The sequence below is a fragment of the Sneathiella sp. genome, from assembly GCF_047631475.1.
GTDB lineage: Bacteria > Pseudomonadota > Alphaproteobacteria > Sneathiellales > Sneathiellaceae > Sneathiella.
Genome location: NZ_JBLHZT010000003.1, coordinates 57,672 through 153,604 on the forward strand (window position 1 = coordinate 57,672; position 95,933 = coordinate 153,604).

Here is a 95,933-nt window from a genome sequence, read left to right on the forward strand (position 1 = left end):
AGTAAGAGCCGATTATGTATTGGCCTGCGACGGTAATAAATCGCCTGTGCGGACGATGCTGGGGCTGGATTTTCAAGGACGTGTCTTCGAAGACAATTTTCTGATTGCCGACGTGAAGTTCAAGGAAAAATGGCCAACGGAACGGTGGTTCCGTTTTGATCCACCCTATCCCGGCTGGTCAAGCTTGGTTCACAAACAGCCGGATGACGTTTGGCGGCTGGATTTTCAGTTGGGTTGGGACATCGATCGTCAGGAAGCCATAAAACCAGAAAATGTTGAGCCCTTTGTTTCGGGGTTGCTGGGGCCGGATGTCGATTATGATTTTGAATGGATATCTCTATATACCTTTCAATGCCGACGTATGGAGAAGTTCGTCCATGGACACGTGATTTTTGCAGGCGATTCTGCGCATGTGGTTTCGCCCTTTGGGGCGCGTGGTTGCAATGGCGGAATGCAGGATATTGATAATCTGGGCTGGAAACTGGATGCTGTGCTTGACGGTAAGGCACCAGAAGCATTGTTACAGAGCTATAATGACGAAGCAACGCATGTTGCGGACGTCAATATTCTGAACTCTACCCGTTCTACAGATTTTATTACGCCAAAATCCGAAATGGCGAGGGTGTTTCGGGATGCGGTACTAGATCTTGCCAGAGAACATTCCTTCATTCGCCCCTTTGTGAATTCTGGCCGGTTGTCTGTTGCGGTTCCTTATGCTGGCTCTTCATTAAATAGCGAGGGGAACGATGAAGAATTTCAAACGGGGCCAGAGCCTGGCGCTCCGTTGATTGATGCACCGGTAAACGGGAATAATTGGTTGCTTAATCAAACAACAGAGGCCTTTAACGTCCTCTATTTTGGATCGAAACAAGAGGTTAAATCTGAAATTGAAAACTGTCTGCAAGGACAGGGGGCCGTCATTCAAGTCACTAAGGGAGGCGAGGGGGCGCCGACGGGTCTAACGGATCATACTGGTTTGGCCTATGCTCGATACGGGGCCGATGAAGGTTGCGTATATCTTGTTCGACCGGATCAGCATGTGGCCGCCCGCTGGACGCAATTTGATCCCGGGGCGTTGACGCGGGCTTTGGCATGCGCAAGCGGGAGAAAGGCACAAACAGGATGAGTTTAATTAAAGAGATAAATACGGCCTCTCATGACCAAATTTATGAAACAATCCTAAAAATGCATGAAAACCTGAATGAGGAAGAGAGTGCGCTTGTGAACGCGAAACTGATCCTCATTCTGGCCAATCATATTGGGGACGCTGATGTTATTTCACAGGCCGCAGAGTTGGCGCGGGGCGATCATTAACAGGGACTCACCAGATCTATACTTCCACCTGATCTGCCTTCAGGGCTTGCATCAAGCCAATGATCTGCAGGATGGCAAAGATCAGCACGGACAAAGCGATCAATTCGATTAAAAGAACACCGATCACACTGAACCAGTGCGGCGCAAGAAGAGTTAACCCAAAACTGGCGGCAACCCACAGAAAATCAGCGCCAATTATAATTTTCACAAAGGACAGGTTCATGGCGTCGCGGGTCGCGGTATAGGCAACGTCGATGGCAAATACAATTAATCCAGCGCCAAGGATATATAGATAAAGGCTGTTATTGAGGCCTAACAGATCCGTAAAAAAATCGTTGAATATCAGGCATATCAGAGCGCTGACAAAAGAAAATGCTGCGTTTAACAGTAATGTGTTTTTTAAAATTGGGTTCACGGAATAGCTCATTTTTCTGTTCCACTTCAATTTGAATGTTGGTCTATCCTGCACGGGGGAGGTCATCGTCTCAATTACCTGTGAGGTAATATCTTTATGGGCGAGATGCCGATATGATTGTCTGCGGACCAGGACAGGGGATTGCTCATGCCAGATTTATTAGGCACACAAAATGTTTCCGAGTTCGGAATATTGTTGCGTCGTTGGCGACGGGTGCACGGATTAAGCCAGCTTGATCTGGCCCTTGCCGCAGAAAGTTCTGCCCGTCACATCAGTTTCATCGAGACGGGACGATCGAAACCCAGCCGGGAAATGGTTTTGCATCTATGTGATGTGATGGAGTTACCACTGCGGGAGCGAAATAGACTGTTGCATGCTGCGGGATTTAGCCCAGCCTTTAAAGAAAGTCCGCTGGATGATGAGGCTTTGGACCCGATCCGGACGGTTCTTATAAAAATGCTGGAAAATCATGAACCCTATCCAGCGACCGTTCTTAATCGTCGCTTTGATATTCTGATGGTCAATAAGGCCGCTCAAACAATCATGGGGGCGGTTGGCGTTCCCATGGATGCGCAGCAAGAGGTGCCGAACGCCTTAAGGCTCGCGTTACATCCCAACGGGTTGCGGCCTCTTATCAAAGATTGGAAGCGTGCAGCCGGGCATTTAATTCAACGGGCGCATCGCCAACTTCGAGGCCCTTCAGAGGATGACCCGCTCGCGCAATTGCTTGAAGAAGTACTTTCCTATCCTGATATTCCAACGGAATGGCGGTTGGATGACCCCATGCTCGATGCGCCGCCTGTATTACCGTTAGAGTTTGTACTGGGTGAGGTAACCCTGTCGTGGATTACCACGATCACAAGTTTCGGAACGCCTCAGGATGTTACGGCAGAAGAAATTATGATCGAAAGCATGTTTCCTGCCAATATTGAAACAGAACAGGCATTCAGGCAACTGACAGGGCTAAGCCCTTAACCTTCTTTCCCGTCGGCTCTGACTTTGGTGAGCACGGGTACATAATAAATGAGATAGAGTATCCAGGCACAAATCCAGGCTATTCCCGCAAAGGCAAGGCCAACGTCCTCAAAGTCAGGGAACGCAAGTGGCGGTAAGATACGCGCAATAAGACTTGCAATTAATAACCAGAAAGAAAGGGCGACGCCGGATGCAATCTTTAGGGGACGTCCAGTATGGCCAAGGGCAATTCGGGACATCATGCCCAGAACCATAGTACCTAACCCGCCTATGGTCAGGACATGATTGGCTAGAATTTCCGGAAAATCGATAAAGACATGGGTGGATGCCTCAGCCAGAAATCCAAGCCCCAGAAAGAGGTATCCAAGGTGGAGTATCCACATCAAAGGATCCGAGAGCGTCTGCCAGCCTTTCCATTGCAGGAGTCGGGCAATGATGAATATCGCTGCGAAGATGGACGCAAGGGCTTGGAAAAGTTGAGGGGCGTTCAATGGGCCAGAGAACACAGCAAGCAGGGTTGTGACGATTGTCAGGCGCTTGAGCCAGACTGAATTCGCCAGTTCGTTATTTTTGTTTGCACGCCGTAACCAGTTACTTGTGAAAACCGGAAGAACCCGGCCGCCAATCAGGACCGTCATTAAAACCAGAAATCCAATAGAAAGCTGAATGCCGGTATTGGCATAGAGATTGGAGATCGCCAACATTTCTCCCCAAATCAAGACGTTTCCAGACAGAATGAAAAACAGCATTGGAATAAAACCCAAATTACGCCAAAGCCGTTTCTGGATAATTTGCCTTCCGATGAGAAAGGCGAGATATGGGATAAAGCTTAAATCAATAAGAACAACAACAGGGAGCGGTAACAGTTCGGACATAAAGACAGCCAAACGGCCGAGTAACCAGAGACCAAACAGGATTTTTAGCTCGGTGCCTCGGATACGCTCACCGCCTGTCCAGACAGGGACCGCTGTTGTAAGAAAACCGGCAACAACCGCCATGATCACACCAAAGATTAACTCGTGAGCATGCCATAGCGAGCCGGGTAAAACTGAAAATAACCCTAAAATTTCTGAATAACCGGTTAAATCGCAAATCCATAGTATCATGCTCAGCGCAGCATAAAGTGCAGCAGATAAGAAAAATATACGGAAGCCTCCTTCAAAAAGAAGAGAAGAAGGATGTGAGCGTTCCTGAATAGTCATTGAAAGGCCTTTCACAATATTCCCTTATTTTGAAGGAATTGTGAGGCCTTTTAAATAAAAATACTGTGCCCGCGACAATGGGCCGCAAAGGAAGAGCGGTTTATTTATCTATTCCTTGATGGGCTTGCTCGCCCCAAAGTTCAGAGATGCGGTCATCCCGTCTACATCCCTGACGATAGAGAAAATAGCGAACAGGATTTTTCTTGTAGTAGTCTTGATGATAGTCTTCAGCGTCAGTCCAGTGGGCAGCATTTCGAACAGGGGTTACGATCGGCGCCTTTAATATACCTGACTGACTTAACGCGTCTTTTGACGCCTGCGCCAGTTTGCGCTGCTCTTCGGTGTTTGCGAAAATAGCTGTGGTGTAAGTATTTCCGCGATCACAGAACTGTCCGCCTTCATCCGTTGGATCGACCGACCGCCAAAAAGTTTCAAGAAGCTGGCTGTAGGTTACAATATTCGGATCAAACGTAATTCTTACGGCCTCAAGATGCTGGCCATGATCCCGGTAACTCGGGTTTTGCAGCATACCACCTGTATACCCGGAAACGGCTGATTTAACGCCCTTCACATGTTCGAAATCTTTTTCGACGCACCAGAAACATCCGCCGGCAAATGTTGCGACTTCCAGAGAGCTGGCATAGCTTGCGATTGGTGAGAAAATCAACCCAACCAGAATTATAGAAATTGAATAGAGGGACTTGACCATGGTTTTTGCGCTCCTTTTTTTAGATATTACCTCATCGGCGCTTTCGCGCAATTCAAGCCATGCTCACAGTTTCGTTAGAGGGCGATCAGGTTAGTTGCTCCGCGGCTTCGCGGATACTTTGAGAGAGAATTGCCAACGAGGCATTTTGTACGCTGTCAGCGCGTGTGGTCAGTCCGACAGCGCCCCGGGTTTCGCGGGTATCGATGGGTAGCACTGTCATTCGATTGTCTCTAAGATCATTGGAAACAACGCCCGTTGAAATGATCCATACGGCATCTGTCGAACGAACGAAAGCACGACCAAAGGAGTCGGAGACGGTTTCGATCTGAACCGGCAATTCAGGAATGCCATTGGCCAGCAGGAACCGGTCGACAAACGGCCTGATAACAGAAGCCTTGGTTGGCATCAGGATTGTAAAGTTTTTTAGGTCATCCAGCCTTAATTGAGTTGTCGACAACAATGGATGGTCGGCGCGCACAGCAAAAACGACTTGCTCACTATAAAGATGCTCAAAAGATAACCCGGACATTTTCTCAGGCGCAGCAAGCCTGCCAACAACCAGATCCAACTCAGATTTTCGGAGTTGTTCCAGTAAAACAGAATTTTCGCCTGTAACGATCTTGATATCCCCGGCGACCTTTTCCTTCAGAAATAATTGGATGGCATCGGGCATGATCCGGGCGGAAACGGTTGGCAGGGCCCCTATGCGAACGGGCGGAGAAGAACGGGTGACGGCTTGCTGGACCGACTCTACCCCCTCGAGGACCGAGGCGACACTGGCCCCGGCGTGACGCAAGAATACTTCTCCGATCCGGCCAAGCCGAATGCCACGGCCTTCTTTTTCAAACAACTTTACGCCCAAAATCTCTTCGAGTTCTCGGATGGTTTTGGTGACCGCCGGCTGACTGATATTCAGGATGATGGCCGCCTTACCAACGCTTTTCTGCCGGGCTACTTCAATGAAGGTTTGTAAGTGACGAAATTTAATACGATTTTCCATAAACATAACCATTTAGATATGTAATTAACCAAAAATATCATTTTACCGCACGAAATCAATCTGTTTTCATATGCCTAGCAGGAGGTGACAATGGACTTTATGGAAACCAGTAATGGGGCATTGCATTACGAATACTTGCCTTGTTCCAACGCGAAGGGGACCCTAGTATTTGTGAATTCGCTGGGCACAGACTATCGAATTTGGGATGCTCCAGTGGGGGCGCTTCAGTCTGAGTATTCTATTGTCCGATATGACAAGCGAATGCATGGCTTATCCTCTCATTGTCACAGACCCTATCCTATGGAAGAACATATAAAAGATCTGAAGGAATTGCTTCAGGCGCTTCAGATCGAAAAGGCCATTATCTGCGGTTTGTCCGTTGGCGGGATGATTGCTCAAGGACTGGCTTTTTCTGACCCTGAACAGGTGGGCGCGTTGATTTTGTGTGATACCGGGCATAAAATCGGAACAAGGGAGCTGTGGCAGGATCGTATTAAGCAGGTAGAGGCTGAAGGGCTTTCCAGCATGATGGATGCTGTGATGGAGCGTTGGTTTACCAAGGAATTTCGCAAAAGCTCAAACCCCCTTTATTCGGGGTGTCGGGCCATGTTTGAGCGGCAGGATCCGATGGGCTATAGCGCGACCTGCGCGGCGATAAGGGACGCTGATTATTCTGATGCGCGGGCTCTTATTAAGGTGCCGACACTCTGTGTTGTTGGGGATCACGATCTGGCGACACCAGAAAGTTTAGTCCGGGAACTTGCCGACGGTATCCCGAACAGTGAGTTCGCGCTTATCAAAAATGCGGGTCATATTCCATGTGTTGAAGCGCCAGAGATATTTACAGACATACTAACCGATTTCCTCAATAAAAGATTATCCTGAAAGAGAAATGATGGGATCTAAAAACAGCAGCTCACCCCGTTATGATCAGGGAAGAGACGTTCGAAAATCAGTGTTGGGGGACGCCCATGTTGCAAGGGCTGAGGCAAATACTGATCCATTTGATCAGCCGTTTCAGGAATTGATTACGGAAGGTGCATGGGGAACCGTGTGGGCCGGTGATCACTGGTCAAAGCGGGAACGATCAATGGTGACAATTGCGTTGTTGGCCGGCCTTGGACATTATGATGAATGCGCCATGCACGTGCGGGCGGCGAAAAACACAGGGGCCAGCCGCGAAGATATTAGAGAAGCAATGCTTCATGTTGCCATATATGCGGGCGTGCCAGCAGCAAATAGCGCCATAAAAGTGATAAAAGAGGTGTTTCGAGAAATGGACGCTGAAACACAGGCGGGGGGAAACTAGAATGACTAACAGAAAGCCGGAAACCGGTGCTTTTTTTCAACGGGATAGAGCGTGGCAACCGCCCGGCCTGACCCCTGCATACAAGACCAGCGTTTTAAGATCGCCGCAAAAAGCACTATTGTCGTTGGATGGAACCATCAGCGAAATAACGGGGCCGGTATTCGGGCATGATATTATTGGTGAGCTTGATAATGATCTTTTGCTTAATTATTCGCAAAATGGGGATCTACCTGTCGGCGAACGCATTATTGTCCATGGCCGTGTAATTGATGAGCGGGGTGTTCCGGTGGAAGGCGCCTTGCTTGAATTCTGGCAGGCAAATGCAGGCGGCCGTTACCGTCACAAAAAAGAAACCTATTTGGCCCCGCTGGATCCTAATTTTGGAGGGTGCGGCCGGACGATTACAGACGAGAACGGGTTTTATTCATTTCGGACGGTCAAACCGGGGCCCTATCCGTGGCCCAATGGGGTCAATGACTGGAGGCCTGCTCATATTCATTTTTCCGTTTTCGGTCATGGTTTTGCCCAGCGTTTGATTACGCAGATGTATTTTGAAGGGGATCCGTTAATTTGGAAATGCCCGATCGTTCAGGCAATCCCGGATGAAGACGCGGTGAAACAACTGATCGCGCCATTGGATTTGGCCAATACACTGCCTATGGATAGTCTGGCTTACAAGTTTGATATTGTTTTACGGGGTCGTCGTTCGACCTTGTTCGAAAACCGGAAAGAGGGCAATTAGATGACGCAGCCTTTGACTTATTTTAAAGAAAGCCCTTCTCAAACGGCCGGTCCCTATGTCCATATTGGATGTACGCCGAATTTCAGTGGTCTTTCTGGTGTTTTTCCAAAAGATCTTGGCTCTGAAATGGTAAGCAAGAGCACGGAAGGGCAAAGAATTATCATACGGGGATGTGTCTTTGACGGGACTGGCACTCCGATTAAAGACGCCTTGGTCGAAATCTGGCAGGCCGATGCAAAGGGATTGTATAATAGTCCCTCTGAGACAAGAGGCGCAGCGGATCCAAATTTTACGGGTTGGGGTCGCTGCCCGTCGGATATGGAAACCGGCGAGTTTGTTTTCAACACCATCAAACCTGGCAGTGTGCCTTTTAAGGATGGCCGACCAATGGCCCCACATGTCACCTTTTGGGTCGTCGCCCGGGGGATTAATCTGGGCCTGCATACAAGAATGTATTTCCCGGATGAGGAAACGGCAAATGCTGCTGATCCGATATTAACACGGATTGAGCATAAACATCGTGTACCGACCCTGATCGGAAAAAAGGTGGGCGATGAGTATCGGTTTGATATTCATTTGCAGGGTGACAATGAAACTGTGTTTTTTGATATCTGAAAGTTCTTAACCCGTGGCTATAATCCAATCCTTAAAAGACGCAGTAGCGGACAATCTGAATAATGGTGATGTGGTTGCCTTCGAGGGCTTTACACACCTTATCCCGCATGCTGCCGCCCATGAAGCAATCCGTCAAGGATATCGGGATCTGACGCTGGTACGGATGACCCCTGATATTGTTTATGATCAGATGATCGGTATGGGAATGGCAAAAAAGCTGATTTTCTCCTATGCGGGAAATCCGGGCGTTGGTCTTTTACGGCGCTTGAGAGATGCGGTCGAGAATAACTGGCCCAATCCTGTAGAGATTGAAGAACATTCCCATGCCGCCATGGCCAACGCTTATGAGGCAGGGGCCGCAGGCCTGCCTTGTGCGGTGTTTCGCGGATATAAGGGGGCGGGCTTGAAAGAGGTAAATAGCAACATTCGAAGCGTGGTTTGTCCCTTCACCGGCGAAGAACTCGCGGCTGTCCCTTCAGTTCGCCCGGATGTGACCTTCATTCATGCGCAAAAAGCAAATCGCAAAGGCGATGTCTTGATCGAAGGTATTGTGGGTATTCAAAAAGAAGCCGTGCTGGCGGCGAAAAAATCAGTGGTGACCGTTGAGGAAATTGTTGATGACTTTGATGATGTCCATGCAAATGCCTGCATCCTTCCGGGGTGGGCTGTTTCGGCTATCTGCGAAGTACCTGGAGGAGCCCATCCGTCCTATGCGCATGGATATTACATTCGTGATAATGGAGCCTATCTTGACTGGGATAAAATCGCCACCGATCGGGAAGGATTTAGAAACTGGATGGAACAACATGTTCTGAATCAAACGCCGGAGGTTTTTGCAAGCCGTGTCAGTTCCCTCTTGGAGGCTGGTAAATGACTGAAAAATTTACCTCAGATGAGATGATGACCATTGCAGCCTCTCGTGCGCTTGGGAATGATGATATTTGTTTTGTCGGAATTGGCGCACCATCAGCGGCCTGTAATGTTGCGCGTTTGACGCATGCGCCTGATATCACCCTTATTTATGAAAGCGGTACCATCGGGACTGCACCGGATGTCTTGCCGTTGTCCATCGGTGATGGTGAATTGTGTGAGACCGCGACGACAACCGTCTCCGTCCCAGAAATGTTTCGATACTGGCTACAGGGCGGTCGGATTACCATTGGTTTTCTCGGGGCTGCTCAATTGGACAAATTCGGGAATATCAACACCACCGTTATCGGCGATTACAATCATCCTAAAACCAGACTTCCAGGCGGCGGAGGGGCCCCGGAAATTGCCTCTTCCAGTGGTGAAATCTTCATCACGATGAAGCAATCGCTGCGCGGTATGGTCGATAAGGTTGATTTTTACACATCTTTTGGTCATGGCAATGGCGGCAATGATCGTCAAGAGCAGGGTATTACAACACGCGGTCCGACCTTGCTGGTTACGGATCTGGCGGTTTGGCGACCTGACCCAGAAACAAAAGAGTTTGTTGTGGTGTCCTTGCATCCCGGTGTTGAGAAAGAGCAGGTTCAGGCAACTTGTGGATGGCCCGTCCGCTTCTCTGAACAGTTGGAGCAAACACCGCCGCCAACGGCTCTTGAATTGCAAACCTTGCGAGATCTAAAGGCGCGGACAAAAGCCGCGCATGAAGGCACAGCAGAGTGATATGATGATTTCAATCTTTGAACATCCAGTCCTTGGCCGACTTTTGGGAAATTCAGAGATGGCACCTCTGTTTTCTGCGGAAGAAGATGTTGCCTGTATGTTGGCCTTTGAGAGGGCATTGGCCCGTGTTCAAGGACGCGCTGGGATTATCCCTGACAGCGCAGTTAGTTCGATTATAGAGGGCCTTTCCAGTTTTCAGCCAAATTGGAAGGACCTCGCCCAACAAACTGAAATCGATGGTGTTGTTGTCCCCGGTCTGATCCACCAAATTCGGCAAAATCTTGGCAAAGAGGTACAGGCGTATCTTCATTTCGGCGCAACCAGTCAAGATGTGATCGATACCAGTCTGGCGCTACGACTCAAACGCGCAACGGCCCTACTGCGGCTTCAAATGGATGAAGTGTTGGCAGAGCTTGAGCGGCTGAAAAATCGATTTGGTCAAAATGGGCTTATTGCGCGGACGCGGATGCAACAGGCAGTTCCCACCAATGCCGCGGAAAAAATTAATCGGTGGCAACGGCCGCTCACTAAATTGACACAAAATGCAGATGCCATGACAGAAGACGTGGCGGTACTGCAATTTGGTGGTGCTGTTGGTACATTGGATAAATTGGGCGATAAAGGCACGGCGATTGGACGTGCCCTTGCTGAGGAACTGGATCTCTCTTTTGAGGCGGCCTGCTGGCATACTGATCGGTCCTCTTTAATTTCCTATTCAAACTGGTTATCCCAGATTACAACGGCCGTTGGAAAGGTGGGGCAGGACATCGTTCTGATGAACCAGAATGAAGTGGATGAGATTCAGCTCAAAGGGGCCGGGGGCTCCTCAGCCATGCCGCACAAAAAGAATCCGGTATTGGCAGAAATCCTGATAACACTGGCCCGCTTTAATGCAACGCAAGTTGGCGGTATGCATGTCTCGGCAATCCACGAGAATGAGCGGTCGGGTGCATCATGGACCCTAGAGTGGCTTATCCTGCCACAAATGGTGATGGCAACTGCTGTTAGCCTGAAACAATCGATCAAGTTGCTTAAAAATGTAGATCATATGGGATCAAAAAATTAACGGGAGAGGAAACATGAAAATGAGAAAATCAATAGGCCTACTGGCCTTGAGTGCCGTCGCCGGCCTGATGCTGAGCGGCACCGCTTCGGCGGCAGAGATTACGTTAAAATTGCACCATTTCTTGGGCCCAAAAGCACCGGCCCATTCGAAAATGATTGTTCCTTGGGCGGAGCGTATTGAAAAGGCGACGAACGGTCGTGTTGAGATCAAGATCTATCCGTCCATGTCTCTTGGTGGAAAACCTCCGCAATTGCCACGTCAGGTGCGCGATGGGATTGTCGATATGGCCTGGTTTGTAAATGGCTATGCAGGTGGACTGTTCCCACGGACAGAAGTATTTGAACTGCCCGGCGTCCATCAGGGAAGTTCCGCGGCTACTAACCTGGCAATGGGCGAGATGTATGAAGAATTTCTTGCAGAAGAATATAAGGGTTTAAAACCAATTTGGCTGCATGTGCATGGTGGTAACGCAATGCATATGGTGGACAGTGAAATTCGCAAGCCAGAGGATCTGGCGGGCAAAAAAATCCGCATTCCGTCACGGACTGGCGCGTGGGTATTAGAAGCACTGGGTGCGAGCCCGATCAAAACATCGGTTCCGGAGCTTCCGCAAGCCTTGGCTAAAAAGGTGATCGACGGAGCCCTTATTCCTTTCGAGATTATTCCGCCGCTGAAAATTCAGGAGCAAACTCAGTATCAAATTGAAGGCCCGGGTGGTAAGCGGTTTGGAACAACAACATTCCAGGTCGCGATGAACCAAAAAGTTTGGGACAATCTGCCAGCGGATATTCAAAAAATCATTTTGGACAATTCTGGTCCGGAATGGCAAAAAGAAGTCGGCAATGTATGGGATGCGTCTGAAAAAGGTGGTCTCGGTGTTGCGACGAAATCGGGGAACACTCACGTTGTTCTGAGCGATGCCGAATGGACTGTTTTTGAAGGTAAAATGGCCCCCGTAGTTGATCGTTGGATTGAGGAAGTTTCTTCAAAAGGTATCGATGGCCGGAAACTTTATGACACGGCTGTTGCGACCGTTAAAAAGCATATGAAATAGACCATGTCTGGCTATTACAACTTTTGGACAAGGGCTCACGCCCTTGTTCATGGACTTTCTGAGCTGTGGGCATTGTTTGGCGGCCTTGTTCTTATGGCCGTCGTCATGGTCAATGCCTATTCCATTTCGGCTGACATGCTGTTTACAAAACCGTTCCCCGGTGATTTTGAATTGACCGAACTTGGTGTGGCAATAGCTGCGTTCTGCTTCCTGCCCTATTGCCAGATGACAGGGGCAAATGTTTCCGCAGACTTGTTTACGGCGACGGCGTCCAAATCGAAAATCATGTTGATGGGCGTATTTGCCAGTTTGGTCGCCTTTGGTTTTAGCCTGTTGTTGCTGTGGCGAATGTGGGAAGGCTTGCTGGGATATCGTGAATATGAGGAAATAACGGGTATCCTCAGTATCCCCATCTGGATAGCGTTTGTTCCCTGCCTTTTATCGTTGGTTTTACTTGTTGCAGCTGCGTTTGTCAGTCTGCTGGATATTTTCGGGTCCCGCAAACGGGCCTAGGAAGAGCATTCCGTTGGAAGAAAATCTTATTGTTGGCCTTGTTGGATTGGCCGCGCTGATTACCCTGATCGTTATTCGGTTACCAATCGCCTATTCGATGATCGTGGTGGGCGCTGTTGGTGTTGGGTTTTTGAATGGATTTGATATTTTGCTGGCGCAGTTGAAGGATCTGGCGTGGGCACAATTCTCCATCTACGATCTCTCGGTCGTACCGATGTTTGTCTTGATGGGAAATATCGCAACCCGCGTTGGTTTGTCGTCAGATTTATTTCGCGCCGCGAATGCCTGGTTAGGTCATCTGCGCGGAGGAGTTGCCATGGCGGCAATTGCAGCCTGCGCAGGATTTGGATCTGTGTGTGGCTCGTCGCTTGCAACGGCCTCAACCATGGGGCAGGTCGCTCTTCCGGAACTCAAGCGTTATAAATATGCGGGCTCACTGGCGACAGGAACACTGGCTGCTGGTGGTGTCTTGGGCATTCTTATTCCGCCGTCTATCGTGCTGGTCATCTATGCTGTGATTGTCGAGGCGAACATTGTGACGATGTTTATGGCCGCCTTTCTGCCCGGCATCCTCGCGGTTATTCTGTTTTTGCTGACAATCGCCCTTTATGTCAGGTTGCGGCCTGATGCTGGCCCAAGGGGAAGCGCCGTTAGCCGTGAAGAACTTTTATCGGCAACGATGGCTATGGTGCCTGTTCTCATTATATTTGGGCTGGTTATTGGCGGTATCTATTTTGGGTTTTTCAATCCAACACCGGCCGCGGCTGTTGGGGTGTTTCTTGTCGCGCTTTATGGCCTGTTGCGACGGAAATTATCCTTTGGCGGTTTTCGCTATGCTTTGTTAGAGACGGCCAAAACAACAGGCATGATTTATCTGATCCTTCTTGGTGCAGAATTACTCAAGATCTTTATGGCGCGTGGCGGTGTTCCGCAGGCGGCCGCTGAGTTGATGGCAAATTCCGGTTTGCCGCCTTATAGTATTCTGGTTCTGTTATTGATCGCTTTGATCATTTTAGGGTGTTTGATGGACAGCCTGAGTATGATCCTGCTGGCAATTCCCTTTTTCTGGCCCGTTATTTCAGAACTGGATTTCGGTCTCGGCCCCGAAGAATTAAAAATCTGGTTCGGCATTCTCGCGCTTATTGTTGTGGAGCTCGGCCTCATCACGCCGCCGGTGGGGATGAACGTGTTTATTATCTCCTCCATGGATAAGGAAACGCCGATGAAGGAAACCTTCAAAGGGGTGGCTCCGTTTTTCATGGCGGAAATTGTCCGCGTCTCTCTATTAGTTGCGTTCCCGGCTATTTCCCTATGGCTACCCAGATTTTTTGGTAATCTCTAGCGGCCGTTCTGCTCTGATTTTTTGCGAAACTTGCTGGGCGATAAGCCGGTATGCCGCTGAAAAAATTTTGTGAAATGGCCGGGGTCTTCGAACCCAAGCGTGTAGGCGAGTTCAGACACGGGAAGTTTCGTGTAAACAAGGGATCTTTTGGCCTCCAGCATAAGCCGGTCAGTGATCAAAGCTGATGCGGTTTTACCCGTGATGCTTTTACAGGATCTGGTTAGGTGTTGGGTCGTAAGAAAAAGAAGATCCGCGTAAGTTGCAACAGAGTGAATAGTGCGAAAATTTTGCTCAAGCTGGCGGAGGAATGACTGAACAATTTTCTGTTGTTTGGTTACTTTTTGCGGCGAGCTGATTTGCAGGGAGGCTTGAAGCCGGCCGGTTTCGATGCAAAGCAAACCGACGAGATTTGCCAGCCGCTGGCTCCGGCCAAGCAGGGTATCGCCATGTTCATCAGAAATATGTTCGAAATATACTTTTAGTCTTTTCGTTTCAGGAAGAGAAAGTGCTTCTGACAGGCCGGCCTGAATATCGGGGGAGCGGCGTAAGACTTCTGCCAGAACAACCGAAGGTACGGTGACAACATATCCCTCGGTATGTTTGATGAATTCAAAACCATGAACACTGAATGGGGGGACTGATAAAAAACTGTCCGAGTCAATTTTTCGCCTCTTTCCATCGATTAAGAACGTACCGCCGCCTTTGGATATGTAGAAAAACTGATGCAGTATATGATGCCTGTGCGGTGCAATTTTCCAATTATGGCGGCCGGAGCGGGCGGCAATCGACTCGCAATGAAGAATGTCAGGAAAGGTTACATTCTTTTCGTCACCATAGAGGGTGTAGTTCGGGATCATCGTTTTTCCTAAATGTTCGAATAATACAAATTATAAGCTGTTTTATCCATTCTGGAAACCGTTCTGTTTTGGCATATTGCGGGTAGTTATATTGGATGGATGGTTCTTATGAAAACACAGGTCGGGATAATTGGCGGGGGCCCTTCGGGTCTGCTGCTTTCCCAAATTCTGCATTTGAAGGGTATTCAGTCGGTGGTCCTGGAACAAAAGAGCAGGGACTATGTTCTGGGTCGAATTCGAGCGGGCGTACTGGAGCAGGGGCTTGCCGATATGCTGCGCTCTGCCGGCGTCGGCGATCGTATGGATCGGGAGGGTCATCTTCATGGTGGTTTTGATATAGCGCATGAAGGGCAGCGGATGCGGATCGACCTGTCCGGTCTGACGGGGGGCAAGTCCGTCATGGTGTATGGCCAAACAGAAGTGACTTTGGACTTATATAATGCCCGTGACGAAATGGGCGGCATCGTTGTGGACAACGCGCAGAATGTGATGCCTCATAACCTAAAGGCTGGAACGCCTTACGTCACCTATGAGAAAGAAGGTGTTTCCCATCGGCTGGAGTGTGATTTTATCGCTGGCTGTGACGGCTTTCATGGGGTCAGCCGTCAATCGATCCCTGAAACGGTTCGTCAGGAATATGAGAAGGTTTATCCTTTTGGCTGGCTTGGTGTGTTGTCTGAAACACCGCCTGTATCCGATGAGCTGATCTATAATCATAGTGACCGAGGCTTCGCGCTTTGTTCAATGAGAAATAAATCGCTGAGCCGTTATTATGTTCAGTGCGATATTGATGAAGATGTTGAAAACTGGTCAGATGACCGATTTTGGGAGGAGTTGAAATCCCGCCTCCCAACCGAGACGGCCGCGCAATTGATAACAGGTCCGTCTATTGAGAAAAGTATCGCGCCGCTGCGCTCCTTCGTATCCGAACCGCTTCGGTATGGGCGATTGTTTCTGGCCGGTGATGCCGGGCATATCGTGCCACCAACAGGGGCGAAAGGACTGAACCTGGCTGCTTCCGATATTTATTACCTTTCTGAGGCCTTTATTCAGTATTATACGGAGCAAAACGAAACCAGGCTTAACGAATATTCACAAACTGCGTTGAAGAGGATTTGGAAAGCAATGCGGTTCTCTTGGTGGATGACAACCTTGCTTCACCGGTTTCCAGAAAATTCTGATTTTGATGCACGCATTCAAAAGGCAGAGCTTGACTATTTGTTCAACTCGGAAGTTGCCCGCAAAGCGCTTGCAGAGAATTATGTGGGATTGCCGTATTAGCGTCTGTTTGGAACGGGAACTGTACCAACCAATATGCGGTTAATATGGCCTTCCATATTTTCCATTGGAAGAATAAGGCGGCACCAGCGAGACATTTGATTGCCTTCATGCGCCGCATTATGTTCGGAATATAATGGGCACCGCAAGCGGACGGCTTGAGGGTATTGTGCAAGCGATAGCTTACCCGGGTAATCGCCGAAATCCGAAAGCCATTTACCGGTCATTTCCTGACCAAATTGATCAACAACGGAAGAGCCATAAACTCTGTACCGGAAATCTGTGTTGGTTTCATTCGGCTCTAATAACAGGACATAGCCAATGGCCTTGTTAAAGTCTATTGGGTCAATATGTTTGTACCGGGCGATCTGGTGATCCCCTTTTTTCTCGAACCAGTAGTTCCACAGAATTTGATGTGGTTTCAGGAGAAAATCCGTGTCCTGCGTTTCGTCAGTTGGCAGAGCCCTATAGGTTAGGTTTTTGACAAAATATTGGGTTGGGTCCGGTAATGCCTCCCGCAGGGGGTCATTTGCCTGGACCTCGCCTGTATAGTGGGTAAACGGGCCAAATGAAGTCATGGTAATTAATACTATTTTTTATGGTTATTACGTAATCCTATTCTAAACAATTTTCTTAAACTGTAACCTCAAAAGTTTAGGATTTTATTATTTTTCTAAACTGTACCAAGTAAGGAAACTGTTTGGCGTGTTTTTTATTGGCTTATTGGCGCTGCATTCGGTAAACCCTAGGGTAACATCCCACGGGAGCTACGGAATTTGTCATGGCATCAGATCTTACTAAAAAAGCACTTGATTATCATCGGTATCCAAAAGCAGGGAAATTAAAAATTTCTCCAACAAAACCAATGGAAACCCAATCTGATTTGGCGCTGGCATATTCTCCCGGTGTTGCCCATCCCTGCAATGCGATCAAAGATGACCCCAATGAGGCCGCAAGCTTGACGGCGCGTGGAAATCTGGTTGGTGTGGTGACAAACGGAACCGCTGTTTTAGGTCTTGGCGCCATTGGCCCACTTGCGTCCAAGCCAGTGATGGAAGGGAAGGCCGTCTTATTCAAAAAATTTGCCGGCATTGATGTTTTCGATATTGAACTGGATGAAATGGATCCAGAGAAGCTGGTTGATATTATCGCTGCAATGGAGCCGACCTTTGGGGGCATTAATCTGGAAGATATCAAAGCGCCAGAATGCTTCATTGTTGAAAAACTGTGTAAAGAGCGAATGAATATCCCGGTTTTTCACGATGATCAGCACGGAACAGCCATCTGTGTTGCCGCGGCCGTGTATAACGCATTGCGGGTTGTTGGAAAAAATATCGAAGATGTAAAACTTGCGGCCTGCGGAGCGGGAGCTGCGGCACTGGCCTGCCTAAATCAGCTGGTCAGTTTAGGGCTGCCAAAAGAAAATATTATTGTCAGCGATATTCACGGTGTAGTTTATGAAGGCCGTGAAATCGAAATGGATCCTTATAAATCTGCGTTTGCCGTAAAAACCAATAAAAGAGTATTGGCAGAGGCTGTTGAAGGGGCGGATATCTTTTTAGGCTGTTCCGGACCCGGGGCACTGACAAAAGATATGGTTGCGACGATGGCGGAGCGGCCCATCATTATGGCGCTTGCGAACCCAACACCGGAAATCCTACCTGAGGAAGTCAGGGAAGTTCGCCCGGATGCGATTATCGCAACGGGGCGTTCTGATTATCCCAATCAAGTGAATAACGTTCTGTGTTTTCCGTATTTGTTCCGTGGTGCGCTGGATGTCGGTGCAACGGAAATTAATGAAGAAATGAAGGTCGCTGCTGTGAAAGCGATTGCTGATCTTGCAATGGCGGAGCAGTCTGACATTGTTGCAAAAGCTTACGGAGGCACTCAATTAAGTTTCGGTCCTGATTATCTTATTCCGACACCCTTCGATCCAAGACTTTATGTCGAAGTTGCGTTTGCCGTCGCGAAAGCGGCAATGGATAGCGGTGTGGCCAGCCGTCCTGAAGAAAATCTTGATCAATATCATGAGCGACTTTCGGATTTTGTCTATCGGACACGTTTCGTTATGAAACCGTTGTTTGATAAAGCACGAAAAGAACAGATGCGCGTTGCCTATGCGGAAGGCGAGGATGAACGTGTCCTATCTGCAGTGCAGACCGTTGTTGATGAGAAGATTGCGCTTCCGATCCTTGTGGGGCGCCGTAAGGTGATCGAGTATCGGATTGAAAAGCTTGGCTTGCGATTGAAGCTTGATCGGGATTTTCAATTGGTCGACCCTGAGGATGACCCAAGATACCGTGAATATTGGACGGGATATCACAGCCTGAGGGAGCGGGCGGGCGTTGACCCAGATACGGCGCGCGCGCATATCCGTACCAATACGACAATCATCGGTGCCATGATGGTGCATTTGGGACATGCCGATGCGTTGGTATGCGGTACTTACGGAAAATATTCAAAACATTTCAAACGGGTAAACGGAATCATCCCACTGCGGGATGGGGTGCGCCATGCGTCGGCGCTGCATCTGCTTATTACCGAAGGCCGCCCGTTATTTTTCTCGGATACCCAAGTGCGTGAACAGCATAATTCTGAAGAGCTTGCGGAAATGACGATCCTGGCAGCGGACGAAGTGCGCCGGTTTGGTATTGAGCCAAAAGCAGCATTGGTTTCTTATTCCAATTTTGGCTCGGCGGAAATGCCATCGGCAACCCGTGCCCAAGAAGCGATGAAATTGATCAAGCAAATTGACCCAGATCTGGAAATTGAAGGCGAAATGAAAGCGGATTCCGCTCTTGTACCAGAGATCCGCAAGGTGACATTTCCAAACTCCAAAATGGAGGGGCCCGCTAATCTATTGATTATGCCTGACCTTGATTCCGCAAACATAAGTTACAATATCGCTAAGAGCCTTGGAAATGGAATTGCTGTAGGCCCGATCCTGATCGGCATGTCAAAGTCAGTCCATATTACCGTGCCTTCTGTCACCGTGCGTGGCTTGGTCAATATCACCGCAATTGCGGCCGTCGATGCGCAGGATCATAAGTCCGGGCATATGATGAGGGGGCCGGTTGCGCGTAGAAAGAATTATGAGGGTGATTACTAATGAGCGAAGCTCCGCTCCACAGCCCAGAGGAAGAAATTTCCTCGGCTGAACGGGAAGGCGAGGACATCCAGTATGGCATGAGCGAAGAAAAAGTTCATGAGATACAGGAGTCTATTGAGCTGGGGCTCGTCGAACATGTTCGGCAAAATGTTGCTGAACTGCATTCCGCCGATATTGCTGACCTCATCGAACAGCTTAAGCCCAAGCACCGGGCGCTGCTGTTGGAATTTGCAGACGATCTTGTTGAAGCTGAAGTTTATTCGGACCTTGATGAGACCGTCCGTGATGAACTTGTGGACGACATGGAAGCGTCCGAGATCGCGGAACTGGTTACCGAGCTGGAGCTGGACGATGCGGTTCACGTTCTGGAAGATCTGGAAGCCAGCGATCAGCAGGATGTTCTGAATGAATTGCCGGCGGAAGACCGGATTATCATCGAGCAGGGCCTTTCTTATACGGAAGATACCGCTGGCCGATTGATGCAAAAAGACCTGATCGCCGTTCCAGAATACTGGAATATTGGTCAGACAATTGATTTTTTGCGGGACACGGAAGATCTTCCCAGCGAATTTTATGAAATTTTCGTGGTCGATCCGCGGCATCATCCGATTGGTACGGTGCCTCTTGATAAAGCCATGCGAAATCAACGATCGGTGCCCGTGAAGGACATTATGCACCGGGAGCAGAAACTGATCCCTGTTGATATGGATCAGGAAGAAGTCGCGTATCTTTTCCAGCAATATCGTTTGACGTCTGCGGCTGTTGTTAATGAAAACGGGGCCTTGATCGGTATGATTACGATTGATGACATCGTTGATGTTATCAATGAAGAAGCAGAAGAAGATATCCTGCGTCTGGGTGGTGTGGCAGAAGATAATCTGTTTGGCTCCATCTGGGGCACAACAAAAACCCGGTTCACATGGTTGCTGGTTAATCTGTTTACAGCCATTTTGGCGTCCATAGCGATCGGTATGTTTGATCAGGCCATGGAAAAAGTAATCGCCCTTGCTGTCCTTATGCCGATTGTTGCCAGTATGGGCGGGAATGCAGGAACACAAACGCTAACTGTTGCTGTGCGGGCGTTGGCCACGCGCGAACTTACCGCCAACAATATGTTCCGGATCATCGGTAAAGAGACATTTGTCGGCTTTCTGAATGGGAGTATTTTCGCCATTTTGATCGGTATTGTCGCCTGGCTTTGGTTCAACGATTTTTCCATTGGGTGGATAATTGGCCTGTCGATGGTTGTCAATATGCTGGTCGCCGGTGTGGCCGGAATGGTCGTGCCCATCACGTTAGAGCGTTACAATATTGACCCTGCCGTTGCATCGAGCGTTTTCGTAACGACAATTACGGACATTATCGGTTTTGTGTCTTTTCTGGGGATTGCATCGTTGGTCCTGCTTTAAAAAAGCTATCTGGCCCACTCTAAATTGTTGATCATTATACGTTGATCTTTCCAGTTGTGGCTGCTGGCGAATAGACGGAAGACTTCCATGATGTCATTTTTCTTGCCGTGTCGCCAGCTTAGCCCCAGAGTTTTCGCGATATTCAGTTGATCAATGGGGACCAGTTCAACTCCAGGGTAGCTAAGCATGTCAGGTATGACACATAATCCGACACCGGACTGCACCAATGACAAGGCTTTATCATCTTCATCAGTTCTAAAGATAATGTTGGGGTTGATATTCTCCCGGGCAAAGAAACGAGTGATTTCCACCTCTGATAAACAGTGACTGCGATGGATGAAGTCCAGACCGGTCAACTGGCGAAGCTGTACGGAAGAGCGAACCGTGAAGGGATGGTCCGCAGGAACAGCTAGAACACATTTTGTCGTAAAAAGCCGTTCAAACTGATGCTCAGAATTATGAGTTGGCGGTACATTGATTGCCATATCAATGCGCTCTTCGTTTAACCAGTTATCCAGTTGTTCTGGGGTTCCTTCTTTCAGCGCTATCTGCATTTCCGTATGGGTTTTTCCAAAATCGGCAAGCAGCATGGAAAGTTTGGCGATCGGAAAGGCTCGCGGGATGCCAATCTGTAGGCGTTGGGAGGGTTGTTTGCCCCGCGCCTCCTGTTTGGCTGTGTTGCATTCATAAATGATTGTTCGGGCGCGCGGCAAGAAACGAGAACCAGCTTCGGTAAGCGTAATGTTACGGGATGCGCGGTTGAGCAAGATAACGCCTAAATCCTGTTCCAGTTTTTTGATGCCGGATGACAGTGTTGGCTGGCTTACGAAAACACGCTCTGCCGCCCGGGAAAAATTCCGCGTTTCAACCACTGCCAAAAAATATCGCAACTGATAAATGTCCATCAATAGACATTATCAATAGCAATGATTGAAGTAAACGATTTTATCTATATTGATTAATTTGATATAGGTTCTGTCATGCAAAAGTTTACGCCTCAGAACCCTTCATACGAACAGGTTGTCCGCGATAGTTTTTCGCGCCAGCCTTTTATGGCGTTGATGGGCGCGCAGATGGGCCAGGTCGCGCCAGGGCGATGCGATATCTTGGTCGACTGGCGTCAAGATCTAACCCAACAGCATGGCTTTTTTCATGGTGGGATGGTTTCCTCTATCGCAGATTCAGCCGCTGGATATGCCGCGTATACCCTGTTCCCGAACGAGAGCACGGTCTTGACCGTAGACTTTAAAGTCAGTTTCCTGAACCCGTCCAAAGGGGACCATATTCAAGCATCAGCTGAGGTTATTCGAGCCGGTAAAAAAATTTATCATGTAAAGGCTGAAGTTTTTGCTTTTTCGGATGAGGTTAAAACCCATTGCCTGTCCGGTATTTTTACAATGATGTGTCTTCAGGGTAAATCAGATGCGGCCAATCTCGGTCGCAAAGATGAGGTTTCTTGATGACCGCCCTGGATCCAAGATTGCTGGCACGAATTTTACCAATATTTGAAAGCCAGAAACTTATGCACCATCTTGGTGTTGAGATTACAGCCCTGTCTGAGGGATATTGCGATTTAACCCTTGGCTACCATGAGCGCTGGTCGCAGCATGACGGTTATTTCCACGGGGGGATAATCGGCACGTTAGCGGACACGGCGGCTGGTGTCGCTGCCACAACACTTATGTCGGAAGACGAAAATTGCCTGACGGCGGAGTATAAACTAAATTTCCTTACCCCCGCTTCGGGTGAGGCAATTGTTGCAAAGAGTAAAATTATTAAATCTGGACGTAGCTTGAAAATAGCAGAATCCAACATCTATTCGATCGGTAACGGGGAGCAGAAACATTGTGCAACTGCCTTGGTTACTTTGATAGCAACCTAAGAATATTGATCAAGAAAAGGACGTCAAATGTCATCCATTGATTTTCCAACCCTGAATTTTGGCTTGGGCGAAACCGCCGATATGTTACGGGATACGGTTAGAAGCTTTGCAGATAACGAATTGGCGCCGCAGGCCGCAGAAATTGATGCAACAAATGAATTCCCCATGGATGCCTGGCGTAAGATGGGCGATCTTGGGTTGCTTGGACTTACTGTTGAAGAAGAATATGGTGGGTCGGGCCTCGGATATCTGGAGCATTGCATCGCCGTAGAGGAAATCAGCCGGGCATCTGCGTCTGTGGGTTTGTCTTACGGGGCGCATTCCAACCTTTGCGTTAATCAGATCCGGCGCAATGGCTCTGCTGAACAAAAGCAGAAATACCTTCCCAAGCTTGTTTCTGGTGAACATGTGGGCGCTTTGGCCATGAGTGAACCCGGCGCGGGATCAGATGTGGTTTCAATGCGACTGCGCGCTGAGAAAAAAGGGGACCGATATATCCTGAACGGGAACAAGTTCTGGATTACAAACGGCCCCGATGCGGATGTTCTGGTTGTCTACGCAAAGACCGATCCAGACGCAGGACCGCGCGGCATCACAGCGTTTATTATTGAAAAAGGGTTCAAGGGTTTTTCCACAGCGCAGAAACTCGACAAGCTCGGCATGCGCGGGTCAAATACCTGCGAACTGGTTTTTGAAGATTGCGAAGTACCGGAAGAAAATATCATGGGACCTCTTAATGAAGGGGTTCGGGTATTGATGAGTGGCCTTGATTATGAACGGGTTGTACTGTCCGGTGGCCCTTTGGGCATCATGGCGTCCTGCATGGATTCCGTAATTCCATACATTCATGATCGCAAACAGTTCGGCGAATCCATCGGTACATTCCAACTGATGCAGGGTAAAGTCGCTGATATGTATTCTACAATGAACGCCTGTAAGGCGTATGTTTATACAGTCGCGCAAGCGTGTGACCGGGGCGAGACGGCCCGAAAAGACGCCGCGGGTGTTATCCTTTACGCAGCAGAGAAAGCAACATGGATGGCCCTGGAAGCAATTCAGGCACTGGGCGGTAACGGTTATATTAATGAATATCCAACCGGACGCTTGCTGAGGGATGCTAAATTGTATGAAATTGGCGCGGGCACCAGCGAAATAAGAAGAATGTTAATTGGCCGTGAATTGTTTAACGAAACAGCGTAAAAAAGGCTGAAGAAGTCTTACCGGGTATAAAGAAAAAAGTTGGATTTCATGCCTGACTTCCGATCAGCGAAGATAGTGAAACAAATAATAAAGTAATGGAGAATAAAAAATGAGCGACGATCCTATTGTCATCGTTGGTATGGCCCGTACACCAATGGGCGGTTTTCAGGGCGACCTGAGTGAAGTAAAAGCTCCGACATTGGGTGCAATTGCTATTGAGGAAGCGATGAAACGCGCTGGCCTGAAGGGCGATGACATTGATGAAGTTGTTATGGGTTGTGTTTTGCCGGCTGGCTTGGGACAGGCGCCTGCGCGTCAGGCGTCGTTTGGTGCCGGTATTCCCGACAGCGTCGGCTGTACAACTGTAAACAAAATGTGTGGTTCTGGTATGCGGGCTGCAATGTATGCCCATGACGCCCTAATCGCAGGTTCTTCAAATGTTATGGTGGCCGGTGGCTTTGAAAGCATGACAAACGCACCTTACGTTTTGCCTAAAATGCGCGGTGGCGCTCGGTTAGGACATGCCGAAGTTAAAGATCATATGTTCCTTGATGGTCTGGAAGACGCCTACGAAGAAGGCCGGTTGATGGGTAGTTTTGCTGAAGAAACAGCAGGCTTATACCAGTTTACTCGGGAAGCTCAGGATGCTTATGCGATTGAATCGCTGGCACGCGCCAAAAAAGCAACCGAAGATGGTAGCTTTGACGATGAAATTGCACCTGTCACTGTGAAAACCCGTAAAGGGGATGTTGTTGTCGACAAGGATGAGCAGCCTTTGAAAGGGAACCCTGAAAAAATCCCGACATTGCGTCCTGCGTTCGCTAAAGATGGAACCGTGACAGCGGCAAATTCGTCGTCTATTTCGGATGGTGGTGCGGCCTTAGTGATGATGCGTCAGTCGGAAGCTGAAAAACGCGGTCTTAAGCCAATAGCCAAATTCCTTGCGCATTCAACGCATGCCCGTAAACCTTCTGAATTTACATTGGCGCCAATCGACGCCATTCGTAAGGTTCTGGACAAGGTCGAATGGACAAAAGACGATGTAGATCTTTTTGAAATCAACGAAGCCTTTGCTGTGGTTACCATGGCTGCCATGAAAGATCTGGGTTTGGATCATGACAAGGTAAACGTTCATGGCGGTGCATGTGCGCTGGGGCATCCTGTCGGTGCCTCTGGTGCGCGGATTGTCGTGACACTTTTATCTGCTTTGCAGAAATATGGCAAAAAACGCGGTGTTGCTGCGTTGTGCATCGGTGGCGGTGAAGCGACTGCTATGGCCCTAGAGCTGGTAGCCTAAGGTAAACGAGTTGGACGATAGGAAGTAAGAAAATGATCCTGAGCGAAGAACAAACAATGATCCGCGACATGGCGCGTGATTTTGCCGCCAATCGTCTGGCTCCCAATACAACCGTTTGGGAGCAGCAAGCCGCTGTTCCCAAAGAAGTTTTTGATGAAATGGGCGCGCTTGGCCTGATGGGAATGACAGTTCCGGAAAATTATGGCGGCGCAGAAACCGACTTTGTTTCCTATGCACTGGCATTAATGGAAATTGCAGGTGGTGACGGCGCTATTTCCACTGTCATGAGCGTCAATAATTCGCCTTGCTGTGCGGCTTTGTTAAAAGATGGTTCCGAGGCGCAGAAACAGAAATATTTAGTCCCGCTTGCAAAAGGGGAAATGATCGGTGCTTTTTGTCTGACTGAACCACAGGCTGGTTCTGATGCGTCCGCCCTGAAAACCCGGGCGGTAAAAGACGGTGATGATTACATCATTAACGGGACGAAGCAGTTCATCACGTCTGGAAAAATTGGCGGCGTTGCGTTGGTCTTTGCTGTTACGGATCCGGAGGCTGGAAAAAAAGGGATCAGTTGCTTTATCGTTCCGACGGATGCTGAAGGGTATCGTATTGCGTCCATAGAAAACAAGTTGGGCCAAAAAGCGTCCGATACTTGCCAGCTTGCTTTTGAGGATGTCCGGGTTCCTTCTGCGAATATGTTGGGATCTGAAGGGGCGGGATATAAAATCGCCCTTGCCAACTTGGAAACAGGACGTATCGGTATTGGTGCGCAAAGTGTCGGAATGGCGTCTGCTGCGTTGGCCCACGCCATCGACTATGCAAAGGAAAGAATTTCTTTTGACCAACCAATTATTCAACATCAGGCCGTAGGCTTTCGTCTTGCGGACATGGCAACCAAAGTTGAAGTTGCCCGTCAGATGGTGTTGCATGCGGCCACACTGAAAGACGCGGGGCAGCCTTGCCTGACAGAAGCGAGCATGGCTAAATTATTCGCTTCGGAAATGGCAGAAGAAGTATGTTCAGCGGCTATTCAGACGCTGGGCGGAAATGGTTTCGTAGCGGACTATCCGGTTGAAAAAATTTATCGTGATGTACGGGTATGCCAAATTTACGAAGGAACATCTGATATCCAGAAAATGGTGATTGCCAGAAATCTAGCGGCTTAAGGAATTGAACATGTTTGCACCAATTGACTTCTATTTCGATTTTTCCTCGCCTTATGCCTATCTGGGAAGCCATATGATTGAGGACGTTGCCGCCAAGCATGCGAGGACGGTGAACTGGCATGCTTTCATGTTGGGAATAGCCTTTAAGAACGAGAAGACGGCACCGCTGACATTTTATCCCCGAAAAGGGGAATATTCGCGAATGGATTTTGCAAGGACGGCGCGCAAATACAACATTCCTTTTTCCATGCCCAATGATTTTCCAAAAAACACAATTGCGGCCTCGCGAGCCTTTTTTTACTTGAACAAATTAGATCCACTCCTGGCTAAAACATTTGGGAAAGCGGTTTTTCAGGCGTATTTCGTTCAAGGTATGGATATTTCTGATACGGCCGTTGTTCTTGATCTCGCCCGTGAGTGCGGCATCGATGTAGAAGCGCTTGAATTGTCCATGCAGTCTGCCACACTGAAAGATGAATTTAAAATATCGGTGAACGAAATCATCGAAGAAAAAAAGGTTTTCGGGGCACCATTTTTCATAGTTGATGGGGAACCGTTCTGGGGCGCGGATCGTGTCGTTCAGGTTGATGAATGGCTTGAAACAGGCGGGTGGTAACAAATCCGCAGAAACATAGAGGGGAGAGAGCGACAATGAGTGACGTGATAGAATTTTTCTTTGAATATGTCTCACCATACGCGTATATCGCGGCGAAACAGATTGAAGAGGTCGGAAAGAAACACGGCAAGGAAGTCATTTGGCGGCCTGTATCACTTGGTCATGTTTGGAAATCTATTGGTGCGACAAATGTCGGTCCGGGGGCTGTTTCCCAAAAGGCTCAGTATCTGATGCAGGATTCCGCGCGGTTTGCGAAAATGGCAGGGCTGGAAATGTCAAAGCCTGCGGTTTTTCCGGTTGATGCGAAACTCGCTCGGTTAGCATTTTATCGGTTGTCGGCGCAGGACAAAGATTTGGGAAAAGCATTTGCCCAGGGCATCTTTGATAAATTCTGGGCCAAGAGTGAAGAAATCACGGAGCCTGAACATCTTGAAGATCTGGCAAAAGAGCTAAAGGTAGATCTTAGCGAAATTGCCGAAGCCTTGACAGATGCGGATGCTAAGGCGGCGATGATTGCCTCCACACAGGCCGCGATCGATTGTGGTGCTTTTGGTATGCCGTGGTTCAAATATGGCGAACAGGTTTTTTGGGGGGCTGACCGCATTCCACATATCGATCAGTATCTGGCGTTTAAAGCCGCTTGAGAGGAATAATCTCCGGCCCATTAAAGGGCCGGAAATCTGCGGTGTCTAGAATAAGAAATAGCCACCATCAATAAGGAAAGTATCACCTGTATGATAGGAACTCGCATCAGACATGATGTAAACAGCGATGCCACCAAAGTCTTCGGGGTTTCCCCAACGCTTTGCTGGAATACGCGGTTTGACGTTGTCCGAGAACTTGTTCCAGTTAAACGCAGGTTCCGTCATGGCCGTTTCAATCCAGCCAGGCAAAATGGCGTTGGCGGTAATACCTTTACCGGCAAATTCAACCGACATGGCACGAAGCATCGAAATCAAACCGCCTTTTGTCGCGGCATAGTGCTCGTTCCTGGCAGCACCGGAAATAGCCGCGAGGCTGGCGGTTCCAACCAGACGGCCGCCCGGATCTCCGTTTTCAGCGCGCTCGACCATATGTTTCGTCGCTTCTTGCAATGTGTAAAAAGCGCCGTCCAGATTGACACCGATCACCCGTTGCCAATCGGCGTCGTCGATTTCAAGAAACGACCGTTTGCCAGAAGTAACACCAGCATTGGCGAAACAACCATCAACGCGACCATATTGGGAAAGGGTTTCCGCAAAGCAATCCTGAACTTCTTTCTGGTCGGCAACATTGCAGGACAAAGAGCTGACGCGCGTCCCAAACGCTTTCAGTTCTTCGACGGCGGCAGCGTTTTTGGTTTCGTTTGTGCCCCAGATACAAACATCACCGCCGGCTTCGGCAATGGCTTTACCCATTCCCAAACCAATGCCGCCATTTCCGCCTGTGATAAGAGCGACCTTACCGGTAAGGTCAAATGCTTTAAAAGCCATTTTAGGCTCCTTTTTTCTTTTTATGTTAGGGGATTACGGGTAGCACATAGCCCGAATATCTCCAAGAAAATCATCGTCGCAGCGTCTCAGAAACCTGTGTTCAAATCCATTTTTGCAAAAGGGGATTTCGCGTAAATGCCTGTTTTAAAAAGTAATCTCAATACGAGAAGTGAAGAATTCAAAGAAAATGCCGAGCATATGCAAATGCTTGTCGATGATCTTCGCGAAAAAGTGGCAGCAGCCAAGCTTGGCGGCGGTGATCGTGCCCGCGACAAACATTTGTCCCGTGGCAAGCTTTTGCCTCGTGAACGGGTACGACAGCTTCTGGATCCGGGATCGCCCTTCCTTGAGTTCAGCCAGCTCGCCGCATACGACATGTATGGGGGCGATATTAATTCAGCTGGTTTGATTACAGGCATCGGTCGGATTTCAGGCAGAGAATGCGTTGTTGTCTGTAATGACGCGACGGTGAAAGGTGGAACCTACTATCCGATGACGGTGAAGAAGCATCTTCGCGCGCAGGAAGTGGCCCAGCAAAATAACCTGCCGTGCGTATATCTGGTCGATTCAGGAGGAGCAAACCTTCCGAACCAGCAGGATGTTTTTCCGGATAGAGAGCATTTCGGCCGTATTTTCTTCAATCAGGCAAACATGTCCGCTCAGGGCATTCCACAGGTGGCGGTGGTCATGGGTTCCTGTACCGCAGGCGGTGCCTACGTTCCGGCGATGTCTGATGAAAGTGTTATCGTTCGCAATCAGGGAACAATTTTTCTGGCGGGTCCGCCGCTGGTTAAGGCGGCAACGGGTGAAGTGGTCTCAGCAGAAGATCTGGGCGGCGCCGATGTTCATTCGCGGACATCGGGGGTAACGGATCACTATGCCGAAAATGATCAGCATGCCTTGCAGATTGCGCGAAATATTGTGGCGACATTTAACCGGCCTAAGCCAATGCCGCTGGATATTCGCAAGCCTACTGAGCCGCTTTACGATCCCAAAGAAATCTATGGTCTCATTCCAAAAGACACCCGGCAGCCCTTTGATGTGCGTGAGATCATCGCCCGTCTTGTTGACGGATCTGAATTTGATGAATTTAAAAAACTGTATGGTACCTCTTTGGTTACCGGCTTTGCCCATATTCATGGCTATCCCGTCGGGATCGTTGCAAATAACGGGATTTTGTTTTCTGAATCATCCGTGAAGGGCGCACACTTTATTGAACTGTGTTGCCAGCGCAATATTCCGTTGGTGTTTTTGCAGAACATTACCGGATTTATGGTTGGCCAGAAATATGAAAGCGGTGGCATCGCCAAGGATGGCGCCAAGTTGGTAACGGCCGTTGCAACGGCAAAGGTCCCAAAATTTACAATGATCTTCGGTGGCTCTTTCGGTGCCGGTAATTATGGTATGTGTGGTCGTGCCTATAGTCCGCGTATGCTTTGGATGTGGCCAAACTCCCGCATCTCTGTTATGGGCGGAGAACAGGCGGCCTCTGTGCTGGCAACAGTCAAGCGGGATGGTATGGAGGCGCGCGGTGAAAGCTGGAGCGCAGAAGACGAGGCTGCCTTCAAATCGCCTATTCAGGAACAGTATGATGTGGAAGGGCACCCGTATTTTTCCAGTGCCCGGCTCTGGGATGATGGCATCGTTGATCCGGCGGATAGTCGCCGCGTCCTCGGACTTGCCATTTCCGCCTCACTAAATGCCCCAATCGAGCCAACAAAATTTGGCCTCTTTAGAATGTAAGGAACGAAAAATGAGTGAAGAAACTGCAGTATTACATTTTTCTACAGACGGGATTGCTACTGTCACGCTGAACCGGCCTGAAGTTCACAATGCATTCGATGAAGAATTGATCGAACGGCTTGCTGACATGTTCGACGATCTGGGCAATCAGGAAGGGGTTCGCGCTGTCGTTGTGGCCGCCGCTGGTAAAAGTTATTGCGCTGGTGCTGACCTGAACTGGATGAAGCGGGCAGCCGGTTTTACGGAAGAAGACAATCGTGAAGATGCCCTGTCCCTGGGCCGTATGCTCAAAAATCTTCAGGATATTCCGAAACCAACGATTGCACTGGTACAGGGCGCCGCGTATGGGGGAGGCCTTGGGCTGGTGTCTGCTTGTGATATCGCGATCGGGGTCAAAACCGCCAAATTCTGTTTGTCTGAAGTGAAGCTGGGCCTGCTTCCGGCTGTGATCTCGCCATATGTAGTTGAGGCCATTGGTATTCGCGCAAGCCGCCGGTATTTTCAGACGGCTGAAGTCTTTGGCGCAGAAGAAGCGTATCGGCTTGGGCTTCTGCATGAGGTTGTTGATGATGTTCATCTTCTGGCGGAAGCCAGAGACCGCATTTTGGAAAAGGTGCGCGGGAATGCACCCGGTGCCATGGCAGACTCAAAGGATCTGATTTATACCGTTGCGGGACGTCCAATTGATCAGGATGTGATCAATGAAACTGCGGACCGGATTGCCTCAAGACGGACGACAGATGAAGCCAAAGAGGGGATCGGCGCGTTTCTGGAAAAACGCAAAGCGTCCTGGAATAATTCCTGATAAAGGTAGGTTTACCGGTGTTTCAAAAAATTCTTATTGCGAACCGCGGCGAAATTGCCTGCCGTGTTATTGATACAGCCCGCAAAATGGGTGTTCGGACGGTTGCTGTTTATTCAGAAGCTGACGCGAATGCGCGCCATGTTCAGATGGCAGATGAAGCTGTCCTTCTAGGTCCGGCGGAAGTGTCAGAAAGTTATCTGAAAGCGGATAAAATTTTGGAGATTGCCAAAAGAACGGGTGCTCAGGCAATCCATCCTGGCTATGGCTTTCTGTCTGAAAACGCTGACTTTGCGGAAAAATGTGCTGCAGAAAAAGTAGCGTTCATTGGCCCACCTGCGTCGGCTATTCGGGCGATGGGCTTAAAAGATGCGGCTAAGGCCATGATGGTGGAAGCCGGTGTACCAGTTGTCCCCGGATATCATGGTGAAGGGCAGGATCCAGAGATGCTGGCGAAAGAAGCCAGCGCTATCGGTTATCCCGTCCTGATCAAGGCGGTTGCAGGCGGCGGCGGAAAAGGAATGCGCCGGGTGGATAGTGCGGCCGAATTTCCTGAAGCGTTAGCGTCAGCAAAAAGGGAAGGGGCCAATGCATTCGGCGATGACCGGGTTCTGATCGAGAAGTTTCTCACCAAACCACGTCATATTGAAATACAGGTTTTTGCCGACCGACAGGGGAATGCAGTTCACTTGTTTGAGCGGGATTGTTCTTTGCAGCGCCGCCACCAAAAAGTAATTGAAGAAGCCCCGGCACCGGATATGCCTCAAAGCATGCGCGATGCAATGGGGGCTGCGGCCGTTGCTGCTGCCAAAGCGATCGGCTACGAAGGAGCTGGTACGGTCGAGTTTATTGCAGATGTATCCGATGGCCTGAAAGACGATGGTTTTTATTTCATGGAAATGAATACCCGACTGCAGGTTGAGCATCCGGTGACCGAGATGATCACGGGTCAGGATCTGGTGAGCTGGCAGTTACAAGTGGCGTTTGGAGAGGCCTTACCGTGTTCTCAGGACGCGTTATCCATTTCCGGCCATGCCTTTGAAGCCCGCCTGTATGCAGAAGATCCTGACAATGATTTTCTTCCGGCAACCGGGCCTTTGCTGCGCCTTCGTACTCCGGAATTGGACGATGGTGTGCGGGTCGATACGGGCGTTCGCGAAGGGGATGCGGTCACTCCTTTTTATGACCCGATGATTGCCAAGCTTATAGTTTGGGGAGAAAACAGAGCTGTCGCCCTGCGAAAATTACAGGCGGCGCTTTCAAATTACGAAGTGGCGGGCCTTGCGACCAATCTGGAATTTTTAAAAAACACGGCGTCGCACCCGGCATTTGCAGATGCAGATCTGGATACTGGCTTTATTGAACGGTTTCGCGATGACCTGGTTCCTAAAAGGACATCAGCCAGTTCCCGCCACATAGCGTTGGCGACCCTGCAACTGCTTCTGGACGCAAGACAGGCCAATCAATCAAAAAAATCACAGAGTACGGATCCTTATTCACCCTGGAATGATATCACGGCCTGGCGGATGAACGATGCAGCCCATGTGGATTACACTTTTGAGGGGGATGAGGGCGATATCCATGTGACCGTATTGGATGCCGGAAACGGCTTTCAGATGAAGGTTGCAGGCGAAGAATTCCACCTTTCGGGGACGATAGAAGAGGACGGAAGTCTGCGTGCCTCGATTGATGGGCATATCGTCAGCGCAACCGTTGTTGTTGACAATACTCGGATGATTGTCATCACCGATGGCAAACAGGTGGAAGTGAACCGAATTATCACAGATCATTCCGGAGATGGTGAAGAGGCTGGTGCTGGCGCAATCCTGTCCCCTATGCCAGGTAAAATTATTCAGGTCTCTGTTGCGGCTGGAGATACTGTATCAAAAGGTGACAGCTTGATTGTTATGGAAGCAATGAAGATGGAACATAGTCTGACAGCGGCCGTAGACGGTATCGTAAGTGACGTCTTTTTTGAAATAGGCGATCAGGTCGAAGAAGGGATTGTTCTGATCCGCCTTGAAAGTGAGGACGTCTAAGATGTCATATCCAGCTTCTGTCAGATTGTTTGAAGTCGGTGCGCGTGACGGCCTTCAAAATGAAAAAGAAGTCATTCCGACCGAAATTAAAATAGAGCTGATTGAACGCCTTGTTGATGCCGGGGTGAAGGCAATCGAAACGGGTAGTTTTGTATCGCCAAAATGGGTGCCGCAAATGGCCGATACAGCCGATGTCATGGCGAAGGTTACGCGATATGATGACGTCATCTTTTCGGTGCTGACGCCTAACATGAAAGGGTATGAAGGGGCTATTTCGTCGAAAGCGGATGAAATTGAAATCTTCAGTGGAGCTTCTGAAATCTTCAGTCAGAAGAATATCAATTGCTCGATTGATGAAAGCCTTGAACGGTTTAAGCCAGTTGTGGAGGCCGCCAAAAAAGACGGGTTACCTGTACGGGCAAGTGTCTCTTGTGCTTTTGGCAGTCCCTTTGGCGAGGAAATTACACCTGCAATGGTCGCTGACGTTTCCAAAAAGCTGTTTGATATGGGGGCCTATGAAGTGTCGATCGCCGATACCATTGGTGTTGGAACGCCTATTCGAACCAAACTCGTTCTGGACGCGGTCGCCAATGTCATTCCACTTGAAGTAATCGGCGTTCATTTCCATGATACTTATGGTCAGGCACTCGCCAACCTGCATGCCGCCCTTGAAGTGGGGATCACCCGGCTGGACAGTTCCGTCGCTGGTTTGGGTGGATGTCCTTATGCGCCCGGGGCAACAGGCAATGTAGCCACTGAAGACATTGTATATATGTTGGATGGTATGGGAATAGAGAGCGGGATTGATCTGAACAAGCTTGTAAAAACCGCCTGGTTTATTTCTGATTTCCTTGGTCGGCCTCCTGTTTCCAGGGTCGCAAAAGCGTTAAAAAACAAACTGGACTAGGCAGAACCGGCAATCCGCGTTATTTAATAAAGATGACTGTACATTTAATTAAAGTATGCGTTGGGGTTAGCTCGATTGATCAGCTGCGCTCCACTCAGGAAAGACGTTTGATTGCAGGGCCACTGTGTCATGCGACAAAGCAACGACCGCAGAGAGAGGCTGAACTTCTCGATGGGGGGTCTCTTTACTGGATCATAAAAGGCAATATTGCTGTTCGTCAGAAAATTACTGAATTACAGCGCCTGATTGACCACGAAGGGGAAAAATGCGGACTAATTCTGGACCCAGAACTTGTCGAGACAGAGTTGGTCAAGCGGGGCCCTCATCAGGGATGGCGTTATCTGGAAGATGAAGATGCCCCCAAAGATTTGCGAGATCTGGTTGAAGAAGCAAACGAAGATGAAGACAGTGAAGGGGAGTTATCCCCGGAAATGGCTGCCGAACTCAGAGAACTGGGGTTACTCTAACTCCGGTAGCCTATACCGACCGCGCGTCAGCTGAGGAGCAGACTGTCGTCAGATAATTCTTCACCGTGGGTTTTTTCAAACATTTTGATCAGATCCGTCACATCCAAACCATCGCGCTGAGTTCCAGAGACGTCCAGAACAACACGTCCCTTGTGAAGCATGACGGTTCTGTCACCATAATCCAGTGCCTGCCGCATGGAGTGGGTCACCATTATGGTTGTCAGGTTGTTTTCCCGCACGATGTCCCGGGTAAGATCCATTACAAATGCCGCTATGCGGGGATCGAGCGCCGCCGTATGCTCATCCAGCATCAGGACGCTGGAAGGTTGCAAAGACGCCATAAGCAGGCTAACTGCCTGTCTTTGGCCACCTGATAGTAAGCCAATCAAATCCCCCAAGCGGTTTTCAAGCCCCAGCCCCAGGCGCTCCAGCTTGGTTCTGAACTCGTCCCGCATGGCGCGTGACAATGCGCGTCCGATCCCTCGGCTTCGTCCTCTGGAATAGGCGAGGGACATATTTTCTTCGATAGTCAGGTTTTCGCAGGATCCCGCCAGTGGATCCTGAAAGACACGAGCAACCAGTCCTGTGCGTTTTGGGGCAGGCCAATTGGTAATATCCGTATCGTCCACGGTTATTTTGCCTGTATCCACGTTCAATTCACCAGCGATTGCATTTTGAAGCGTTGATTTTCCGGATCCGTTTGATCCAATAACACAAACAAACTGACCCCTTGGGACGGACAGATCCAGTCCAGACAGGGCACGTGTTTCCATCACAGTTCCTTTGTTGAACGTGATGTGAAGATTTTCACAGCGGATCATTTGGCCGCTCCTTTACGAAACAAGCGGCCAAAGCGGCTGCCTGGCAGGACAAGGGCACATGCCACTAGCAACGCCGTAACAAGTTTAAGGTCCTGAGCTTCCAGTCCAATGAAATCGGCGTTTAAAGCCAGACTGACGGCAAGCCAATAAGTGATTGACCCCAATATGCAGGCCAGAGTCGCGCGTGTAATTCCTTTGGGGGTAAGCAAAGCCTCCCCGCCAATGACGGACGCCAGACCAATGACAATCACACCTACACCCATTGTTACATCGGCGGAACCCTGACTTTGCGCAAAAACTGCCCCGGCAAAAGCAACGAGGCCGTTGGCCATAGCCATGCCAAGCAAGATCATTTTGCCGTCAAAAATACCGTTCGCACGGGCCATTTTTGCATTGGCGCCAGTGGCCCGCATGGCAAGACCAATTTCTGATCCCAAAAACCAATCAAGTGAAAACTTGATCAACGCTGCAATAACAAGAAAAACAATGGGCATGAGCATGTAACTGCTGATACCCAGCATATTTGCTAAGTCTGCAAAGGGGGTCAGAATTGTCTCTTCGGTGATAAGGGCAATGTTTGGCCGACCCATGATGCGCAGATTAATGGAATAAAGCGCGATCATTGTTAGGATACTGGCCAGCAAATGAAGAATTTTCAGTTTTACATTGAGCCACGCCGTGACAAAACCGGCCAGACAACCAGCGGCAATTGCAATCACGGTCGAAAGATAGGGATTGTATCCTGCCACAATCAATGCAGCCGAGACGGCGGCGCCCAATGGAAATGACCCATCGACTGTCAGATCCGGAAAATCGAGGATCCGAAAGGATATGAAAATACCGAGGGCGACCAAACCATAGATAAATCCAAGTTCAATCGCCCCGAGAAAAGCTATAAGGCTCAATTTATGACCCTAACGAGTAAATGTTACTTAACAACTTCTTTGGCTGACGCAACGATGTCTGCCGGTAGGGTTAGCCCCATTTTTTCTGCTGCCGTCGGATTGACAAACAGTTCCAGAATAGTGGGGAGTTCCACGGATAGATCCCCGGGATTAGCGCCTTCAAAAATCTTGGCGACAAGCTGTCCTGTTTGGCGGCCAACATCATAATAATTAAATCCAAGAGCAGCAACAGCGCCGCGCTTCACACTGGCAGTATCGCCGGCAAAGACAGGAATTTGTGCATCGATACCAACTTTAACAACCGCCTCAAAAGCGGACACGATTGTGTTGTCCGTAGGAACATAAATGGCATCGGCCTTGCCCACGAGGCTGCGCGCAGAAGAAAGAACAGCGCCACTGTTATTGGCACCGGCTTTTACAATTTTCAGGCCAAGCGCGGGGGCTTCTGCCTCCAATGCTTCAATCAATGTCAGCGAATTGGCCTCGCCTGGATTATGAAGCACGCCAACAGTTTTTGCGTTCGGCATGATCTGTTTAATCAGTTCCAGATGCTTCTTGATCGGTGACATGTCCGATGTCCCGGTGATGTTTCCTCCGGGTTTTTCAAGGTTACTTACCAATTTCGCGCCGACAGGATCAGTAACTGCGGTAAAGACAACAGCCTGACTTTTCGGTGCTTTGGCTGCAATAGCTTGGGCAGATGGCGTTGAAATCCCAACAATAACGTCTGGTTCTGCCCCGACAAATTTACTTGCAATCTGAACGGTGGTTGGAATATCCCCTTGTGCGGTTTGGTGTTGAACCGTCAGGTTTTTCCCTTTTTCGTATCCCAGCTTTGCCAATTCATCGACCAGCCCTTTGTGGACGGCGTCCAGAGCTGGGTGCTCAACAATCGCTGTAACGGCCAGCGTTTTATCTGCTGCGAATGCCGCAGTCATGCCCGTAAAGGACGTTGCAATCAGCGCACCTAGTGCAATTGATTTTAAAAACTTGCGTTTGTTATTCATCAGGTTTCCTCGAATTTTTTTATGGCCAATATTGTAGCGGATACTGCGCAAGAACAAAGGAGAATATGCAGAAGTTTTTGTCTTCTGTTCTGGTCTGTTAAGTAGCTATTTTACAAAGGCTAATTGGGTTTTATCCAAACGGCGGTATCGTGAAAGGCTGCCCCGCCGTTCGGTTTGGCGGCATCCGACCCGATTAATATATTAATTCCAACTTTTTCAATGAAGAATTTCCCAGGCCAAATTCCTTCAACAATTACCGTTCCAGGCTGCATGCCATCAAAAATTTCGGCGTGGATAAGCACTGAGCCACGCTTGTTTCCAATCCGCACGATATCCTCTTTTGACACCTTCAATCGAGCCGCATCCTTGGGATGGATCATTACGGTCGGCTTCTTCTCTTTCTTCAAGGAAGAGGGGGTTGCCGTAAAGGACGTATTGAGGAAATTACGAGAGGGCGCTGTGACAAGTCGGAACGGTGTCTCGTCCGTTGCTTTTTCAATAACGTCCCAGTGATCTGGAAAGGACGGCATTCCGGAAAAATCGGTTCCAATGCGTGACCAATCTGCGGCGAAATGAAATTTTTTGTCTTTGTGACCAAAGCCTTTCAGATAGTGAGACTGCTCAAATGAGGGCTGTGTGTTCTTCCATTTATCCTGACGGAGAGTTTCAACATCCGGCCATCCAGAGGTCTTGAGGGTTTCGTCGATAATTTCAAGAGGGGTCATTTCAAAGCCCCGGTGTTTTGCGCCCAGCCGTTCGGCAAGCGCGCAGATAACATCATGGTTGGAGCGGGCTTCGCCAAGAGGTTCGATGACTTTGGGGCCAAGCATAATATGGTTCTGGGCACCGCCTTGATAAATATCATCATGTTCAACGAAGGTTGTCGCAGGCAGGATAATATCCGCCATCTTGGCAGTTTCGGTCATGAATTGTTCATGAACGGCAACGAACAGGTCTTCGCGGGCGAAGCCTTTATGTACTTTCGCAAGATCGGGGGCAACATCCATTGGGTTAGTACTTTGGATCAGCAGGGCCGTCACAGGAGGGCCGTCTCCCAAATCCTGCTTATTGCCCGTTAGGACTTCCCCAATCCGGGACTGGTCGAGCATTCTGATTTTAGGATTTACGACATCCAATCCTTCGATCAGCTTTTTATTCCAGTGGTAGATAGCTGAATTGGTATGCAATGCACCGCCGCCTTCATATTGCCAGGCACCGGTAACCGCTGGGATACAGCTTGCCGCATGCATGTTCACTGCGCCATTTCGGCTGCGCGAAAAGCCATAGCCTAAACGGAAAAAGGATTTTGGTGTCGTGCCGACAAGACGGGCGAATTCCCGGATCTGGTCGGCTGGTACGCCTGAAATTTTCTCCGCCCATTCCGGCGTGCGTGTTTCCAAATGCGCTTCAAATTCAGCATGGTTGGCCGTGAATTTTTCCAGATAGGCGCGATCCGCCAGATTTTCCTTGAATAAAACATGCATAACCGCGCAGGCAAAAGCGCCGTCTGTTCCCGGTTTGACCATAACGTGCATGTCCGCAGATAGCGCAGTTGCGTTACGATACGGGTCAATGACGACGATCTTGGCGCCCCGTTCCTTCCGGGCGCGGGTTGCATGGGTCATGACATTGATCTGTGTATGCACCGCATTGGTGCCCCAGATGACGACGACGTCCGACTTAGCAATTTCGGTCGGATCGGCTCCCCGATAGGCGCCAGCGCCAGCCATCCAGCCAGCGAAGGCTAGGTTTACACAGATTGTTGAAAACTGGCCTGAGTAATTTTTTACATGCCGGAGGCGATTAATACCATCCCGCATGACCAGTCCCATCGTTCCTGCATAGTAGTAGGGCCATATGGTTTCTGAACCGAACGCCTCTTCGCGTTTGTTGAATTCCTGAACAATGGTGTCCAGGGCTTCGTCCCAGCTGATTTGCTCCCACTCTCCTGATCCTTTTGCTCCCTTTCGCTTCAAAGGGTGTAAAATGCGATCTGGGTGATGGGTTCGTTCTGCGTAACGTGCAACCTTCGCGCAAATGACCCCGGCGGTATAGCTGTTGTCAGAGGCGCCCCGGACGCGGCCGATTTCCTGCGGACCCAGCCGTTCGATTTCAAGGGCGCAGGTGGACGGGCAATCATGGGGACAGGCCGAGGCTCTGACTTCTATGGAATTTGCAGTTTTCATTGGGGTGCCATTACATTCTTGCAGAAAAATCGTTTGCGCCGCATCGTCATTTTAAAGTGCAGAGTAATGGCTTCGGCGTAGGGCTGCAATATCAGAATAAATTATCGAAGCTGTTTTGTTGCATTTTCGCGCAAAGAGTCTGGCGTTAGCGGCTACTAAAAGATATATGCTTGTTTGGATTCTGATTTCACGGGTGCACATCTCTCGATATGTTTAGGCGGTTCCTTAAAAGTGATGCGATTAAAGGCCTGGCAGGCTTACTTGCTGCGCTTTACATCTGGGTGGTTTATCGAACGAGCCGCTGGACCGTTATGAACGCAGCGCAAGCCCACCGATATTTGGCAAATGAAGACCCATTTATACTGGCCTTTTGGCATGGTCGACTTTTGATGATGCCGACCGTGGTTCTGAAAAAGTCCAAAGTTCATGTGCTGATTTCTCATCATGCGGACGGTGAAATTATTTCTCGGGCCATTGGGCATTGGGGGCAGAAAAGCATCCGTGGTTCAACTTCCAAGGGGGCGCTTCCTGCGATAAAGGATATGCTCCGCGTCCTGAAAGATCGTGAAATTGCGGTTATTACTCCTGATGGACCTCGTGGCCCTCGCATGCGGGTTCAGGACGGCGTTATCAGAATGGCGGCTATGTCCGGGGTGCCCGTAATACCGGTTTCTTTTTCGTCAACTCGCGGAAAATGCCTGTCGAGCTGGGACCGGTTTTTTGTTGCAAAGCCTTTTGGCAAAGGAGTTGTTTTGTGGGGAGATCCAATTCATGTGCCGCGCAAAAATGAAAATGGCGCTTATGACAAAGCTAAAAAAGAAATTGAAAATCAATTAACCGAATTAACACAACAAGCGGATACTCTGTGCGGACAGGTTCCGGTTGAACCAGAAGATTGCAGTCCTTCTCAAGAAAACAAGAATAAGGTAATGTAACCACAATGAATTTGTTTATGTATAATAGCTTGTTGTGGCTTACCTCCCCCTTTGTAAAGGCGCATCTCAAGAAACGAATGGCTGACGGTAAGGAAGATGCCAATCGTTTCTATGAACGTTTTGGGGAAGCCTCGCGTGTTCGTCCTGGTGGTCAGGTAGTCTGGATCCATGCTGCCTCAGTAGGTGAAGCGATGTCAGCGCTGCCTCTCATTCAGGCCTTGCTTCTTATGAAGTCAGATCGCGTGGTTCTTTTGACAACCGGCACGGTAACGTCAGCCCGGTTAATGGAAGATCGTCTGCCGACGGGGGCTTTTCACCAATATATTCCCATTGATACGAAGGAAGCGGTTTGTCGTTTTCTCGACTATTGGCAGCCTCAGATCGCGATCTGGATGGAATCCGAAATATGGCCCAATCTGATAAACCAGACTGCTGCGCGGCGGATCCCGATGTTGATGCTGAACGCGCGCATTACAACCTCTTCGTTTAATCTTTGGCGAAAAACGGGTGGACTGGCGAAGAAACTTATTAAAAAGTTCAAATACATTCATGCTCAGTCCGAAGTGGCAGGAGAGCGTTTGAAATATCTGGGCGCTGAAAAAGTTGAAGTTCTTGGGAACCTGAAATTCTGCTCACCTCCTTTACCATTTGTAAAAGAGCCATTTTCGATTTTAAGAGAGGCCCTTAATAACAGGAAAGTTTGGCTTGCTGCCAGTACCCACAAAGGCGAAGAAGCCATTGTCGCTGCGGCACATCTTGAATTGCGAAGCAAGCTCAATAGTTTGTTGACCATCATCGTGCCCCGTCATCCAGAGCGCGGTGATGAGATTATGGCAAAGTTGGAAGAGGCGGGATTTAATGTTGCCCGTCGTTCTTTGGGTCAGGGTGTTGCTGAAGATACAGAGATCTACCTTGCCGATACAATCGGTGAGTTGGGCCTGTTCTATCGTCTGTGTGACGTGGTCTTTATTGGTGGATCGCTTGTGCCGAAAGGCGGTCAAAATCTTTTGGAGGCAGCCCGCCTGCATTGCGCTATCATGCACGGTCCGGACATGAGCAATTTTGAAGAAATTGCAGAAGACATGAAAAACAGTAATGCTGTTGTGATGGTCAAGGATGGAAGTGATCTTATTCATGCAACACATAGATTATTGTCTGAAGCACGAATTCGCGGTGAGCTGGCGAGTAAAGCAAATCAAGTTGTAAAATCGGGCGAGTCTTTGTTAGCCCACCTAGTGTCGGTTATCGAACGGGAATTGGTAGAGGCAAATAAGTGAGAGCACCAGAATACTGGAAAAAAGGGTCGCAGTCGGTTTTACCAACGGTACTGACACCTTTCAGTATGCTTTACGCCCTGATCGATGGCATTAATCGAAAAATGACCAACACCCGATCTGTTGACGTCCCCGTTGTTTGTATTGGAAATATTGTCGCTGGTGGGGCCGGAAAAACACCGGTTGCGATCGAAATCGCACGCTTTCTAATCCATTCAGGTTGGTCTGTTCATTTTCTTTCTCGCGGATATGGCGGAAAGGAAAAAGGCCCTTTGCGCGTTTCGCTGGATGTGCATCGCGCAGAAGATGTTGGAGATGAGCCGCTCATTCTGGCATCTGTTGCACCAACATGGATAGCGTCCGATCGATATGCCGGGGCTACAAAAGCAGTTGAAGCCGGTGCTGATATTATTCTGATGGATGATGGCTTTCAAAATCGATCGCTGAAGAAGGATCTGTCACTTTTGGTTATTGATGCCGGATATGGGATCGGAAACGGTCGGTTGTTACCGGCGGGACCCTTGCGCGAAACGGTGGTCAGCGCCTTGCAGCGAACGGATGGTGTTATTGTGGTTGGCGAGAAGCCCGACTTTTCGTTTTTAGATGGAGTATCTGTGCCGGTCTTTTCCGCTCGTATCGTCCCACATGCTCTGCAAAAAGAACTGGTCGGTGAAAAGGTGGTGGCATTTGCTGGTATCGGTCGACCGCAAAAGTTTTTTGATAGTCTAATAGATGCTGGTGCTGAAGTGATTGAAGCACTCGAATTCCCGGATCACTACTCGTTCAAGCGTGACGACATTATGAAACTTGTAGAAAAAGCAGCGCTACACAATGCAGCTCTGGTGACAACACGGAAAGACTATGTTCGTTTGACCGATGAAGCCCGTATGATGACAACCGTATTTGATATTGATTTAATGTTTGAACAGCCAGACCGTTTACAGCAGCTTCTCAAAGGTATTATGGGGAGCCGAGAACATGCCTGAAAAAACAGGTTCACGGGTTTCGCTGCGTTATCGCATAGAGTGGTTGGCAGTCGTATTCTTTTTTTGGTTTTTCAAACTGCTTGGACAAAAACGCGCTTCTTCGTTTGGTGGCTGGATTGCCAGAAAAATCGGGCCGTATCTAAAAGCCGATAAAACGGCGCGCAAAAATTTGTCGAAAGCGTTTCCAGACTGGTCGCCGGAAAAGCGGGAAGAGGTTCTGGATAGGATGTGGAACAATCTGGGCCGCAACGCCGCAGAATTGCCGTTTATAAAGGATATGGATTTTCAGGATCCGGATGTTGAACTGGTTGGCGGAGATTACCTTGATGCGTATATAAAAACGCCGCAAGCCGCATTTTTTCTGACCGGGCATTATGGTCCTTGGGAATTGACGATTGCGGCAGGCAAATACTGCAAAGTTCCGTTGAGTATTATTTATCGGGCGGCCAACAATCCGTTGGTCGATGCGTATTTTCAGCAAGAACGGTTTAGCCGCGACTACAGCTTTATTCCAAAGGGAACGGCTGGCGCCCGTGGGATTTTAAAAGCAATTAAAAAAGGCGAAGCCATCGCACTGCTAAATGATCAAAAACAGAATACGGGGCTTCCTATTCCGTTCTTTGGTCGCGATGCCATGACAGCGCCGCCTATTGCTGAACTCGCCTGTAAATTTGACCTGCCGATTTATCCTATTCGGGCTGAACGCCTGGACGGCGGGAAAAAGAGGGTAACCGTGTCGGCACCTATTTTCCCACCATCGTCTGGAAATCGGGAGAAAGACGTGGTTGCATTGCTCACAACCATCAATGAATTATATGAGCAATGGATAACTGAAAAACCCGATCATTGGTTTTGGGTTCATAATCGTTGGCCAGAATAATGTATTTTAACCAGTTAATTTCATTTTAGAGGATTCAGCTTTTTTTGCTTTTACGGATGCGATGCGTTCCATGGCCAGCATATCAGCAACTTCTGCTGTTGGGCGATTATCTTGGTCCGCCCGTTCAAAAATTCTCAAGGCTGTATTATAAATTCCGGCGACTTGGTCCATCGCAGATTTACGGTCAAAAAGCGGCCCTTCGTGACTTATAATAATGATCCCGCCGGCATTGATCGCATAGTCGGGGGCATATAGAATATTTCTGTTTCTCAGCATTGCACCATGCTTGCTTTCGGCCAACTGGTTATTGGCAGCACCGGCAACAACTTTCGCCTTCAGTGTTGGAATAGTGTCGTCGTTAAGGATCGCGCCTAAAGCACAGGGTGCAAGGACGTCCACATCCTGAGACAGTATGTCTTTAACGCTGACGGCCTTCGCGCCAAGTTCCTGAACGGCCCTGTTCACGGATTGATCATAGATGTCTGCAACAACAAGCTGGGCACCTGCGTCTTTAAGGTGGCGGCATAAACCGTAACCCACTTGCCCCAAGCCTTGAACTGCAACCGTCACACCGGACAGATCTTCCCGTTTAAGCCGGTAATGAACTGCGGCTTTCAGGCCATTAAACACGCCCCAGGCCGTCGCTGGAGACGGGTTGCCCACATTCCCTTCCGAGATCCCGGAAATATGAGGTGTAACCTGTCGGGCGATTTCCAGGTCACTGACACCGATCCCCACATCCTCAGCAGCTATATACTGTCCGTTCAGACTATCAACTGCCTTACCAAATGCTTTGAACAGTGCCTCGGATTTATCTTTGTGCGAGTTTGCGATGATGACTGATTTACCGCCGCCAAGGTTAAGGCCAGCCAGTGCTGATTTAAACGTCATGCCGCGAGATAGCCGAAGGACATCTTCTAAGGCTTCATCATCGCTTGCATAAGGCCACATACGTGTCCCTCCTAGGGACGGGCCCAGCGTTGTGTCATGGACCGCAATAATAGCCTTCAGCCCCGACGTCGTGTCATTATAGAATAAAACGGCTTCGTGGTCATCGTAGCCTTTGGATGCAAATACAGACATAATTTTCCTCACCGCCAATAAAAACTGGTTCTCTCCCTAATAGAAATGGTTGGTCAGGGAGATTAAAAATCAACGATTTTTGAGGGATGTTTTGAAATTCGCAGGAAGATTACGTTTTCCATTCGAAAGACATAATATTAGTTGCGTAGAAGGGAACAGTTTGCGCAATTTTAATTTTGATGATTTTTAGGCTGCGAAGTGATTTTACGGGAAAAATTGTGATTCAAGACGAAAATACTGCCCTAAAGGCACTTTTTGACCGTTTCCGCGATGGCAAGGCTGGCCGTTAAACCCGGACTTTCCATCCCGAATAAACAGATTAAACCGGGTATTTGGTGATCTGCTTTGCTTAGAATTTGAAAATCCTGAGCGCTGCTTCCGGGGGATTGGAGTTTTGGCCGGATCCCTGTATAGCCGGGCTGTAAACTATCGTCTTTCAGGTCGGGGTAATATCGGCGTATAGCTTCATAAAAGCCGTGGGAGCGGCCTTCGTCCAGGGAGTAGTCAACAGTGTCCACCCATTCTTGATCTGGGCCAAACCGAATTTGCCCGGCCATATCCAACGTTACATGGATCCCCAGGCTTGCCGTGTTCGGGACCGGATAAATCAAATGTTTAAAGGGAGAGGGAAAAGACGCGGTAAAATAGGTTCCCTTTGCCAAATATCGGGTCGGTATGAATTCTGGAGATAATCCGGAAATTTCATGTGCAACCGATTGTGCGCCCAGGCCTGCCGAATTTATCAATCTTTTGCAGCGCAATTGATTATCGCCACTTGTCACCAGAAAACCCCCGCCGATGACTTCGGCCTTTGAAAAGGGGGCATGATAGGCAATCGCGCCCTTGTTAGCTTCAATCTCTCCGACAAGGGAGAGCATATATTGATGTGTATCGATAATACCGGTCGAAGGTGAGAGCAGCGCCTGTTCACAGCGTAGCTGCGGTTCCAGAAGCGAGACTTCCTTCTTGCTGATAAACTTTAAATCCTGAACGTTATTGTCTTGGGCTTTGTTCAAAATATTCTCAAGAACGTCACATTCTTCGGGCGTCGTTGCGACAATCAGCTTACCGGTTCGTTTGTGTGGAATATTGTGGTTTTCGCAATATTGATAGAGTCGGGATTTTCCCTCGACACATAGTTTGGCTTTTAAACTGTCTTTTGGATAGTAAATCCCTGCATGAATGACTTCGCTATTGCGGGACGAAGTTTCTTCGCCAAAGTGGCCATTTTTTTCAAGGACGAGGACATCCTGATTGCTCAGGGCGAGAGAGCGGGCGATGGCCAGCCCAATAACACCGGCACCAACAACAATTGTTTCAACATCATATTCCATAGGTTGGTGTTACCATCTATTCGCAAGGGGTCAAGTGAAGGTTTGTTCTATCTTCACAAAAGCTTTATATGCCCGGCATTTCAATGTTGAACACATTCTAATATACTGTTCGGTATGAATACTCTCTTTCGCCCCCTATTTATGGTATCGGTTTGCGCTGTTCTTTTTTGTGCGTTTGCTGTGAAGGCTGATCCTGGTTTCTGGAAGTACGAGTGGCCGAAAACAGATTTTTCGAAAACCAGTGTTGATTTTAAGGAAATATTCTCTGGTGGGCCACCAAAGGATGGCATTCCGGCAATTGATAATCCAATCTTCAAACCTATCGCTGAGATCAGCAATATCAAGCCTACTGAACCGGTCATTGGCGTTGTCGTGGAAAAGGCCGCTAAAGCCTATCCTCTTCGGGTCCTGATGTGGCACGAAATCGTGAATGATACGATCGCGGGCATTCCGATTTCAGTTACCTTTTGCCCGCTTTGTAATACATCCATTGTTTTCGACCGGCGGATTACCCACCCGGAAAAGGGTCCTCTCGTTCTGGATTTTGGGACAACCGGTAAGCTTCGTAATTCCGATCTTGTGATGTATGATCGGCAAACAGAAAGTTGGTGGCAGCAGTTTCTGGGCGAGGCAATTGTTGGAGATTTACTGGGACAAAGTCTGAAAATGCTCCCCGTCAGAATCGAATCTTTTCAAAAATTCAAAACCAGAAATCCGGATGGTCTGGTTTTGATCCCGAATAATATCAGTATGCGCCAATATGGTCGTAATCCTTATGAAAGGTATGACAGTTCCCCGACACCCTTTTTATACCGCGGGGCCATGCCGGATAGAGTTGCCCCTCTTTCCCGGGTTGTTGCCAGTGAGGGCCAGGCCTGGTCACTTGAATATTTGCAAAGGGTCAAGCGCGTAGAGACATCCTCGGGGCTGGTGATCATTTGGGAAAAAGGGCAGAATTCTGCGCTTGATGCAAGTGTAATCGGAGAGGGGGTTGATATCGGTAATATCACTGTACAGCGGCAGGACGGCGAGAAACTGGTTGATGTTCCCTACACCGTAGACTTTGCTTTTGCGCATCACGCATTTCGTCCGGAAATAGAAATCATAACCGACTGATTTCTATTTTTATTTTGTCTTAATTGTTCCTGAAAGTTTCGAAAATTATCTTGCTTGTCATGGCTTTGAGCTTGGTTTAAGTCTCTTAAATCAGCATGGGGAGTGCTGATTTAAGTGTCTGACAATTTCACGTGGAGTTCATGGTGTCCGTTACTGTTGAAGAGGCAAAGCCTGAAAACAACGCGCAGCCCACTCGGGCCCATATTATTGTTATTGGAAATGCCAAAGGGGGATCCGGCAAATCCACAACAGGTATGCATGTTATTGTTTCTTTGCTGACCCTGGGGTACCGGGTCGGCGCCATTGATCTGGACGGAAAACAGAAAACACTGGGCCGGTATATTGAAAACCGACAGGATTTTGTCTCGAAAAAGAATATTGACCTGCCGATGCCAGCCTTAAGAGTGATTGAACCCAGTGAAAAGAAAAACCTGGATGAAGCGCAAAGCGACGAAAGAACGCGTTTTGTGTCGGCGTTGCAGGAGTTGGTATATGCAAATGATTTTGTCGTTGTAGATTGTCCCGGTGCAGATAGTTTTATTTCGAAGTTGGGCCATTCTTTTGCCGACACACTTCTAACACCGATGAACGATAGTTTTATTGACCTTGATCTGTTGGCCAAGGTTGATGAAGCGACGTTTGAGGTAGAGCGGCCCAGTTGGTACTCTGAAATGGTATGGGAACAGCGTAAACGCCGCGCACTGATCGATAAACACCAGATCGATTGGGTGGTCATGCGGAACAGGTTGTCTCACACGGATGCGCACAACAAACGGCATATCGAAAAAATTCTGGAAAAACTGGCGGAACGTATTTCGTTTCGCTCTGCTCCCGGATTTGGTGAGCGGGTGATCTTCCGCGAACTGTTTCTGAAAGGATTGACAATGCTTGATCTGCAGAAAAAAGGCGTGGGTATAAAAATGTCCATGAGCCACGTCGCCGCCCGTCAGGAAGTGCGGCATTTGATAAAATCACTCAATCTTCCGGGGGTCAGCGATAAAGCCGAAGAGCTTTAGGGCGTTTTTTACGGTTAATGAATTGTAAAATTCGAGCAATATTTTATCAGGTTCGAGAGATAATCGTCTTAACTATTGCTTGAGACCGACAAAAAATCCAAATTTGTGATGAATGCACACTGACAATTTTTGTATTTTAAAACAGCCATTTAGGCCGATAATCAAGAAAATTTTACGCAAAATACCCGCCAAATTTAACCTGTATATCTAATATTAACGTTTAAACGATATACATAATAAGTATCAGCGATGCACGTAGCATCGGCAACATGTCCCGTTCCTTTTGTTGTATAGGTCCGGCTGAAACTTTAGTTAAAAGGAGGAGCGTATGTTTAGCTTTAACAACCCAATTAAACGTGATTTTCGCATGCGCTCTGTCATTTCTTTTGGACTTTCAGTGCTAGTACTTGCGGCGATGATGGTTTCATTTCAAGTGACAGACGCATCTGCCCAAAATGCCTGTTTTGAGCGGGGAGCATTGATAAAACACTTGGACGGAAAATTCAGTGAAGCTCCGGTCGCCGCTGGCCTTGCTGCAAACGGGAGTGTTCTGGAAGTCTTTACCAGCCCCGATGGCGTAACCTGGACGATCGTGCTTACGCAGCCAAACGGCGCGACATGTGTCATGGCGTCAGGCGAATCCTGGATGGGTATTCCAATGCCTAAAAAAGGTAAAGTCAGCTAAGTCCCAAATCGTAAGGCTTTAATAAATGATGGCAGGCGCCTTGTTTTTCAGGGCGCCTGCCTTCCTTTATTCGGGTATGAATTCAATACCGGCAGCCGCTAGGTTGGTTTTCATGTCCTGTTTGACTGCGTCAAGAGCTGCCAACGTGGCGGCCTCACATCTGGCAACGAGAACGGCCTGCGTATTAGACGCCCGTAAAAGCCACCATCCCCCTTGTGTAGAAACGCGGACCCCATCAATATCAGAGAAATCAGCCCCGGCCTTTTTAAGGATTGCCTGCAATCTCTCTACGGCCGCAAATTTTTCTTCATCAAGGCAGGGGAAGCGTATTTCCGGTGTATTGATCATTTTAGGGAGCGCATCAAACATTTCATCAAGCGTCTGATCCGTTTGTCCCAACAGGTTTAACAGGCGAAGCCCAACATAGATGGCGTCGTCAAACCCGTAAAAATGATCATTATAAAAGATATGACCGCTCATTTCGCCTGCGAGCGGGGCAGAAAGTTCGGCCATCTTGGTCTTAATAAGCGAATGACCCGTTTTCCACATCACGGGCTTTCCGCCCATACGGGAAATTTCGTCAAAAAGGCTTTTGCTTGCTTTGACATCGGCAATGAAGGAGGCGCCCGGCTGATTTTTAAGGATTTCCGTTGCCAAGATCGCCAACAACTGATCGCCCCACAGAATATTGCCGCGGCTGTCAACGACGCCAATACGGTCCCCATCCCCATCAAAGGCAATGCCCAAATCCGCGTTCATGCCTTTTACGGTTCTGATGAGGTCTTGAAGGTTCTTTTCAACCGTCGGGTCGGGGTGGTGGTTAGGAAATGTGCTGTCAATTTCTTCAAATAATAAAATATGCCGGCCACTTAGTTTGGATACGACCTTTTTAAGTGCCTCTCCCGTGACTCCATTCCCGCAATCCCAGACAACCGTGAGGTCACTTGGGAACCTGTAATCTTCAAGAAGCCTTGCTACATATTTTTCAAGCAGCGGGTTGTCACTTACCGTACCGTTTTTGCGGATCCAGTTTCCTTCAGCGGAACAGTGTCCTAGATCCTGAATGTCCTGTCCGAAAAACGGTTTGCCCTCCATAATCATTTTAAACCCATTATGATCTGGAGGATTGTGGGATCCGGTAATCATAATGCCGTTTTGAGTATTTAATTCATAGGTCGAATAATACAGCATTGGGGACGGGCCCATGCCAATACGAATAATGTCAACACCAGTAGACTGAAGGCCGCTTACCAAGGCCTTTTCCAGTTCGGGTGACGTGGCGCGCCCGTCATAGCCCACGGATACTACAGAACCACCTTTTTCCAGCATCATCGTACCGAAACTACGGCCAATGGCCTCCGCATCGTCTAAAGAGAGGGTTTGACCGACAATTCCGCGAATATCATATTCTCTAAGAATAGTGGGATGAAACGTATGGCGTTGCATGCTTTATCTTTCGTTTGTTTCAGGCCTTTTGGGCGGCATGGGGACGGCCGACACAACTATACTGAATGCCAAGTGAGGCCATTTCTTCGGGTTCGTAAATGTTTCTCAGATCAACAAGTATGGGCGACTTCATCAAGGACTTGATACGCGTGAAATCCAAGGCCCGGAATTCATTCCATTCGGTGATGATAACGACGGCATCTGCATTTTCCAGTGTGTCATAACTATTGTCATAAAATATCACATCGGAAAGGAGCTCTTCCGCTTCTTTCCGGCCTTCTGGATCATAGGCATGAATGTGTGCACCAGCCTTCGACAAAGCCGGTAAGATGTCGAGACTGGGACTTTCGCGCATATCATCTGTATTGGGTTTGAAAGTTAGCCCCAGAACAGCGATTTTTTTGCCATCCACCGAGCCACCGCAGGCAGAAATAACTTTTTCCGCCATTTGCAGTTTGCGTTTTTCGTTTATTTCAATCACGGATTTGACAATTTGCAAAGGAGCGTCATTTTCCAGTGAGGTCTGGTACAAGGCTCTGGTGTCTTTTGGAAAACAAGAACCTCCGAAACCTGGTCCTGCATGCAGGAATTTCCGACCAATACGGCCATCGAGACCAATGCCCTTAGCGACATCGTGAACATCTGCACCAACCTGTTCACAGAGGTCTGCCATTTCATTGATAAAGGTAATTTTAGCGGCAAGAAAGGCGTTGCCCGCATATTTCGTAAGCTCGGAACTTTCAAGAGATGTGAAGAGTAAGGGGGTTTGTATAAGCGACAACGGGCGATAGATCGCTTCCATTACTTTCTGCGCTTTTTCTGATGTTGTACCGACAACAACCCGGTCCGGGCGCATGAAATCTTCAATGGCGGCACCTTCTCTAAGGAACTCCGGGTTTGATACGACATCAAACATATCGGCGGCGCAATGCTCAGCAAGGATGGCGTGGACTTGTTTGCCGGTCCCTACAGGCACTGTCGATTTATTGACCACCACGGTGTATCCGTCAATGGCCTCTGCTATTTCTTTAGCGGCTTCAAAAACAAAGGTCAGATCAGCTTGGCCACCGCCTCTGCGGCTAGGGGTGCCCACACCGATAAAAACAGCCTCTGACTGTGAAACAGCATTTTTCAGGTCTGTACTAAAGGAGAGGCGGCCCGCTTTCACATTCTTTTCCACCAAGGCTTCAAGACCCGGCTCGAAGATCGGAATTTGGCCGTTGTGAAGGGCATCAATCTTGTCTGTATTTTTATCGACACAAATAACTTCGTGCCCAAACTCAGAGAAACAGGTTCCGGAAACCAACCCGACATAACCGGTTCCAATCATTGCAATACGCATCTCTTAAATCCTTTTGGAATAGGGCGACGGCGCGTTGCCTTATAAGTCAGCCGCCATTTTTCGAATAATATCTTCCATTTCGTGCGACAAATCACTTCGGTTCAATGCAAAAGCAAGATTTGCATGCAGGAAGCCGATTTTGTCGCCACAGTCAAAGCGGGTGCCGTCAAATCGTAATCCGTAAAAACTGGTCGATTTCAGCATATCTGACATGGCATCCGTTAATTGAATTTCATTACCTGCTCCGCGCGCCTGATTTTCCAGAATATTAAACACTGTGGGTTCCAGAATGTAGCGACCGATAACCGCTAAATTTGAAGGCGCTTTTGTCGGGTCCGGCTTTTCAACCAATGCTTTTACTTCTACTTTTTTGCCATCATCATATCCGGGGCTAATAATGCCATATCGTGATGTATGAGCATGGGGGACTTCCATCGCGGCTAGAATATTGCCGCCATCCATTTGTTCCCGGGTTTCCATCATTTGTGCGAGGCAGGGTTTTTCACTCAGGATCAGGTCGTCTGCCAGAATGACAGCGAACGGTTCATTGCCAATGTAGCGTTTTGCGCACCAGACAGCATGGCCAAGACCTTGTGGTTCCTGCTGGCGGATATAGGCCACTGATCCTGTTTTTGGCAGGCCGTTTTGCAATTCTTCCAAAACATCAGTTTTACCGCGTTCGTTTAAAACGCTTTCCAACTCGTAGGATCTGTCAAAATGATCCTCAATGATGACTTTCCCTCGACCGGTCACGAAAATAAATTCTTCAATGCCAGCTTCACGGGCTTCATCCACCGCATATTGGATCAATGGTCGATCTACGATAGGCAACATTTCTTTAGGCATGGCCTTCGTTGCAGGAAGGAAGCGTGTTCCCAATCCCCCTACCGGAAAAACTGCTTTACGTACTTTTTTGATCATGAAAACCCCTCTATCATGATGTGGTGCGTTTTATGGCATTCAAGCACTGGACATGCAAGAGCACATGTTATCCCTTTGTCAGGATATCTTTAGCCTGATTGATTTTAGCGGCCATATAGGAAGAACCATTATGGTCTGGATGAAATTTTTTCATCAAACGTTTATGAGCCGCCTTGATCTCCTCTTTGGTTGCCCCCTTGTCCAGTTCCAGTACCTCTAACGCTTCGGCTTTGCTCATATCTTGCGAATATGAACCTGTCGTTTCGTCAGAATTGGCATGATCTTGCCTAAAATTTGTTTCTTTTTCGTTATCAGAGAAGCGGCGGTCCATATAGGTTTCCAAAATTGACCGGCTTTGAGCATCATCACTTAACTCTTCGAGCAGGTTATTCAGCTCCCGTGCGTTCAGATCTGAGAGGTTTTTGTCTTTATAGGTCCCTTGAAGGACGAGACCATCCATATCCCCGCTATCATGATCAAGAACGGCATGTATCCAATTGGTCTTTACATCAGATTGATTGCCAGATGACGGTTTCCGGTTGCCTAAAAAGGACCTGTTGCTAAGCAAAAAGATGGCAGCAGCTGCAAGAGGAGGGGCATAGGCGAAACGGCCTGTGAAAACGAAAAAAGTTGCGACAACACCCAGAATAATTGCGGTAGCAATCCTGATTGCACGAATGATGGTTTTAGGATTCGCCTGCGCGACAGCATTTGCTCCTATTATCAGGCCAACAATCAGGGCGACACCAATTATAAAATATCCGAGCATGTTTTATTGTTACTTGATCTGGTTTGATAATAAAAGGATTTCTCCACCAGCATTTTTGCTGTAGTCACGAAGGGCTTTTTTCCCGCCAGCTGCGAAGATCGCTACAGCTTTAAGCAGTGATCTAAGATAGGCCGCACTTCCTGCATCGAACCGACAAAAAGCACCGTTTGTTAATCGGCAGATCTGTTTAAAGCAGGCTTCTGCAATCGGGTCATAACCTTCCTGAAAAATGAACACAGGGACCCCCTTCATACCAATTTGACCTGCCAGATGGCATAAATGGTCAACATCTTCTTCAATGCTATCCCCAACATAAACCAAGGCATTTACAGGTTTTTCGGTTGTTTGTTTCAAGGTGTGCTTCAGGACTTTTTCGAATTGGGTATGACCGCCAAGGCAACTGACTTTTGAAAGAGGCCGGGTCAACGAACGGCTATCCTGGGTCCAACGGGTTGCTTTGAACTCTCCAAAGCCACGAAAAAATGCGATTTGAAGTTCTAGTTTGCCAACCTCTGCTGCGGTGTTAAACATTTCTCGCTGCAGATGGCTCGCCTGATCCCAAGTGGGTTGCCGGCTGGCTGTGGCATCCAAAGCAAAAATTAACCGCCCGGCGCCACCTGATTTGGCGGGGGCAGGTGTGTTCGCAACTTTATCAAGAAAGGCTTTCACATTTTGCTCAGCCTCTTTATTGGCTTTATCCAGATTTTTCGCCATGACGTCCCAAGAATTATTTTTGGATATTCTTATCTATAGTTAGGCGTATAAGATAATAAATTCAAATCACTTAAGCCGTTTAGCATAACTCAGTGGAAAAAAATGCAAGAAAAACCGTTCTGGTGGGAGGCCGCCGCACCAATTGAAACTGACAATCAACTTCCAGACAGGTCGGTTGATGTTGCGATTGTCGGGGGTGGTTATACAGGTCTGAATGCTGCGCTGACCCTTTTGGGTGCCGGAAAATCAGTTGTTGTTTTGGAGGCCGAAAAGCCGGGTTTTGGGGCGAGCGGTCGAAACGGCGGGATGATCGGTTATATGCTGAAGCCGGGGCTGGTCGGATTGCAGTCTCAATATGGCGAGGAGAAGGGCTGCGCGATTGCTGCTGAAGCGGTTAAATCAATTGATCACGTCCAAGCCGTTATTGCACAAAATGATATTGATTGTGATCTGACAATGAACGGACGCCAATATCCAGCTGTACTGGAAAAGCATCTGAAATCAATGGCTAAAGAAGCCGAATTGCGGATGAAGTATCTGTCTGTTGACGAAAAAATTCTAATCGGCGACGGCTATAAAGAGGATGTCAGCACAGATTTGTATGTGGGCGGAATACAACAAGCCCAAACAGGTGGTTTGCATCCGGGGAAATATGTAAAAGGTCTGGCAAAGGCGGTTCTCGCAAAGGGGGGAATTATTGTCGGCGATTGTCCTGTTCGCGACCTTAAAAAAGAAAGCTCTGGTTTTTCCATTACAACACCATCAGGCCATTTGAAATGCAGTGAAGTTCTAATTGCAACGAACGGGTATGGCGGGAACCTCACACCTTTCTTGCAGAAAAGAATTATGCCAATCGGAAGCACGATGATTGCCACGGAAGAGCTGGATAAAGAGCTTGTAAAGTCCTTGTTCCCGACATCACGGATGATCACAGATAGCCGAAATATGTTGAGTTATTATCGTCCTTCGCCGGATGGCCAGCGGGTCCTTTTGGGCGGGCGGCCATCCATACTGCCGGCGAGCCCGGCGGTGCAGGCCCGTGCTTTAAAGAAAAGACTGGCTGAAATATTCCCACAGCTGGTGACAATTGATATTTCTCATGTCTGGTCTGGATATGTTGCCTACGGCTTTGACGCGTTGCCAGTAATCGGTAAACACGAGGGGCTGCATTTTGCAATGGGATATTGCGGGTCTGGAGTCGCCATGTCAGGGTATTTGGGACATAAAGTAGCCCTGAAGATCCTTGGCCAGTCAGAAGGGGATACAGCGTTTGACGATTTGCCGTTCCCTACACGGTTTTTTTATAATGGCAGGCCCTGGTTCGTTCCTGTTGCGATGGTTGGTTACAGTCTTCGGGATCGATTTGGATTTTAATAGGGATGAAAACAAAAACCGGATTAATTTCCTATAAAACCGTCTGGCATCTGGCCTGGCCGATCATTCTTTCAAACCTGTCTGTTCCTTTGTTGGGGGCTGTAGATACAGCAGTTATCGGCCACCTGCCGGACCCCGTTTATTTGGGTGCCGTTGGTATCGGGGCAATGATCTTCAGTTTCTTATATTGGGGGTTTGGCTTTTTAAAGATGGGGACAACAGGCTTTGTCTCGCAGGCAGCGGGGGCGCGCGATTTTGACCAAATCAAAACCATTTTGGCGCAAGCCCTGTTGTTGGGGGGCTTTATTGCGCTACTGATTTTGCTCCTTCAATGGCCTGTATTGACGCTAGCTCTGTCAATCATTGACCCGAGTGATGGTGTTGCAGAAGGAGCTAGCCAATATTTTTACTGGCGAATATGGGGTGCACCAGCCACGCTTGCCAACTATGCGCTTCTCGGGTTCTTCATTGGTCTGGGCCGAACAAAGACGGCGCTGGTTATTCAAGTTTTAATGAATTTCATAAACATCATTCTGGATTTGGTGTTTGTTGTCTATCTGGATATGAAAGTCCCCGGTGTGGCCTTTGCCACCGCTATTTCAGAATGGATTGGGATGCTGATTGGGGCGATTTATCTGTATCGGGAATTGACAGTGATCGGTGGGCGCTGGATTGCCAGTAGTATTTTTAATCTCCAACGCATCTATTCATTAATGGCCGTAAATACAGATATTTTCATTCGGACAATCATTCTGATTTTCAGCTTTTCTTACTTCACTGTCGCCGCGGCACAACTAGGCGACGAGACATTGGCAGCCGTGACTGTCGCGATGAACTTCGTCTATTTTCTGGCTTTTGGTCTTGATGGGTTTGCACATGCAGCCGGGATTTTGGTCGGTAAAGCCATCGGAGCAAAAGAGCCCGCTGACCTGACCAAGGCGGTTCGGGCAAGCAATGTAATGGCGGTGTCGGTGGCCATTGGATATGCGCTGTTTTATGGATTGTTCGGGGTGCCTCTTGTCAACCTACTGACAGATATCCCGTCGGTTCGGGAAACCGCATATTCCTATCTACCCTGGCTGGTCGCAACGCCCGTGATCGCGGTCTGGTCCTATCAGTTTGATGGCATATTTGTTGGCGCCATGAAATCTCGAGAGATGCGCAACGGGATGATCTTCTCGTTTGTCGCCTATTTTGTGGCCATTGAAATGTTGCAGGATTGGCTTCATACAGATGGTCTTTGGATAGCCCTTCTCATTTTCTTTGCTATGCGGGGCCTGACGCTGGCTCTTGTCTATCCCAGAGTCAAAAAGGCCGCTCAGTAGACGTCTAATCTCTGACGATTTTTTTAAAAAGAGGATACAGAACAGGGATAACCGCAATAATGACGGCGATCCGAATGACATGCATGATTGACACAAACGCGACATCAATCCCAAGGGCGAGGGCGACCAGTGACATTTCCGCGAGGCCGCCTGGCGACAAGGCGAGGACGAGACCGGCGACACTAATGCCGGTAAAAGATGTGGCAAGAAAAGCAAGGGTGGTTGCGATTATCATCATGATGCCAGTGGAGCCGATGCTGAGCAAAATTATGTTTCGTATCTGAGAAACGCTGGTGCCCAGAAACCTGAGCCCGATTGCTGATCCGATAACCAATTGTGCCAGATATACCAAAACCATTGGTGGTTTTGCCGTAATGAAGCCCGACATTTCAAAAAGTGCCGCCACAAGGAGCGGTCCCATCAAATGATAGGCCGGGAATTTGAGTTTTTTTCCTGCAACATATCCGACGATGGCAGCAACCAACAACCATCCATATCCGGGTAAGTCTTCAAGCGTGCCGAATAAAGGGAGCTCTGTTGTTTGTCCCTGTGTCTGAACGCCATACCTGAAAACCAGGGGAACGGTCATGACCAGTAGAAGAACACGTGTAGCATGGATCAAGGCGATCTTTCTGCCATCGCCGCCTTTCGCTTCGCCCACCTCATACATGACATTAAAACCACCCGGGGCGGATGAGAAATAGGCCGTTGTTCGGTCAAATCCTCCTACGGTCCTGAAATAGAAATACGCAGCCGTCATAGACAACACGACTGAGAGCATCAGGATCACAAGGCCATTTCCCCAGACCATTAAATTATTCAGGGTATCGGGAGAAAAACTGCTGCCCAGCATAACACCAAGCACTGAGGTCATGACTTGCCGTAAAGGCGGATAAACAGCAAGATCCATCCCTTTTACGGAAAGCACAGTTAGCAGGCACATGGATCCCATCATCCAAGCCAGTGGGAGATCAAAATAGAAAAAGATCCCCCCGCCGATTGCACCAAACGCCAGTGATTTTATTGTTTTCAGAAGTATTTTCTGCGTCATCAAAGATCAATACAGACGATCACTATAAGATTTTTCCAGTGACTCGTCTAATTCCTGACCATCCAGACCGGCGATCTGATCTGCAAGAATTTTACCGAGGGACGGGAAATCTTTTTGGCTAACCTTATGGGTATCCCCCCAAAGGTCAGACCGAATAATTGCTTTTCCGCAATGCATGTACGCTTCGCGCACAGTTACCTTCAGAACCGTTCTGGGGGCTTTTCCTTTTTCTTTAAACCTGTCCAAAAGATCGGCATCTGCCAAAATCTGGCAGGGGCCGTTGACGCGAAGTGTTTCACGAATGCCAGGGATAAAGAAAATCAAACCGACCTCGGGATTTTCAATAATATTACGGAGGCTGTCTGTAATGTTATTTCCAATGCGATCGGGGATCAAAATAGTCTGGTTGTCAGGCACATGCACAAAGCCGGGCATATCGCCTTTGGGGGACGCGTCCGCCTGTCCATTTTTGCCACTCGTTGACAGGACGAGAAAGGGAGACCGAGCAATAAAGTTTTTGCCATGATCTTCAAGTGAAGGCAGGATTTTTTTTAACACTGCTTCCTTGGGCTCTCCGTAAATTGCACGGAGTTCCTCAAGAGAGTTGATCGACATTTAGGCCTCCTGGGGCAGGATAATTTTTTCGTTCGGGCAGGAAAATATTTTTGCATATTGCCCGAATTTATGAACCCTGTCACGTCTGAGATCGGGGTCCGTTATATTTTCCACGATGAAATCTTCGACGGAGGAGGCAGGAGATACCAGACTGCACATCAACCTTTGAATATTTTGTTGGCTCATTTCTTGGAACGGTGCCTTCGCAGTATTCAGGTCTTTAATCAAAATAGGATTGTCATTTTGAGCCAGATATCCTCGAAGGCTGATATAGGCAAATGCTGTTGTTAAAAGACCATTTTGCGAGCATTGCAAAGAGAGGTTACTCAGCTCAGAAAAGCGATAATTTTTGCCAACGGCTTCAGTTTTATGCATGTGTCTCAGTTGGGCTTCTGTCAACCATGTGATGTGGCAGTCAGTTCCATGGCCTTTTGCCACTGCCAATGTTGCCGGAATGGCGCCATAACCGGCGATATGAGCCGAATAGCCGATTAAATAGTCTTTTAAATGAGCCTGCGTAACATGGATGGCGTCCGTTTCATGACTGCCAAACTTTCTGACAAGCTGTTCCGGTGCTGCGTTTGATCCACATGCCAAAACCGGGATGCGTCCCAAAGGCCAAAAATCGGGCGGCAGGTCATGAACCTGTTTGCCAGATATTGTGAAAGATCCCTTGGGCCTTGAATACGGATAATTGAGGGCACGGGTAATATCGTCAGCGTGTTCTTCGGCGGGTTTCATTCTGGCAACGAAAGGGCAGCTCGTAAATCCGCCAACCGAATTGGTTTGGTGAAACTTTTAATATCCCGCAACCCTTTAGCGCCGCCCAGGTCTTCTGCCAACTCTGCATATCTGGGATTGAAACCGGTCACAATTAAAATACGGGATTGACACTTCTGTTTGGCTAGCCAGCCGATTAATTCAACCCCATCCACGCCGGGCATTACCATGTCCAGGACAATGACAGCGGGCTCCTGCGCCTGATAGGATTTCATAAAGTCAGACGCATTGTCTGTTACCACGGCCTGAAATCCAAGTTCTTCGCCTACCTCACCGACATAGTCGCCGAAGTCACGTTCATCATCGATGATAAGCAGTTTTTTCGCTTCTGGAGCTGTCCCACTATTTGATGTCATGGGGGCATTCAATCATATAACTGGCGGTCCTTTTATTGTGTCACTCGAGTTTGATTAATAGTTATAAGGTGTTATAACCTTAAAGTGATCGAAAAATAAAAGCCAGCAAAAGGTAACAATTTTTTATTTACTGTAATTAATTTATTACTTTTTGGTGTATTACCGCCAGAGAAATGAATGTCAGTGATTGTTAGCTAACCAAATGCATGCCGCCATCAACGATAAGCAATTCACCGGTAACCAGATCACCTCCGGTAATGAACCATAAGACGGCATCAGCGATGTCTTCAGGCTGCGAAACCTTTGCCAAGGGGACGCGTTTGGTCATGGCTACTCTGTTCTTTTCATAGTTTTCATCCCCCCAACCTTCTCGAAGCCAGCGGGTTTCAATCATCCCGGGACAGATCGCGTTAACGGTGATTTCGGGGCCAAGGGTTCGGGCCAAGCCTTTTGTCATGGAATTCAAGCCGCCCTTGGACGCAACATAGGCAAGAGATGAGCCGTGCCCATGGGTACCGGCGACTGAAGAAATCATGACAATTCTTCCTTTGCCTGACTCTTTCAAATAAGGGGCGCAGGCGCGTGTCATTTGGAAGGGGCCGATTGTGTTTACGGCGTAAATATCGTGAAAATCCTGAGCATCCAGATCGTCCAGATTTTGATGGGGTACAAATTTTGTGCGTCCCGCATTGTTCACCAGAGCGTCAATCCGGCCCCATTTATCAACGGCGGCCTGAGCCATTGCGCGGCAGTCTTCGTCTTTTGAAACGTCCCCTTGAAAGAGAAGGGTGTCGACACCCAGGGCACTAACAGCTATGGCCGTTTCTTCGGCTTCGTTCTTACTTTTTGTATAGTTGATTAAGACGTTATATCCTTTTTTTCCAAGAGCCATGGCGATCGCGGCTCCCGTTCCCGTAGCAGATCCCGTGACAATGGCGACTTTATTAGTGGCGTTCATTTTCTTTCCTTTTTGTTTTACGCGTCGCCTACCCTACCGAACTTCCTCAGGCGGGCGCAACGGTTTAGAATTATTTTCTTGCGTGAAAAAGAAGGAAGGGGTAGGGGCATTGCTCATAATTTATCTGTTCATAGTCAGGCTGATCCAATGGAAATAGAATTCTCACCTCAGGTAGCAAAAGCCCTCGCAGACGGAAAACCAGTTGTGGCATTGGAATCGACCATTATCAGTCATGGTTTTCCCTTTCCAAAAAACATGGAACTGGCGGAACAAATGGAAACAGTGATCCGCGAGCAGGGGGCCGAGCCCGCGACGATTGCGCTGATTAATGGTGTGATAAAATGCGGTTTGTCTGTTGAGGAACTGAAGATCCTGGCGACTTCAGAAAATGTCGAGAAATGCTCGGTTCGTGATCTGCCTTCCGCGACGGCGCGCAAAATTACGGGTGCGACTACGGTTGCCTCTACCTCCTTCATTGCGGAACGCGCGGGTATAAAAGTCTTTGCAACGGGCGGTATTGGTGGTGTCCATCGCGGTGAAGAAGGCGGCAACGGTTTTGATATCTCTGCCGATCTTCTTGAGTTATCCCGCTCTCGGGTCGCGGTTGTTGCTGCGGGCGCCAAATCCATTCTGGATTTGCCGGCAACGCTGGAGGTGCTGGAAAGTTATAGTGTTCCTGTTGTTGGATATAAAACTGATACTTTCCCGGCTTTTCATAGTTTATCAAGCGGCTTGCCACTTCCAAGTTCGGCACCAGATATGGAGGCTCTTTGCAATATTGTGAACATGCATTTTCAAATGGGATTGCCGTCCGGTATTTTGATTTGTAATCCTGTGCCGCATGATTATGCGATGTCGAACGACGAAGTTGATGCTCTTGTGGATCAGGCACGGTTCGACGCCATCAAAGCAGGAGTTAAGGGCGCAAAGATAACGCCTTATATTTTGGGGGCCCTTAACCGTTTGTCCAATGGAAAGACCAGCGAAGTCAATCTTGCGCTGGCCTTGAATAATGCAAAAGTTGCTGCGGCGCTTGCAGCGCGTTTAGCGGTTTGAGAAAAACCTTTTGGCAATAATGATACCGGTCACCATCGAGACGACAAAAACGGCAATCTTAGGGTCAGCGTAAGCAAGAGAGCTGACAGCTGGTCCCGGGCATAAACCCCCTATTCCCCAGCCGGCGCCAAACAAACCCGCGCCGACAAGCAGGCGGGCATCGATATCCTTTTTGCTGGGAAGATGAAATTTATCACCGAAAAATGGAATGGGACGCTTCAGCAGAAGTTTAAAGCTAACGACAGTTACCAGCACTGCGCCGCCCATAACGAAGGCGAGGCTGGGATCCCAGTTGCCGGTAATGTCGAGAAAGCCGATGACTTTACCCGGGCTCAGCATTCCGGAGATGGCGAGGCCCATACCAAATAAAACGCCGGAAATTGTTGCGATTATGTTGAACATTTGATCAGCCTCCTACAACGGTGCGGATAATGAAGACGACGATACCTGCAACCGCCATGAAGGTCAGGGTCGCAGCGATTGAGCGCACGGAAAGTCTGCCGATACCACAGACCCCATGACCACTTGTGCATCCCCCTCCAACTTGTGTTCCAATACCGACAAGAAGTCCGCCAACAATTAACGCGGCGAAGTGCAGTTGGTCTGCAAATCCATACGGGTTCAGGGAAATATAAGAAATATCTCCTCCGATAATCGGGTACAATGCTGCGCCGCCGATTAATCCAAGCAGGAATAAAAGTCGCCATTTTTTTTCGGGGTCTGAAGGCGGTACAAGGCCACCAATGATACCGCTAATACCTGCAATGCGGCCGCCGGCAAAGAGTAAGGTTGCGGAGATGCCGAGAACCAGGCCTCCAGCGAGGGATAAGAAAGGTGTGAAATTTTCCACGATTAGATACTCCATTCTGGATTGTTCAAGAGCGGGTTTCCTTTTTCAGAAAGAAATTTGAAGGCGTCATAGGTACTTAAAAACACCTTGATATCCTGATTGTGATTAAAGAAATCGGTTTGTTGCAGGCGATCCATGACCGGCCCTTTGACTTCGGCAAAATGCAATGTCACGCCGCCGTCAGAGAGTTCTTTCTGCACCATCTCCAACGTGTGCAGGGCACTGCCGTCAATCGTATTAATCGCACTGCAAATCAAAAGTACATCGGTGATTTCCTTGTTTGCGGCAACCTCGGAAAGCAAGAAGGTTTCAAGATAGGTTGCGTTGGCAAAAAACAGGCTTTCATCAATCCTGACAGCCAGCAGATGGGGATAGGTTTTCACTTTGTGGCGCTTTATGTTTCTAAAATGCTCAGTGTTATCAACCTGACCAACCACGGCGATGTGAGGGCGGCTGCTTCTCCAGAAATGTAGAAGCAATGACATTCCAATTCCAATGGTCAGGCCCGTTTCAATCCCAAGCAGCAGTACAGAAACAAAGGTGACGCCTTCCGCAATCCCGTCGGCTTTATCATAGCGGAGATTTTTTAAGAAGCCTTTCACATCCACTAGATCGAGGATGGCAACCAGAATGATGGCGGCCAAGACTGTTTTGGGCACGAAGTAGAAGAGGGGCGTGAAAAAAGCGAGGGTCATTGCGATCAGGAGCGCGGTTATAATTGCGGCTCCCTGCGTGTTGGCACCAGCGGCAAAATTGACCACGGATCGGCTGAAGCCGCCACAAACGGGGCTGCCCCCGGTGAAGCCTGAGCCTAGATTGGCAAATCCAAGGCCCAACGCTTCCTGATTGACGTTCAGTTTTTGGCGGCGTCTAGCGGCCAGCACTTTGGCAATTGCCACACTCTCTACGTAACTGATCAAGGTTATCAGTAGGGCAGAGGGGAGGAGGTCCGAGATCAGACCAGCTGAAAAATCCGGGACCTGAAAGGTGGGAATACCTTCTGGGATTAAGCCAATGATGGGTACTGCCGCGGTTTCGCTAAGATCAAAGGTCATCACGGTGAAGGTGGTAAGGATCAAGACGATAAGCGGCCCGGTTTTGGATAAACCTTGTGCAAATGGATCCAGTGCTGGAATTTTGCGTAAAAGCGCTTCGAGATATTTGCGGAATATATACAGCAGAACCATACTGAATAACCCGATGGCAAGGGTTGTACCATTGATACCGTTTATTGTGTTTGATATGCCGTTTGGCGAGAATAAATCGAAAAAATGAAGCCGCTCGCTAAGCCCTGAAAAAGGGGTAAGCTGACTGAAGGCTATCATCAGGGCTGCGGCACTGGTAAAACCAGCCATTACTGGGTGGCTCAGAAATTCAGTCAGGAAACCCAACTTCAAGACGCCGATAATCAGAAAGCACAACGCAATCAAGACAGAAAGAACAAGGGCCGCGGAAAGATAGTCGCTGCTCCCTTGCTCCGCAATTGCCGATAAGGCATAGGCAACCATAAGGGACGCGACAGCCACCGGCCCAACGGCGAGTGTCCGGCTACTGCCAAAAAAGGCATACAGAATGGGCGGTGCAATACTGGCGTATAAGCCAACTTCGGGAGGGAGGCCAGCAAGAGCGGAATAGGCCATGGCTTGGGGGATCAGCAGAATTGCCGTAATAATACCAGCTGACAGATCACCGCTGAATGTGCTGACTGAATAGTTCCGGCCCCAATCCAGAATAGGCAAAAAGCGGGTTAATGAGACAGTCACTGGGAAGTATCCTCTGAACAATAAAGGTCATAAAGTGTAGTAATCACATTTTTTGCCTCATCCCCCTCTAGGGAATAGAAAATAGTCTGCCCCTCTCTTCTGGTTTTGACCAATCCATCCTTTCTAAGAAGAGACAGCTGCTGGGAAACAGAAGAGGGGCGCATTTGTAAAATACTTGCAAGATCATTGACCGAGCGCTCCGTATCAGCCATCTGACAAAGCAGCATCAGCCGGGTTTCACTCGACAGCGCTTTCATCAATGTGCTGGCACGCTGCGCGGCAAATTTCATATTTTCAATATTCATACTTGTTTATCTACATATATACAGATATATAGTCAATATGAAATTTTTTGGCGATCTGATCGCGGATTGTCAGGGACAACCCAGAATGAGGTGCAAAATGAAGCCGATCGTGACAGCTTTTTTCCATGAACCAACGTTTACGGTAACGTATGTGGTCACAGATGGCTCGACGGGCCGTTGTGCAATTATTGATAGTGTCTTGGATTATGATCCAAAATCCGGCCGTACGGATACGGAAACCGCTGATGCTGTCATCGATTTTATTCAAAAAGAAGGGATGACTGTCGATTGGATCCTTGAAACCCATGTCCATGCGGATCATTTGACCGCTGCGCCATATTTAAAGGAAAAACTGGGCGGGGCAATTGGTATCGGCGCGGCGGTAACGAAAGTGCAGGCAGTGTTTACCGGTGTGTTTAACGTGGCGAATGAGGTTCCGACGGACGGCTCGCAATTTGATCAACTGCTGGCGGATGGTGAAACGCTTTCCTGTGGGCAGATGACCATAAAAACAATTTCCGTTCCGGGACATACTCCGGCTTGTGTCGCCTACGAAATTGGAGATGCTGTTTTTGTCGGGGATACTTTGTTTATGCCAGACTTCGGAACGGCCCGATGTGATTTCCCAGGGGGCGATGCCAAGGCACTTTACAATTCAATCCGAAAAATCCTGTCTCTGCCCGGCGATACACGATTGTTTATGTGTCACGACTATGCACCCGGTGGGCGAGATTATATCTGGGAAACGACTGTCGCAGAGCAAAACGCAAAGAACATTCATATCAACGAAGGTGTCTCACAAGAGGAATTTGTCAAAATGCGGGAGGATAGAGATAAAGAACTAAGTATGCCCGTTCTAATCATACCGTCTGTACAGATAAATATTCGCGCGGGGCATATGCCGCTTCCTGAAGAAAATGGCACGCGCTACCTTAAAGTGCCGATCAATCAGCTTTAAGGAGCCTTGCCGTTAGCGTCACCAACCAGAATTTTGGCATTGGCTGGCATCATTGGTAATCTTCGGAGTGAGGTTGGGGCCTGCATGAATTGCCGGCTCCTTTTCTTTGGTGCGTATCGTTTAAGATCAACAGATAAGGGGCGGCTTTGTGGTCCGTCGGTTGCGGGTGGCAATCGATGCTCATAGGCTGTGCCTTGAAAGAAAGGCTGGTCCGCCTTGTATGGTTTGAATAATTAGGCGCGGTACGGTCTAGTTGCGGTCAGCCACACGAACAAGGTTGCCGGTGCCTGCTGAAACAACAAAGCATGTCATTGATTTACGCTCAAGTGCCTTGCATAGATTGCGGGCGCCCTGTTCGTTAAAGCCGACCATCTGGGCGCGGTAAATAGCGGTGCCATTTTGTGTTACGCGTTGGATGTTGAACTGACCGTTATCAAGCAAGCCATTGCTTAGCCTGTTTGCTTTGTTAAGCTGACTGCGGGCTTTGTCCGCGCGGGAAAATGCGCCGACCTGAATGCCCCAGCTTCCTTCGCCAATCGCTGTTTTCTTAATCGCGGCGACAGTGCCAGGTGTGTCAATATTGCTTCTGGCAATCTGAACTGCAGGTTTGCTTTGATGGGACGTTCCCAAGGCAATCCGCAGGGGTCTGGTTGTTGGCGTGGGAATGGTTGTTGGATATATGGTTTCGATCTTGGTGAAGCCTTTATCCAGTAGTTTTTTCATGTGGCGGTCGCGGCTCTTGGCGGAGCGCCCACCAAAAACGACACCGATCAATCGATTGCGTCCACGCTTTGCTGAGGCAACCAGATTAAAGCCAGAGGCCCGGATATACCCGGTTTTAATGCCATCGGCGCCTTTGTATTTTCCGAGCAGGTTGTTGTGATTTTTATAGGCCTTGCCTTTATAATCGAACTTCTGTAGCGACAGGTAATTGTAATAATGCGGAAAGTCGTGGATCATGGCAGCGCCAAGGATAGCCATATCCCGTGCAGTGCTTTTTTGACGACGATTGGGCAGGCCGCTTGCATTTCTAAAAGAGGTGCGCTGCATGCCAAGCTTCCGCGCTTTTTCCGTCATTTTACGAGCAAATGCAGCTTCTGTGGGCGCCATCGCCTCAGCAAGAACGGTCGCTGCGTCATTGGCTGATTTTGTGATAAGACCAAAAACGGCGTCCCGTACACTGATGCGGCCGCCTCTTTTCAGGCCTAGCTTTGTGGGCGCTTGCCCTTCAGCCCGCTTGGAGACGGATAACATCTGGTCAAAGCGCAGCTGTCCTCGATCCAAGGCTTCGAAAGTCATGTAGAGTGTCATGATTTTCGTCAGAGACGCAGGGTAGAGTTTCTTGTCCGCATTCCGAGAATAGATAACCTGGCCGGTGCGGCTGTCCATAACAACGGAGGCATAACGCGCGAGACTGTCGCCAGGGAACAATGTAGCCGCGAGCAGAATGAGTGCAAGGGTCGACAATAGTGCTTTGTTGATCATCTTGGATCCCCCGCCCTTTTTTTGACGTAATTCACTCATACGGTCGAAAATGCAACTCTGTGTGTACTGTTCACTCAAGGAAAACCTACTTTTCATTGCTTGACCGGCTAAAATCGAACTTTTTTGTCGTTATAACTCTAGAGTGTAAAAAAAGAAGCGAATCATGTCTACCAAAATCGGAAAAAACATTTAGATTCATGGTCAAACGCAAACTTTCTAAGAAACTATCTTATATCCAGTCGAATTGAATATTTGCTGAAGGGTCATACAATATCCGATCAAGGTTAATAAGTCGTAAGTGCACAGCGAGATCATTCCAGTCTATAAGAGGCGAAATTGACGCGAAAAATTCTAGGTATTTTAGGGGCAATGGTTCTGAGTGGATGTACAGCCAATGGCGGTACGGACAATCCGCTTGTCAGGCCATTCCAGTATTTCTCTTATCTAAATGGAGATGATATTCGAAATAGCTGCGCTGAGGGCAGCGACTCCCGTTATCGGCTCGTCTTTAACGGTTTATATGAACAGCAGGTTCGAACATATGATATCCGTCAGCCGGAAAACGCCAAAACGGGCGTTCAGACGACCCGCGTGTTTGCCCGTGGAATTGGCGCCAACTTTGCTATTGGCAGGGATGGGATCGACTTTCAGGGAACGTCGAACAGCACCGAGGTTCTAACCTATGATGACCTGTTGGCGATCGATAAGGCGTTAATTGAGGCGGGTTTTGAGCGCCCCAGTATGGATGGCCAGATATTGCACTCAGATGAATTTTATTGGATCGCCATGGTTTGCAGGTCCGGAGCGTTCAAGTATTTTGCCTGGACAAAGGATATGGTCGATATAGAAGGGCTCCCTCTTTTGGAAGCAGTTTCGCGGAAAGACCGAACTGATATTGAGCCGGTTCCAATTCGTGAGCCGATCATTCATGACAGGGGCGGGCGAAATCAGGTTGGATTGGAAGGCGGTAGTTATTTTTCACTAGAGGTGGGTGATAACGGTTTGAAGCTTTAGAAGGTGCGTTATTCATATCGCTTGTGCAAATTTTTTTCGATTTATTTTGACTGGTAATATAAAAAATACAGATAAAACAATAATTTAGTTATTATTGTGCGCTGCACAAAAAGTGTTGACAAAACAGGTTTATTGAATATATAAATAGCACATTGTTGCAGTGCAGCATGATTTGAGATGTAACCTGAAAGGTCAAACAAATGAGCAACACAACTACTAAAGCGAAAACAGCAACGACTGCTAAAAAAGAAGCTGCTGATATCACAAAAGATTTTGAAGTCCTGATGACTGCGAACCGCAAGACATTACAGGACGCCTTTAAGTCCGGTACAGACGCCGCAGAAAGCGCGTTTAAATCAGGTAGTGAAGCTTTCAAAGCAAACTACGAAAAAGCTGTAAAAGACGGCAAGGCAAACGTTGAAAAAGCCACTAAATCTCTAAGCGAAGTTCCTTTTTACGATGCTGAAGGGTCTGAATCCTTCATGAAAGTTGGAGCAACTGCTGTTGAGAAAGGCGAAAAAATTAGTGCAGAAATCGTAGAATTCAGCACTGAGCAAGTATCTGAGTATTTCTCTGTAACGCGTTCCTTGATTGAAGCTGAAGACGTTCAGAAAGCAATTGAATTGCAATCTGAGTACGCTCGCAGTTCAGTAGAAACCTATGTCAGTGAATTTGGCAAACTGAACTCAATGTTCGTTGATGCCGCTAAAACTGTTATGGAACCATTTGGCGCACAGTATGCAGCCAACATGGACAAGTTCCTGAACCGCGCATAAATCAGACTAGATCAGTTCTATCATCTCACAGAAAGGCCCGGCTTGTCCGGGCCTTTTTTGCTGTTTAAACGACATCAACAAAGAAAAATAATGACGAAAACAGCCAAAAAATAAAAAAATCCAAAATTCCTTGAGGACAATTCATCATTTTTTTTGAATTTCCTGCTATGATCTCTAACTATGTATAGAGGGGCAGAGTAAAGAGTCATCTGAAATAGGATAAAAAATACCGGAAATGAAGTATACCAGTTCGCTGATTAAAATGACGGATGATACGGATGGCAATAACAATGGTGGGGATGCGGACACTGGGGTTGTTACCAAGACCAAGCCGAAAACAAAGAAACCATCAATGTGGCGCGTCCTGTTGTTAAACGATGACTATACACCGATGGAGTTTGTCGTGTTCGTGTTGCAGCGCTTTTTTGGAATGGACGAGCAGACCGCCGCACAGGTTATGCTGCACGTCCATCATAAAGGTGTCGGGAATTGTGGTGTTTTCCCGTATGAAGTCGCTGAAACAAAAGTAGCCCAGGTAATTGATTTCGCTCGCGAAAATCAACATCCTCTTCAATGTACAATGGAGAAAGAATAGTGCCAGGATTTTCAAATTCCCTCGAAGAAAGCTTGCATCGTGCGATGGCTTTGGCGACTTCCCGTCGTCATGAGTTTGCGATGCTGGAGCATTTACTTTTCTCCCTTACAGAAGATCAGGATGCGGCCGCTGTCATGCGGGCGTGTAATGTGGATCTGGAATTGCTGAAAAAAGAACTCGATCAGTTTATCACGGATGAACTGGACGATCTGGTCATGGATAGTTTTGTGGAGGCAAGGCCGACCCTCTCGTTCCAGCGTGTCGTTCAAAGAGCGTTGATCAATGTGGAAAGCTCCGGCCGTGAAGAAGTAACCGGTGCCAATGTTCTTGTCGCGATTTTCTCGGAACGCGAAAGCCATGCCGCCTATTTTCTACAAAAACAGGATATGACCCGTCTGGATGCAATCAGTTATATCAGCCACGGTGTTGCGAAAGCACCAGGCCATGAATCTGCTCGCATTGTGCGCGGTGCAGATGATCCGGCAGACGACGAGCATCATGACCCACATTTGGAGTCTGGTGAAGAGGGCAACAGCAAGACGGAGTCTTTAGATGCCTATTGCGTCAATCTGAATGAAAAAGCTTTCAACGGTAAAATCGATCCTTTGATTGGCCGAGAAGAAGAAGTTGAACGGACAATCCAGATTTTATGCCGCCGATCAAAAAACAATCCCCTGTATGTTGGCGATCCGGGCGTTGGAAAAACAGCCATTGCAGAAGGTTTGGCAAAACGGATTGTCGACGGGGATGTCCCCGAGGTGTTGCTTCCCGCTGTTATTTACTCATTGGATATGGGGTCCTTGCTGGCCGGCACGCGGTATCGCGGGGATTTTGAAGAACGCCTGAAAGCGGTCATGACAGAACTCGAAGGGATGGATCATGCCATCCTGTTCATCGACGAAATACACACCATCATTGGTGCCGGTGCGACAAGTGGCGGTGCAATGGATGCGTCAAACTTATTGAAGCCCGCTCTTGCAAGTGGCGCGATACGGTGTATTGGGTCGACGACCTACAAAGAGTTTAGAAGTCATTTTGAAAAAGACCGGGCTTTATTGCGCCGGTTCCAGAAAATTGATGTTCATGAACCCAGCATTCCTGACAGCATTAAGATTTTGAAGGGTTTAAAACCTTATTTCGAAGAGCATCATAATGTTCGGTACACGGCGGATGCCATTAAAACATCGGTCGAGCTGGCAGCGCGCTATATCAATGATCGCAAATTGCCAGATAAAGCAATTGACGTGATTGATGAGGTTGGTGCCGCACAAATGCTGAAACCGGAAAGCCGTCGCAAGAAGGTGATCGGTGTTCGGGATGTTGAGGAAATCGTGGCTAAAATCGCCCGCATCCCACCCAAATCTGTTTCCAAAGAAGATACTGAAAGCTTGCGGAAGCTTGATGTTGAATTGAAACGGGTGGTTTTTGGACAGGATGCTGCAATCGAAGCGTTGGCAAGTTCCATCAAGCTTGCTCGCGCCGGATTAAGAGAGCCTGAAAAACCGATCGGTAATTATCTATTCTCTGGCCCTACGGGTGTGGGTAAGACGGAAGTTGCGAAACAACTGGCCTCTATCATGGGGGTGGAGTTAATCCGTTTCGATATGTCTGAATATATGGAGCGCCATACTGTCAGCCGTTTGATCGGGGCCCCTCCGGGCTACGTCGGGTATGATCAGGGTGGTTTGCTGACTGATGCAATCGACCAGCAACCTCATGCGGTTCTTCTGCTTGATGAAATTGAAAAAGCCCATCCGGACCTTTTCAATATCTTATTGCAGGTTATGGATCACGGTAAACTCACTGACCATAACGGAAAGCATGTTGATTTCCGGAATGTTGTTTTGATCATGACGTCCAATGCCGGTGCCCAGGAAATGAGTAAGCAGGCAATTGGTTTTGGTAATCCCGTTCGCGAAGGAGAGGACGAAGAAGCCATCAAGCGCCTGTTCACGCCTGAATTCAGGAACCGTCTGGATGCCGTTGTGCCGTTTTCACCGCTGCCGCCAGAAGTTGTCTCGAGGGTTGTTGAAAAATTTGTACTGCAATTGGAAACACAGCTTCAAGATCGCAATGTGACCTTGTCACTGACCGATGCGGCGGCCTCGTGGCTTGCTGAAAAAGGCTATGATGTTCTGAACGGTGCTCGGCCACTTGCCCGCGTTATTCAAGAGCATATTAAAAAGCCGCTTTCCGAAGAGCTTCTGTTCGGCAAACTGTCGAAGGGCGGGCATGTCAGTATCGGATTTAAGAAGGGCGAATTGACGTTCAATATCGAAAGCGCTGAAGAAGTGAACGAGCGTGAAAAGCTCGATAAAGACGACAATAAGCGAAACGACAAGAAAGACAGCGAAGCTGTTTAATGAAAAGCGGGGCCAGATCGGCCCCGCTTTTTTGTCTCTTTATTGAGAAGGGCAATGATCTATTTTTGCCCGATCACCCGACGGCCAGAATTGATCTGTTTTAGATATTCAATGCCTTCATCGGCAATGGCATAGCCAACCATATCCTCGCCTTCCTGATCAATTTCATCCATATCGATCCAGTGAGCATAGAGGGGGCGTGTGCGATCTGTGATAATACCAGATTTAAGAAGCGTTTTGACCAAGACCCGGAAGATATTGGTGGATTCTTTAAGAGAATCCCGACGGTCGTTGTCGGTGTAAACTTCACGGCACGCGTCACGAACCCATTCCCATTCTAGTCCAAATTGTTGGTAAATTACCTGCTTCTGACGAATGTTGACCAGATTGAACAGCACTGTTTCAAAGCATTTTGCCGCCCAGTCTTCGACGATGTCATGTTCTTCGCGAGAGAGTTTCGGAATGGTTCTGTCCGCCCAGATTTTTCCAAACTTATGGTGAAACGCTTCGTCTGTCATCACGAGCTGGGTCAGCCGTTTCAGCAGTGGATCATTGGTTTTCGAATGGAAGTTGGCAAACGCGCCCATTGCGAGACCTTCAATAAGCATTTGCATTCCGACCAGTTTTTTATAAACCTGCTCAGCACCAACCAATTCATTCATCAGTCCTCCGAGGGCTTCTCCCACAGGGTAGGGGCTTCCCCAACGGGTCTGAATGTAACGGCTAAATGCCGTCACATGCCTCGCTTCCTCTCTGGTTTGGTTGGAGGCATATTCCTGAGCCCCCGGATCCAGCAGGATATGGCACAGGCTCGCACTCAGGGAGAGCGCGCCTTGTTCACCATGTAGAATGCCAGAAACGCCCCAGCGCACGCTTTCATTTGCCAGCTTGATCTGTTGTCCTTCATCAAGCCTGTCGACTACGGCGCTTTGCAGTTCCGGAATGGTTTCTTTTGGCATGATCATTTCGTTTTTCATGTCAAAAGGCGTTGAAAAGTCGATATAGGCAGTATCCAGAGGATCCCAGAAATGATCATGGGTTGCCGAAATGATTTTATCAAATGCATCCGTTCTTTTTCCATAGCGGGCTGTTTCAAGCATGGCTGGAAAATCAGATGGGGCAACCGAGTCGTATATTTCATCCCGAGTTATATGTTCGTTCATTGGGTTTCCTCTCAGTTTGCTCTATTGGGAGCTTTTTTATTGCTTTACGTTTACGTAAACGTTAATGGCAGTTTACACTATTTGTTAGAAAAATACAATGAAGGGATCATGTTCAGTGACGCAGGGTCCGCAAGGAACGTGGTTTTTTTCTAAACTTTTTTATAAGGTGAATGGTTGCTGAGATACTGGATTTCGGCGTTCATATCCCGGGTTTCTGCCTTTAGAAAGTCACTGACGGCGTCATGAAAACCCGGATCCTGCATCCAGTGCGCAGAATAGGTTTTTGTCGGGAGGTAGCCCCGCGCAAGTTTGTGAGGGCCTTGGGCGCCGGCCTCCACGCGTTTTAAGCCATGTTCGATCGCATAATCGATGGCCCGGTAATAGCAGGTTTCAAAGTGAAGAAAACGGTGGTCTTCGATGCAACCCCAGTAGCGACCATAAAGGCATTCATCACTTTTAAGGTTCAGGGCGGCGGCGATGTAGCGGCCTTCGCGTTTCACCATGAATAACACAACATCTGATCCCATGGCAGGCCCCAGAAGACTGAAGAAGGAGCGTGTCAAATAGGGGGTGCCCCATTTACGGTTTCCTGTGTCGATATAGAATGCAAAAAATGCGTCCCAATGCTCCTCAGTAATCTCAGCCCCTTGTTTAATCTCGAAAGTCAGATCCGCGTTGTTGGCTTCTTTTCTTTCTTTTCGGATGGCTTTGCGTTTGCGGGATGATAGCTGGCTCAGAAAATCGTCAAAGTCAGTATAGTCTTGATTGACCCAGTGAAACTGTTCACCGGTGCGGATCATATACCCGTTGTCTTCAAGAAGGGGAAGGTCATGTTCCTGAACGAAGGTCGCATGAACAGAGGATATTCCCAGTTTCGTTGCAATTTGTTTTGCCCCGGACATAAGCAAGGATTTGTACTCATTCTCTTTTTCTCCCCCCATGGCAAGGAAGCGGGGGCCGGTGACCGGGGAAAAAGGAATGGATAGCTGCAGTTTAGGATAGTACCGACCACCGGCCCGTTCGTAAGCATGAGCCCAGCTGTGATCGAAAACATACTCTCCCTGACTATGGCCTTTAATATATTGAGGGGCAACACCCACAACTGTATCGTGGTCTCTCAGGACCAAATGGTATGGCATCCAGCCTGTTTCAGCGGTCGCAGAGCCGCTTTCTTCCAGAGCTTTTAGAAAACCGTATTGAATAAACGGGTGGTTGCTGCTTACGCACTTATTCCATTCCTGTTCTTCTACTTCTGAAATATTTTGAAGGGTCGAGATGGAAAGTGGGTTTGTCATAATACCAGAACCAGACGAAGCTTTGTTACAAGATTAGCGGATATGATCTACAGGCAGACTTTCAAATATAATATTGTCGGCCCGTTTTTTTGCGATAGCCAGATGGTCTTCTGTTTGAACGGTCCAGGCTAGAAGCTTCATATTGTGTTTTAAGGCACTTTTTACCACCCAATAACTGATATCTTTCACATCATACCCAATATAGTGTGGGCGGCTGATGAAATTCGTTAAAAGGTAACGCATCATGATTTTCTTGAAAAACGAGACATGGGCTGGAGGGTGTTTCATCGCCAATTGGCCCCTGATGACATTAGGGGCATTGAGACGAAACCACTTTAAGATATTGGGATCAAAGCTTTGAATGCAGAAAGCGCCAGAATAATCTTTCAGGCAATCCCATACTTTTGCCGCTAGCAACAGATTATCGATTGGACTTCTTTTAAGTTCAATAACCAGCGGAACGGCGCCGTTCACCAAGGCCAATACTTCTTTGAGGGACGGAATGGTGTCATGGGAGCCGTTCAGACGCAGACGATGCAGCTCTGCGGAAGAAACCTCTGCAATGGATCTGCTGTCCGCTGTCATCCTGGACAGTGTCGCATCGTGAAAAACGAACGGGATCAAATCCGCCGAAAGATGAACATCTAATTCGATGGCAAGGCCTGCATCCATGGCATTTTTAAAGGCTGTCAGGCTGTTTTCTTCTGCGCCCGATTGTGCATCATGAAGGCCACGATGCGCAATCGGTATAGCTGTCAGCCAATCAGGAAGCGTGGCGGGCTTACTTGATTTCAAAAACAGCATCAATTTCAACAGCAACGTTCAAAGGAAGGGCATTTGTACCAACCGCGAAACGCGCATGTCGTCCCGCATCTCCAAAGACCTCAACCATCAGATCGGATGCGCCATTAATGACCGTTGGTTGTTGTGCAAATCCGTCAACGCAATTTACAAAACCGCCCAATTTTACGCAGCGTGTCACCCGGTCCAGATCCCCGCCGCATGCCGCTTTTACCTGGGCCAGAATGTTCAGGGCGCAGACGCGCGCACATTCCGCGCCTTCTTCGACTGTAAATTCTTTGCCTACCTTGCCCTGAAAAGTGATGGCGCCATCGACAAAGGGTACCTGTCCTGAAACAAATACAAGGTTACCAGAAACAGTGTAGGGAATGTAATTCGCGGCAGGCGCGGCTGCTTCTGGAATTACAAGACCAAGTTTTTCAAGTTGGGCGTCAATTTTTCCTGACATGCGTTTTTATTTCCTCTTTATTTCAATTAACCTCCGGGGCGTCCACCGCCGCCATCGGTAATCCGGATCCCTACATTCTTGGTTTGAACGTAATTTAGCAAGGCCTCTTGTCCTTTTTCTCGACCATACCCCGATCTTTTTGTGCCGCCGAACGGTGTTTCAATGCCACCGGCGAACCATTCGTTGACGAAAACCTGACCCGCAACCAATCGATCAGCAGCCCAATGCGCCGTTGAAAGATCTTTGGTGTAAAGACCTGCGCAAAGACCATAATCTGTCCCATTGGCAATCGCAATCGCCTCTTCGGGGTCGTCGTATGTGAGGACTGATAAGACGGGGCCAAATACTTCTTCTTGTGCGATGGTCATCGAGGGGGTGACGTTACTGAAGATTGTTGGTTTGATAAAATGTCCGTCCATTTCCTCAATGCGACCACCACCGGTTACGGCTTCGGCACCAGCCTGTATGGCCTTTTTGCACATGGCATCAATTTTTTCTGCTTGCTGTCCTGAAATGACGGGCGTGATGTCGTGTCCGTTAATTCCCGCGCCGATCGTCAGACCAACCGCTTTTTGTGCAAGCTTTTCAACAATCTGATCGCGCAGACTTGCCGGTACGATAAGGCGAGACTGGGCAGAACAGACTTGGCCTGCATGGGTGAAAATACCGGATGCCGTTGAGTTGACCGCTTGATCGATATTTGCGTCCGGGAAGACGATACCGGCAGACTTTCCGCCCAACTCCATGATGCAGGGCAGAACACGTTCTGCGGCGGCATGTAGAATGGACTGACCCGTTTTTAAGGAGCCTGTGAACACAATGTGATCGATGTCCGGATGAGAGACGAGGGAGGCTCCACAGTCATGTCCGTAGCCTGATACGATATTAACGGCGCCGGCGGGTACACCTGCCCGGTGACAGGCTTCAGCGATGAAATAGGTTGAAAGCGGTGAAAGTTCAGGAGACTTCAAGACGACCGTATTTGCCGTTGCTAACGCGCAGGCGACCGAGCGGGCGGCAATTTGAAGAGGGAAGTTCCAAGGTACAATTTGAGCAGAGACGCCAAACGGAGAGGGGATAGTATAATCCAGATAATCCGATCCCAATGGGATCATACGTCCTTCAAGCTTATCCGCGAGGCCGCCATAATAGGTAAAATAGCGAGCAGCGGCGAGGGCTTCGTTCTTGCCGCCTGTCAGGGTTTTCCCATTGTCCAGACATTCAGCCAACGCAATTTCATCCGCCATTTCCGTCATGTGACGGGCAATTTCAAACATCAAGGCACCACGATTGGTCGGGCGCATGTTGTATAACACACGAGAATTGAAACAGGTGCGGGCAGCCGTCACGGCCAGATCAATGTCTTCCTGTGTGGCGCGGGCAATTTCAGCAATCTGTAATCCAGTCGCCGGATTTTCGATTGAGATACGATCACCATTGACACCATCTACCCAGTTGCCGCCAATATAATTTTTCCAGTATTTTTTAAGTTCTTGTGACATCCCGACCTCGATACCCTTAACAAATAGGTTGCTTTTTTTCAGCGTGTAGAACGCTTTTTAGCATTTCCGGTCACGCCGTCCAATATAGATTGTTTCAATTCAAACAGTTTATTTTTTGACGTTGCGTAAATAAGTCTTTCATTGCCGCATTAAAGCATTATATCCAACAAGCGTTTTGAGATTATTTCTGACAAAGGCCTCTACCATGGGCGTAACGACATCCAGCACCGATCCGACCACTGAATTATTTGCAGCCCGCACAAAAGAAGAGCAGCTTTTTGGCTGGTTGATTGAAGCAGGTATGCATGGGATGCGCATTGATCAGCTTATCGCCCAATTTTGCGAAAAGCTGACTGATCTTGGTGTTCAATTGACCCGTGGCAATATTGCATTGAGCACAATCCACCCTCAAGTTAGCGCTTTCATGTACACTTGGCGCAAAGAAGGAGGCATTGTTGCGAACACCAATGTTTTGCATTCTGAGGAGCCGGGTGAAGGTTGGTTTGCCAGTCCTTTCTTTTTTATGCTGAATAACCGGGTCAGTTTCATGCAACGGTCCTTGGAAAACAGTGAGGAGTTGGATTTCCCCGTGCTTGTGGAATTTCGGGATCAGGGTATGACTGACTGGTTCAGTCAGATTTTTGATTTCGGCTGGGGTTTTCAGGATGATTTTAGGGATCATTCGTCGGGACTGATTACATCCTGGGCAAGCTCTGCGCCAGGGGGCTTTACAAAAGAAGAGTTAAACCTGTTGAGACGGGCCATTCCGTTATTTGCCCTGACGGTTAAAGGTATTGCGTCATTCAAAGCGGCCGAAACTGTTCTGGAAACATATATCGGGAAAGAGACCTCGCGGAAGGTCTTGTCTGGTGAAATTATGCGTGGGAAGGCGAGCAGCATTTCCGCCATTCTTATTTTTGCAGACCTTCGCGGTTTTACGCGATTATCGGATGTCACGGGGCGATCTGACGTTGTGGCAACACTGGATCAGTATCTCGAGAGAATGGTCGCGCCAATCGAAGAGGCTGGCGGAGAAATCCTGAAATTTATGGGCGATGGTATTTTGGCAACTTTCGCACTGGATAATGAAGACGAAAAAGAAGTGTGTAAAAAGGCGCTGGTGTCCTCGTTGCAGATGATTTCAGGCGTTAAACAATTGAATGGCGAGAGGCTGGCTCAGGGCCGACGGACAATGGAGCTGGATATAGCGGTTCATGTTGGTGAGGTCATGTATGGGAATGTGGGGTCCAAAACCCGGTTGGATTTTACCGTTGTTGGACCCGCCGTGAATGAAGTAAGCCGCATTGAAACGCTTTGTGATCAATTGGACACGGATCTTCTGATGTCTGGGGCTTTCGTTGAGACCTCCGGACATTTATGCGAGCATCTTGAGTCAGTTGGGCTCCATCACTTGCGCGGTGTTCAGGAGCCTAAAGAATTGTTCAAAATTCGCGATTGCGACGTCTTCTCGAAAAAACAGGATTTATACTAGCGCTTTGCGGGCCGTTTTGTCTTTATACATGGCTTCATCAGCAGCCCGCATAACGCTTTCAAACGTGCTCTGCGCATCGTAAATGGCAAGGCCCATGCTGGCAGATATTTTGATCTGCGAGCGCGGAGCATTAATGCTGCATTGGGAAATCAACTCCCGAATTTTGTGAGCCCGTGCAATTGCCTGTTTTTGATCTGCTTTTTGAAGCACGAACACAAACTCATCTCCGCCTAAACGGGCAACAAAGTCAGTACTTCTTAGATTAGTAACGAGTATTTCGGCAAGTTTCTGAAGCATTCTGTCGCCTGCATCGTGACCATGGGTATCGTTAATGGCCTTGAAGTTTTCCAAATCAAGGAAAGCCAGAACGCCTTGTTCGTTGTAGCGGCGCGCAGATGAGATCGTCCGATGCATGAAATCTCTTAACGCCCGGCGGTTGGCTAGGCCCGTTAATTCGTCGGTTGTTGAGAGGTTTTCAAGCTCTTGAATACGAGATTGCTGTTCAGCGATATGCTGTTCAGCACTTGCAGCATAGGCGAGGACGCGATTAATCAGCATCCAGTGTTGTTCGTCGTTTTTCTGATCCTTGCTATCCAGATCCTTTAGCCGATTGGCGAGATCTTCAAGATAGACAGTAACATCCCGATCATGCGGAATTGATAGGCTTTCGTGCATTGTCGCAGCAGAAGAAAACGAACCTGACATACTCATACTCCTTAACTTGCATGAATGGCTTTGCCATCCCAAATTATGTATCCCTTAAAGGTAATTTCACACCTTTCCCCAACTAATAAGCAAGATGCATGCCACGGAGTTTAAAGGAGATAAGTATATATTATTCAATACGTTATGGATTGGTGTTATTGAAGAATATCGAGTTTTTCCCTACTTAATGGGTAAGATTTACCGGTTACTAAGAAGAATGATCCCACTTGTAGAAGTGGTGTTAACTGAGATTAATTGTTCTTTGAACTTCACAGGGTCCAAATAGCAGTTTATTACTTTCTTTAAATCTACTGTCGTTTGCCGGTTTGTCTGATCCAATCTGGTTTTGTTATATCAAGGTTACATTTATGATGCGTTTTAAGAACGGTTTACTTCGTTTGTTCATTGCGGGTTCACTCTTGTTTGCCGGATCAGCCTTGGCAGGCGGGGAGGTTCCTCTTGCGTCTCATCGCGCCGTCTATGACCTTAGCCTGAAAGAAATAAAGCAGGATAATGGCGTGCAGAATGTTCGCGGGCGTATTGTCATGGAAGTGGATAATCAATGCGAAGGCTATGTCCTCAATCAGCGTATGCTGGTTCAACTGGAAAATGTTGAAGGCGGCGTGGTGACATCTGATTTTCATTTATCAACCTGGGAAAACAAAAGCGGTAACAGTATGCGGTTTTCCATGTCCAGTATTTTGGACGGTCAGTCGGTTGAAGCCTCAGACGGTGTCGCGACACTCGGCGAAAATGATGGGAAGGTGGTGTTCAATGGCGAGGATACTGATACAAAGGAATTGGTTTTGCCAAAAGGGGTGTTGTTTCCAACGGCTCATACCCGCATTATTTTGAAATCTGCAAAACAAGGGAAAAACCTTGTATCCGCCAAAGTGTATGATGGAAATGGTCCGGAAGGGTTGCAGGATACACTTACCGTGATCGGCAAGAAGGGCTTTTCTGATGATTGGTCTGATGCTGACCAGAGAATGAAAGAGATGCCATACTGGCCAGTTCAATTTGCCTTTTTTGACTTAAAAGGGCAAAGCAACGAGCCAGATTACGAGGTGGGGCTAAAAATGTACGAAAACGGTGTCGCTACAGACCTTACCCTGAAATACAAGGAATTTTCATTGAGCGGGAAACTGGTTCAATTGGATTTTCTAGACAAAAATAACTGCGAATAACGAGAACTAGGGGGAAGAGATGCAGTCATTTGTGTCTGTGGATATTTCACGGCGTGCTGTAGCTGGTCGGTTACTTTTAAATAAAATTCTGGGGATCCCGACATTGGGATTTTACCGGTTCTGGGGAAAAACTCATTTGCGTCGGCTGCTTTGGCAGTCAATCAAAATTGGAGAGGATAGACTTCAATATCATGGTACCGCCAAAGAGTTGTTCATCGGGTTTCTAATTGCGCTGGTCATAATGACAGTAATTTTTACCGGATTGGGTATTCTACTCGGCATTATCAGCCTGGCGGGCCCCCAATTGTCTGCGGTTTCCTCTTTACTAAACTTTGTTGTTTTATATTGCTTTTGGCAATTTGCTCTTTATCGGTTGTGGCGGTATCGCCTGAGCAGAACATCCCTTCGGTCTATTCGGTTTTATTTAAAAGGCCGTGCCATGGCCTATATGGGGAAGGTTTTCATTTGGTCGGTTTTGTCCGTGGTAACCCTCGGCTGGGCGTATCCGAAATTATTGGCCGTTCGGGCGACGTATATGTTGAATAACCTGGCATTTGGCGATCAGGATTTCCACTATTCGGGCAGGGCCGCTGGATTTTACAAAATTTACTGGCCGCTGATCTTGCTGGCTCAATTTTTTGTGGCTGGTATTCTTGGCTTCCTTGTGATCAGTGAAGAACTCATGGGGGCCCCGCTTGAAGAGATTGAGCAAAGCATCGTTCATGTGGGCTTCCTGCCGCAAGTTCAAATCGCGGCGGGTGTTGGTTTTGTGGCTCTCTCGATGATGTTCCTGATTGCACGGGTTCAATCTTTTAAATATCAGGTAAGCCGGATAGAATTTGCAGGGGCGTCTTTTCGATCTGAACTCAGGTTTCGCAAGATCCTTTTAATCCTTGTGGTGATGGGTGTGCTGGGTCTTGTTGGCTATGCTTTGGTCATCGGGATTTTTGTTAGCATTGCGACGCTGATGCAGACCCAGCCGGGCGTTGGTATGGCTGTGATTCTTGGATTGTTTTTAACAATTTATCTGGTCATGGATATTGTCATGTATCTGCTGCTTTTCATTCCTTTGATGAAAGAGATCGGCAAGTCTTTAAAAACAGATGATGAAGATGTATTTGCGAAAGTAGCGACTACATCGGTAAATTCTCCAAAATATGGAGAAGGGCTCGCCGATGCACTAGATGTAGGAGCTTTTTAGCAATGCACGCGATCGGGCGATATTTTGATGGGAAGACAGCTCAGGAAACTCGGGTAGTTCTGACAATTGTTGAACCGGATTTGTGTCTTTATGACGAGGCAAAAAACCTTATCGGTCGGTGGCCGCTTGCTGATTTGCGAGATGAAAATGCTCCGTATCGCCCAAACGAATTGACCCTTTCTCATAGTCATGAAAGTGATGAACGGCTGGTTGTTACCGAGCCTGTTTTCATAGAAAGCTTAAAAATCGCATCTCCAAACTTGCGTAAGCGGCGTAAGGGTGCTGCCGGATGGTGGAAGCCTGTTGTTGCATGGACGGCAGCCGTTGTGGTCTGTGCCGGACTTTTCTTTGGGTATGGGTTGCCGGTATTGGCCTACGGAATTGCTAGTCTTGTGCCGTATGATACCCGTTCTAAAATTGGTGAGGGCGTCGAAAATATTGTTATTCAACGCCTGGCAAAAACGACGAAGAATAACGAGACCAATCCTGTTTGTGAGGGAGCCGTCGCGCAGAGTGCAATTGAAGGTCTGGTGCAGGAGTTTGTGACGGCGGCGGACGCAGATATTCCGCCCGTAAAGGTGACTGTTATTTCCAGCAAGGTCCCGAACGCCTTTGCTTTACCGGCGGGGCGGATGGTGATTACGTCTGCCCTGATTGATATGGCAGAGGATCCGAATGCGTTAGCAGGGGTTTTGGCCCATGAATTTGGGCATCTAGTGGAAAAGCACCCGATGAGCCTGTTTGTAACGAATGTAGGCATCGCGGCCTTCTTTTCCATGGCATTGGGCGATGTGTCAGGAGGAACAGTGATTGCGGCCGTTGCGCAATCTGCATCCGGCGCAGCGTATAGCCGCAGTTACGAAGATGATGCTGATGAAACAGCCGTTTACCTGATGAACAGGCTGGATATGGATATTGCACCGGTTCTCCCCCTGTTGAAAAAACTAGGTGAGAAGGTGCCTGAAGCCGGGCTGTTTTCTGTGTTTTCCTCGCACCCTGATATGGATAGTCGTATTCAGGCAATTAAAGAGGCTAAGACAACAGGGACATTGAACGCTTTTTCTGAGCGCGCTTGGGCGGCGATTAAAATTATGTGCAAAGGTAGCGTTTAATCGTCTTTAGGCGGTGGCTTGAACCCCCGGCCTTTTAGGATGATATCTTTTCCGAACTTTGCGCGCACCTTGTCCATTGCGGTTTCAATTTCTTTGATTTTACCTTTGTCCTGATCCAGCAGGTCGGGTGTATCTGCTTCATCCAGTTTTCCAAAGCTGCTAATGCCAACTCCAATCAGCCGAAAGCTTTTCCCCAAGGCTGCATTTTGCAGGAGGGGAAGAGTTTCCTGATAAAGCGTTTCCGCCAGTTGGGTGGGTCGATCTAAAGTATGACTGCGCGTGATGCCCTGAAAATTTCCGGTTTTCAACTTTAGAGTAATCGTTTTTCCCGCTTTTTCTGTTTGTTTCAAACGGGCGGAAACCCGCTCGCACAGGGGCCAAAGTCTATCTGCCAAGACATGGATATCCGATATGTCTGTTCCAAATGTTGTTTCAGCCGAGATGCTTTTGGCTTTCCTTTCCGACTTTACCTTGCGGTCGTCCTGTCCGCGTGAAAACTGATAAAGCCGGCTCCCCATCGTGCCATATTTTTTGATCAGATCATTTTCGTCCCTGTGTTGAAGTTGCCCGATTGTTGTTATGCCTTCTGCGTTCAGCTTTTTATTGAGGGCTTTTCCCACGCCCCAAATATCCCCTACAGGGCGTGGGGCCAAGAAGGTCAAGGCTTCCGCCTGGCCAATAACGGCATATCCGTCCGGCTTATCCAGATCCGAGGCAAGCTTTGCTAGCGATTTATTGTAGCTCAGGCCCACCGATACAGTAATCCCGATGGTTTGTTGTATTTCCCGGGCGAGCCAAGCCATCGACTGTGCTGGAGTTCGTCCATGAAGTTTATCGGTGCCGGACAAATCCAGAAAAGCTTCATCCAATGAAAGCGGTTCAATCATTGGGGTGAGTTCATCAAACAGCTTATGGATTTGTTTGCTCACGGCACTATAGACGTCCATTCTGGGTTTGATTATGACTCCATCCGGACAGATTTTCTTTGCTTTGAACAAAGGCATTGCAGAGCGAACGCCAGAGATGCGTGCGATGTAACAGCAGGTACTAACCACACTTCGAACACCGTCATGCGCAACAATAACCGGTTTATAGGCCAATGACGGGTTATCCCGTTTCTCGACAGCTGCATAAAATGCATCACAATCCATATGGGCAGTGGACAGTTGATTTAACTCTGGATGCGAAATAAGTTTCGGCGACTGGCAATGCGGGCATCTATTCCGGCGGGTATTGTTTGCCACTGCTATTTCTTTCAAGCATTGCCGACATAGAGTTGTCATTTTCGAACCTGTTAAAATATCAGTCGAGCGGCCAAAGCCAAGCCGCACCCCGGACGCCCGAGGAATCCCCATATTTCGCCTTTACCAGCTTTGTTTCAAGTGGGCCAGAGAAACTATAAGCCTGCAAGAGTTCGGGAACGCGGGTGTATAGGTTGTCCATATTGGAAAGACCACCGCCACAGACAATTATGTCAGGATCCAGAACATTAATAATGCCCGCCAATGCTTTTGCCAAACGACGTTCATAGGTTGTTATCGTTCGTATCGCCGCGGCATCCCCAAGCGCGGCCATGGCGGCAATTTCCTTCGCGGTCGGTCCTTTCGCACCAACCGGATCATGGGATTTGCTTAAGCCCGGTCCGGAAAGAAAGGTCTCGATACATCCTTTTTGGCCGCAATAACAGTCTGGGCCGGGGCGTTCATTCTGATTAGCCCAGGGCAGGGGCGTGTGACCCCATTCACCAGCAATGGAGTTAAGGCCGGGAATGATTTCACCGTTCACAACGATACCACCACCGACACCCGTTCCCAGAATGATGCCAAATACAACAGACGCGCCTGCCGCCGCACCATCGGTTGCTTCAGATAACGCAAAACAGTTGGCATCATTTGCAAGTCGGGTGGGGCGGCCAGTCATACGTTCGACATCGCCTTTAAGGTCATGCCCGATAAGCTCCGTCGTGTTCGCGTTTCCCTTGATTAATCCTGTATGCTTGGAAACGGATCCTGGAATACCGATGCCGATTGAACTTTGGCTGTTTGTTTCTTTTTCCGCTTCAGAAACCAACTCAACGATATTGTCTACAATGTCGGAATAATTACCGCGCGGTGTTGTTTTTCGGGTGCGAAAACACTCTTCTCCAGCATCAGAGAGAACAATTATTTCTGTCTTTGTGCCACCTAAATCCACCCCAATTCGCATAAAACGTTACCTGCTATTTTCAATTTTCTGAACGATATGATTGTGGATATCCGGCCAACTGTTGAGCCGGACGTGGCTGTCTTCAGCCTGAGCCAGCATCCGCGAAAGCCGATCATCAGCAACATAATGCAAGCGTTCTACATGTTTAGCATGCTTGAGAACAGAGCTATGATTAGTCGGAATATCATCGATGAAGAAAGATGGGTGTTTGAGGTCGCGGGTCAGATATTCAACCACATGCCCCTTGGCGCCAACATTGGCAATCAATGGAAAATCCATGCCATTTTTAACAAGGCCCTCGCGCCGTTTATCCGCATATTGCGGGGGAATGTTGCTCAGAATAACGATCTGAGCTTGCTGGCTTAGTTTTTCAAGCTGTTCAGCGGCACCGGCGACTGCAGGTATTCTGTGGCAATGGGTGTCAAAAAACTGATCCAGCAAACCGGGGATCGTTTCTTTGGCAACAGGACTTTTGTCCTCATTATAACGGATATTCCCATGAAGGGCGAAAGACGACCAGTCGAAAAACATGTCGTTTTCGCGCAGAAAAATTTCCAAGCCGTGCATGAAATTAAAAAGAACTTCATCGGCATCGGAAATGATCAGTGGGCGATCCGGGTCGACGTCGATGCTCGACAATTGTGGTTTAACGGCCTCATGAATGTTCACGGGCATAATTTTAGTACTCCAATACGGCGCCGGGGAAAAATCGGCGGGCTTTCGCTGGCTGAGCGGGGTCGATGTTCTGCGCCGAACAAAAGTCAATGAGCATCTCTTCATGAGCGAGCACAAAATCCAAAACACCTGCCAGAATTTCAGGAGAGTCAGCGGACTGAATGAAGTCCGAAGGAGATAAACCGGTTTCGTTCATCAACCAGTCTCTTTGTTTCTCCTGCCCAAGAATATAGGCTACTGCCTGAAGGGCCGTAATCTCAGCAAGTTCTTGATTCATCGTAAATTTTAATCTTTCAAAGAGCCAAAGTAACAGAATTTTAAATAAATTTCTGCTATTTGTCTGTTGATAATGTCAATAATCTCCTAAAACGAATGATTTCGGGTTATGGTTAATAATTAGGTAAATGTTTGTCTGAAATACTAGTGTAGAATTAAAAAATAATCTGATCTGTGTCAGGCATCGGCAAAAAGGCGACCAAAAATATGAATGCGGAACTCAAGAAAACAGTTCTAATTGTTGAAGACAATGAATTGAACATGAAGTTGTTTCATGATCTTTTGGAAGCGCATGGATATGCTACTTTGCAAACCAAAGATGGCATGGAGGCTTTGTCATTGGCACGCCAGCACCAACCTGATTTGATCTTGATGGATATTCAGCTTCCAGAAGTATCCGGGTTGGAAGTTACAAAATGGATTAAGGAAGACGAAGACCTAAGATCGATACCGATCATTGCGGTTACTGCTTTTGCCATGAAAGGTGACGAAGAGAAAATTCGTGAAGGAGGCTGTGAAGCCTATATTGCCAAGCCAATTTCCGTCGGAAATTTTATTGAAACCGTTAAAGGCTTTCTGAACTAAGAATATGTCTGCACGCATTTTAGTAGTCGATGACGTTGTCCCGAACGTTAAAATTCTCGAAGCCAAGCTCTCTGTGGAATATTACGATGTAATAACCGCATATAATGGCCTTGATGCGCTGGAACTTGCCAAAGATAAATCACCTGATCTGGTCCTTCTTGACGTGATGATGCCTCAGATGGATGGATTTGAGGTTTGTAAACGTTTGAAGGCCGACCCAACAACGGCACATATCCCTGTCGTCATGGTGACAGCGCTAAGTGAAGCGGCGGACCGGGTGCAGGGATTAGAGGCGGGCGCTGATGATTTCCTGACAAAACCGGTTGACGATGTTGCGCTATTTGCGCGGGTTAAATCTTTGTTGCGCTTGAAAATGATGATGGACGAGTTCCGCCTGCGTGAGGAAACAAGTCAGGATCTGGGCGTTTTGAACAGCGAGGATCACCCTGACGCCGTGCATCGCGGTCGCCTGCTTGCCATCGATGACAACGAGTTTTCCGCTTCCCAGCTTCTAAAGGTATTTAGCGACAATTATGATGTGACAATCGAAGGCAATATGGAAGAAGCGCTGGTTCTGGCGCGTGGCGGTGATTTCGATCTGGCGATTGTCAGTATGAGCGCCGTTAGTTTTGATCCCTTGCGTCTTTGCTCGCGGATCCGTACCTTTGAAGAAACACGGCAATTACCGATCTTGACGCTTGTCGATGACTCTGATGCGGATAAACTTGTTAAGGGTCTTGATCTGGGTGTTAATGATTACGTGATGCGTCCAATTGACAGCAACGAACTAATTGTCAGGACCCGAACGCAGGTATTGCGCAAACAGTACCAGGACCGCCTTCGCCATAATTACCATAGGAGTATGGAGCTGGCTGTTACAGACGGTCTTACGGGGCTATATAACCGCCGTTACATGACCAACCATCTTGATACCCAGCTGCAAAAAGTAAAAACCGAGTTTAAATCAGTTTCTATACTCATCATGGATATCGACTTTTTTAAAGAGGTGAACGATACGCATGGCCACGAGGCAGGGGACGACGTTTTAAAAGCGTTTTCCGGGCGTATTGGTAAAAGTGTGCGGGGGATTGATTTGGCCTGCCGCTTTGGTGGAGAGGAATTTGTTGTGGTGATGCCCGACACGGACCTTGCTGTCGCAAATGGGGTTGCGGAGCGTTTGCGTTGCGAAATCGCCGACTATCCTTTTGAGGTGTCCCGCGGTTCGATTTCGTTGGATATTACGTGCTCTATCGGTGTGACCATGTCGACGCCGGAGGATACCACAGACAGTATTATGAAGCGTGCAGATGATGCACTCTATCAAGCCAAGCGGGACGGTCGTAATCGGGTCGTAACCAATACTGGCGCCTGAGATCGGGCGTCTACCTTCTATTCTTTTCTAAAACAACTCAGGATCGCATAAAAAACCCCGGCAAAAGCCAGGGTTTTGAATAGGATCAGTCGTGTAATACACGCTGTTCTAGAAGAGAAAATTTACTTGATTTTCGCTTCTTTGAATTCCACGTGCTTGCGAACAACTGGGTCATACTTCCGCATCACCATTTTCTCAGTCAGTGTGCGAGGGTTCTTTTTGGTCACATAATAGAAACCTGTACCCGCAGTGCTTACCAGTTTGATCTTTAATGTGGTCGGCTTAGCCATGTCCGAAACTCCGTCTTTCGCCTGCCACATCGCAGGAGAATTAAATATTGAAGCCCGGAAAATACGGATTTAATTCAACAAGTCAAGTGCAACATGAGCATTTTTCCTGTCATTTGTCTTTTATATTGATTTCATGGGTTTCCAATAGACTTGCCATATCGACAATAACACAAACAGAAGGCACACCAGAGCAAAGAAGAGGGGCATACCATGCGGTTCATAGACTTTCATTGCATACCCTCCCACAAGAGGGCCAATAAGACCTCCAGCCCCCCACAGAATGCCTGCGGCGGCATTTGCGGTAATAAGGTCAGCCCCTCTGAAGAGCCGGCCCATGATCACCAGGGCAATTGTATAGGTTCCAACGACCGCACCACCCCAAATCACAAGCATTGGCCACAGGAGATAGGGGATGGCGATAAGGAGCGGCAAAAACAGGGCGCCAAGGATGCCAACGACCCCACAGAAAAGAATCACTTTGTAGTGGCCAATCCGGTCAGCAATCCAGCCTATGGGAAATTGTAACAGGATATTTCCCGCCAATAAGACACTCGACATCAAAACCGCCGTTTTTTCAGGCATGCCGGATAAAACGCCGTAAACCGGCAGGAGTGTTAAAACCGATCCGTCAAAAATGGCAACCAGCAACGCCGCAGCGCAAATCATCGGGGCAAGTTTAAGGAATGAAAAGACGGAAAAATGGCTTTGCCCCGAAAGCTTTGGAAAGGTTCCGTGGGAATATAGAAACATAACACTTGCAGAGGCAATAATTCCGCCTGCTATGAAAAAGGGCCGATTGCCTTCGGTTCCGATAAAATTGATGAGGACCGGACCCAAGGCAAATCCAAGGGTCATGAACGAGACATAGATCGCAACAGTACGCCCCCGCTTGCTGTCTTCTGCCACTTGATTGATCCAGGTTTCACTGATCAGAAACAGCGCTGCCATAGCAATGCCCATGGTCAAACGGAGGAAAAACCAGAAAATCAGATTATCATTCAGTCCAAGGGCGAAAATGGAACCGCTGCACAATATAAGCGCGGCCCAAAGAACTGTGCCTGTCCCAAATTTGTGCGTTAGATGCGGAACTACAGGTGAGAAAAAGAGAAAGGCAAGCGATGGCATTGCCCCCATGACGCCGATCAGGTCACTTCCAATACCGTTTTTATTCATGGTGAGTGAAATCAAAGGGATAGAAAGGCTTAGTGAAACAGCCATTACAGTGACGGACGTAATGATAGCGACGATCGCCCGGTTGCGGTCTCTATTGGCTAGATTCACAGTGTTTCCTGACGAACGACAGATTTTCCTTTGATATAGGTAAATAGAGAAAAATGGGAAATGTTTAAAGATCCGTTTTCTGTTGAACGGATCATTTTTTCCAAGACAAACTCGGTGATGTCAACCACCGGCATGTTGAGCGCGTCATGAAGGCTATACCATCCCAGATCAACCAGTTCGCCCGAGCCGGCCAAATCTCCTTTGGCGTGCTCAGCATCGGCCAGCATGAACCGGCTGTTAAAGCGGATTGGACTTTGTGCAGGTGTGATAGCCCGGGCGAAATAATCGATCCCGGCAAGATCAGCCACCAAAGTGTCGCTATGCATATCGCCAAGTACAAGCCCGGTTTCTTCCCACGTCTCGCGCACAGCGGCACATGCGAGGGCTGTTGCCATGTCTCCTGGATGGGACAGCCGTTGTTTGACATGCGCCTGCAGGGGGCGCTTGACCGGATGCGAAAAATCACTGGCATCGAGCCGGCCTCCGGGAAACACGTAAACATCAGGAAGGAAACGATGGCCTTTGGCGCGTTTGCCCATTAAAACTTCGATGCCGTTGTTACGACTGCGATATAAAACAAGGCTTGCGGAATCTTTTGGAACCGCTGGCTTTCCATGCGCTTTTCGTGTCGTCATTCCGTTGTAAAAACCCGTTGGCCCCGCACCATCTTAAACAGTTTCACCGGTATCTCGGGTTTCCTTCCGGGATGAGTGTCGAGAAACTCTCTGACTTGGGTCAGGATGTATTCTGTGATCAGGGGGATATCAAGTTCAAGGGCTTCATCAATCGTTACCCATTTCATGTCCAGCAGTTCGCCGGTTCCGCCTAAATCTCCCGCGATATTTTCGCCATTATAGACGAAGAAGCGTGTGTTAAATCGTTTCTTGCGCATCGGAGGGGTGACAGCGCGTGCGATATAATCCAGCTCTGACAGGTCTGGCCCGCAGGTCTTGGTTCCAAATTCATTCCAAACCTGAACACGCGATCGACGCGCCCGATCATAGGAAGCTGCGATGCGTAACCCTGTTTCTTCAAACGTTTCACGAATGGCGGCAACCGCGAGGGCGCGGGCGCGGGCCGGACTGCACCCGCCCCGTTCTAGGCGGTGCATGACATCTGGGCGAAGGTCTCGCGCCGGGACAATACGGGAATCATGTGGATCAACCCGTCCACCGGGAAAAACATAAGTGTTTGGCATAAAGCTGTGCCGGCCGCTGCGTTCACCCATCAGAATCTCGGTTCGGTCTGGTTGCTGGCGGTAAATGATAATTGTGGCCGCGTCTTTCGGCCGAGGCGCTTTCGTATTTGAGCTGCGGTTCTCCGCCACGCTTCGATTTTTCTTATCGGTCATTCTCTAAACATCCTTTTTTGAGCTTAAGGATGCCTTTTATCGAGAAAAAAGTCCAGAGTTGCCTCAGGGAATGGCTGGTGATTAGTCTATCTGCTGGGCAGAATATCCGGTTGCCTCTTCATCAAACCCATGCATTTTACGAGCCCATTGAAGACCGATCAAGGCGCCTTTGATATGGGGCAGCAAAACAAGCGATGACAGAATTGCCACCGGAAACCAGATGACCATATGAACCCATGTTTCAGGGCTGTATGTTTTTTCAACGAACAACAGGCCCGACACGATAAAATGAAGCACAATCATCATCGTAAAATATGGGGGAGCATCATCAGCACGTTGATGGAATAACTCCAGACCACAATGGTCACACGTGTGATTAACTTTGATATATCCTTTAAAAATCCGACCTTTTCCGCAATCAGGACAGCGACGCATGAAGCCTTTGCGAAGGGATGCGGCCAAAGATCGTTCCGATGAAGTGTTGCTCATAGTAGTATAATGCTTCCTGTTATTTGCGTAGAGTATAACAGGAAGCCTATGTCTATGGGATCACGAAACCGCCATTGCGACACTCTGCCGCAATTTGCATTGATTTGGGTCAATGCATATCAGGTATTTCTTGCTTTCTTTGCCGCCGCCCGCTTCTTACCCTTTGGCATCGTTTTCTTCTTCTTGGAAAAAGACTTCTTACCGGGGGTTCCGGGCTTTCCAGGAGCTGCATTGCGTTTTCTCCGCCGCGACCCCGCGTCATAGGAAGAGCGACCGGAGCCGTCTTCAATCGAGACAATCATACTGCCGGTTGCAATGTCTACTTCACGAAGTTGTACAGCTAACCGGTCGGACAGTCGATAAGTGACACCTGTCCGCTCGCCAAAAAGAGAATGGTTTTTTTCGTCATATACAAAAAAGTCATGCCCAATGGTCGAGATAGGAGCAAACGCATCGGCACCGGTTTCGTCCAGCGAAAAGAACAAGCCCGCCCGCGTAACACCCGTAATTTTTGCTTGAAAAATTTCATTGACCTTGTTGGCAAGAAAAACGGCCGTGAAACGATCCATGGTTTGACGTTCCGCAACCATTGCACGGCGTTCAAGTCCAGAGATATGAACCCCAATATCGTCGAAATTTTCAGCGTCTTCGTTGGTCAGGCCATCATTGCCCAGCCCAAGGCCGGAGATGAGGCTTCGGTGGACCAATAGGTCTGCATAACGCCGAATTGGTGAGGTGAAATGGGCGTAGTTTTTCAGGTGCAAGCCAAAATGGTGCTTGTTATCCGGGCTATAGACCGCCTGTGATTGAGAGCGCAGGACCAGAGTACTGACCAGCTCTTTGTCCGTCTCGTTCTCGGCTTGCGCCAAAATTCTGTTGAACGTCGCCGTTTGAAGGACTTGCCCTTTGGCAAAGCTAATGTTCATTTCCGACAGGATTTCCTGCAATCCTTCCAGCTTTTCCCGATCAGGCGGTTCATGAACCCGGAACATGCAGGGCCGCCGAAGTTGATTGAGGGTCTCCGCGGCACATACATTTGCCTGAATCATAAACTCTTCAATCATCATATGAGCGGCAAAGCGAACTTTTTTATGGACAGCTTTAATAAACCCATCTTCGTTCAGTTCAATTTTTCGTTCTGGAAGTTCCAGATTAAGGGGTTGGCGTTTATCCCGTGCCTTTTTCAAGGCTTCATAGGCGCCAAATAATGGTTTTATAACCGTCTGGGCAAGCTCTTCTGTGACATGGTCAGGATGCCCTTCATAGGCGTTCTGGGCCTGCCGGTATGTGAGGGACGCACAGGAGTTGATCAGCGCCCGCATAAATTTATGGCGGATCTTGTTGCCGTTTGCATCAAACCACATTTTGACGGCCATGACAGGTCGGTCCACATTGTCATGCAGGGAGCACAAGTCGCTGGACAGTTCGTGGGGAAGCATAGGGACAACCCTGTCAGGGAAATAAACCGAGTTGCCGCGCAAACGGGCTGACTTATCCAATTCTGACCCAGAAGTGACATAATGGGCCACATCCGCGATTGCCACGATGACTTGCCAGCCACCTGAATTTTCAGGACTTTCATCCCGTTGCGCCCAAACTGCGTCATCTCTATCTCGTGCATCTTCGGGGTCGATGGTCAAAATCGGCAAATCGCGTAAATCGGTTCGATCCGCAAGTTCGACAGGTTTTGCAGCTAATGCTTCTTTTTTGACTGTGTCACTGAATTCGTGGGGGATGCCGTGGGCATGGATGGCAATCAGGCTTAGGGATCGGGAATCGCCTAATGGTCCGATACGCTCTGTCACTTTGCCTTCAGGCGTTCCAAAATGACGGCCGGGCAGGATATCCACAAGGACCACTTCTCCCGATTGTGCCCCCATGGAATGCTCTTCCAAAATGATGACTTCTTTTTTATTTTTTCGGTCGGTCGGCTGAACTCGCCCATTTTTGCCGGTGCTGGTATAGACACCAAGCACGGGCCCGCTCGCGGCCGTCAGGTGACGGATGACCGTTGCTTCATACGAGCCATCTGGCTGCTTGGTCAACTTGGCCAGATATCGATCGCCAACGGCAACCGCTTTAACCCCCCGCTTTTTTTGCAGGCCCACGTAAATGGTTGGTGCTGGTGTCTCATCGTCCCATTTTACCGGTTTGCCAATGGGCTCGCCATTTTCGTCAAGGCGTATGATGTCAATCACGGCAACGCTGGGAAGGCTTCCCGCGGCGGCCAATGACTGCCCGCGGCCTTTTTCAAGCGCCCCATCCGTAACCAGCTCTTTAAGGATTTTTTTCAAATATATGCGATCGGCGCCTTTAATATTAAAGGCTTTCGCAATTTCCCGTTTGCCAACCGGGGCGTCACTTTCTTCGATGAAAGTGCGCACCTGATCTTTGGTTGGTAAGTAACTCGGGTTCTTTATGTCTTTGGTCAAATTATCTTTTTCTGCGGTCAGTACCGCTGTTAATCGTCACTCTCTGCTGTTTTCTTTTTCGCAGGAGCTTTTTTCTTTGCCGGGGCTTTCTTCTTGGCAGGCGCTTTTTTAGCCGTAGTTTTCTTTGCTGCGGTTTTCTTCGCTAGCTTGGGCTTTTTTCCGCTTTTTGCGGCACGGTCTACCAGAAGCTTTACAGCCTCTTCCAAAGTAATGGTCATCGGGTCAGATCCTTTAGGGATCGTCGCGTTGATGCCACCATGGGTGACGTAAGGGCCATAACGGCCATCTTTTACATTAATATCAGCTTCGTCGTCCGGGTGTTTCCCGACAACACGCAAGGGAGGGGCCGCCCGACCTGCGCCACCGCGGGTTTTTGCCGCGGCCAGCAGTTCAACCGCCCGGTTCATCCCAACGGTCAGAACTTCCATTCCGCTCGTCAATTTGCCATATTTTTTATCGCATTCCACATAAGGACCGTATCGGCCAAGGCCTGCTGTGATCATTGTTCCTGTTTCTGGATGGGGACCAATTTCCCGTGGCAAGGCCATTAACTGGACAGCCATCTCGAAATCGATGTCTTCCAGTGGAATGTCCTTTGGAATGGAAACGCGTTTCGGCTTTTTCTTTGGTTCAGGTTCGCCCAATTGCAAGTAAGGACCATAAGGTCCTTTGCGCAGGGTGATCATCAATTCTGTCGCGGGATCGATCCCAAGTTCCTTGGGCCCATCATCAACATCCGAGGATCCGTTCTCTGAATTTGCCGCTCCCAATTGTCGGGTGAAACGACATTCAGGATAGTTCGAGCAACCAATAAATGCGCCAAACCGGCCGGTTTTCAGGGAAAGGCGGCCATCTTCACATTTTGTGCAGGCACGCGGATCTTTACCTTCCTCAACTTCAGGAAACACATGAGGACCAAGAACGCGGTTCAATTCCTCGAGAACGTCAGTTACCCGAAGCTCTGCTGTTCCATCAACAGAAAGGCTGAAGTCATTCCAGAAATCACGCAAAACCTGCTTCCAGTCAATCTTGGCATCTGAAATATCATCCAGCCGTTCTTCGAGTTGAGCTGTGAAATCATACTCTACATATCGCGTAAAGAACGAGGATAGAAAGGCTGTTACCAACTGGCCTTTGTCTTCTGGCTTAAACCGTTTTTGATCCAGTACAACATAATCCCGGTCTTGCAGGACAGAGATAATCGAGGCGTAAGTGGACGGCCGGCCAATGCCCAGTTCTTCGAGTTTCTTGACAAGACTGGCCTCTGAATAGCGTGGGGCCGGTTCTGTGAAATGCTGGTCTTCGCGGACGATTTCCGTGGACATGGTTTCCCCTTCGGAAACGGCAGGCAGTCGTTTTCCGCCCTCGTCATCCTTGGTGTCATCCTGTCCTTCTTCGTATAGTTTCAAAAAGCCTGCAAAACGAACTACACTTCCTGTTGCGCGTAGGGTTTGACCTGCACCATCCTGAAAATCAATGGTCGTGCGTTCCATCTGCGCACTTTCCATCTGACTGGCAATTGTCCGTTTCCAGATCAGTTCATACAGTTTCAGATGTTCCTGATCCAGATACCGCGCGGCTTGCGCGGGTGTGCGGGATAAGTCAGTGGGGCGGATTGCTTCGTGCGCTTCCTGAGCATTCTTGGACTTTGTTTTGTAAGCACGCGGCGAGCTTGGAACAAATTCCGGTCCATATTCAGCGGCGATAACGTCCCGGCAGGCGTGGATTGCTTCATTGGCAAGTGTCACGCCGTCTGTTCTCATATAAGTGATCAGGCCGGCTGTTTCTCCGCCCACATCAAACCCTTCATATAATTTCTGTGCAACCATCATGGTGCGCTTGGCACCAAATCCAAGTTTACGCGATGCTTCCTGCTGTAACGTGGATGTCGTAAAGGGGGGGGATGGGTTTCGTTTCGCCGGTTTTTTCGTGACGCTTTGTACATGGAACGTCCCAGCACGTACTTTTTCTGCGGCGGCTTTCGCCGTTGCTTCATCCGGTAAAGAAAACTTATCGAGCTTTTTGTCGTCAAGATACGTGAGGCGGGCTGTGATTTTGGATTTCTTGTCGTTCAGAAAATCCGCATCAATCGTCCAGTATTCTTCGGCCTTGAAGGCCTCAATTTCCAATTCACGCTCACAAATCAGCCGCAGAGCAACCGACTGAACCCGTCCCGCAGACTTAGCGCCGGGCAGTTTTCGCCACAAAACAGGTGATAAGGTAAAGCCAACCAGATAATCGAGTGCCCGACGAGCCTGTTGGGCATTCACCAGATTCATGTCCAGTTCGCGTGGATTTGCGATCCCGTCCAAGACGGCTTTTTTCGTAATCTCGTTAAAGACGACACGGCTTACTTTAGCGTCTTTTAATTTCTTTTTTTCTTCCATCACCTTCATGACATGCCAGGCGATCGCTTCTCCTTCGCGATCCGGGTCAGTGGCGAGGTACAGATTTTCAGCGCCCTTAAGAGCATCTGCTATTGCTTTGATATGCTTGGCAGATTTTGCATCATTTTGATAATCCATTGCAAAATCTTCATCCGGTTTAACTGACCCGTCTTTAGACGGCAGATCGCGGATGTGACCGTAGGATGCCAGGACAGTATAGTCCGAGCCGAGATATTTATTTATTGTCTTTGCTTTCGCAGGAGACTCAACGACCACTACATTCATAGAAATACCACAGACCTTCTTTTTTTAACGGCTCAGTACAAGAGTGCAATTTGCCATATATAGAGAGACTAACTCGCGAAGGAAACCCTGTTTCCAAAATGGCGTTCTATTCTGCCTGCTAGTTCAAGTTCAAGCAAAATCGTCAAAACCACGCCGGGAGGGAATTCTGTAAGCCTTACAAGTTCATCAATATCGATGGGGGTAG

95 protein-coding genes and 1 pseudogene (1 of these 96 only partly in view) are annotated in these 95,933 nt (G+C 48.5%); 49 read left to right on the forward strand and 47 right to left on the reverse strand.

From position 1 onward, the window contains the following. Together ACJAYR_RS01880 and ACJAYR_RS01885 are read left to right on the forward strand one after the other, a co-directional pair. Positions 1–1,126, forward strand: partial view of an FAD-dependent oxidoreductase gene (locus tag ACJAYR_RS01880; protein WP_415235024.1) — the 3' portion only. Its footprint begins 533 nt before the window's first position; 1,126 of the gene's 1,659 nt are visible here — the last part of the coding sequence; its start codon lies off the left edge, out of view; its stop codon occupies positions 1,124–1,126. Beyond that, a complete protein-coding gene (locus ACJAYR_RS01885) occupies positions 1,123–1,314 on the forward strand; it encodes a DUF2783 domain-containing protein (RefSeq protein ID WP_415235025.1) in 192 nt (63 codons plus the stop codon). The genes ACJAYR_RS01880 and ACJAYR_RS01885 overlap by 4 nt, the downstream gene beginning before the upstream one ends. Before the next feature lie 16 nt (positions 1,315–1,330). Here the strand turns inward: ACJAYR_RS01885 and ACJAYR_RS01890 are convergent, their stop codons facing one another. After that, on the reverse strand, positions 1,331–1,741 hold the full coding sequence (locus tag ACJAYR_RS01890; protein ID WP_415235026.1) for a hypothetical protein: 411 nt from the start codon (positions 1,739–1,741) through the stop codon (positions 1,331–1,333). Positions 1,742–1,876: 135 nt separating this feature from the next. Between ACJAYR_RS01890 and ACJAYR_RS01895 the strand changes: the two genes are divergently transcribed. Further along, complete coding sequence (locus ACJAYR_RS01895; RefSeq protein ID WP_415235027.1) at positions 1,877–2,704, forward strand: helix-turn-helix domain-containing protein; 828 nt, start codon at positions 1,877–1,879, stop codon at positions 2,702–2,704. On the opposite strand, the gene ACJAYR_RS01900 is transcribed toward ACJAYR_RS01895, so the two are convergent. From ACJAYR_RS01900 to pcaQ, 3 genes are all read right to left on the reverse strand, one after another. Next, positions 2,701–3,921 carry an NnrS family protein gene (locus tag ACJAYR_RS01900; RefSeq protein WP_415235028.1) on the reverse strand — a complete coding sequence of 407 codons (1,221 nt, stop codon included), beginning with the start codon at positions 3,919–3,921 and terminating at the stop codon, positions 2,701–2,703. The two genes, ACJAYR_RS01895 and ACJAYR_RS01900, sit on opposite strands and share 4 nt — an antisense overlap. A gap of 85 nt (positions 3,922–4,006) precedes the next feature. Continuing rightward, positions 4,007–4,615 (reverse strand): peptide-methionine (S)-S-oxide reductase MsrA, encoded by a 609-nt coding sequence (gene msrA, locus ACJAYR_RS01905; RefSeq protein WP_415235029.1) that lies wholly within the window; start codon positions 4,613–4,615, stop codon positions 4,007–4,009. An 85-nt stretch (positions 4,616–4,700) separates the two neighbouring features. Beyond that, on the reverse strand, positions 4,701–5,615 hold the full coding sequence (gene pcaQ, locus ACJAYR_RS01910; protein ID WP_415235030.1) for a pca operon transcription factor PcaQ: 915 nt from the start codon (positions 5,613–5,615) through the stop codon (positions 4,701–4,703). A 90-nt stretch (positions 5,616–5,705) separates the two neighbouring features. Here pcaQ and pcaD point away from each other — a divergent pair, with 90 nt between their 5' ends. Genes pcaD through ACJAYR_RS01960 form a run of 10 tightly spaced genes read left to right on the forward strand, consistent with a single transcriptional unit; the run spans position 5,706 to position 13,906 of the window. Then, positions 5,706–6,500 (forward strand): 3-oxoadipate enol-lactonase, encoded by a 795-nt coding sequence (gene pcaD, locus ACJAYR_RS01915; protein ID WP_415235031.1) that lies wholly within the window; start codon positions 5,706–5,708, stop codon positions 6,498–6,500. A gap of 10 nt (positions 6,501–6,510) precedes the next feature. Next, positions 6,511–6,924 (forward strand): 4-carboxymuconolactone decarboxylase, encoded by a 414-nt coding sequence (pcaC, locus tag ACJAYR_RS01920; protein ID WP_415235113.1) that lies wholly within the window; start codon positions 6,511–6,513, stop codon positions 6,922–6,924. Position 6,925: 1 nt separating this feature from the next. Continuing rightward, a complete protein-coding gene (pcaH, locus tag ACJAYR_RS01925; protein WP_415235032.1) occupies positions 6,926–7,666 on the forward strand; it encodes a protocatechuate 3,4-dioxygenase subunit beta in 741 nt (246 codons plus the stop codon). Further along, positions 7,667–8,281 (forward strand): protocatechuate 3,4-dioxygenase subunit alpha, encoded by a 615-nt coding sequence (pcaG, locus tag ACJAYR_RS01930; protein WP_415235033.1) that lies wholly within the window; start codon positions 7,667–7,669, stop codon positions 8,279–8,281. It begins immediately after the preceding gene. Between the two features lie 13 nt (positions 8,282–8,294). Next, the gene (locus ACJAYR_RS01935) at positions 8,295–9,155 is read left to right on the forward strand and encodes a CoA transferase subunit A (RefSeq protein WP_415235034.1); all 861 of its coding nucleotides are present in this window, start codon (positions 8,295–8,297) and stop codon (positions 9,153–9,155) included. Continuing rightward, on the forward strand, positions 9,152–9,931 hold the full coding sequence (locus tag ACJAYR_RS01940) for a CoA-transferase subunit beta (RefSeq protein WP_415235035.1): 780 nt from the start codon (positions 9,152–9,154) through the stop codon (positions 9,929–9,931). The genes ACJAYR_RS01935 and ACJAYR_RS01940 overlap by 4 nt, the downstream gene beginning before the upstream one ends. Beyond that, entirely contained in the window at positions 9,912–10,997 is a 1,086-nt protein-coding gene (locus tag ACJAYR_RS01945; RefSeq protein WP_415235036.1) for a 3-carboxy-cis,cis-muconate cycloisomerase, read from the forward strand. Before ACJAYR_RS01940 ends, ACJAYR_RS01945 begins: the two co-directional genes overlap by 20 nt. 19 nt (positions 10,998–11,016) lie before the next feature. Then, positions 11,017–12,051 carry a TRAP transporter substrate-binding protein gene (locus ACJAYR_RS01950; RefSeq protein ID WP_415235037.1) on the forward strand — a complete coding sequence of 345 codons (1,035 nt, stop codon included), beginning with the start codon at positions 11,017–11,019 and terminating at the stop codon, positions 12,049–12,051. A gap of 3 nt (positions 12,052–12,054) precedes the next feature. Next, a complete protein-coding gene (locus ACJAYR_RS01955) occupies positions 12,055–12,564 on the forward strand; it encodes a TRAP transporter small permease (RefSeq protein WP_415235038.1) in 510 nt (169 codons plus the stop codon). Between the two features lie 13 nt (positions 12,565–12,577). Beyond that, entirely contained in the window at positions 12,578–13,906 is a 1,329-nt protein-coding gene (locus tag ACJAYR_RS01960) for a TRAP transporter large permease (protein WP_415235039.1), read from the forward strand. Here the strand turns inward: ACJAYR_RS01960 and ACJAYR_RS01965 are convergent. After that, positions 13,903–14,763, reverse strand: coding sequence for a helix-turn-helix domain-containing protein (locus ACJAYR_RS01965; protein WP_415235040.1), 861 nt, complete (start codon positions 14,761–14,763; stop codon positions 13,903–13,905). The genes ACJAYR_RS01960 and ACJAYR_RS01965 overlap by 4 nt on opposite strands. Before the next feature lie 108 nt (positions 14,764–14,871). Between ACJAYR_RS01965 and pobA the strand changes: the two genes are divergently transcribed. Beyond that, entirely contained in the window at positions 14,872–16,044 is a 1,173-nt protein-coding gene (gene pobA / locus ACJAYR_RS01970) for a 4-hydroxybenzoate 3-monooxygenase (RefSeq protein WP_415235041.1), read from the forward strand. Here the strand turns inward: pobA and ACJAYR_RS01975 are convergent. Beyond that, positions 16,041–16,619: a PAS domain-containing protein gene (locus tag ACJAYR_RS01975; protein WP_415235042.1), complete on the reverse strand. Its 579-nt coding sequence runs from the start codon at positions 16,617–16,619 to the stop codon at positions 16,041–16,043. The two genes, pobA and ACJAYR_RS01975, sit on opposite strands and share 4 nt — an antisense overlap. A gap of 203 nt (positions 16,620–16,822) precedes the next feature. On the opposite strand from ACJAYR_RS01975, the gene ACJAYR_RS01980 reads away from it, so the two are divergent. Both ACJAYR_RS01980 and mgtE read left to right on the forward strand, forming a co-directional pair. Further along, positions 16,823–19,150, forward strand: a complete 2,328-nt coding sequence (locus tag ACJAYR_RS01980) for an NADP-dependent malic enzyme (RefSeq protein ID WP_415235043.1) — start codon at positions 16,823–16,825, stop codon at positions 19,148–19,150. Then, on the forward strand, positions 19,150–20,559 hold the full coding sequence (gene mgtE / locus ACJAYR_RS01985) for a magnesium transporter (protein WP_415235044.1): 1,410 nt from the start codon (positions 19,150–19,152) through the stop codon (positions 20,557–20,559). The genes ACJAYR_RS01980 and mgtE overlap by 1 nt, the downstream gene beginning before the upstream one ends. 5 nt (positions 20,560–20,564) lie before the next feature. Here the strand turns inward: mgtE and ACJAYR_RS01990 are convergent, their stop codons facing one another. After that, on the reverse strand, positions 20,565–21,464 hold the full coding sequence (locus ACJAYR_RS01990) for a LysR family transcriptional regulator (RefSeq protein ID WP_415235045.1): 900 nt from the start codon (positions 21,462–21,464) through the stop codon (positions 20,565–20,567). 75 nt (positions 21,465–21,539) lie between these two features. On the opposite strand from ACJAYR_RS01990, the gene ACJAYR_RS01995 reads away from it, so the two are divergent. From ACJAYR_RS01995 to ACJAYR_RS02025, 7 genes are all read left to right on the forward strand, one after another. Beyond that, positions 21,540–22,019, forward strand: a complete 480-nt coding sequence (locus tag ACJAYR_RS01995; protein WP_415235046.1) for a PaaI family thioesterase — start codon at positions 21,540–21,542, stop codon at positions 22,017–22,019. Then, the gene (locus tag ACJAYR_RS02000) at positions 22,019–22,441 is read left to right on the forward strand and encodes a PaaI family thioesterase (protein ID WP_415235047.1); all 423 of its coding nucleotides are present in this window, start codon (positions 22,019–22,021) and stop codon (positions 22,439–22,441) included. Before ACJAYR_RS01995 ends, ACJAYR_RS02000 begins: the two co-directional genes overlap by 1 nt. Positions 22,442–22,468: 27 nt before the next feature. Next, a complete protein-coding gene (locus tag ACJAYR_RS02005) occupies positions 22,469–23,641 on the forward strand; it encodes an isovaleryl-CoA dehydrogenase (RefSeq protein WP_415235048.1) in 1,173 nt (390 codons plus the stop codon). A 109-nt stretch (positions 23,642–23,750) separates the two neighbouring features. Beyond that, positions 23,751–24,938 (forward strand): acetyl-CoA C-acetyltransferase, encoded by a 1,188-nt coding sequence (locus tag ACJAYR_RS02010; RefSeq protein WP_415235049.1) that lies wholly within the window; start codon positions 23,751–23,753, stop codon positions 24,936–24,938. A gap of 32 nt (positions 24,939–24,970) precedes the next feature. Then, positions 24,971–26,104, forward strand: coding sequence for an acyl-CoA dehydrogenase family protein (locus ACJAYR_RS02015; protein WP_415235050.1), 1,134 nt, complete (start codon positions 24,971–24,973; stop codon positions 26,102–26,104). A 10-nt stretch (positions 26,105–26,114) separates the two neighbouring features. After that, positions 26,115–26,720: a 2-hydroxychromene-2-carboxylate isomerase gene (locus ACJAYR_RS02020; protein ID WP_415235051.1), complete on the forward strand. Its 606-nt coding sequence runs from the start codon at positions 26,115–26,117 to the stop codon at positions 26,718–26,720. 35 nt (positions 26,721–26,755) lie between these two features. Next, complete coding sequence (locus tag ACJAYR_RS02025; RefSeq protein ID WP_415235052.1) at positions 26,756–27,364, forward strand: 2-hydroxychromene-2-carboxylate isomerase; 609 nt, start codon at positions 26,756–26,758, stop codon at positions 27,362–27,364. A gap of 45 nt (positions 27,365–27,409) precedes the next feature. Here ACJAYR_RS02025 and ACJAYR_RS02030 read toward each other — a convergent pair whose 3' ends face one another. Then, entirely contained in the window at positions 27,410–28,192 is a 783-nt protein-coding gene (locus ACJAYR_RS02030) for an SDR family NAD(P)-dependent oxidoreductase (RefSeq protein ID WP_169544764.1), read from the reverse strand. A 135-nt stretch (positions 28,193–28,327) separates the two neighbouring features. Here ACJAYR_RS02030 and ACJAYR_RS02035 point away from each other — a divergent pair, with 135 nt between their 5' ends. The 5 genes from ACJAYR_RS02035 to ACJAYR_RS02055 are packed head-to-tail and all read left to right on the forward strand — an operon-like array spanning position 28,328 to position 34,150. After that, on the forward strand, positions 28,328–29,935 hold the full coding sequence (locus ACJAYR_RS02035; RefSeq protein ID WP_415235053.1) for a carboxyl transferase domain-containing protein: 1,608 nt from the start codon (positions 28,328–28,330) through the stop codon (positions 29,933–29,935). 10 nt (positions 29,936–29,945) lie between these two features. Next, positions 29,946–30,740 (forward strand): enoyl-CoA hydratase-related protein, encoded by a 795-nt coding sequence (locus ACJAYR_RS02040; RefSeq protein ID WP_415235054.1) that lies wholly within the window; start codon positions 29,946–29,948, stop codon positions 30,738–30,740. Between the two features lie 17 nt (positions 30,741–30,757). Then, positions 30,758–32,776: an acetyl-CoA carboxylase biotin carboxylase subunit gene (locus tag ACJAYR_RS02045; protein WP_415235055.1), complete on the forward strand. Its 2,019-nt coding sequence runs from the start codon at positions 30,758–30,760 to the stop codon at positions 32,774–32,776. Between the two features lies 1 nt (position 32,777). Continuing rightward, positions 32,778–33,683, forward strand: a complete 906-nt coding sequence (locus ACJAYR_RS02050; RefSeq protein WP_415235056.1) for a hydroxymethylglutaryl-CoA lyase — start codon at positions 32,778–32,780, stop codon at positions 33,681–33,683. 32 nt (positions 33,684–33,715) lie between these two features. Next, positions 33,716–34,150, forward strand: coding sequence for a DUF1489 family protein (locus ACJAYR_RS02055; protein ID WP_169544769.1), 435 nt, complete (start codon positions 33,716–33,718; stop codon positions 34,148–34,150). Between the two features lie 26 nt (positions 34,151–34,176). Here ACJAYR_RS02055 and ACJAYR_RS02060 read toward each other — a convergent pair whose 3' ends face one another. The 4 genes from ACJAYR_RS02060 to ACJAYR_RS02075 form a co-directional block, all read right to left on the reverse strand. Continuing rightward, positions 34,177–34,971 (reverse strand): ABC transporter ATP-binding protein, encoded by a 795-nt coding sequence (locus tag ACJAYR_RS02060; RefSeq protein ID WP_415235057.1) that lies wholly within the window; start codon positions 34,969–34,971, stop codon positions 34,177–34,179. Further along, entirely contained in the window at positions 34,968–35,876 is a 909-nt protein-coding gene (locus tag ACJAYR_RS02065) for an ABC transporter permease (protein ID WP_415235058.1), read from the reverse strand. The genes ACJAYR_RS02060 and ACJAYR_RS02065 overlap by 4 nt, the downstream gene beginning before the upstream one ends. Before the next feature lie 23 nt (positions 35,877–35,899). Beyond that, on the reverse strand, positions 35,900–36,883 hold the full coding sequence (locus ACJAYR_RS02070) for an ABC transporter substrate-binding protein (RefSeq protein ID WP_415235059.1): 984 nt from the start codon (positions 36,881–36,883) through the stop codon (positions 35,900–35,902). Positions 36,884–37,002: 119 nt separating this feature from the next. After that, positions 37,003–39,069: a molybdopterin-containing oxidoreductase family protein gene (locus tag ACJAYR_RS02075; RefSeq protein ID WP_415235060.1), complete on the reverse strand. Its 2,067-nt coding sequence runs from the start codon at positions 39,067–39,069 to the stop codon at positions 37,003–37,005. 209 nt (positions 39,070–39,278) lie between these two features. Between ACJAYR_RS02075 and ACJAYR_RS02080 the strand changes: the two genes are divergently transcribed. The 4 genes from ACJAYR_RS02080 to ACJAYR_RS02095 are packed head-to-tail and all read left to right on the forward strand — an operon-like array spanning position 39,279 to position 43,144. Then, entirely contained in the window at positions 39,279–40,004 is a 726-nt protein-coding gene (locus ACJAYR_RS02080) for a lysophospholipid acyltransferase family protein (protein ID WP_415235061.1), read from the forward strand. Between the two features lie 17 nt (positions 40,005–40,021). After that, the gene (locus tag ACJAYR_RS02085; protein WP_415235062.1) at positions 40,022–41,281 is read left to right on the forward strand and encodes a 3-deoxy-D-manno-octulosonic acid transferase; all 1,260 of its coding nucleotides are present in this window, start codon (positions 40,022–40,024) and stop codon (positions 41,279–41,281) included. Then, complete coding sequence (gene lpxK / locus ACJAYR_RS02090; RefSeq protein WP_415235063.1) at positions 41,278–42,264, forward strand: tetraacyldisaccharide 4'-kinase; 987 nt, start codon at positions 41,278–41,280, stop codon at positions 42,262–42,264. Before ACJAYR_RS02085 ends, lpxK begins: the two co-directional genes overlap by 4 nt. Continuing rightward, entirely contained in the window at positions 42,257–43,144 is an 888-nt protein-coding gene (locus ACJAYR_RS02095) for a lysophospholipid acyltransferase family protein (protein ID WP_415235064.1), read from the forward strand. The genes lpxK and ACJAYR_RS02095 overlap by 8 nt, the downstream gene beginning before the upstream one ends. Positions 43,145–43,150: 6 nt before the next feature. Here the strand turns inward: ACJAYR_RS02095 and ACJAYR_RS02100 are convergent, their stop codons facing one another. Beyond that, on the reverse strand, positions 43,151–44,227 hold the full coding sequence (locus ACJAYR_RS02100; RefSeq protein WP_415235065.1) for a Leu/Phe/Val dehydrogenase: 1,077 nt from the start codon (positions 44,225–44,227) through the stop codon (positions 43,151–43,153). 242 nt (positions 44,228–44,469) lie between these two features. After that, entirely contained in the window at positions 44,470–45,561 is a 1,092-nt protein-coding gene (locus ACJAYR_RS02105) for an NAD(P)/FAD-dependent oxidoreductase (RefSeq protein ID WP_415235066.1), read from the reverse strand. 141 nt (positions 45,562–45,702) lie between these two features. Between ACJAYR_RS02105 and ACJAYR_RS02110 the strand changes: the two genes are divergently transcribed. The 3 genes from ACJAYR_RS02110 to ACJAYR_RS02120 all read left to right on the forward strand — a co-directional run bounded on the left by ACJAYR_RS02110 (position 45,703) and on the right by ACJAYR_RS02120 (position 48,378). Then, complete coding sequence (locus tag ACJAYR_RS02110) at positions 45,703–46,677, forward strand: DUF3179 domain-containing protein (protein ID WP_415235114.1); 975 nt, start codon at positions 45,703–45,705, stop codon at positions 46,675–46,677. A gap of 140 nt (positions 46,678–46,817) precedes the next feature. Further along, positions 46,818–47,693: a division plane positioning ATPase MipZ gene (locus ACJAYR_RS02115; RefSeq protein ID WP_415235067.1), complete on the forward strand. Its 876-nt coding sequence runs from the start codon at positions 46,818–46,820 to the stop codon at positions 47,691–47,693. 328 nt (positions 47,694–48,021) lie between these two features. Beyond that, the gene (locus ACJAYR_RS02120) at positions 48,022–48,378 is read left to right on the forward strand and encodes a hypothetical protein (protein ID WP_169544782.1); all 357 of its coding nucleotides are present in this window, start codon (positions 48,022–48,024) and stop codon (positions 48,376–48,378) included. Between the two features lie 66 nt (positions 48,379–48,444). Here the strand turns inward: ACJAYR_RS02120 and pgmG are convergent, their stop codons facing one another. The 5 genes from pgmG to ACJAYR_RS02145 form a co-directional block, all read right to left on the reverse strand. Next, on the reverse strand, positions 48,445–49,824 hold the full coding sequence (gene pgmG / locus ACJAYR_RS02125) for a phosphoglucomutase/phosphomannomutase PgmG (RefSeq protein WP_415235068.1): 1,380 nt from the start codon (positions 49,822–49,824) through the stop codon (positions 48,445–48,447). Positions 49,825–49,843: 19 nt separating this feature from the next. Next, positions 49,844–51,166, reverse strand: coding sequence for a UDP-glucose dehydrogenase family protein (locus tag ACJAYR_RS02130; RefSeq protein WP_415235069.1), 1,323 nt, complete (start codon positions 51,164–51,166; stop codon positions 49,844–49,846). Positions 51,167–51,205: 39 nt separating this feature from the next. Continuing rightward, entirely contained in the window at positions 51,206–52,087 is an 882-nt protein-coding gene (galU, locus tag ACJAYR_RS02135) for a UTP--glucose-1-phosphate uridylyltransferase GalU (protein ID WP_415235070.1), read from the reverse strand. A 67-nt stretch (positions 52,088–52,154) separates the two neighbouring features. After that, positions 52,155–52,856, reverse strand: a complete 702-nt coding sequence (locus tag ACJAYR_RS02140; RefSeq protein WP_415235071.1) for a DnaJ domain-containing protein — start codon at positions 52,854–52,856, stop codon at positions 52,155–52,157. A 9-nt stretch (positions 52,857–52,865) separates the two neighbouring features. Beyond that, entirely contained in the window at positions 52,866–53,570 is a 705-nt protein-coding gene (locus ACJAYR_RS02145; protein ID WP_415235072.1) for a VWA domain-containing protein, read from the reverse strand. Positions 53,571–53,672: 102 nt separating this feature from the next. On the opposite strand from ACJAYR_RS02145, the gene ACJAYR_RS02150 reads away from it, so the two are divergent. Both ACJAYR_RS02150 and ACJAYR_RS02155 read left to right on the forward strand, forming a co-directional pair. Next, complete coding sequence (locus tag ACJAYR_RS02150; protein ID WP_415235073.1) at positions 53,673–54,944, forward strand: NAD(P)/FAD-dependent oxidoreductase; 1,272 nt, start codon at positions 53,673–53,675, stop codon at positions 54,942–54,944. Positions 54,945–54,949: 5 nt separating this feature from the next. Continuing rightward, on the forward strand, positions 54,950–56,269 hold the full coding sequence (locus ACJAYR_RS02155) for an MATE family efflux transporter (RefSeq protein ID WP_415235074.1): 1,320 nt from the start codon (positions 54,950–54,952) through the stop codon (positions 56,267–56,269). 4 nt (positions 56,270–56,273) lie between these two features. Here ACJAYR_RS02155 and ACJAYR_RS02160 read toward each other — a convergent pair whose 3' ends face one another. The 5 genes from ACJAYR_RS02160 to ACJAYR_RS02180 form a co-directional block, all read right to left on the reverse strand. Next, the gene (locus tag ACJAYR_RS02160) at positions 56,274–57,320 is read right to left on the reverse strand and encodes an AbrB family transcriptional regulator (RefSeq protein ID WP_415235075.1); all 1,047 of its coding nucleotides are present in this window, start codon (positions 57,318–57,320) and stop codon (positions 56,274–56,276) included. Positions 57,321–57,326: 6 nt separating this feature from the next. Then, a complete protein-coding gene (locus ACJAYR_RS02165) occupies positions 57,327–57,935 on the reverse strand; it encodes a pyridoxamine 5'-phosphate oxidase family protein (RefSeq protein WP_415235076.1) in 609 nt (202 codons plus the stop codon). Next, positions 57,936–58,676 (reverse strand): hypothetical protein, encoded by a 741-nt coding sequence (locus ACJAYR_RS02170; RefSeq protein WP_415235077.1) that lies wholly within the window; start codon positions 58,674–58,676, stop codon positions 57,936–57,938. Then, positions 58,673–59,071, reverse strand: coding sequence for a response regulator (locus ACJAYR_RS02175; RefSeq protein WP_415235078.1), 399 nt, complete (start codon positions 59,069–59,071; stop codon positions 58,673–58,675). Before ACJAYR_RS02175 ends, ACJAYR_RS02170 begins: the two co-directional genes overlap by 4 nt. A 190-nt stretch (positions 59,072–59,261) precedes the next feature. After that, positions 59,262–60,029 carry an SDR family NAD(P)-dependent oxidoreductase gene (locus tag ACJAYR_RS02180; protein WP_415235079.1) on the reverse strand — a complete coding sequence of 256 codons (768 nt, stop codon included), beginning with the start codon at positions 60,027–60,029 and terminating at the stop codon, positions 59,262–59,264. A 147-nt stretch (positions 60,030–60,176) separates the two neighbouring features. On the opposite strand from ACJAYR_RS02180, the gene ACJAYR_RS02185 reads away from it, so the two are divergent. Next, the gene (locus ACJAYR_RS02185; RefSeq protein ID WP_415235080.1) at positions 60,177–61,085 is read left to right on the forward strand and encodes a pseudouridine-5'-phosphate glycosidase; all 909 of its coding nucleotides are present in this window, start codon (positions 60,177–60,179) and stop codon (positions 61,083–61,085) included. On the opposite strand, the gene ACJAYR_RS02190 is transcribed toward ACJAYR_RS02185, so the two are convergent. From ACJAYR_RS02190 to ACJAYR_RS02205, 4 genes are read right to left on the reverse strand one after another with little or no spacing between them, the layout of a single operon-like run. Then, a complete protein-coding gene (locus ACJAYR_RS02190) occupies positions 61,074–61,487 on the reverse strand; it encodes a DUF6691 family protein (RefSeq protein ID WP_415235081.1) in 414 nt (137 codons plus the stop codon). The two genes, ACJAYR_RS02185 and ACJAYR_RS02190, sit on opposite strands and share 12 nt — an antisense overlap. 4 nt (positions 61,488–61,491) lie before the next feature. Further along, on the reverse strand, positions 61,492–61,935 hold the full coding sequence (locus ACJAYR_RS02195) for a YeeE/YedE family protein (protein ID WP_415235082.1): 444 nt from the start codon (positions 61,933–61,935) through the stop codon (positions 61,492–61,494). A gap of 2 nt (positions 61,936–61,937) precedes the next feature. Further along, positions 61,938–63,698, reverse strand: a complete 1,761-nt coding sequence (locus tag ACJAYR_RS02200) for a SulP family inorganic anion transporter (RefSeq protein ID WP_415235083.1) — start codon at positions 63,696–63,698, stop codon at positions 61,938–61,940. Next, positions 63,695–64,003: an ArsR/SmtB family transcription factor gene (locus tag ACJAYR_RS02205; protein WP_415235084.1), complete on the reverse strand. Its 309-nt coding sequence runs from the start codon at positions 64,001–64,003 to the stop codon at positions 63,695–63,697. The genes ACJAYR_RS02200 and ACJAYR_RS02205 overlap by 4 nt, the downstream gene beginning before the upstream one ends. A gap of 97 nt (positions 64,004–64,100) precedes the next feature. On the opposite strand from ACJAYR_RS02205, the gene ACJAYR_RS02210 reads away from it, so the two are divergent. Beyond that, entirely contained in the window at positions 64,101–64,961 is an 861-nt protein-coding gene (locus ACJAYR_RS02210; RefSeq protein ID WP_415235085.1) for an MBL fold metallo-hydrolase, read from the forward strand. A gap of 249 nt (positions 64,962–65,210) precedes the next feature. Here ACJAYR_RS02210 and ACJAYR_RS02215 read toward each other — a convergent pair whose 3' ends face one another. Further along, positions 65,211–66,446 carry a serine hydrolase gene (locus tag ACJAYR_RS02215; RefSeq protein ID WP_415235086.1) on the reverse strand — a complete coding sequence of 412 codons (1,236 nt, stop codon included), beginning with the start codon at positions 66,444–66,446 and terminating at the stop codon, positions 65,211–65,213. A 336-nt stretch (positions 66,447–66,782) separates the two neighbouring features. Here ACJAYR_RS02215 and ACJAYR_RS02220 point away from each other — a divergent pair, with 336 nt between their 5' ends. The 4 genes from ACJAYR_RS02220 to clpA all read left to right on the forward strand — a co-directional run bounded on the left by ACJAYR_RS02220 (position 66,783) and on the right by clpA (position 71,194). Next, the gene (locus tag ACJAYR_RS02220) at positions 66,783–67,460 is read left to right on the forward strand and encodes a hypothetical protein (protein ID WP_415235087.1); all 678 of its coding nucleotides are present in this window, start codon (positions 66,783–66,785) and stop codon (positions 67,458–67,460) included. A gap of 200 nt (positions 67,461–67,660) precedes the next feature. Then, on the forward strand, positions 67,661–68,236 hold the full coding sequence (locus tag ACJAYR_RS02225) for a phasin family protein (protein ID WP_169544801.1): 576 nt from the start codon (positions 67,661–67,663) through the stop codon (positions 68,234–68,236). Positions 68,237–68,498: 262 nt separating this feature from the next. Then, positions 68,499–68,831, forward strand: coding sequence for an ATP-dependent Clp protease adapter ClpS (gene clpS, locus ACJAYR_RS02230; RefSeq protein WP_219821746.1), 333 nt, complete (start codon positions 68,499–68,501; stop codon positions 68,829–68,831). Beyond that, positions 68,831–71,194 (forward strand): ATP-dependent Clp protease ATP-binding subunit ClpA, encoded by a 2,364-nt coding sequence (clpA, locus tag ACJAYR_RS02235; RefSeq protein ID WP_415235088.1) that lies wholly within the window; start codon positions 68,831–68,833, stop codon positions 71,192–71,194. Before clpS ends, clpA begins: the two co-directional genes overlap by 1 nt. Positions 71,195–71,253: 59 nt before the next feature. Here clpA and ACJAYR_RS02240 read toward each other — a convergent pair whose 3' ends face one another. From ACJAYR_RS02240 to ACJAYR_RS02260, 5 genes are all read right to left on the reverse strand, one after another. Continuing rightward, entirely contained in the window at positions 71,254–72,357 is a 1,104-nt protein-coding gene (locus tag ACJAYR_RS02240) for a ferritin-like domain-containing protein (RefSeq protein WP_415235089.1), read from the reverse strand. 149 nt (positions 72,358–72,506) lie between these two features. After that, positions 72,507–73,652 (reverse strand): GNAT family N-acetyltransferase, encoded by a 1,146-nt coding sequence (locus tag ACJAYR_RS02245; RefSeq protein ID WP_415235090.1) that lies wholly within the window; start codon positions 73,650–73,652, stop codon positions 72,507–72,509. A gap of 33 nt (positions 73,653–73,685) precedes the next feature. Further along, a complete protein-coding gene (locus ACJAYR_RS02250) occupies positions 73,686–74,447 on the reverse strand; it encodes a glycerophosphodiester phosphodiesterase family protein (RefSeq protein WP_415235091.1) in 762 nt (253 codons plus the stop codon). After that, positions 74,434–74,901 (reverse strand): RidA family protein, encoded by a 468-nt coding sequence (locus ACJAYR_RS02255; protein WP_169544807.1) that lies wholly within the window; start codon positions 74,899–74,901, stop codon positions 74,434–74,436. The genes ACJAYR_RS02250 and ACJAYR_RS02255 overlap by 14 nt, the downstream gene beginning before the upstream one ends. 26 nt (positions 74,902–74,927) lie before the next feature. After that, positions 74,928–76,403, reverse strand: coding sequence for an aldehyde dehydrogenase family protein (locus ACJAYR_RS02260; RefSeq protein WP_415235092.1), 1,476 nt, complete (start codon positions 76,401–76,403; stop codon positions 74,928–74,930). A gap of 205 nt (positions 76,404–76,608) precedes the next feature. Here ACJAYR_RS02260 and ACJAYR_RS02265 point away from each other — a divergent pair, with 205 nt between their 5' ends. Continuing rightward, positions 76,609–77,895 (forward strand): adenylate/guanylate cyclase domain-containing protein, encoded by a 1,287-nt coding sequence (locus ACJAYR_RS02265; protein ID WP_415235093.1) that lies wholly within the window; start codon positions 76,609–76,611, stop codon positions 77,893–77,895. Here the strand turns inward: ACJAYR_RS02265 and ACJAYR_RS02270 are convergent. After that, positions 77,887–78,600 (reverse strand): GGDEF domain-containing protein, encoded by a 714-nt coding sequence (locus ACJAYR_RS02270; protein ID WP_415235094.1) that lies wholly within the window; start codon positions 78,598–78,600, stop codon positions 77,887–77,889. The two genes, ACJAYR_RS02265 and ACJAYR_RS02270, sit on opposite strands and share 9 nt — an antisense overlap. Positions 78,601–78,968: 368 nt before the next feature. Between ACJAYR_RS02270 and ACJAYR_RS02275 the strand changes: the two genes are divergently transcribed. Genes ACJAYR_RS02275 through ACJAYR_RS02285 form a run of 3 tightly spaced genes read left to right on the forward strand, consistent with a single transcriptional unit; the run spans position 78,969 to position 82,100 of the window. Continuing rightward, entirely contained in the window at positions 78,969–79,787 is an 819-nt protein-coding gene (locus tag ACJAYR_RS02275) for a cell envelope integrity EipB family protein (RefSeq protein ID WP_415235095.1), read from the forward strand. A 19-nt stretch (positions 79,788–79,806) separates the two neighbouring features. Then, positions 79,807–80,988 (forward strand): DUF898 family protein, encoded by a 1,182-nt coding sequence (locus ACJAYR_RS02280; RefSeq protein WP_415235096.1) that lies wholly within the window; start codon positions 79,807–79,809, stop codon positions 80,986–80,988. 2 nt (positions 80,989–80,990) lie between these two features. Next, positions 80,991–82,100 carry a M48 family metallopeptidase gene (locus tag ACJAYR_RS02285; RefSeq protein ID WP_415235097.1) on the forward strand — a complete coding sequence of 370 codons (1,110 nt, stop codon included), beginning with the start codon at positions 80,991–80,993 and terminating at the stop codon, positions 82,098–82,100. Here ACJAYR_RS02285 and ACJAYR_RS02290 read toward each other — a convergent pair. Genes ACJAYR_RS02290 through ACJAYR_RS02305 form a run of 4 tightly spaced genes read right to left on the reverse strand, consistent with a single transcriptional unit; the run spans position 82,097 to position 85,257 of the window. Then, the gene (locus ACJAYR_RS02290) at positions 82,097–83,383 is read right to left on the reverse strand and encodes a DNA polymerase IV (protein ID WP_415235098.1); all 1,287 of its coding nucleotides are present in this window, start codon (positions 83,381–83,383) and stop codon (positions 82,097–82,099) included. The genes ACJAYR_RS02285 and ACJAYR_RS02290 overlap by 4 nt on opposite strands. 19 nt (positions 83,384–83,402) lie before the next feature. Continuing rightward, complete coding sequence (locus tag ACJAYR_RS02295) at positions 83,403–84,305, reverse strand: ROK family protein (protein WP_415235099.1); 903 nt, start codon at positions 84,303–84,305, stop codon at positions 83,403–83,405. A gap of 6 nt (positions 84,306–84,311) precedes the next feature. Next, positions 84,312–84,980 carry a hypothetical protein gene (locus tag ACJAYR_RS02300; protein ID WP_415235100.1) on the reverse strand — a complete coding sequence of 223 codons (669 nt, stop codon included), beginning with the start codon at positions 84,978–84,980 and terminating at the stop codon, positions 84,312–84,314. Positions 84,981–84,984: 4 nt separating this feature from the next. Then, positions 84,985–85,257, reverse strand: a complete 273-nt coding sequence (locus ACJAYR_RS02305; RefSeq protein WP_415235101.1) for a DUF3572 domain-containing protein — start codon at positions 85,255–85,257, stop codon at positions 84,985–84,987. Between the two features lie 206 nt (positions 85,258–85,463). Between ACJAYR_RS02305 and ACJAYR_RS02310 the strand changes: the two genes are divergently transcribed. Beyond that, positions 85,464–85,841 (forward strand): response regulator, encoded by a 378-nt coding sequence (locus ACJAYR_RS02310; protein ID WP_169544818.1) that lies wholly within the window; start codon positions 85,464–85,466, stop codon positions 85,839–85,841. Between the two features lie 4 nt (positions 85,842–85,845). Next, positions 85,846–87,213, forward strand: coding sequence for a PleD family two-component system response regulator (locus tag ACJAYR_RS02315; RefSeq protein ID WP_415235102.1), 1,368 nt, complete (start codon positions 85,846–85,848; stop codon positions 87,211–87,213). A 122-nt stretch (positions 87,214–87,335) separates the two neighbouring features. Here the strand turns inward: ACJAYR_RS02315 and rpmG are convergent, their stop codons facing one another. From rpmG to ACJAYR_RS02355, 8 genes and pseudogenes are all read right to left on the reverse strand, one after another. Next, positions 87,336–87,503, reverse strand: a complete 168-nt coding sequence (gene rpmG / locus ACJAYR_RS02320) for a 50S ribosomal protein L33 (protein WP_169544820.1) — start codon at positions 87,501–87,503, stop codon at positions 87,336–87,338. 120 nt (positions 87,504–87,623) lie between these two features. Continuing rightward, positions 87,624–88,784, reverse strand: a complete 1,161-nt coding sequence (locus ACJAYR_RS02325; protein ID WP_415235103.1) for an MFS transporter — start codon at positions 88,782–88,784, stop codon at positions 87,624–87,626. Further along, positions 88,781–89,419, reverse strand: a complete 639-nt coding sequence (locus ACJAYR_RS02330; protein ID WP_415235104.1) for an NUDIX hydrolase — start codon at positions 89,417–89,419, stop codon at positions 88,781–88,783. The genes ACJAYR_RS02325 and ACJAYR_RS02330 overlap by 4 nt, the downstream gene beginning before the upstream one ends. Then, on the reverse strand, positions 89,416–90,135 hold the full coding sequence (locus tag ACJAYR_RS02335; RefSeq protein ID WP_415235105.1) for an NUDIX hydrolase: 720 nt from the start codon (positions 90,133–90,135) through the stop codon (positions 89,416–89,418). Before ACJAYR_RS02335 ends, ACJAYR_RS02330 begins: the two co-directional genes overlap by 4 nt. Before the next feature lie 81 nt (positions 90,136–90,216). Next, positions 90,217–90,624: a DUF983 domain-containing protein gene (locus tag ACJAYR_RS02340; RefSeq protein ID WP_415235106.1), complete on the reverse strand. Its 408-nt coding sequence runs from the start codon at positions 90,622–90,624 to the stop codon at positions 90,217–90,219. Between the two features lie 119 nt (positions 90,625–90,743). Further along, positions 90,744–93,056: a ribonuclease R gene (gene rnr / locus ACJAYR_RS02345; protein ID WP_415235107.1), complete on the reverse strand. Its 2,313-nt coding sequence runs from the start codon at positions 93,054–93,056 to the stop codon at positions 90,744–90,746. A gap of 29 nt (positions 93,057–93,085) precedes the next feature. Beyond that, a complete protein-coding gene (topA, locus tag ACJAYR_RS02350) occupies positions 93,086–95,728 on the reverse strand; it encodes a type I DNA topoisomerase (protein ID WP_415235108.1) in 2,643 nt (880 codons plus the stop codon). 68 nt (positions 95,729–95,796) lie between these two features. Next, a pseudogene (locus ACJAYR_RS02355) lies at positions 95,797–95,933 on the reverse strand (DNA-protecting protein DprA); the annotation flags it as partial.

Excerpts from the sequence above, each read along its gene's own strand:
- ACJAYR_RS01885 (WP_415235025.1), top strand. The coding sequence starts at position 1,123 with ATGAGTTTAATTAAAGAGATAAATACGGCCTCTCATGACCAAATTTAT.
- ACJAYR_RS01890 (WP_415235026.1), bottom strand. The coding sequence starts at position 1,741 with ATGAGCTATTCCGTGAACCCAATTTTAAAAAACACATTACTGTTAAAC.
- ACJAYR_RS01895 (WP_415235027.1), top strand. The coding sequence starts at position 1,877 with ATGCCAGATTTATTAGGCACACAAAATGTTTCCGAGTTCGGAATATTG.
- msrA (WP_415235029.1), bottom strand. The coding sequence starts at position 4,615 with ATGGTCAAGTCCCTCTATTCAATTTCTATAATTCTGGTTGGGTTGATT.
- pcaQ (WP_415235030.1), bottom strand. The coding sequence starts at position 5,615 with ATGGAAAATCGTATTAAATTTCGTCACTTACAAACCTTCATTGAAGTA.
- pcaD (WP_415235031.1), top strand. The coding sequence starts at position 5,706 with ATGGACTTTATGGAAACCAGTAATGGGGCATTGCATTACGAATACTTG.
- pcaC (WP_415235113.1), top strand. The coding sequence starts at position 6,511 with ATGGGATCTAAAAACAGCAGCTCACCCCGTTATGATCAGGGAAGAGAC.
- pcaH (WP_415235032.1), top strand. The coding sequence starts at position 6,926 with ATGACTAACAGAAAGCCGGAAACCGGTGCTTTTTTTCAACGGGATAGA.
- pcaG (WP_415235033.1), top strand. The coding sequence starts at position 7,667 with ATGACGCAGCCTTTGACTTATTTTAAAGAAAGCCCTTCTCAAACGGCC.
- ACJAYR_RS01940 (WP_415235035.1), top strand. The coding sequence starts at position 9,152 with ATGACTGAAAAATTTACCTCAGATGAGATGATGACCATTGCAGCCTCT.
- ACJAYR_RS01945 (WP_415235036.1), top strand. The coding sequence starts at position 9,912 with ATGAAGGCACAGCAGAGTGATATGATGATTTCAATCTTTGAACATCCA.
- ACJAYR_RS01950 (WP_415235037.1), top strand. The coding sequence starts at position 11,017 with ATGAGAAAATCAATAGGCCTACTGGCCTTGAGTGCCGTCGCCGGCCTG.
- ACJAYR_RS01955 (WP_415235038.1), top strand. The coding sequence starts at position 12,055 with ATGTCTGGCTATTACAACTTTTGGACAAGGGCTCACGCCCTTGTTCAT.
- ACJAYR_RS01965 (WP_415235040.1), bottom strand. The coding sequence starts at position 14,763 with ATGATCCCGAACTACACCCTCTATGGTGACGAAAAGAATGTAACCTTT.
- pobA (WP_415235041.1), top strand. The coding sequence starts at position 14,872 with ATGAAAACACAGGTCGGGATAATTGGCGGGGGCCCTTCGGGTCTGCTG.
- ACJAYR_RS01975 (WP_415235042.1), bottom strand. The coding sequence starts at position 16,619 with ATGACTTCATTTGGCCCGTTTACCCACTATACAGGCGAGGTCCAGGCA.
- ACJAYR_RS01980 (WP_415235043.1), top strand. The coding sequence starts at position 16,823 with ATGGCATCAGATCTTACTAAAAAAGCACTTGATTATCATCGGTATCCA.
- mgtE (WP_415235044.1), top strand. The coding sequence starts at position 19,150 with ATGAGCGAAGCTCCGCTCCACAGCCCAGAGGAAGAAATTTCCTCGGCT.
- ACJAYR_RS01990 (WP_415235045.1), bottom strand. The coding sequence starts at position 21,464 with ATGGACATTTATCAGTTGCGATATTTTTTGGCAGTGGTTGAAACGCGG.
- ACJAYR_RS01995 (WP_415235046.1), top strand. The coding sequence starts at position 21,540 with ATGCAAAAGTTTACGCCTCAGAACCCTTCATACGAACAGGTTGTCCGC.
- ACJAYR_RS02000 (WP_415235047.1), top strand. The coding sequence starts at position 22,019 with ATGACCGCCCTGGATCCAAGATTGCTGGCACGAATTTTACCAATATTT.
- ACJAYR_RS02005 (WP_415235048.1), top strand. The coding sequence starts at position 22,469 with ATGTCATCCATTGATTTTCCAACCCTGAATTTTGGCTTGGGCGAAACC.
- ACJAYR_RS02010 (WP_415235049.1), top strand. The coding sequence starts at position 23,751 with ATGAGCGACGATCCTATTGTCATCGTTGGTATGGCCCGTACACCAATG.
- ACJAYR_RS02015 (WP_415235050.1), top strand. The coding sequence starts at position 24,971 with ATGATCCTGAGCGAAGAACAAACAATGATCCGCGACATGGCGCGTGAT.
- ACJAYR_RS02020 (WP_415235051.1), top strand. The coding sequence starts at position 26,115 with ATGTTTGCACCAATTGACTTCTATTTCGATTTTTCCTCGCCTTATGCC.
- ACJAYR_RS02025 (WP_415235052.1), top strand. The coding sequence starts at position 26,756 with ATGAGTGACGTGATAGAATTTTTCTTTGAATATGTCTCACCATACGCG.
- ACJAYR_RS02030 (WP_169544764.1), bottom strand. The coding sequence starts at position 28,192 with ATGGCTTTTAAAGCATTTGACCTTACCGGTAAGGTCGCTCTTATCACA.
- ACJAYR_RS02035 (WP_415235053.1), top strand. The coding sequence starts at position 28,328 with ATGCCTGTTTTAAAAAGTAATCTCAATACGAGAAGTGAAGAATTCAAA.
- ACJAYR_RS02040 (WP_415235054.1), top strand. The coding sequence starts at position 29,946 with ATGAGTGAAGAAACTGCAGTATTACATTTTTCTACAGACGGGATTGCT.
- ACJAYR_RS02050 (WP_415235056.1), top strand. The coding sequence starts at position 32,778 with ATGTCATATCCAGCTTCTGTCAGATTGTTTGAAGTCGGTGCGCGTGAC.
- ACJAYR_RS02055 (WP_169544769.1), top strand. The coding sequence starts at position 33,716 with ATGACTGTACATTTAATTAAAGTATGCGTTGGGGTTAGCTCGATTGAT.
- ACJAYR_RS02060 (WP_415235057.1), bottom strand. The coding sequence starts at position 34,971 with ATGATCCGCTGTGAAAATCTTCACATCACGTTCAACAAAGGAACTGTG.
- ACJAYR_RS02070 (WP_415235059.1), bottom strand. The coding sequence starts at position 36,883 with ATGAATAACAAACGCAAGTTTTTAAAATCAATTGCACTAGGTGCGCTG.
- ACJAYR_RS02075 (WP_415235060.1), bottom strand. The coding sequence starts at position 39,069 with ATGAAAACTGCAAATTCCATAGAAGTCAGAGCCTCGGCCTGTCCCCAT.
- ACJAYR_RS02080 (WP_415235061.1), top strand. The coding sequence starts at position 39,279 with ATGTTTAGGCGGTTCCTTAAAAGTGATGCGATTAAAGGCCTGGCAGGC.
- ACJAYR_RS02085 (WP_415235062.1), top strand. The coding sequence starts at position 40,022 with ATGTATAATAGCTTGTTGTGGCTTACCTCCCCCTTTGTAAAGGCGCAT.
- ACJAYR_RS02095 (WP_415235064.1), top strand. The coding sequence starts at position 42,257 with ATGCCTGAAAAAACAGGTTCACGGGTTTCGCTGCGTTATCGCATAGAG.
- ACJAYR_RS02100 (WP_415235065.1), bottom strand. The coding sequence starts at position 44,227 with ATGTCTGTATTTGCATCCAAAGGCTACGATGACCACGAAGCCGTTTTA.
- ACJAYR_RS02105 (WP_415235066.1), bottom strand. The coding sequence starts at position 45,561 with ATGGAATATGATGTTGAAACAATTGTTGTTGGTGCCGGTGTTATTGGG.
- ACJAYR_RS02110 (WP_415235114.1), top strand. The coding sequence starts at position 45,703 with ATGGTATCGGTTTGCGCTGTTCTTTTTTGTGCGTTTGCTGTGAAGGCT.
- ACJAYR_RS02115 (WP_415235067.1), top strand. The coding sequence starts at position 46,818 with ATGGTGTCCGTTACTGTTGAAGAGGCAAAGCCTGAAAACAACGCGCAG.
- ACJAYR_RS02120 (WP_169544782.1), top strand. The coding sequence starts at position 48,022 with ATGTTTAGCTTTAACAACCCAATTAAACGTGATTTTCGCATGCGCTCT.
- pgmG (WP_415235068.1), bottom strand. The coding sequence starts at position 49,824 with ATGCAACGCCATACGTTTCATCCCACTATTCTTAGAGAATATGATATT.
- ACJAYR_RS02130 (WP_415235069.1), bottom strand. The coding sequence starts at position 51,166 with ATGCGTATTGCAATGATTGGAACCGGTTATGTCGGGTTGGTTTCCGGA.
- galU (WP_415235070.1), bottom strand. The coding sequence starts at position 52,087 with ATGATCAAAAAAGTACGTAAAGCAGTTTTTCCGGTAGGGGGATTGGGA.
- ACJAYR_RS02140 (WP_415235071.1), bottom strand. The coding sequence starts at position 52,856 with ATGCTCGGATATTTTATAATTGGTGTCGCCCTGATTGTTGGCCTGATA.
- ACJAYR_RS02145 (WP_415235072.1), bottom strand. The coding sequence starts at position 53,570 with ATGGCGAAAAATCTGGATAAAGCCAATAAAGAGGCTGAGCAAAATGTG.
- ACJAYR_RS02150 (WP_415235073.1), top strand. The coding sequence starts at position 53,673 with ATGCAAGAAAAACCGTTCTGGTGGGAGGCCGCCGCACCAATTGAAACT.
- ACJAYR_RS02155 (WP_415235074.1), top strand. The coding sequence starts at position 54,950 with ATGAAAACAAAAACCGGATTAATTTCCTATAAAACCGTCTGGCATCTG.
- ACJAYR_RS02160 (WP_415235075.1), bottom strand. The coding sequence starts at position 57,320 with ATGACGCAGAAAATACTTCTGAAAACAATAAAATCACTGGCGTTTGGT.
- ACJAYR_RS02165 (WP_415235076.1), bottom strand. The coding sequence starts at position 57,935 with ATGTCGATCAACTCTCTTGAGGAACTCCGTGCAATTTACGGAGAGCCC.
- ACJAYR_RS02170 (WP_415235077.1), bottom strand. The coding sequence starts at position 58,676 with ATGAAACCCGCCGAAGAACACGCTGACGATATTACCCGTGCCCTCAAT.
- ACJAYR_RS02175 (WP_415235078.1), bottom strand. The coding sequence starts at position 59,071 with ATGACATCAAATAGTGGGACAGCTCCAGAAGCGAAAAAACTGCTTATC.
- ACJAYR_RS02180 (WP_415235079.1), bottom strand. The coding sequence starts at position 60,029 with ATGAACGCCACTAATAAAGTCGCCATTGTCACGGGATCTGCTACGGGA.
- ACJAYR_RS02185 (WP_415235080.1), top strand. The coding sequence starts at position 60,177 with ATGGAAATAGAATTCTCACCTCAGGTAGCAAAAGCCCTCGCAGACGGA.
- ACJAYR_RS02190 (WP_415235081.1), bottom strand. The coding sequence starts at position 61,487 with ATGTTCAACATAATCGCAACAATTTCCGGCGTTTTATTTGGTATGGGC.
- ACJAYR_RS02205 (WP_415235084.1), bottom strand. The coding sequence starts at position 64,003 with ATGAATATTGAAAATATGAAATTTGCCGCGCAGCGTGCCAGCACATTG.
- ACJAYR_RS02210 (WP_415235085.1), top strand. The coding sequence starts at position 64,101 with ATGAAGCCGATCGTGACAGCTTTTTTCCATGAACCAACGTTTACGGTA.
- ACJAYR_RS02215 (WP_415235086.1), bottom strand. The coding sequence starts at position 66,446 with ATGATCAACAAAGCACTATTGTCGACCCTTGCACTCATTCTGCTCGCG.
- ACJAYR_RS02225 (WP_169544801.1), top strand. The coding sequence starts at position 67,661 with ATGAGCAACACAACTACTAAAGCGAAAACAGCAACGACTGCTAAAAAA.
- clpS (WP_219821746.1), top strand. The coding sequence starts at position 68,499 with ATGACGGATGATACGGATGGCAATAACAATGGTGGGGATGCGGACACT.
- ACJAYR_RS02240 (WP_415235089.1), bottom strand. The coding sequence starts at position 72,357 with ATGAACGAACATATAACTCGGGATGAAATATACGACTCGGTTGCCCCA.
- ACJAYR_RS02245 (WP_415235090.1), bottom strand. The coding sequence starts at position 73,652 with ATGACAAACCCACTTTCCATCTCGACCCTTCAAAATATTTCAGAAGTA.
- ACJAYR_RS02255 (WP_169544807.1), bottom strand. The coding sequence starts at position 74,901 with ATGTCAGGAAAAATTGACGCCCAACTTGAAAAACTTGGTCTTGTAATT.
- ACJAYR_RS02260 (WP_415235092.1), bottom strand. The coding sequence starts at position 76,403 with ATGTCACAAGAACTTAAAAAATACTGGAAAAATTATATTGGCGGCAAC.
- ACJAYR_RS02265 (WP_415235093.1), top strand. The coding sequence starts at position 76,609 with ATGGGCGTAACGACATCCAGCACCGATCCGACCACTGAATTATTTGCA.
- ACJAYR_RS02270 (WP_415235094.1), bottom strand. The coding sequence starts at position 78,600 with ATGTCAGGTTCGTTTTCTTCTGCTGCGACAATGCACGAAAGCCTATCA.
- ACJAYR_RS02275 (WP_415235095.1), top strand. The coding sequence starts at position 78,969 with ATGATGCGTTTTAAGAACGGTTTACTTCGTTTGTTCATTGCGGGTTCA.
- ACJAYR_RS02280 (WP_415235096.1), top strand. The coding sequence starts at position 79,807 with ATGCAGTCATTTGTGTCTGTGGATATTTCACGGCGTGCTGTAGCTGGT.
- ACJAYR_RS02285 (WP_415235097.1), top strand. The coding sequence starts at position 80,991 with ATGCACGCGATCGGGCGATATTTTGATGGGAAGACAGCTCAGGAAACT.
- ACJAYR_RS02290 (WP_415235098.1), bottom strand. The coding sequence starts at position 83,383 with ATGACAACTCTATGTCGGCAATGCTTGAAAGAAATAGCAGTGGCAAAC.
- ACJAYR_RS02295 (WP_415235099.1), bottom strand. The coding sequence starts at position 84,305 with ATGCGAATTGGGGTGGATTTAGGTGGCACAAAGACAGAAATAATTGTT.
- ACJAYR_RS02300 (WP_415235100.1), bottom strand. The coding sequence starts at position 84,980 with ATGCCCGTGAACATTCATGAGGCCGTTAAACCACAATTGTCGAGCATC.
- ACJAYR_RS02305 (WP_415235101.1), bottom strand. The coding sequence starts at position 85,257 with ATGAATCAAGAACTTGCTGAGATTACGGCCCTTCAGGCAGTAGCCTAT.
- ACJAYR_RS02310 (WP_169544818.1), top strand. The coding sequence starts at position 85,464 with ATGAATGCGGAACTCAAGAAAACAGTTCTAATTGTTGAAGACAATGAA.
- ACJAYR_RS02315 (WP_415235102.1), top strand. The coding sequence starts at position 85,846 with ATGTCTGCACGCATTTTAGTAGTCGATGACGTTGTCCCGAACGTTAAA.
- rpmG (WP_169544820.1), bottom strand. The coding sequence starts at position 87,503 with ATGGCTAAGCCGACCACATTAAAGATCAAACTGGTAAGCACTGCGGGT.
- ACJAYR_RS02330 (WP_415235104.1), bottom strand. The coding sequence starts at position 89,419 with ATGACGACACGAAAAGCGCATGGAAAGCCAGCGGTTCCAAAAGATTCC.
- ACJAYR_RS02335 (WP_415235105.1), bottom strand. The coding sequence starts at position 90,135 with ATGACCGATAAGAAAAATCGAAGCGTGGCGGAGAACCGCAGCTCAAAT.
- ACJAYR_RS02340 (WP_415235106.1), bottom strand. The coding sequence starts at position 90,624 with ATGAGCAACACTTCATCGGAACGATCTTTGGCCGCATCCCTTCGCAAA.
- topA (WP_415235108.1), bottom strand. The coding sequence starts at position 95,728 with ATGAATGTAGTGGTCGTTGAGTCTCCTGCGAAAGCAAAGACAATAAAT.